Origin of the sequence: Burkholderia lata (assembly GCF_902499025.1) — a bacterium.
GTDB classification, from domain to species: domain Bacteria; phylum Pseudomonadota; class Gammaproteobacteria; order Burkholderiales; family Burkholderiaceae; genus Burkholderia; species Burkholderia lata_C.
Genome location: NZ_CABVPW010000024.1, coordinates 1 through 114,393 on the forward strand (window position 1 = coordinate 1; position 114,393 = coordinate 114,393).

Annotated in this window: 107 protein-coding genes and 2 riboswitches (1 of these 109 only partly in view); of the genes, 40 read left to right on the forward strand and 67 right to left on the reverse strand. The window is 64.2% G+C overall.

The features are described from left to right. The 7 genes from BDI24065_RS41530 to BDI24065_RS23300 form a co-directional block, all read right to left on the reverse strand. Window positions 1–176, reverse strand: a 176-nt coding sequence (locus BDI24065_RS41530; protein ID WP_368040792.1) for a DUF6587 family protein, incomplete at its 3' end; no start/stop codon positions are given. Continuing rightward, a complete protein-coding gene (gene feoB, locus BDI24065_RS23275; protein ID WP_175033215.1) occupies window positions 173–2,032 on the reverse strand; it encodes a ferrous iron transporter B in 1,860 nt (619 codons plus the stop codon). The genes feoB and BDI24065_RS41530, both read right to left, overlap by 4 nt. Further along, window positions 2,029–2,280, reverse strand: coding sequence for a FeoA family protein (locus BDI24065_RS23280; protein ID WP_175015003.1), 252 nt, complete (start codon window positions 2,278–2,280; stop codon window positions 2,029–2,031). Before BDI24065_RS23280 ends, feoB begins: the two co-directional genes overlap by 4 nt. Before the next feature lie 230 nt (window positions 2,281–2,510). Then, window positions 2,511–2,876, reverse strand: coding sequence for a copper resistance CopC family protein (locus tag BDI24065_RS23285; protein ID WP_175033216.1), 366 nt, complete (start codon window positions 2,874–2,876; stop codon window positions 2,511–2,513). Window positions 2,877–2,892: 16 nt separating this feature from the next. After that, complete coding sequence (locus BDI24065_RS23290) at window positions 2,893–3,810, reverse strand: hypothetical protein (protein WP_175033217.1); 918 nt, start codon at window positions 3,808–3,810, stop codon at window positions 2,893–2,895. A 109-nt stretch (window positions 3,811–3,919) separates the two neighbouring features. Continuing rightward, complete coding sequence (locus tag BDI24065_RS23295; RefSeq protein WP_302479472.1) at window positions 3,920–4,303, reverse strand: DUF2946 domain-containing protein; 384 nt, start codon at window positions 4,301–4,303, stop codon at window positions 3,920–3,922. A gap of 193 nt (window positions 4,304–4,496) precedes the next feature. After that, the gene (locus tag BDI24065_RS23300; RefSeq protein WP_175033219.1) at window positions 4,497–5,741 is read right to left on the reverse strand and encodes an NADH:flavin oxidoreductase/NADH oxidase family protein; all 1,245 of its coding nucleotides are present in this window, start codon (window positions 5,739–5,741) and stop codon (window positions 4,497–4,499) included. Between the two features lie 77 nt (window positions 5,742–5,818). On the opposite strand from BDI24065_RS23300, the gene BDI24065_RS23305 reads away from it, so the two are divergent. From BDI24065_RS23305 to BDI24065_RS23315, 3 genes are all read left to right on the forward strand, one after another. Then, window positions 5,819–6,289 (forward strand): MerR family transcriptional regulator, encoded by a 471-nt coding sequence (locus BDI24065_RS23305; protein ID WP_175033220.1) that lies wholly within the window; start codon window positions 5,819–5,821, stop codon window positions 6,287–6,289. Between the two features lie 104 nt (window positions 6,290–6,393). Further along, the gene (locus BDI24065_RS23310; RefSeq protein WP_175033221.1) at window positions 6,394–7,092 is read left to right on the forward strand and encodes a hypothetical protein; all 699 of its coding nucleotides are present in this window, start codon (window positions 6,394–6,396) and stop codon (window positions 7,090–7,092) included. A 211-nt stretch (window positions 7,093–7,303) separates the two neighbouring features. Continuing rightward, the gene (locus tag BDI24065_RS23315) at window positions 7,304–7,624 is read left to right on the forward strand and encodes a DUF1330 domain-containing protein (protein ID WP_175033222.1); all 321 of its coding nucleotides are present in this window, start codon (window positions 7,304–7,306) and stop codon (window positions 7,622–7,624) included. A 77-nt stretch (window positions 7,625–7,701) separates the two neighbouring features. Here BDI24065_RS23315 and BDI24065_RS23320 read toward each other — a convergent pair whose 3' ends face one another. Together BDI24065_RS23320 and BDI24065_RS23325 are read right to left on the reverse strand one after the other, a co-directional pair. After that, the gene (locus tag BDI24065_RS23320; RefSeq protein WP_175033223.1) at window positions 7,702–8,427 is read right to left on the reverse strand and encodes a tetratricopeptide repeat protein; all 726 of its coding nucleotides are present in this window, start codon (window positions 8,425–8,427) and stop codon (window positions 7,702–7,704) included. Window positions 8,428–8,631: 204 nt separating this feature from the next. Continuing rightward, window positions 8,632–9,465 carry an NAD-dependent epimerase/dehydratase family protein gene (locus BDI24065_RS23325; RefSeq protein ID WP_174999594.1) on the reverse strand — a complete coding sequence of 278 codons (834 nt, stop codon included), beginning with the start codon at window positions 9,463–9,465 and terminating at the stop codon, window positions 8,632–8,634. Window positions 9,466–9,547: 82 nt separating this feature from the next. On the opposite strand from BDI24065_RS23325, the gene BDI24065_RS23330 reads away from it, so the two are divergent. Beyond that, entirely contained in the window at window positions 9,548–10,651 is a 1,104-nt protein-coding gene (locus BDI24065_RS23330; RefSeq protein WP_175033224.1) for a LacI family DNA-binding transcriptional regulator, read from the forward strand. A gap of 94 nt (window positions 10,652–10,745) precedes the next feature. Here the strand turns inward: BDI24065_RS23330 and BDI24065_RS23335 are convergent, their stop codons facing one another. Next, the gene (locus tag BDI24065_RS23335) at window positions 10,746–12,038 is read right to left on the reverse strand and encodes an MFS transporter (RefSeq protein WP_174959117.1); all 1,293 of its coding nucleotides are present in this window, start codon (window positions 12,036–12,038) and stop codon (window positions 10,746–10,748) included. 321 nt (window positions 12,039–12,359) lie between these two features. On the opposite strand from BDI24065_RS23335, the gene BDI24065_RS23340 reads away from it, so the two are divergent. Then, a complete protein-coding gene (locus tag BDI24065_RS23340) occupies window positions 12,360–13,844 on the forward strand; it encodes a DNA-3-methyladenine glycosylase 2 family protein (RefSeq protein WP_175033225.1) in 1,485 nt (494 codons plus the stop codon). Continuing rightward, window positions 13,841–14,374, forward strand: coding sequence for a methylated-DNA--[protein]-cysteine S-methyltransferase (locus BDI24065_RS23345; RefSeq protein ID WP_175033226.1), 534 nt, complete (start codon window positions 13,841–13,843; stop codon window positions 14,372–14,374). Before BDI24065_RS23340 ends, BDI24065_RS23345 begins: the two co-directional genes overlap by 4 nt. Before the next feature lie 19 nt (window positions 14,375–14,393). On the opposite strand, the gene BDI24065_RS23350 is transcribed toward BDI24065_RS23345, so the two are convergent. Beyond that, window positions 14,394–15,212, reverse strand: a complete 819-nt coding sequence (locus BDI24065_RS23350) for an AraC family transcriptional regulator (protein WP_175014991.1) — start codon at window positions 15,210–15,212, stop codon at window positions 14,394–14,396. Window positions 15,213–15,289: 77 nt separating this feature from the next. Between BDI24065_RS23350 and panB the strand changes: the two genes are divergently transcribed. Further along, window positions 15,290–16,147, forward strand: a complete 858-nt coding sequence (gene panB / locus BDI24065_RS23355; RefSeq protein WP_175033227.1) for a 3-methyl-2-oxobutanoate hydroxymethyltransferase — start codon at window positions 15,290–15,292, stop codon at window positions 16,145–16,147. Between the two features lie 5 nt (window positions 16,148–16,152). On the opposite strand, the gene BDI24065_RS23360 is transcribed toward panB, so the two are convergent. After that, window positions 16,153–16,644 carry an Lrp/AsnC family transcriptional regulator gene (locus BDI24065_RS23360; protein WP_175033228.1) on the reverse strand — a complete coding sequence of 164 codons (492 nt, stop codon included), beginning with the start codon at window positions 16,642–16,644 and terminating at the stop codon, window positions 16,153–16,155. 156 nt (window positions 16,645–16,800) lie between these two features. Between BDI24065_RS23360 and glmS the strand changes: the two genes are divergently transcribed. After that, complete coding sequence (gene glmS / locus BDI24065_RS23365) at window positions 16,801–18,630, forward strand: glutamine--fructose-6-phosphate transaminase (isomerizing) (RefSeq protein WP_175033327.1); 1,830 nt, start codon at window positions 16,801–16,803, stop codon at window positions 18,628–18,630. 389 nt (window positions 18,631–19,019) lie between these two features. On the opposite strand, the gene BDI24065_RS23370 is transcribed toward glmS, so the two are convergent. The 4 genes from BDI24065_RS23370 to BDI24065_RS23385 form a co-directional block, all read right to left on the reverse strand. Then, window positions 19,020–21,020, reverse strand: a complete 2,001-nt coding sequence (locus tag BDI24065_RS23370) for a DUF3732 domain-containing protein (RefSeq protein ID WP_175033229.1) — start codon at window positions 21,018–21,020, stop codon at window positions 19,020–19,022. Between the two features lies 1 nt (window position 21,021). After that, complete coding sequence (locus tag BDI24065_RS23375; protein ID WP_175033230.1) at window positions 21,022–21,510, reverse strand: three component ABC system middle component; 489 nt, start codon at window positions 21,508–21,510, stop codon at window positions 21,022–21,024. Then, the gene (locus BDI24065_RS23380) at window positions 21,510–22,835 is read right to left on the reverse strand and encodes an ABC-three component system protein (protein WP_175033231.1); all 1,326 of its coding nucleotides are present in this window, start codon (window positions 22,833–22,835) and stop codon (window positions 21,510–21,512) included. Before BDI24065_RS23380 ends, BDI24065_RS23375 begins: the two co-directional genes overlap by 1 nt. A gap of 210 nt (window positions 22,836–23,045) precedes the next feature. Further along, on the reverse strand, window positions 23,046–25,502 hold the full coding sequence (locus BDI24065_RS23385) for a hypothetical protein (protein WP_175033232.1): 2,457 nt from the start codon (window positions 25,500–25,502) through the stop codon (window positions 23,046–23,048). 796 nt (window positions 25,503–26,298) lie between these two features. Between BDI24065_RS23385 and BDI24065_RS41400 the strand changes: the two genes are divergently transcribed. Then, window positions 26,299–26,433: a hypothetical protein gene (locus BDI24065_RS41400; protein ID WP_302479473.1), complete on the forward strand. Its 135-nt coding sequence runs from the start codon at window positions 26,299–26,301 to the stop codon at window positions 26,431–26,433. Window positions 26,434–26,649: 216 nt separating this feature from the next. On the opposite strand, the gene BDI24065_RS23390 is transcribed toward BDI24065_RS41400, so the two are convergent. The 14 genes from BDI24065_RS23390 to BDI24065_RS23455 all read right to left on the reverse strand — a co-directional run bounded on the left by BDI24065_RS23390 (window position 26,650) and on the right by BDI24065_RS23455 (window position 39,093). Beyond that, entirely contained in the window at window positions 26,650–27,006 is a 357-nt protein-coding gene (locus BDI24065_RS23390) for a hypothetical protein (RefSeq protein WP_175033233.1), read from the reverse strand. 42 nt (window positions 27,007–27,048) lie between these two features. Next, window positions 27,049–27,152, reverse strand: a riboswitch (SAM-I-IV-variant riboswitch). A 152-nt stretch (window positions 27,153–27,304) separates the two neighbouring features. Beyond that, entirely contained in the window at window positions 27,305–28,492 is a 1,188-nt protein-coding gene (locus BDI24065_RS23395) for a sensor histidine kinase (RefSeq protein ID WP_368040793.1), read from the reverse strand. A 216-nt stretch (window positions 28,493–28,708) separates the two neighbouring features. Further along, a complete protein-coding gene (locus BDI24065_RS23400) occupies window positions 28,709–29,383 on the reverse strand; it encodes a response regulator transcription factor (RefSeq protein WP_175033235.1) in 675 nt (224 codons plus the stop codon). An 8-nt stretch (window positions 29,384–29,391) separates the two neighbouring features. Next, the gene (locus tag BDI24065_RS23405) at window positions 29,392–30,207 is read right to left on the reverse strand and encodes a MipA/OmpV family protein (RefSeq protein WP_175033236.1); all 816 of its coding nucleotides are present in this window, start codon (window positions 30,205–30,207) and stop codon (window positions 29,392–29,394) included. A gap of 183 nt (window positions 30,208–30,390) precedes the next feature. Then, entirely contained in the window at window positions 30,391–31,479 is a 1,089-nt protein-coding gene (locus tag BDI24065_RS23410) for a porin (protein ID WP_175033237.1), read from the reverse strand. Between the two features lie 197 nt (window positions 31,480–31,676). Then, entirely contained in the window at window positions 31,677–32,012 is a 336-nt protein-coding gene (locus BDI24065_RS23415; protein WP_175033238.1) for a Rieske (2Fe-2S) protein, read from the reverse strand. 3 nt (window positions 32,013–32,015) lie between these two features. After that, window positions 32,016–32,327, reverse strand: coding sequence for a YciI family protein (locus BDI24065_RS23420; RefSeq protein WP_175033239.1), 312 nt, complete (start codon window positions 32,325–32,327; stop codon window positions 32,016–32,018). A 5-nt stretch (window positions 32,328–32,332) separates the two neighbouring features. Then, window positions 32,333–32,476, reverse strand: a complete 144-nt coding sequence (locus tag BDI24065_RS23425; RefSeq protein WP_254609840.1) for a hypothetical protein — start codon at window positions 32,474–32,476, stop codon at window positions 32,333–32,335. A gap of 28 nt (window positions 32,477–32,504) precedes the next feature. Next, on the reverse strand, window positions 32,505–33,572 hold the full coding sequence (locus BDI24065_RS23430; RefSeq protein ID WP_175033240.1) for a maleylacetate reductase: 1,068 nt from the start codon (window positions 33,570–33,572) through the stop codon (window positions 32,505–32,507). An 8-nt stretch (window positions 33,573–33,580) separates the two neighbouring features. Then, the gene (locus tag BDI24065_RS23435; RefSeq protein WP_175033241.1) at window positions 33,581–35,047 is read right to left on the reverse strand and encodes an aldehyde dehydrogenase family protein; all 1,467 of its coding nucleotides are present in this window, start codon (window positions 35,045–35,047) and stop codon (window positions 33,581–33,583) included. Window positions 35,048–35,092: 45 nt separating this feature from the next. Beyond that, window positions 35,093–36,112 carry a hydroxyquinol 1,2-dioxygenase gene (locus tag BDI24065_RS23440; RefSeq protein ID WP_175033242.1) on the reverse strand — a complete coding sequence of 340 codons (1,020 nt, stop codon included), beginning with the start codon at window positions 36,110–36,112 and terminating at the stop codon, window positions 35,093–35,095. A 38-nt stretch (window positions 36,113–36,150) separates the two neighbouring features. Next, window positions 36,151–36,645, reverse strand: a complete 495-nt coding sequence (locus tag BDI24065_RS23445) for a hydroxyquinol 1,2-dioxygenase (RefSeq protein WP_175033243.1) — start codon at window positions 36,643–36,645, stop codon at window positions 36,151–36,153. Window positions 36,646–36,760: 115 nt separating this feature from the next. Beyond that, complete coding sequence (locus BDI24065_RS23450) at window positions 36,761–37,690, reverse strand: LysR family transcriptional regulator (protein ID WP_175033244.1); 930 nt, start codon at window positions 37,688–37,690, stop codon at window positions 36,761–36,763. A 155-nt stretch (window positions 37,691–37,845) separates the two neighbouring features. Next, window positions 37,846–39,093: an MFS transporter gene (locus tag BDI24065_RS23455; RefSeq protein ID WP_175033245.1), complete on the reverse strand. Its 1,248-nt coding sequence runs from the start codon at window positions 39,091–39,093 to the stop codon at window positions 37,846–37,848. A 129-nt stretch (window positions 39,094–39,222) separates the two neighbouring features. Here BDI24065_RS23455 and BDI24065_RS23460 point away from each other — a divergent pair, with 129 nt between their 5' ends. From BDI24065_RS23460 to BDI24065_RS23485, 6 genes are all read left to right on the forward strand, one after another. After that, on the forward strand, window positions 39,223–39,675 hold the full coding sequence (locus BDI24065_RS23460) for a hypothetical protein (RefSeq protein WP_175033214.1): 453 nt from the start codon (window positions 39,223–39,225) through the stop codon (window positions 39,673–39,675). Window positions 39,676–39,936: 261 nt separating this feature from the next. After that, complete coding sequence (locus BDI24065_RS23465; RefSeq protein ID WP_175033328.1) at window positions 39,937–42,705, forward strand: type VI secretion system Vgr family protein; 2,769 nt, start codon at window positions 39,937–39,939, stop codon at window positions 42,703–42,705. A gap of 91 nt (window positions 42,706–42,796) precedes the next feature. Continuing rightward, on the forward strand, window positions 42,797–45,037 hold the full coding sequence (locus BDI24065_RS23470) for a T6SS effector phospholipase Tle3 domain-containing protein (protein WP_175033329.1): 2,241 nt from the start codon (window positions 42,797–42,799) through the stop codon (window positions 45,035–45,037). Then, complete coding sequence (locus BDI24065_RS23475; RefSeq protein WP_254609841.1) at window positions 45,034–46,506, forward strand: virulence factor; 1,473 nt, start codon at window positions 45,034–45,036, stop codon at window positions 46,504–46,506. The genes BDI24065_RS23470 and BDI24065_RS23475 overlap by 4 nt, the downstream gene beginning before the upstream one ends. Window positions 46,507–46,579: 73 nt before the next feature. Continuing rightward, entirely contained in the window at window positions 46,580–46,837 is a 258-nt protein-coding gene (locus tag BDI24065_RS23480) for a PAAR domain-containing protein (protein ID WP_175033246.1), read from the forward strand. Next, window positions 46,838–47,170, forward strand: coding sequence for a TrfB-related DNA-binding protein (locus BDI24065_RS23485; RefSeq protein WP_175033247.1), 333 nt, complete (start codon window positions 46,838–46,840; stop codon window positions 47,168–47,170). It begins immediately after the preceding gene. A 19-nt stretch (window positions 47,171–47,189) separates the two neighbouring features. On the opposite strand, the gene BDI24065_RS23490 is transcribed toward BDI24065_RS23485, so the two are convergent. Then, the gene (locus BDI24065_RS23490) at window positions 47,190–47,804 is read right to left on the reverse strand and encodes an NIPSNAP family protein (protein WP_175033248.1); all 615 of its coding nucleotides are present in this window, start codon (window positions 47,802–47,804) and stop codon (window positions 47,190–47,192) included. Between the two features lie 198 nt (window positions 47,805–48,002). Between BDI24065_RS23490 and BDI24065_RS23495 the strand changes: the two genes are divergently transcribed. Then, the gene (locus tag BDI24065_RS23495; protein ID WP_175033249.1) at window positions 48,003–49,493 is read left to right on the forward strand and encodes an aminotransferase class V-fold PLP-dependent enzyme; all 1,491 of its coding nucleotides are present in this window, start codon (window positions 48,003–48,005) and stop codon (window positions 49,491–49,493) included. Between the two features lie 132 nt (window positions 49,494–49,625). On the opposite strand, the gene BDI24065_RS23500 is transcribed toward BDI24065_RS23495, so the two are convergent. Continuing rightward, window positions 49,626–50,582, reverse strand: coding sequence for a LysR family transcriptional regulator (locus tag BDI24065_RS23500; protein ID WP_175033250.1), 957 nt, complete (start codon window positions 50,580–50,582; stop codon window positions 49,626–49,628). A gap of 157 nt (window positions 50,583–50,739) precedes the next feature. On the opposite strand from BDI24065_RS23500, the gene BDI24065_RS23505 reads away from it, so the two are divergent. Both BDI24065_RS23505 and BDI24065_RS23510 read left to right on the forward strand, forming a co-directional pair. Further along, the gene (locus BDI24065_RS23505) at window positions 50,740–51,294 is read left to right on the forward strand and encodes a flavodoxin family protein (RefSeq protein WP_174959034.1); all 555 of its coding nucleotides are present in this window, start codon (window positions 50,740–50,742) and stop codon (window positions 51,292–51,294) included. Window positions 51,295–51,322: 28 nt separating this feature from the next. Beyond that, entirely contained in the window at window positions 51,323–51,622 is a 300-nt protein-coding gene (locus BDI24065_RS23510) for a superoxide dismutase (RefSeq protein ID WP_174970423.1), read from the forward strand. Between the two features lie 125 nt (window positions 51,623–51,747). Here BDI24065_RS23510 and BDI24065_RS23515 read toward each other — a convergent pair whose 3' ends face one another. Beyond that, window positions 51,748–52,848: a DJ-1/PfpI family protein gene (locus BDI24065_RS23515; RefSeq protein ID WP_175033251.1), complete on the reverse strand. Its 1,101-nt coding sequence runs from the start codon at window positions 52,846–52,848 to the stop codon at window positions 51,748–51,750. 88 nt (window positions 52,849–52,936) lie between these two features. Between BDI24065_RS23515 and BDI24065_RS23520 the strand changes: the two genes are divergently transcribed. Beyond that, window positions 52,937–53,947: a GlxA family transcriptional regulator gene (locus BDI24065_RS23520; protein ID WP_175033252.1), complete on the forward strand. Its 1,011-nt coding sequence runs from the start codon at window positions 52,937–52,939 to the stop codon at window positions 53,945–53,947. A 342-nt stretch (window positions 53,948–54,289) separates the two neighbouring features. Next, entirely contained in the window at window positions 54,290–55,822 is a 1,533-nt protein-coding gene (locus tag BDI24065_RS23525; protein WP_175033253.1) for an amino acid permease, read from the forward strand. A gap of 122 nt (window positions 55,823–55,944) precedes the next feature. On the opposite strand, the gene glyA is transcribed toward BDI24065_RS23525, so the two are convergent. From glyA to BDI24065_RS23540, 3 genes are all read right to left on the reverse strand, one after another. Next, the gene (gene glyA / locus BDI24065_RS23530; protein ID WP_174979419.1) at window positions 55,945–57,192 is read right to left on the reverse strand and encodes a serine hydroxymethyltransferase; all 1,248 of its coding nucleotides are present in this window, start codon (window positions 57,190–57,192) and stop codon (window positions 55,945–55,947) included. 243 nt (window positions 57,193–57,435) lie between these two features. Beyond that, window positions 57,436–58,215 carry an SDR family NAD(P)-dependent oxidoreductase gene (locus tag BDI24065_RS23535; RefSeq protein WP_122948730.1) on the reverse strand — a complete coding sequence of 260 codons (780 nt, stop codon included), beginning with the start codon at window positions 58,213–58,215 and terminating at the stop codon, window positions 57,436–57,438. 33 nt (window positions 58,216–58,248) lie between these two features. After that, complete coding sequence (locus BDI24065_RS23540; RefSeq protein ID WP_175033254.1) at window positions 58,249–59,496, reverse strand: D-arabinono-1,4-lactone oxidase; 1,248 nt, start codon at window positions 59,494–59,496, stop codon at window positions 58,249–58,251. Between the two features lie 170 nt (window positions 59,497–59,666). On the opposite strand from BDI24065_RS23540, the gene BDI24065_RS23545 reads away from it, so the two are divergent. Then, a complete protein-coding gene (locus BDI24065_RS23545; RefSeq protein ID WP_175033255.1) occupies window positions 59,667–60,671 on the forward strand; it encodes a helix-turn-helix domain-containing protein in 1,005 nt (334 codons plus the stop codon). 68 nt (window positions 60,672–60,739) lie between these two features. Here BDI24065_RS23545 and BDI24065_RS23550 read toward each other — a convergent pair whose 3' ends face one another. From BDI24065_RS23550 to BDI24065_RS23595, 10 genes are all read right to left on the reverse strand, one after another. Then, window positions 60,740–61,132 carry a 2-oxoglutarate dehydrogenase gene (locus BDI24065_RS23550; protein WP_254609842.1) on the reverse strand — a complete coding sequence of 131 codons (393 nt, stop codon included), beginning with the start codon at window positions 61,130–61,132 and terminating at the stop codon, window positions 60,740–60,742. Window positions 61,133–61,214: 82 nt separating this feature from the next. Next, entirely contained in the window at window positions 61,215–63,059 is a 1,845-nt protein-coding gene (locus BDI24065_RS23555; protein WP_175033257.1) for a S10 family serine carboxypeptidase-like protein, read from the reverse strand. A gap of 712 nt (window positions 63,060–63,771) precedes the next feature. Next, window positions 63,772–65,586, reverse strand: coding sequence for an ExeM/NucH family extracellular endonuclease (locus tag BDI24065_RS23560; protein ID WP_175033258.1), 1,815 nt, complete (start codon window positions 65,584–65,586; stop codon window positions 63,772–63,774). 213 nt (window positions 65,587–65,799) lie between these two features. Continuing rightward, window positions 65,800–66,741 (reverse strand): CopD family protein, encoded by a 942-nt coding sequence (locus tag BDI24065_RS23565; protein WP_175033259.1) that lies wholly within the window; start codon window positions 66,739–66,741, stop codon window positions 65,800–65,802. After that, window positions 66,738–67,118, reverse strand: a complete 381-nt coding sequence (gene copC / locus BDI24065_RS23570) for a copper homeostasis periplasmic binding protein CopC (RefSeq protein ID WP_175033260.1) — start codon at window positions 67,116–67,118, stop codon at window positions 66,738–66,740. Before copC ends, BDI24065_RS23565 begins: the two co-directional genes overlap by 4 nt. A gap of 14 nt (window positions 67,119–67,132) precedes the next feature. Then, window positions 67,133–67,480 carry a copper-binding protein gene (locus BDI24065_RS23575; RefSeq protein ID WP_175033261.1) on the reverse strand — a complete coding sequence of 116 codons (348 nt, stop codon included), beginning with the start codon at window positions 67,478–67,480 and terminating at the stop codon, window positions 67,133–67,135. Between the two features lie 67 nt (window positions 67,481–67,547). Further along, window positions 67,548–68,843 (reverse strand): multicopper oxidase family protein, encoded by a 1,296-nt coding sequence (locus tag BDI24065_RS23580; protein WP_175033262.1) that lies wholly within the window; start codon window positions 68,841–68,843, stop codon window positions 67,548–67,550. Window position 68,844: 1 nt separating this feature from the next. Beyond that, complete coding sequence (locus BDI24065_RS23585) at window positions 68,845–70,314, reverse strand: TolC family protein (RefSeq protein ID WP_175033263.1); 1,470 nt, start codon at window positions 70,312–70,314, stop codon at window positions 68,845–68,847. Beyond that, window positions 70,311–70,592, reverse strand: a complete 282-nt coding sequence (locus tag BDI24065_RS23590) for a hypothetical protein (RefSeq protein WP_175033264.1) — start codon at window positions 70,590–70,592, stop codon at window positions 70,311–70,313. Before BDI24065_RS23590 ends, BDI24065_RS23585 begins: the two co-directional genes overlap by 4 nt. A 71-nt stretch (window positions 70,593–70,663) precedes the next feature. Continuing rightward, window positions 70,664–71,080: a DUF2946 family protein gene (locus BDI24065_RS23595; RefSeq protein WP_175033265.1), complete on the reverse strand. Its 417-nt coding sequence runs from the start codon at window positions 71,078–71,080 to the stop codon at window positions 70,664–70,666. Window positions 71,081–71,324: 244 nt separating this feature from the next. Between BDI24065_RS23595 and BDI24065_RS23600 the strand changes: the two genes are divergently transcribed. Further along, complete coding sequence (locus BDI24065_RS23600; protein ID WP_175033266.1) at window positions 71,325–71,996, forward strand: heavy metal response regulator transcription factor; 672 nt, start codon at window positions 71,325–71,327, stop codon at window positions 71,994–71,996. Then, complete coding sequence (locus BDI24065_RS23605; protein WP_175033267.1) at window positions 71,993–73,402, forward strand: heavy metal sensor histidine kinase; 1,410 nt, start codon at window positions 71,993–71,995, stop codon at window positions 73,400–73,402. The genes BDI24065_RS23600 and BDI24065_RS23605 overlap by 4 nt, the downstream gene beginning before the upstream one ends. A gap of 19 nt (window positions 73,403–73,421) precedes the next feature. On the opposite strand, the gene BDI24065_RS23610 is transcribed toward BDI24065_RS23605, so the two are convergent. The 4 genes from BDI24065_RS23610 to BDI24065_RS23625 form a co-directional block, all read right to left on the reverse strand. Continuing rightward, window positions 73,422–74,630 carry an MFS transporter gene (locus BDI24065_RS23610; protein ID WP_175033268.1) on the reverse strand — a complete coding sequence of 403 codons (1,209 nt, stop codon included), beginning with the start codon at window positions 74,628–74,630 and terminating at the stop codon, window positions 73,422–73,424. Window positions 74,631–74,731: 101 nt separating this feature from the next. After that, window positions 74,732–74,917: a DUF1289 domain-containing protein gene (locus BDI24065_RS23615; RefSeq protein WP_175033269.1), complete on the reverse strand. Its 186-nt coding sequence runs from the start codon at window positions 74,915–74,917 to the stop codon at window positions 74,732–74,734. A 2-nt stretch (window positions 74,918–74,919) separates the two neighbouring features. Beyond that, window positions 74,920–76,209 carry a CDF family Co(II)/Ni(II) efflux transporter DmeF gene (gene dmeF / locus BDI24065_RS23620; RefSeq protein ID WP_175033270.1) on the reverse strand — a complete coding sequence of 430 codons (1,290 nt, stop codon included), beginning with the start codon at window positions 76,207–76,209 and terminating at the stop codon, window positions 74,920–74,922. 12 nt (window positions 76,210–76,221) lie between these two features. Further along, window positions 76,222–76,497 (reverse strand): metal/formaldehyde-sensitive transcriptional repressor, encoded by a 276-nt coding sequence (locus BDI24065_RS23625; protein ID WP_039354022.1) that lies wholly within the window; start codon window positions 76,495–76,497, stop codon window positions 76,222–76,224. A 120-nt stretch (window positions 76,498–76,617) separates the two neighbouring features. Beyond that, a riboswitch (yybP-ykoY riboswitch) is annotated at window positions 76,618–76,781 on the forward strand. Between the two features lie 84 nt (window positions 76,782–76,865). On the opposite strand from BDI24065_RS23625, the gene BDI24065_RS23630 reads away from it, so the two are divergent. Then, window positions 76,866–77,876, forward strand: coding sequence for a sodium:calcium antiporter (locus tag BDI24065_RS23630; RefSeq protein ID WP_175033271.1), 1,011 nt, complete (start codon window positions 76,866–76,868; stop codon window positions 77,874–77,876). Between the two features lie 81 nt (window positions 77,877–77,957). Here the strand turns inward: BDI24065_RS23630 and arsH are convergent, their stop codons facing one another. From arsH to BDI24065_RS23680, 10 genes are all read right to left on the reverse strand, one after another. After that, entirely contained in the window at window positions 77,958–78,680 is a 723-nt protein-coding gene (gene arsH, locus BDI24065_RS23635) for an arsenical resistance protein ArsH (RefSeq protein WP_254609843.1), read from the reverse strand. Further along, the gene (gene arsC, locus BDI24065_RS23640) at window positions 78,673–79,095 is read right to left on the reverse strand and encodes an arsenate reductase (glutaredoxin) (RefSeq protein WP_175033273.1); all 423 of its coding nucleotides are present in this window, start codon (window positions 79,093–79,095) and stop codon (window positions 78,673–78,675) included. The genes arsH and arsC overlap by 8 nt, the downstream gene beginning before the upstream one ends. A gap of 20 nt (window positions 79,096–79,115) precedes the next feature. Then, window positions 79,116–80,186, reverse strand: a complete 1,071-nt coding sequence (gene arsB, locus BDI24065_RS23645; RefSeq protein ID WP_175033274.1) for an ACR3 family arsenite efflux transporter — start codon at window positions 80,184–80,186, stop codon at window positions 79,116–79,118. Beyond that, on the reverse strand, window positions 80,183–80,515 hold the full coding sequence (locus BDI24065_RS23650; protein WP_122948708.1) for an ArsR/SmtB family transcription factor: 333 nt from the start codon (window positions 80,513–80,515) through the stop codon (window positions 80,183–80,185). The genes arsB and BDI24065_RS23650 overlap by 4 nt, the downstream gene beginning before the upstream one ends. A 194-nt stretch (window positions 80,516–80,709) precedes the next feature. Then, window positions 80,710–81,081 (reverse strand): copper-binding protein, encoded by a 372-nt coding sequence (locus tag BDI24065_RS23655; RefSeq protein ID WP_175033275.1) that lies wholly within the window; start codon window positions 81,079–81,081, stop codon window positions 80,710–80,712. Next, window positions 81,078–84,284, reverse strand: a complete 3,207-nt coding sequence (locus tag BDI24065_RS23660; RefSeq protein ID WP_175033276.1) for an efflux RND transporter permease subunit — start codon at window positions 84,282–84,284, stop codon at window positions 81,078–81,080. Before BDI24065_RS23660 ends, BDI24065_RS23655 begins: the two co-directional genes overlap by 4 nt. Beyond that, window positions 84,281–85,822, reverse strand: a complete 1,542-nt coding sequence (locus tag BDI24065_RS23665; protein WP_175033277.1) for an efflux RND transporter periplasmic adaptor subunit — start codon at window positions 85,820–85,822, stop codon at window positions 84,281–84,283. Before BDI24065_RS23665 ends, BDI24065_RS23660 begins: the two co-directional genes overlap by 4 nt. An 11-nt stretch (window positions 85,823–85,833) precedes the next feature. Then, window positions 85,834–87,126, reverse strand: a complete 1,293-nt coding sequence (locus BDI24065_RS23670) for a TolC family protein (protein ID WP_175033278.1) — start codon at window positions 87,124–87,126, stop codon at window positions 85,834–85,836. Between the two features lie 92 nt (window positions 87,127–87,218). Then, entirely contained in the window at window positions 87,219–87,602 is a 384-nt protein-coding gene (locus BDI24065_RS23675) for a hypothetical protein (protein ID WP_175033279.1), read from the reverse strand. Between the two features lie 99 nt (window positions 87,603–87,701). Beyond that, window positions 87,702–88,334 carry a glutathione S-transferase C-terminal domain-containing protein gene (locus BDI24065_RS23680; RefSeq protein ID WP_175033280.1) on the reverse strand — a complete coding sequence of 211 codons (633 nt, stop codon included), beginning with the start codon at window positions 88,332–88,334 and terminating at the stop codon, window positions 87,702–87,704. 136 nt (window positions 88,335–88,470) lie between these two features. Here BDI24065_RS23680 and BDI24065_RS23685 point away from each other — a divergent pair, with 136 nt between their 5' ends. The 15 genes from BDI24065_RS23685 (at window position 88,471) to BDI24065_RS23755 (ending at window position 104,800) form a co-directional block, all read left to right on the forward strand. Continuing rightward, window positions 88,471–88,863 (forward strand): winged helix-turn-helix transcriptional regulator, encoded by a 393-nt coding sequence (locus tag BDI24065_RS23685; protein ID WP_175033281.1) that lies wholly within the window; start codon window positions 88,471–88,473, stop codon window positions 88,861–88,863. Between the two features lie 39 nt (window positions 88,864–88,902). Then, complete coding sequence (locus BDI24065_RS23690) at window positions 88,903–89,271, forward strand: hypothetical protein (RefSeq protein ID WP_175033282.1); 369 nt, start codon at window positions 88,903–88,905, stop codon at window positions 89,269–89,271. A gap of 57 nt (window positions 89,272–89,328) precedes the next feature. Continuing rightward, window positions 89,329–89,649: a hypothetical protein gene (locus BDI24065_RS23695; protein ID WP_175033283.1), complete on the forward strand. Its 321-nt coding sequence runs from the start codon at window positions 89,329–89,331 to the stop codon at window positions 89,647–89,649. Between the two features lie 305 nt (window positions 89,650–89,954). Next, on the forward strand, window positions 89,955–91,346 hold the full coding sequence (locus BDI24065_RS23700; protein WP_175033284.1) for an MFS transporter: 1,392 nt from the start codon (window positions 89,955–89,957) through the stop codon (window positions 91,344–91,346). Between the two features lie 1,331 nt (window positions 91,347–92,677). Beyond that, the gene (locus tag BDI24065_RS23705; protein ID WP_175033285.1) at window positions 92,678–93,184 is read left to right on the forward strand and encodes a dCTP deaminase; all 507 of its coding nucleotides are present in this window, start codon (window positions 92,678–92,680) and stop codon (window positions 93,182–93,184) included. 10 nt (window positions 93,185–93,194) lie between these two features. Next, window positions 93,195–93,719, forward strand: a complete 525-nt coding sequence (gene dcd / locus BDI24065_RS23710) for a dCTP deaminase (RefSeq protein ID WP_175033286.1) — start codon at window positions 93,195–93,197, stop codon at window positions 93,717–93,719. Then, on the forward strand, window positions 93,716–94,834 hold the full coding sequence (locus BDI24065_RS23715; protein ID WP_175033287.1) for an alanine--tRNA ligase-related protein: 1,119 nt from the start codon (window positions 93,716–93,718) through the stop codon (window positions 94,832–94,834). Before dcd ends, BDI24065_RS23715 begins: the two co-directional genes overlap by 4 nt. A 12-nt stretch (window positions 94,835–94,846) precedes the next feature. Then, window positions 94,847–96,070 (forward strand): alanine racemase, encoded by a 1,224-nt coding sequence (locus BDI24065_RS23720; RefSeq protein WP_175033288.1) that lies wholly within the window; start codon window positions 94,847–94,849, stop codon window positions 96,068–96,070. Further along, window positions 96,009–96,890, forward strand: a complete 882-nt coding sequence (locus tag BDI24065_RS23725; RefSeq protein WP_175033289.1) for a class I SAM-dependent methyltransferase — start codon at window positions 96,009–96,011, stop codon at window positions 96,888–96,890. The genes BDI24065_RS23720 and BDI24065_RS23725 overlap by 62 nt, the downstream gene beginning before the upstream one ends. Before the next feature lie 31 nt (window positions 96,891–96,921). Continuing rightward, window positions 96,922–98,166, forward strand: coding sequence for an ATP-grasp domain-containing protein (locus BDI24065_RS23730; protein ID WP_175033290.1), 1,245 nt, complete (start codon window positions 96,922–96,924; stop codon window positions 98,164–98,166). 5 nt (window positions 98,167–98,171) lie between these two features. Beyond that, a complete protein-coding gene (locus BDI24065_RS23735) occupies window positions 98,172–99,476 on the forward strand; it encodes an MFS transporter (protein ID WP_175033291.1) in 1,305 nt (434 codons plus the stop codon). Next, on the forward strand, window positions 99,473–100,942 hold the full coding sequence (gene astD, locus BDI24065_RS23740) for a succinylglutamate-semialdehyde dehydrogenase (RefSeq protein ID WP_175033292.1): 1,470 nt from the start codon (window positions 99,473–99,475) through the stop codon (window positions 100,940–100,942). Before BDI24065_RS23735 ends, astD begins: the two co-directional genes overlap by 4 nt. 58 nt (window positions 100,943–101,000) lie before the next feature. Continuing rightward, window positions 101,001–103,781, forward strand: a complete 2,781-nt coding sequence (gene leuS, locus BDI24065_RS23745; RefSeq protein ID WP_175033293.1) for a leucine--tRNA ligase — start codon at window positions 101,001–101,003, stop codon at window positions 103,779–103,781. Window positions 103,782–103,840: 59 nt separating this feature from the next. Then, a complete protein-coding gene (locus BDI24065_RS23750) occupies window positions 103,841–104,635 on the forward strand; it encodes a DUF1826 domain-containing protein (protein WP_175033294.1) in 795 nt (264 codons plus the stop codon). A gap of 9 nt (window positions 104,636–104,644) precedes the next feature. Continuing rightward, complete coding sequence (locus BDI24065_RS23755) at window positions 104,645–104,800, forward strand: hypothetical protein (RefSeq protein ID WP_175033295.1); 156 nt, start codon at window positions 104,645–104,647, stop codon at window positions 104,798–104,800. Between the two features lie 61 nt (window positions 104,801–104,861). Here the strand turns inward: BDI24065_RS23755 and BDI24065_RS23760 are convergent, their stop codons facing one another. The 4 genes from BDI24065_RS23760 to BDI24065_RS23775 all read right to left on the reverse strand — a co-directional run bounded on the left by BDI24065_RS23760 (window position 104,862) and on the right by BDI24065_RS23775 (window position 110,750). Further along, on the reverse strand, window positions 104,862–105,938 hold the full coding sequence (locus tag BDI24065_RS23760; protein ID WP_175033296.1) for a C45 family autoproteolytic acyltransferase/hydolase: 1,077 nt from the start codon (window positions 105,936–105,938) through the stop codon (window positions 104,862–104,864). Between the two features lie 67 nt (window positions 105,939–106,005). Then, window positions 106,006–107,598 (reverse strand): DUF3138 family protein, encoded by a 1,593-nt coding sequence (locus BDI24065_RS23765; protein WP_175033297.1) that lies wholly within the window; start codon window positions 107,596–107,598, stop codon window positions 106,006–106,008. An 89-nt stretch (window positions 107,599–107,687) separates the two neighbouring features. Next, complete coding sequence (locus BDI24065_RS23770; RefSeq protein WP_175033298.1) at window positions 107,688–108,803, reverse strand: polyamine ABC transporter substrate-binding protein; 1,116 nt, start codon at window positions 108,801–108,803, stop codon at window positions 107,688–107,690. A gap of 216 nt (window positions 108,804–109,019) precedes the next feature. Next, window positions 109,020–110,750 carry an amidohydrolase gene (locus BDI24065_RS23775; protein WP_175033299.1) on the reverse strand — a complete coding sequence of 577 codons (1,731 nt, stop codon included), beginning with the start codon at window positions 110,748–110,750 and terminating at the stop codon, window positions 109,020–109,022. A 238-nt stretch (window positions 110,751–110,988) separates the two neighbouring features. On the opposite strand from BDI24065_RS23775, the gene BDI24065_RS23780 reads away from it, so the two are divergent. Further along, window positions 110,989–111,819, forward strand: coding sequence for a helix-turn-helix transcriptional regulator (locus BDI24065_RS23780; protein ID WP_175033300.1), 831 nt, complete (start codon window positions 110,989–110,991; stop codon window positions 111,817–111,819). Window positions 111,820–111,834: 15 nt separating this feature from the next. Here the strand turns inward: BDI24065_RS23780 and BDI24065_RS23785 are convergent, their stop codons facing one another. The 3 genes from BDI24065_RS23785 to BDI24065_RS23795 form a co-directional block, all read right to left on the reverse strand. Then, entirely contained in the window at window positions 111,835–112,755 is a 921-nt protein-coding gene (locus tag BDI24065_RS23785; RefSeq protein WP_039353976.1) for a LysR family transcriptional regulator, read from the reverse strand. A 133-nt stretch (window positions 112,756–112,888) separates the two neighbouring features. Then, the gene (locus BDI24065_RS23790; RefSeq protein ID WP_175033301.1) at window positions 112,889–114,079 is read right to left on the reverse strand and encodes an MFS transporter; all 1,191 of its coding nucleotides are present in this window, start codon (window positions 114,077–114,079) and stop codon (window positions 112,889–112,891) included. 106 nt (window positions 114,080–114,185) lie between these two features. Beyond that, a protein-coding gene (locus BDI24065_RS23795; protein WP_175033302.1) for an NAD(P)/FAD-dependent oxidoreductase crosses the window boundary here: on the reverse strand, window positions 114,186–114,393 show its end. Its footprint extends 1,250 nt past the window's final position; only the last 208 of its 1,458 coding nucleotides appear in the window; its start codon lies off the right edge, out of view; the stop codon is at window positions 114,186–114,188.

A 114,393-nucleotide genomic window follows, 5' to 3' on the forward strand; every position in this document is an offset into this window, starting at 1 on the left:
AGGCGCGCGCCGAGCCAGCGCAGCGCGCGCGGCCGGCCCGGCCGCGACAACGCGAGTGCGGCAGCGCGCTGGCCGCGCGCCGCCAGTTTCGGCGCGAGCTTGCGGAACATGAAGAGCACGCTGGCGGCGACCAGCACCGCGATCGCCGCGTATTGCCAGGCAAGGGCCGCGCTCATGTCAGCGCCCGTGCGATCTGGTAGGTGACGAACGACGCGGCATACGCCATCACGAACATGTAGCTGAACGAGATCGCGACGTTGCGCCAGGAGCCCGTCTCGCGACGGATCACCGCCAGCGTCGACATGCATTGCGGCGCGAACGCGAACCACGCCAGCAGCGACAACGCGCTGGCGACCGAGAAGTTGGCGGCGAGTGCGTGGCCGACGCTCGCGATGTCGGCGTCGCCGCCGCTCACCGCGTAGACCGTCGCGAGCGCCGCGACGGCGGTTTCGCGCGCGGCGAACGCGGGGATCAGCGACAGGCTGATCTGCCAGTTGAAGCCGAGCGGCGCGAACACGTACTGCAGGCCGCGCCCCAGGTAGCCGGCGAACGAATAGTCGATTGCGGGGCCGACCGCGCCGGGCGGCGGCGACGGGAACGTCGAGATGAACCACATCAGCACGGTCAGCGCGAGAATCACGCCGGTCAGCCGCTTCATGAAGATCGAGCCGCGCTCCCACAGGCCGATCGCCACGTCACGCACGCGCGGCAGGCGATACGACGGCAGCTCCATCAGCAGCGCGTGCTCGCCCTGCGGGCCGCGCACCTTCTTCATGATCCAGCCCACCAGCATCGCGCCGCCGATGCCTGCCGCGTACAGCACGAACAGCACGACGCCCTGCAGGTTGAAGACGCCCAGCACGCGCTGCGACGGGATGAATGCGCCGATCAGCAGCGCGTACACCGGCAGGCGCGCCGAACACGTCATCAGCGGCGCGACCAGGATGGTCGCCAGCCGGTCGCGCGGGTCGGTAATGCTGCGGGTGCCGAGCACGCCGGGAATCGCGCAAGCGAAGCTCGACAGCAGCGGAATGAACGAGCGGCCGGTGAGCCCGACCGACACCATCATCCGGTCGAGCAGGAACGCGGCACGCGGCAGGTAGCCCGACTCCTCCAGCACCAGGATGAACAGGAACAGCACCAGGATTTCCGGCAGGAAGCCGAGCACGGTGCCGAGCCCGCCGATCAGCCCGTCGGTGACGAGGCCGCGCAGCGGCCCGTCCGGCAAATGTGCGCCGGCCAGCGTGCCGAGCCACCCGAAGCCGTCGCCGATCGCGTCGGTCATCGGCTTGCCGATCGAATACACGGCCTGGAACACCAGGAACATCACGCCGGCAAGAATCACGAGCCCGAGCACCGGATGCAGCGCCCAGCGGTCGATCCGGTCGTCGCGCACGTCGGTGGCACGCGGCATCTCGACCGCGGCCGCGAGCAGCGCGCGCACGCGCGTGTGGATCGCGTCGGGATCGGCCGTGCCGGTCGCGGGCGGCTGGCTGGCCGGCGCCGCGGGCGGGTTCACGACGGCGCGGTCGAGCACGTCGACAAGCCGGCTCGCGCCACCGCGCCGCACGGCCACCGTCTGCACGATCTGCACGCCCAGCTCGCGCGCCAGCACGTCGACGTCGATCCGGATACCGCGGCGTTCGGCCGCGTCCATCATGTTCAGCGCCAGCACGACCGGCCGGCCGAGGCGCTGCACTTCGAGCACGAAACGCAGGTGCAGGCGCAGGTTGGTCGCATCCGCCACGCACACCACGAGGTCGGGCGGCGCTTCGCCCGGGTGGCGGCCGAGCAGCACATCGCGCGTGATGCGCTCGTCGGGGCTCGTCGATTCGAAGCTGTACGCGCCGGGCAGGTCGAGCACCTGGATCTGCCGGCCCGACGGTGCGACAAAACGCCCCATCTTGCGCTCGACCGTGACGCCGGCATAGTTCGCGACCTTCTGCCGGCCGCCGGTCAGCTGGTTGAACAGTGCGGTCTTGCCGCAGTTGGGGTTCCCGACCAGCGCGATACGGAGTGCCGTGGTGCTCATGACTGGCCGCCCTCCTGCACGCTCACGCTGACGCGCTCCGCTTCGGCGCGGCGCAGCGCGAAGCGGGTCGAGCCGACCTGGATCAGCAGCGGATCGGCGCCCCACGGCCCGCGTGCCACGACGCGTACCGGCTCGCCGCGCACGAAGCCGAGATCGCGCAGGCGCTGGGCGATGGGGTCGTCGGGCCGCACGTCGTCGACATGGTCGACCAGGGCCGGCGTGTGTTGGGTCAGATTCGAGAGGCGCATGGCGGGGAATGCTACGGAAGAAAAATGAAAATCGTTCTCATTATAAGTGGGCGGCGGTAGTCGCGACTTGACGGCCGGTATCAAACGGCTCGATCTCGGCGGGAAACGAGGGGAATGAAGCGGGCCCCGCGCGCGGGGCCCTCGATGGTTGCGGCCGTGGCTGCCGCTTCAGGACGAATGGGCCGTCGGGGCCGCCAGCGCGATGGGCGCGACGGCGAATGCGCGCACGATTACTTCACGGTGAACGCGTAGTGCCCTTGCGTGCGGTGGCCGTCGAGCGCGACGGCCACCCATGCGACCGTGTACACGCCCGGCGTCAGCGGGTTCAGCGCGACGGACATGTGCTTGCGGTTCGACGCGTCCACCTCGGCCTTGCCGTTCGTGACCGCGTGACCCTGCGCGTCGGTCACGGCGATCGAGCTGAACGCGGGTTCGAGCCCGTCGTCGAAATCGATCGCGACGCGCGGCGGCGATGCGGTCACGGTCTCGCCTGCGGATGGCGCCTGATGCGTCGGAAAGGCATGGGCATGCGCGAACTGCGCGCCGGCGAGCAACAGCGCGGCAGCGGCCACGCGCATCCTGGTCAAGTGGTTCATGGTGTCTCTCCGTCGATCAGAAAAGCGGCTTGCCGAGCGAGCCGGGGAACAGGTCGTCGAAATACAGATGCGCGTCGAAGAGCACGCCGACGTGATTGCCGCTCGCCCGGTTGACCGGGATCTGCGCTTCGATGCCGAATTGACCGTAGCGATTGAGCCACAGCACGCCGGGGTTGATCGTCCCGGTCGTCTGGCCCGAACACGCGCCCGCGGTGCAGGTGCTCATCGGCGCCTCGACGACGAAGACCATGTTGCTGAGCGGCTGCGGCAGGCCGAGGTTCTTCACCTGCTGCTGCAGGTACGGGATGCTGTATTGCAGCGTCACGCCCCAGCCGAGCGAATTCGGCCCCTGGTCGGACGACGCGGTGGTCAGGTTCGGCCCGAGTTCGGCCGTGAGCGCGAACGGACGCAGATAGCCGAGCGACGCGGGCAGATCGCCGAAGCCCTTGCCGACATAGACGGCCGGCGTGAAGGTCGAGTACGCGTTCGCGATCGATTTCGCGCCAGTGCCGCCGATCGCTGTTTTCAGGCCGACCGACGCCATGAATTCATGCGCGGCGTTCGTGTAGGCGAGGTACTTCACGCCGAGCGTCACGTTGTCCCAACCCTTCGCGGAGCCGCCGTCCGGCGCGTTCTGCGACACGTACTGGCTGGCGACGCTGAATGCGAGGTTCTTCGTGATCAGCTTGTCCCACTCGTACGACACGGTATTGACGTTGATGTTGTTGCCGTTGCCATCGGGGGACTTGATATGGCCGAACTGCGTGTCGAATTCGTCACCGACGCCGGGGTCGTCCACCGTCATCGTCGCGGGAAAAACGCGATCGCCCACCACGGCGTGCGCGTTCGCGAAGGAAGCATGGGACAGGCCGGCCAAGGCGGCCAGCAGCGCGGCACATGCGCGGGGCGCGTGCCGTTCGTTCAAGCGGGGCATGTTGTGTGTTCTCCGGTTGTCGTTCGATGCCGTCGCGCCGATGCGCGACGAACGGCCGCTCGCTCCAGTCGCGAAGCGGCGGCGTGTCAGGCAGAAAAATCAGACGAACTCAGGAGAACGCGGGAGGCGCGCGCGATTGCGCGACGGTATGGACGAGACGGATGCGGGCCGGAATCGATGCCGCCACGATCGGCCGCTGCGAATCCGGAAGCGGAACGGCGAATGCGACGGCATGGCCCGGCAGCGCGGCGGCGTGGGCAACGAAGCTGCAATAAGGACAAGCGTGCCAGTGCGCTTTGACGCCATGCGCGGGTTTGCTGTCATCGTGCGCGACCACCACTTCGTCGACGCCGGCCGTGCAATAAACCGCCAGCGCATCGACGAGCCTGTGACGCGACGCCATCATCTGCGAGACCGCAGGGGCGAGCGCCATCATCAGGATTGCGATCAATCCGATCAGGCTGCCTGGCTTGCGGAAACGGGCGACGTGCATGACGCGCGACGAGGATGGAATGCGATGAAGGTGGTCGATTATGCCACGCTGAAATCGCGCTCAGGCGCCTGAATAACGCAGTAAACAGGCTCGATATTTCGGAAAGTCATCCGAAAGAATCAAGCCTTGAAACGACCCGCCGGGCGACGGGCCGATCGGTGCGGGGCAGTCGATTCAACCCCGCACGTGCACGTCACGCACGCGTACCTGCCACGCGCCCCGCCATCCACTTCCGGTAGCGCCGCGTCTGGCACTGCGCGGCCAGTTGCTGCCTGACCAGCGCGCGCAGCGGCGACACCTGCGGGTGCGTGCGCCGGCCTTCGCTCAGCCGCGTGAGCTGGAACTTGACGACGGCCATGTTGGCCAGCGCGCCCAGCGCCTTGTTCTTCCAGCGGATCGGTTCCAGCACCGGTGCGCTGTCCTTGCCGGCCCGCCAATCGCGCGGCAGGTTCGGCTCGATCGACAGCGCGGTCGCGATGCCGACCATCGCCACGCCGCTGTCGACCACCTGCTCGGCAACCACGCGGCGCCGGATGCCGCCCGTGACCATCAGCGGCATCCGCGCGACGGCCGTGATGTCGCGCGCGAATTCGAGGAAATACGCTTCGCGGGCCAGCGTGCGCCCGTCGCGCGCCTCGCCCTGCATCGCCGGCACTTCATAGCTGCCGCCCGACAGTTCGACGAGATCGACGCCAAGCGGATTCAGCAGTTCGACCACGCGCTTCGCATCGTCCGCGCTGAAGCCGCCGCGCTGGAAATCGGCCGAGTTCAGCTTGACCGCGACGGCAAACGCCGGCGACACCGTCGCGCGCACCTCCCGCACGATATCGAGCAACAGGCGCGCGCGATTCTCGATGCTGCCGCCCCACTGGTCCTGCCGGCGGTTCGCGAGCGGCGACAGGAACTGGCTCAGCAGATAGCCGTGCGCCGCGTGAATCTCCACGCCGGTGAAGCCGCTCTGCTCCGCGAGTTGCGCAGCACGCACGAAGCGCCGCTGCACGTCGGCGATATCGGCCTGCGTCATCTCCTTCGGCACCGGGAACTGCTTCGACAGCGCGCCGAGCGCGAGCGGCACGGCCGACGGCGCGAGCGTCGTCTGGCCGAGCGCCGCCTGCATCTGGCGCCCCGGATGGTTGATCTGCATCCAGACCTGCCCGCCGCCCGAGCGCGCGATCTGCGCCCAGCGGCGGAAGCGGTCGAGATGCGCATCGCTCTCGAGCACGACGCCGTTCGGCCCCGTCATCGCGCGGCCGTCCACCATCACGTTGCCGGTCAGGATCAGGCCGACCTGGCCGTCGGCCCACGCCTGGTACAGGCGCAGCAACGCGTCGGACGGTGCGTGGTTCGCATCGGCCATGTTCTCTTCCATCGCGGCCTTGGCCAGACGGTTCGGAATCACCGCCCCGTTGGGCAGTGTCAGCGGTGTAAACAGGTTCATGGAGGGCACCCTCGATTGACGATGCCCAACGATAACTTTAAAGTCAACTTTAAGGTCAAGCCCCTTTGGAGCACAGCATGAAAATCGGCGAACTGGCGCGGGCCAGCGGTATCGCGGCGTCGCGTATCCGCTTTTACGAAGCGAGCGGCCTGCTCGAACCGGCCCGTCGGCAGGCCAACGGCTATCGGGAATACGGGTCGGAAGCGTTGACGCGGCTCGCGATCATCGACCGCGCGCAGCGCGCGGGCTTCGCGCTCGACGAAATCCGCGCGGTGCTGCCGCCCGATCTCGGCGCGTGGCCGCGCGACGAACTGCTGGTCGCGCTGCGGCACAAGGTCGACGAAATCGCGCTGCTCGAACAGCGTCTCGCGCAGAACCGGCACCATCTGCAGGTGCTGATCGACGAGATCGAGAACAAGCCGGAGGGCGAGGATTGCGCGGAAACCGCGCAACGGATGCTCGACCGGATGTGTGCGCAAGCCGACGAAGCGCGGGCATCGACGCCGGCGCCCGTGCCCGCACCGCGGCCGACGCGCAAGCGTGCATGACTGGTTACACTGCGTCACCTGACGAACCACCCACCTGCGCTGCGGCGAGACGAGTCGACGCGTGTGCGCCGGCTTCCGCAGCGCGACCTCATGACACGATCCGCATGACGATCCCCCGCATCAAAGGATTCCTCGTCGCTGCGTTGCTGACGTTCGGCATCGGCGGCGCCTACGCTACAACGTGCAGCGACACACCTTCTTCGATCCGTTGCCCGGACACCTCCGACCTTCCGCACGACATCGTCGCGCAGCTTCCCGCCGGCTACGAAGCGCTGGATGCCGCGTCGGGACGCCTGACCGACGGTGCCCGCGTCGGCTATGTCGTCGTCGCGCATCAGCCGGACGATTCGATGCGCAAGGCGTCGCTGCGCCCGCTGATGATCTTTCTGCCGGACAAGGACGGGCACTACCGGCTCGCGGCGCGCAACGACACCGTGATCATGAAAGCCGACGAAGGCGGGATGGGCGACCCGTATCTCGACGGCGTCGCCGACAACGCACTCACGATCGAACCTCGAACGTTCACCGTTGAACAGGGCGTATTCGCAGGGCCCAGCCACTGGCGCGACCGCGTGACGTTTCGCTACGACACCGCGCATCGCACGTGGGTGTTCCATCGCGAAGTGATGCGGAACTGGCGCTTCAACGACGACCCGAACGGCGATGCGTTGAAAGCCGACCCGGTGCGCGTCACGCGCGCCAATGCGGCGAAAACCGTCACGTTCGAAGCGTGGCGGCCGAGTTACTGGTGCGATTCGGCCGAGCGGCGCGACACCGATCCGGCTTGCAGCAAGGCGCATTGACGCAGACGTGGCTGCATGGCGGACGATGCGTGCGGGTAAGCGGTAAGCGTGGACGCTGCCGCACCGCACGAGCGGTGTGTCTGCCGGCACGCGCAAGTCCCCTTCCGTGGTCGTGCGTCTTTGCTTACGTCGCGGGTAATCGACGCGCGTCGCCCGCGCCGCGATCATGGCTCCATCGACGCACGAACCGCATCACATCGAGGAGCCCGCCATGACCGCCTACGCCATCGCCCACCTGCACGACGTCGAGATGTGCGACGACATCGTCGAATACCTCGAACGCATCGACGCCACGCTTGCGCCGTTCGATGGCCATTTCGCGATTCACGGCGCGCGGCCGGAGGTGCGCGAAGGCGCGTGGCGCGGCGACCTGATCGCGATCGCGTTTCCCGATCTCGACACCGCGCGCGCCTGGTACGAATCGGATGCGTACCGGCGGATCCAGCCGCTGCGTGCGCAGCACGCCAGCGGCCCGCTGATCCTGATCGACGGCGTCGACGAGCGGCACAGGGCGACCGACATCCTGCGCTGAACGGCGACGCCCTCGGCGCCAGCGACGCACGCGCCCTGCCCGCCCGCGACGCGGCAGGCGTGCGCCCGGATACCGCGTTACATCCCGTCGAGCGGTTGCCCCGGCTCCCACGCGTCGATGATCGCTTTCGCCCGCGCGCGATCATCCGCCGACAGCGCGCGTTCGAGGTCGCCGCCCACGACCTCGGAAAACCTGACCTTGTTGCTGCCTTTCCCGGCCTTCACCGCGGCAAGATAGAACGTGTAAGCGGTCAGCGGGTTCTCCTTCACGCCGCGCCCTTGCTGATAGAGCGTCCCCATGCTTTCCAGCCCAAGCGGGTCGCCCTGGCGCGCGGCCGCACGATACAGCGCAGTGGCTTTGCCGAGGTCTTCGGGCAGCTTCATCCCCATGTCGTACATCAAGCCGAGTGCGCTCTGTGCGGGCGCATAACCACGGTCGGCCGCCAGCTGGAAGCAGTCCGCCGCCACGCGGAAATAGCGCTTGGCCGGATCCTCCTCGTACCGGAACAGCCGCCACGCGATATCGTCGATCCGTACGCCCATGTCGTATTGCGTCTTCACGTCGCCATGCTGCGCGGCGATGAAGCTCCACTTGACCGCCTGCTCCTTGTCAACGTCTACGTCGCCGTAGTACTCGCCGAGCAATGCTGCCGCTTCGGCGTTACCCGCGTTCGCCGCGGTCGTCAGTTCGGGGATGGCTGTCTGGTAGTCGTCTTTCTTGTAGGCGTCCAGGCCGCCCTGCAAATCGGCAAATGCCGGCGCAACGGCCAGCGCAATGCACAGCGCCAATAGGGTCTTTTTCATTGCTCTCGATATTGTGATTGTTCGATCGGATAGCGGCGCAGCGCGACATCGTGCCCCCACGTGTCGCGCAACGCATGCAGCCGTCCGGTGCGTATCGTCGTTCTGCGGCCCCGCATGGCGGAACCTGTCGCACCGGATGGCTTTCCTTTTACCGCAATCGCAAATCCGTCGTCAATGAAGCGGCCCCTCGATTGGCCGTGCCGCCTACGCCTTCCGCTCCATCGGCTCGCCGACGACGAACCCGCCGCCCTGGAACCGCTGCGCGGGATCGTCGTAGTCGGCGGTCGGCGCCGTCACCGGGAACAACCCGGCGAACTGCTCGGAGCTGTCGCGCGGACGGAAGCCGAGGAATCCGGCCTTCGTGTTGTCCCACCACTTCACCGGGTTGTCCGACGCGCCGTACACGATCGCGTGCCCGACACGGTTCGTCAGCAGCGAGCAGCGCACCAGCTCGATGAAGTCGCGATAGCTGAGGAACGTCACGAGCATGCGCGGATTCTTTGGCACTTCGAATGATGAGCCGATCCGCAGGCACACGGTTTCGATCCCGAAGCGGTCGAAGTAGTAGCGCGACAGCGATTCGCCGAAGCATTTCGTCACGCCGTACAGGCTGTCGGGGCGCAGCGGCGAATCGGCGTCGAGCACTTCCGTGACCGGATGGAAACCGATCGCATGGTTCGAGCTCGCGAACACGACGCGCTTCACGCCGTGCTTGCGCGCGGCTTCGTACAGGTTGTACGTGCCGGTGATGTTCGCGCCGACCAGATCGTCGAACGGCGCATCGACCGAAATGCCGCCGAGGTGGACGATCGCGTCCACGCCGTCGACGAGCTGCATCACCGCGGCCCGGTCGGCCAGGTCGACGACGCGGGTTTCTTCATGCGCAGCGGCGTCGCCAAGCGTCGCGATGTCGCTGACGCGCACGACGTCGGCCCAGTCGGCGAGCGCGCCGCGCAACTGGCGGCCGAGGTTGCCGGCCGCGCCCGTCAGCAGCAGGCGCCCGAACGGTTTGCGCGCGCCGGTGGATGAGGCGTTCATTGAATCTCCTTGAATCTGACCTGAAATCTGACTGAATCGGAAAACGTTTTCCAACTATACGCGGGAGCGTCGCCGAACGTCAATGGTCGAACCCGTTCGCAGCCATCCGCACTTTCCCGATATCGGTGCGTGGCCGCACGCCCCCTTTTTCTGCCACAATCCGGCCTTACGGAACGAAAACGTTACCCTTCGAATGAAAAAAGTTTCCCCGACGATCCGCGACGTGGCAGCGGAAGCCGGCGTGTCGGTCGCGACGGTATCGAAGTACGTGAACGGCACGCAGCGCTTCTCGCCGACCGTCGAGGCACGGCTCAAGGAATCGATCGAGCGTCTCGGCTACCGTTCGAACCCGCTCGCGCGCTCGATGATCACCGGGCGCACGCGCACGATCGGCCTCGTGATCCTCGACATCAGCAACCCGCACTTCACGAACGTGGTGAAGGGCGCGAACCGCGTCGCGCTGCAGCACGACTACACGCTGCTGCTCGTCGATACCGAGGAGAACCAGGCGCGCGAACGCTCGCTGATCGAGGCGCTCGCGCAGCGCGTCGACGGGCTGATCGTCAGCACGCGGATGCCGGATGAAGAAGCCGGCTGGATGCTCGATCTCAACAAGCCGCTCGTGCTGCTGCGGCGCAGCCCCGGCCTGCCGATTCCGAGCGTCGGCATCGACAACCGGCTGTCGACCTACATGCTCGCGCGCCACCTGCTCAATCTCGGGCACACGCGCATCGCCTATCTCGGCTTCGGCACCGCGCGTGTGAACGACGAACGGATCCAGGGCGCGCGCGACTGTCTCGCGGAAGCCGGGCTCACGCTCGACGTGCACGATGCGCATGCGCCGACCGCCGAGGCCGGCGAGCGTGCGTGTTCGCGCGTGATGCTCGGGCCGCAGCGCCCGCAGGCCGTGATCTGCTACAACGACCTGATCGCGCTCGGCTTCATGAAGGAAGCCGCGTCGCTCGGTTTCCGGCTGCCGCAGGATGTCTCGGTCGCGGGCATCGACAACGTGCCGTACGGCGAATACGCGGCGCCCGCGCTGACGACCGTCGATATCCAGAGCGAGAACATGGGCGAGCTCGCGATGCAGAAGCTGATCGATGCGCTGGCGGGCCGTACCGATGCGAGCTATTCGACGTTCGAGCCGCGGCTGATCATGCGTGCGTCGACGGCCTCGGTCGGCTGAGCGCCCTGCTTCGAGTCATCAAAAGAAAACGCGCCGCCCTTGGGCGGCGCGTTCGTTTGCGCGCACGCGATGAGACGATTGCGCGATCGCCTCGTCACGCGTCGAGTTGCGCAGGCTTCATCTTCGGCGTGAGCACGTGCATCACGCCCAGCGCGATCAGGTAAGCCGACGCACCGATCGCGAACAGCACCCAGTAGTGGCCCGTGCGTTGCAGCACCTGGCCGATCACTTCCGAGAACAGCACGCCGCCGATCGAACCGGCCATCCCGCCGATACCGACCACCGATGCCACCGCGCGGCGCGGGAACAGGTCGGATGCCGTCGTAAACAGGTTCGCCGACCAGCCCTGGTGCGCGGCGGCAGCGAGGCCGACGATCAGCACCGCGGCCCACAGGCTCTGCACCTGCGACACGAACGCGATCGGCAGCACGCAACATGCGCAGATCAGCATCGCCGTCTTGCGTGCGCCGTTCACACTCCAGCCCGCACGCAGCAGCATCGACGACAGCCAGCCGCCGCCGATGCTGCCGACCGTCGTCAGCGCGTAGATGCAGACGAGCGGCAGGCCGATGTGCTGCATGTCCATCCCGCGCGATTCGTTGAGCCACTTCGGCAGCCAGAACAGGTAGAACCACCACACCGGGTCGGTCAGGAACTTGCCGATCAGGAACGCCCACGTCTCGCGCTTGCGGATCAGCTCGCCCCAGCGCGGCGCACCGGCGTTCGCGTTCGCCGCGTCGAGCGCTTCCGCTTCGTCGCGCGGCTCGTTGTACTCGGCGGCGAGCGCGCGCGTATCGGCCTGCCGATAGAACACGAGCCACACCGCGAGCCACACGAGGCCGATCGCGCCGATGATCACGAACGCCGCGCGCCAGCCGTAGGCCACCGCGATCGCCGGGATGATCGCCGGCGCGAACACCGCGCCGATGTTCGCGCCCGAGTTGAAGATGCCGGTGGCGAGCGCGCGTTCGCGGCGCGGGAACCACTCGGCCGTCGTCTTGATTGCGGCCGGGAAGTTGCCGCCCTCGCCGATCCCGAGCAGCGCACGCACGAACGCGAAGCCCATCACCGAGCCGACCGCCGCGTGCAGCATCGCGGCGATGCTCCACACCAGCATCGCCAGCGCGTATGAAATGCGCGTGCCGAGCCGGTCGACGATGCGCCCGAAGCCGAGCAGGCCCAGTGCATAGAACGCGGAAAACGCCATCACGATGCGGCCGTACTGCACCTGGCTCCAGCCGATGTCGTGCTGGAGCATCGGCGCGAGCAGGCCGAGGATCTGCCGATCCATGTAGTTGATGACGGTCGCGAAAAACAGCAGCGCACAGACGGTCCAGCGGTAGCGGCTGGCGGCAGCGCGCACGGCGCCGACGACGGCAGATTGCATGAATGTCTCCGATGCGCGGCCGCGCCCGTCGCGCCGCACGATGTTCGTTGACCGGCGACCGGCGCCGGGGCGGACGGCGGCGCGCTTGTCGCGCACGGCCGATTCCGCCGATCAATCTGGAAAACGTTTTTCAAAGGATAGGGCGTGTGCCGGCGCCCTGTCAGTCGGGGATTTCGATGAGTCATCTCAAATTGGTCGCGGCAAAAGAGACGACTGTTTCGCGACGTGGCATTAACCGTTTTTCCCGGATTTTCCCAACGGGGGCGCGCGGAGACGGCCGCCGATACACATGTCCGATTCCAGCCAGAATCGGGGGGCGGGATGGTTTACAGTCGTCTCATGCGCCTCGATCCCGACACTTGCTACGACGCCCTGCTCTCGCGGAACCGCCGCTTCGACGGCTGGTTCTTCGTCGGCGTCGCGACGACGGGCGTGTATTGCCGCCCCGTCTGCCCGGTGAAGCCGCCGAAAGCGCAGAACTGCAGCTACTACCCGACCGCCGCGGCCGCCGAGAAAGCCGGCTTTCGACCCTGCATGCGCTACCGGCCCGAGCTCGCGCCCGGCCACGGGCTGCTCGACCTGTCCGGCAATCTCGCCGACGCGGCCGCCACGCTGATCGAGGACGGTTTCCTGAACGCCCATTCCGTCGATGCGCTCGCGCAGCGCGTCGGCGTGACCGAACGCCACCTGCGACGAATCTTCGGCGCGCAGTTCGGCGTGTCGCCAGTTGAGTTCGCGCAAACGCACCGGCTGCTGATGGCCAAGCGGCTGCTGACCGATACCGCACTGCCGGTGGCTGTCGTCGCGTCGACAGCCGGGTTCGGCAGCGTGCGGCGCTTCAACGACCTGTTCCTGCAGCGTTACGGCCTCAATCCATTGCGGCTGCGCAAAGGGGCCCGCGCATCGGCCGATGGCGACATGACGTTCCCGCTGCCGTACCGGCCGCCGTTCGCGTGGGACGACCTGATGCGCTTTCTCGCGCAGCGGCAGATCGACGGTGTCGAGCGGATCGATGCACAGGGTTATGCGCGCATCGTCGAATTGCCGAACCGGAATGGCAACAGCACCGGCGGTAACGGGCGCGTGGCCGGCTGGTTGTCGGTCACGCACGTGCCGCAGCGCTTCGCGCTGGCCGTCACCGTGTCGCCCGCGCTGACGCCGGTCGTGCCGGCCGTGCTCGCGCGCGTGCGGCGACTGTTCGATCTCGACAGCCGCCCCGACGTGATCGATGCGCATCTCGGCGAACTCGCGAGCGGCTCGCCGGGCCTGCGTGTCCCCGGCGCGTTCGATGGTGTCGAGATTGCGATCCGCGCGATTGCGGGTGAACGGCTTGCGGCGACGCGTGCGGGCACGCCGGTGCTGGCGCGCATCGCCGAGCGCTTCGGCACCTCGATCGAAGGCGCGCCGCCGGGCCTCACGCATGCGCTGCCCTCCGCCGCGACGCTGGCCGCCCTGCCGCCTTCCGCACTTGAAGCGATCGGCATCGCGCGCGACGCCGCACTGGCGATCGTGTCGCTCGCCCGCGCAGTCGACGACGGCGCGCTCGCGCTCGAACCGATGGCGCCGCTCGACGCGACGCTTGCCGCGCTGCGCGCGCTGCCCGGCTTCGACGAACGCGCGGTGCAATACGTCGCGATGCGCGCGATGGCATGGCCGAACGCGTTCCCGGCCGACGATGCGTGGCTGCCCGCCCGCACCGAACGCGCCCGTGTGCCATCATCCGCGCCGCATGCGGCGCGCTGGGCGCCGTGGCGCGCGTATGCCGCACTGCACGTGTGGCGCCTTCATGGAGATGTGTTGCGATGACTCCCGCTCACCTGATTCCGAGCCCGCTGGGCGACATCGCCGTGCGCATCGAGGACGACGCGCTGACCGGCCTCTACTTCGTCGGCCAGAAATACTTCCCGCCGGTTGCGATCGTGACCGAAGCGAACGCGCTCGCGAAGTCGCCGCTTGCGCGCAAGGTCGCGGAAGAAGTCGCCGAGTACTTCACCGGCATGCGCGAGACGTTCTCGGTGCCGATTCACTTGCGCGGCACCGCGTTTCAGCGACGCGTATGGAAGGAACTGCTCGCGATTCCGTTCGGCGAACTCGTGACGTATGGCGACATCACCGAGCGCGTCGGGCTGCCGATGAGCGGCGCGCGCGCCGTGGGCGGTGCGGTCGGCCGCAACCCGGTGTCGATCATGGTGCCGTGCCATCGCGTGGTCGGCGCATCGGGCAGCCTGACCGGTTATGCGGGCGGCATCGACCGCAAGCGCGCGCTGCTGTCGCTCGAAGGTGCGGGGTTCGAGCGCGGCGCCCACCATCCGGTACAGCAGGCGCTCGCGTTCTGAGTCGTGGCATAAGGACGCGTCACGCGCTCAGCACGGGCCGGCGCGCTTCACGCTTCGCGTACGCGCCGGGCGTCACGCGGAATTTCGCCTGGAACAGCGCGATGAACGACGACGTCGAGTCGTAGCCCAGTTGCGCGGCCACCGTGCCGATCGGCTCGCCCGCATCGAGCAGCGGCAGCGATGCCAGCAGCCGCACTGCCTGCCGCCATTCGGTGAACGACAGCCCCGTGTCCTGCCGGAACAGCCGCGACAGCGTGCGGCGCGTCGCGCCGACCTGATGGCCCCATTCGTCGAGACTGCGCGTATCGCCCGGATACGCATGCAACGCCCGCGCGATTTTCAGCAGACGCGGATCGCGCGGCAGCGGCACCGTCAGCGGCGCCGCGCGCATCCGTGCGATCCGGTCGGCGATCAGGCAGACGAGCGCGCCGTCCGGCCCCGTCTCGTCGTAATTCACCGGCAATTCGGCCGTCGCGATCACCAGCTCGCGCAATAGCGGCGTCATGCAGAGGATCGCGCAATCGTCGTGCACGTCGTCGCGCGCGATTGCTGCGTCGAGATACAGGCTGTGGAACGCGACGCAATCGCGCGTCGACACCGCATGCGGCACGTGCGGCGGAATCCACATCGCATAGTGCGGCGGCAGCAGGTGCCGGCCCGACGGCGTCGACACCTCGAGCACGCCGCTCGTCGCATACATCAGCTGCGCCCACGGATGACTGTGCGCGTCGACATTCGCGTTGCCGGGAATCTCGAACGCACGCACGTACAGCGGCCTCGGCAGGCGCGCCATCGGCGGCACCGCGTAAGGGTCACCCGGTTGTCCCGCCAGCAACATAAGACGTCCTCCGAAGGTCATTGCACGAACGAGCGCGATGCTACCGTGACGGCTCTTCTTTCACATGGCTTCCGCTCATGAGCGCTCATACCCGCACCACCCGCAAGACCGTCACCGCGATCCGTTCGACCAAGGGCATCGGCAGCCTCGTGTCGCTGACCGCGTATTCCGCGCCGATGGCGAAGCTGGTCGACGAGGTGGCCGACGTGATCGTCGTCGGCGACTCCGTCGGCATGGTGCTGTACGGGATGCCCGATACGCTGCGCGTCACGCTCGACATGATGATTGCACACGGCGCGGCTGTCGTACGCGGCGCCGCGCAGGCGTGCGTCGTCGTCGACCTGCCGTTCTCGACGTACCAGGAGTCGCCCGCGCAGGCGTATCGCTCGGCGGCACGCCTGCTCGCCGAAACCGGCGCACAGGGCGTGAAGCTCGAAGGCGGCAGCGAGATGGCCGATACGATCCGCTTCCTGACCGAGCGCGGCATCCCGGTGATGGCGCACGTCGGCCTCATGCCGCAGCAGGCCAACGCGACGGGCGGCTTCCGCGCGCAGGGGATGGACCCGCGTTCGGCCGCGCAGGTGTTCGACGCAGCGTGCTCGGCCGAACGGGCCGGCGCGTTCAGCATCGTCATCGAAGGCACCGCTGAAGCGCTCGCGCGCCATATCACCGAAACGCTGACGATCCCGACGATCGGCATCGGCGCATCGCCCGCGTGCGACGGGCAGGTGCTCGTGACCGAGGACATGATCGGCGCATTCGATGCGTACACGCCGCGCTTCGTGAAGCGCTATGCCGATGCGAGCACGGTGATGCGCGATGCGATTCGTCAGTATGCGCACGACGTGCGGCAGCGCGTGTTCCCGGAGCCCGCGCATTGCTTCGGGTACGGCAAGCCGCTGCAGCTCGTGAACGTAGATGACGCGGCTGCCTGATCGCATCACGCGCGCTTGCGCATCGCGTGTGTGACCCGCGCGTTCGCCTCGAACTTCGCGCGATGCGTCGAGAAGAACGTCCGCACGTTGCGGACGTTCGACGCGCCGGTGAACAGCCTTCGCGCGAATTCGTCGTATTCGGCGACGTCGGCCAGATCGGCCACCACCACGAAATCGGGCCCCGGCGACACGCGGTAGCACTGCGTAACGGCCGGCTCCGCGCACACGTACGTTTCGAACGCGTCGTAGTCTTCGGCGGTCTGCCGGTCGAGGCTGATCTCGATCAGCGCGGTGACGGCCGTGCCGATCGCCACCGGGTCGAGCACTGCAACCTGTCGGCGGATCACGCCGGCCTCCGTCAGCCGGCGCACGCGGCGCATGCAGGTGGGCGGCGACGACAGCGCGCGCTCGGCCAGTTCCAGGTTCGACACCGACGCGTCGTCCTGCAGGATCGCGAGGATGCGCAGGTCGAGATCGTCGAGGGTGATGCCGGCCATCGGCGGCTCCTTGCGGTCAAGGCGTGAAATTTAATTTCAACATGATAGCCGATCTACCATTCGTTTCATTTGTTATTGTATTTTGAAATTTAATTCCATTTGGCTCGCCCTACCATCGCTCTCACTGATCCAGACAGGACATTTACGGAGCGCGATATGTGTGGAATTGTCGGGGCGGTTGCCCAGCGGGACATCCTGCCGAACCTGGTCGACGGCCTGAAGCGGCTCGAATACCGCGGCTACGATTCATGCGGCGTCGTGGTCTACCGCGACCGGGCGCTGGCGCGCGCCCGCAGCGTCGATCGTGTGGCCAACCTGCAGCGCGAGATCGCCGAGCACGCGCTGTCGGGCTACACCGGCATCGCGCATACGCGCTGGGCCACGCATGGCGCACCCGTCACGCTCAACGCCCATCCGCACTTCTCGCCGAGCGACGCCAATGCGCGCATCGCGCTGTCGCATAACGGGATCATCGAGAACTGTGACCAGCTGCGTGCCGAGTTGCAGGCGCATGGCTACGTGTTCGCGAGCCAGACCGACAGCGAGGCGATCGCGCACCTGATCGATCATCTTTACGACGGCGATCTGTTCGATGCGGTCCGGCGTGCGGTCGCGCGACTGCGCGGCAGCTATGCGATCGCGGTGATGTGCCGCGACGAGCCGCACCGGATCGTCGGTGCGCGTGATGGCATGCCGCTCGTTGTCGGGGTCGGCGAAGGCGAGAATTTTCTGGCGTCGGATGCGATTGCGCTGTCGGGGATCACCGATCGCATCGCTTACCTCGAGAACGGTGATGTTGCCGATATCCAGCTGCATCGCTACTGGATCGTCGATGCGGTCGGCCAGCGTGTCGAGCGCGCAGTGCAGCGGGTCGCCGCGCATAGCGGTGCGGCCGATCTCGGGTCGTATCGCTACTACATGCAGAAAGAGATCTTCGAGCAACCGCAGGCGGTGGCCGATACGTTGCTCGACGTGTCTTCGATCATGCCGGAGTTGTTCGGTGATGGCGCGTGGCGGGTTTTCAATGATGTCGATTCGGTGTTGTTGCTCGCCTGTGGCGGTAGTTATCACGCAGCGCTTACGGCGAAGTACTGGATCGAGAGCATCGCGAAGCTGCCTGCCAGTGTCGAAATTGCGAGCGAGTTTCGGTATCGCGATAGTGTGCCGAATCCGCGTACGCTCGTTGTTGCCGTGTCGCAGAGCGGCGAGACGGCTGACGTGCTGGGTGCGGTGCATGTCGCGAAGCGCAGCGGGATGATGCATACGCTCGCGATCTGCAACGTTGCGACGAGCGCGTTGATGCGGGAATGTGCGCTGCAGTTCGTCACGCGCGCGGGGATCGAGATCGGGGTCGCTTCGACGAAGGCTTTTACGACGCAGCTCGTTGCGTTGTTTCTGCTGACGTTGTCGCTTGCGCAGGTGCGTGGGCGGTTAAGCGACGACGAAGAGAAGGAGCATCTGCGTGCGCTGCGGCATCTGCCGGATGCGATGTCGAAAGTGCTCGCGCTCGAGCCGCAGATCATGGCTTGGTCAGAACTGCTCGCACGACGCGACAACATGCTGTTTCTCGGGCGGGGGATGCATTATCCGATCGCACTGGAAGGCGCGCTGAAGATGAAGGAGATTTCGTATATTCACGCGGAGGCTTATCCGGCGGGGGAGCTTAAGCATGGGCCGCTGGCGTTGGTCAGCAATGAGATGCCGGTGATTGCGGTTGCGCCGAATGACATGCTGCTCGAAAAGCTCCGGTCGAACATGCATGAGGTCAGTGCGCGGAATGGACGGCTTTTTGTGTTCGCGGATGTGGACTGTGGGCTGGTGCCGAGTGAAGGGATCGAGGTGATTCGGTTGAACGAGTACTACGGGCCGCTTTCGCCGATTCTGCATACGGTGCCAATGCAGTTGCTCGCGTATCACGCTGCGCTGGCGCGGGGGACGGATATTGATAAGCCTAGGAATCTGGCGAAGTCGGTGACGGTGGAGTGAGAGGGTATTTCCCGCCCTTTTCAGTGGCAGGTTCTAATAGTTTCACCTAAAGCTCGCCGCAGAAGCTTTCCTTAAGTGACCTGCCCTCCCATTTGATTTCCCTTGTACCAGACTCTCTCACGGCCAAGCAAAATCATATAAGGAAGACCCAATGCAAGCAATATGACAGACACAACCATGCGTGCAGATAGGATTGGGGGCTCCCACCCTCTCACGCTTTCTCAACAAAAGTGAGAATATTTATCCTGATTCCGCCCTTAATCGCATTGCACTTTTTGTGAAAAGTGAAATACCGTCAAACTCCTGTCTCACAATCCCTCACGTGGATTCGATCGTGACGAATACAGCCTGTTTTCCTATACAGTTCGCCCCCGTTCCCGCCACCTCGGTCAGCGGCCGAACCATTCGCGCGGAATGAGCCCATCACCTTCATTTTTCCAAGCGGCCACCTGATTCATGTGGTTTGCACTTCCCCAAATTGACTTGTCTGCATGCTCGACGACAATAATCTGATACTTGAATTTCGTACGTACGAGACCACGTGCCAAGGCGAGGAAGATTTTGCGGGTGTCTTCAATATCGGAGTCCCTTGAGCCACGCAGGCTATTGGCCTGGTCGTCATGCTCATCAAGAAGATTCTCTCCAGAGTGCGCGCTTGGAAAGAACACTTGACTTGGCTGGTCAATCGCGAGGAAGCTGAAAACCGGACCATTCAGTCGTTCGGGCTTGGTGAAGAATTCGTGCAGTGCTAGGAATGTCGAAACGTGATACGCCATCCAGTTGGCACCGCTGCCGATTTCCCATAGATAGTCCTTATGGGTTCCGGGCTCTCGAGAAAACGTCAACGTCAATTCCTTTTGGTCGAGTTCAACAGTCGCTTTTGACCGAAGTTCGAACCATTTTGCATAGCCTTTGATGAGCTCACCGAGTTCTACTGCGACCGCTCTCTCTCGAGTTTCCCGGCCTGAGCTACGGAAGTAGTCGTCCAGTTCGGCAAGTTTCTTCACTGCATCACGGATGCGGTTTCCTAGGTCGTCCTCGCCATCTAGTGTCGCCAGAGCCGCGAGAAGAGCCTGCAGCTTTCCGAGGAGCACATACACTCGGCCCAACGACTCGGCGGGAACCGAAGCCTTTGGCTCAAGGCTTAATCGGTGCATCCGCGCCGCGTGGAGTACGTCTTCCGCTTGAGAGAGACGCTTGTCGAGGGCTGCCAGTTGTCTGTCAACAATCGGTCCTTCGAGAAGTGCTGCGGACAGTCGTGTCACGCTGTCAAGTTTTTCTCCGAGACCATTCAGGACGTCATGGTTGTGATTGCTTGCCGAGCCACAGACTACGCAGGACGCGTCTCGCACCAAGTTGCGCTGGAGCCAATCGAGGTTCACAACGCGAACCTTCTCATCCTCCATTGCTCCCGTCAGCTTCTTCGCTCGGTGTGATAACCCCTGATAGTCACGCAACTCCTGCATCAAATCATCGACCTGCCTTTGCGCCTCTTCCTCTTGTTCGGTCGCGTCTAGGAATAGTTCGTTTGCGAAAGCGTGATTTGGTGCTCGCAGCCGCTGGGCAAGATGTCCTGCAACGTACGCGTCGTTTAACGCCTTTAGAGTCGTCACGCAAGCTTCAAGCGATACATTCTCACGCTCGTCCGACAATCCCAGTTGAACCGATTCGTTCCAGAGCGCCCTAACATCGGCTTGCCACGATGCGAATGCTGTCTCACGAGTCCGTTGCACCTTATAGAGAGCTTCGAGATTCTTCAAATTTCGCGTGCGCTCTCGCGCCTTCTGCAGATACTCTGCATTGACAATACCCAACGCGTACGGAAGGACCCGCTTAAACTTGTCCTTATGTTCGTATGTGTCGGTTTTGTAGAACAGAACGTTTGGATTGGCGACGATGTGTTGCGGGAGGAAGTTGAACGCAGCCAAATCACGATAGGATGGTCGATTCTCTGCGTTCTCAGCGTCTTCGTCGTCTATCAGTGACATGTTCGTGACGCGCGCTATCCGGTTGAACTCGTCCTTGTATTGGGAGTGGGTGTGTGTCGCCTCGATACGAGCCGGTATGGGCGCGTCGCGACCATCCAACGTCAAAAAAAAGAACTCACCGCTCCCAAAGCTACTTGGCGGTGTGCGGCGGCCAATCAGAACCCATGTGTCACGAATCCGGACCTTTAGACCGAACCATTCCGTCTTCTGCCGAATTTCGCCAACTGGTATGGTGCATCGTTTAGCACCGAGGCAGTAATCAATGATGGCGATGATGGATGACTTCCCAGTTCGGCTGCGCCCATGAATGACATTGACCTTATCTTCCTGAAATTCGAGCGTTCGAATATTGAGGCGTTGATTTTTCGGCCAAAGAATCAGATGTGAAATGAAGAATTGCATATCAATATAGGCCGAGTGTTACGAAGAGTTCCGCAGTGGTGGAATCCTTGAACCAGTTCGCAAGGCGCAGCACGGAACCGGACATTTCGCTATCGATGCTCGTCGGACTACTTCCTTGAGGCCATCGCAGAGGGGAAAATGCGAATTCCCTCTCTTCAGTGTCGAAACGCTCAACAAGAAGCCCTGTTGCACATGCGATATTGAGTCCCTGTGCTGATACCGCCGCGTGGGCGCCGACTCTGTCAGACAGTCGTTCAGTGATGCGAGGTTCATCTGCAAGTACTGCATGCATCGGGGTGCCGAAGTTTCGATTGCAAATGCTTCTTCGGCTTGGGCCATGCCAAATTAGAGGCAGCACGAGCAGCAGCTTTTCGAACGACGGATGGCGCTCGTTACTAGTGCGGGTCTGATATTCCTTGGTGAAACTCGCCAGAAGGAAGCATGCAAGTGCGCTGTTATGGATGAGCGAGCGGTCGGTGTAGCCTGACATCAGGAGCCTCCTTCGTCATCAGTGTCCTTCCGGGAACCGTATTCTGGATGCCAGTAGACGAAAAAGCGGCCATCAGGCTCATTCGCCATCTGATGGTAGTGCCCGTGGGTGAAGTACGAGTTACCAGTTTCGTGCCTTCCGAGCGCGGCTTTGAAATTCTCGTCCAGCGTTTTGGTGAGAGTTCGCACACCGATTTGTTCAGGCGTAGCGCTCGCTTGCATCATCGACTCCATCACTGCGTTGTCGCGGCAGTCTTCCCATCGTTGGTGGAGACTATCTTCGCGCGCTTCCCAGTCGACCTGGTTGAATCCTTCCTTCTCAAGCCGTACACGCTCGACATAGAAGGCCCAGAATTTCTCCAAGTGACGGTCAATGATTCTGGGTGGGATGTCGAGGCGGGAGAGTTGCTTCAGGAAAAAGAACTCACGGCCACTCTTCGCGACCAGATTCTTGAAATCAACATGCATCATCGGGCGGTCGAGGTACTTATAGAGAAATCTGCGGTCTCGCTCGTTGTGAAGGTGGTCCCTAAAAACCTGGGGGGAAAGCCAGACTGTTTCTCCAGCAGTCCACGCCTTACGACAAGTGTCGACTACGATACCGAGTAGGTATTGGTAGACTTCCTCACCATGCTCCACCAGCGCCGACGGCAGTTGGAAAAGCTCAATGGTGGCTTCACGCGGTTGCGCGACCGAACTGGTGCCCCCGTTATCCAATAATTCCAGCCCACGAACGAGGTAGCTCAAATCGTCGTCGTCGTGGTTGAGAACCTCCACCGCCTCTGCCTTTGCCGAAGAACTCTTCTTCGTTGATGTCTTCGGTTTTGAAGTTGGAATTGCTGTCGTTTTCGACTTCTTCTTCGTCACGACGACTTGAGCCTGCGCGCGCAGCGCAGAAACGGCTGCCGTTACTTGCTCGTCCGACTTCGCGTCGGAAAGCACACGAGCCAAGGCCTTCTCGGGAACCTTGGCGTTTGTGACCAAGCAGAACTGGACGTCGGCATACTTTTCCCGCAACTCTTTGACATGACTCAACCAAACGCGAAGCGTGTGCCACAGCTTATAGCTGCTGTCCTGAAAGGGTTGGCCTGCAGATTGGACGGTGTTTGCATCCTGCTCAAGCCGTGCATCCACCGAACCATCGGCATTCCATGTCAACTCTGCCACGTCGTCGAGCGTTTCGATGCCAACCTGCGTTCGCTTCGCATGGCCCACAAATAGCGAGTACAAAGCGCGCTCAAACTGGAATGTAAACGCGACGATAGTCGGCGCCGCGTTGGTGTCGATGGGTTTTTCTACTTCTGGATTTTGGTCTCGCTCATTCATCTGCTTCCCCGATGAGACTCTGTAGTCTCCCTGAAATACGCCGGGCGGGAAATACTGTATATATCAACAGTTATATGGTGTGCCGAATCAGGCCTCCAGTGTGTTCGTTCGAGCGAGCGAGGTATACAGGTATGCGTGCGGATTGAACGGTATTGCCTTGACGCACTATTTGTTCAGGCCTGGTGAGCTCGAAGCGGATGCGTCAGTGATTTACCAAGGGGTAGTGGACGACATTCGGGATTTTGCCGCCTTAAAGCGGCGAATCATCTTGCGCTGAAATTCTGCCTCCGATTCGATACCAAACCACTTCCGCACATCATTGCGCTTCCATCTCACCTGCCCTCGCCGGCGAGCGACCACAAGCAGTGGTACTCGCGGTTCGCGGCGGTACACATCCTTCTTGACGTTCTTCACCGGGCGTTGGAGCCACGCTGCTAATGTATCTATGTCGAAGTACCGAGACGCGGCGCGTACTAACTTTGGGCTTCGTACTTGTTCTGGTTTGGTTCGACGGGAGCTACGCGGGGAAGGTGTGCGGAGGTTCGCTCTAGGCAATGCGGAATCCACGGCGAAGATGAGCTTTACGAAGTCCAGTGCAAATGTGCTGAATGTTAAGGAAGACGGCCCAATCATATAGCTGCGTTGGACAGGTTCCATCAACTTCAACGACTGCACCGCAAGCGAACGCGTCGAAAGATAGTCATCCAGGTCAGCCTTGCTAGGGTGACGCAAAGATAAGGTTCTGTATATGTAGTCGCCGACGCCCGCGGTGCCGCTTTCGAGCATCCTGACTGCCTCGCGCACAGACCGAACTGGGTGATGCCCGACGGTCCATCCGTTGAACATTCGGTTGCCCATCATCACGCAAGTTGCAATGCGTAGGTTGGGAGGACATGTCCACCCCAATCTTTGAAACAATTGAGCTCTCTTATTCGCATCCTCGAATGCCGCAATTGCTCGGTCAAGCTGGCTTGATGCTTCTTGCACATAGTTCAGGGACCTTCGGAGCTCGTGCACACCTGTCGGATGAAGAGGGTTTTTGCATTCGAACAAATAGAGCGTGTCGCCTTTCATCGCAAGTACGTCAATGTCCAACGTGCGCCCATGATGTTTCGTTTGGAATGGGGCACGAGTCTTGAAACCGGCTGCAGAGAGAGCGTCTGCCAGCATGACTTGTACTGGGTCTTTGTCATTGGGCCATGCGATTCGAGACTCCGTACTTTGAAGAAGATTACGAAATACGTTGGAAAAGCCAAGAATGTTCATCGGCATTACATAGTAATCGTCAATATTAAGAATCGGGCGATACTGAATGTCGAAGAAACCTGAGCTTGTGCGAGATTGAGACAATGAATCAATTACATCGTTTAAATATTCTGGAAGAACGCAAATAGAAAAAAACTTCTCGAGATCATCCCGCCGAAACACTGCGATTCTACTTCTCATCGAAATGGGTTCGTCGGGAGAATGCAATTTCCCCAATCCTTGCCAGAAGAGCTTGCGTACTAAATCTACGTATCGTTGGACCTGTCTCGCCTCCTCTACCGGGAATCCACTTTTCAAGTGCAATGCAAGTAGGTCATGTGGTTTGCAGAAGAGGTTGTAGGCTGTCACGTCAACATGAATCTCATCTTCCTGGAACACGAGCTCTCTAAATTGCATTCGTCCGGCAACGGTTCCTGGAGGCGAAAGTACATATCGCGGAATTGGAGATGTGCGGAGATTGACCCAACGTTGGCCGCTTCGTGTCAGGAGCGCATCTACGGTAGCGGTGAAGGTGGGTTTGTCCGCGTGAAGTTGCGCGCTCTCGTGCGCAACTATGTTGTTTGCCATTTGGAACTGGATATAGCTATAGCGGATGCTTCGTTCGAGTGCCTCGTCGCCAGCCTGCACGGTGACGTGGCCGTCTTGAGACGTTGCTCGATACCCATACGCATCGACGAGAATTTCCGCCTCTCCAATCTGTCGCAGCAACATTGCGTCTTCGAGTACTTTTCGATACTCGCCGGATGCGATGCCCGGCTCGTCAATAAGGCCAAACCGGTATGGGTCCACTTTAACGGTATCGAAGTACAAATGCGTGAGAAGAGATAATCCTTCGCCGAGTTCTTCAATACTGTGCTCAACCGATGTAGGGTCTCTACCGTTTGTCTCCGACATTTGGAACATCAAGTCCAACTCGGCGTAAGCACTTTTGAGTGCAATCGACTTCTTTTTGTGCAGCATGGCCGTCAGTTGGCGTCTGACGCGCATCGCACCTTTCGACAATGTTGTGAGTGCGACGACGGATTGAAGATATTCGAGTGTGTCGACGCCGAGTTTGCTTCTGACTCGTTCCATCACCCCGGTCAAAACTCGTCGCAACAACTCACCATCGTACTGGTACCTGCTTGAGCGGAAGTGTCCCTTTGTCTTAATTTTCTCTAGGAAGGGCTTCTCGGCGAGTTGGAGCGTCAGGCACAGCAAGTCCTCAGTTCGCCTTGCATGCCGTGAGGTAAGTGCGGCTTCGATCGCGGTAACGAACCAGGCGAAGTCGGATGAGGTGGGCGCCCGCAGCAGAGGTAATTGCGATTGAATCGCTGCGTCCGTCCAAGGCCTCGCTCCAAGTCTAGCGGCCCCCGCTTCGACGCTTGCCGTTGCGACGCGCTCTTGAGTCGTGGATTTCATTCGTCGAGAAGGAGAAAAGGGGCTTTCTTATGGCCCGCATCACTCATGTGGTTTCTGTACTTGCAACTGTACTACGCTACCTCTGACGAGGTTAGCCAAGCGAATTTTAAGTTCTTCGCTCTCGCGGCGAGCTTCTTCCAAAAGAATCTGGGCATGCGCCAAATCGGTTTCAGCAATGCTGATGTACCTCCCGAAACTCTTCATAGAGTTGCGTCCACTCCCGAACGCGTGTTCCCAGTTCTTTACGAACGTGTACTCTGCCAACGACTGACTCTTGCCTCAGCGACGCAGCCACTGCCCGACTTCATTTGCGAGTTAGACGTAACGTGGCTTATGGATAGTAAACGGGTGAATTTCCGTGCACCGGGCGACCTCTGCCAACGAAATCGCCCCTGTGTTGTGGGGGTAGATACCTTGGTTCGACGCAATCTCATTTCGGATGGTCGTCATCAATGCGCGTACCCGATCAAGAGGTTAGGTTCATCGAATGCAAATGTCTACTGCCCGGCCGCCAACTGCCAGATTCAGAAATCGAGGCTTGGCTGACCAAGCGCATCCCGACCGTGAGAAGCCAAACGCTCGAGAACTCTGAGTTCAAGAACATCAAGCTCACCTTCGAACTATGGCTTACGGGTGAGCTTTCGCCCGAAGCTAAAAGAAGAATCGCGACAACGCAAGCGGCCGCAGATCCGGAGCGCTACACCATCAAAGTCCTGCTTGCTCGAGACATCGAAGAATCGGTAAAGAATTCCCGGACCTCCGCAAGGTCGTTAAGCAACACTTCCTGGAGCGTCCGATGGCGGCTCCGATTGATGTCATCAATCCGCTTTCCAAGCGGCAGATTTCTCAGGTCGAGGCTGCGCTTTCGAACCTCGAGCATCGCGATTTTTGTGGCGCACCCTACGAGGCAGACCAGAGCCCCGCCTGCTGAGTTCGTCCTTAAGCAAAACCATTAGAACCGCGCCGGTTCATCGGGCTTTTCGGGTGTGACACGCGGTCTCCCAAGGCCGGCCGGCATGGATACGAAGTTGCCCACGATGAGCAGTTGATTTTTAAAGACTGTTCAAATCCTTAAGGAAAACTAGCGCCTTTAAGGAAAGCTGTTAGAACCTGCCATCAGTCGACACGCCCGCCGAGAATTCATCGTCTAACGCCCGCTCCCTGATGCATTTTCGACCGCAGCCGAACCACCCCGAACGAAATGATGCTCCACCCTCGCACGGAGCACGCCATCGAGCCCAGCAAGCCGTTCACGCAACCGAACCGCCTGCCCTTCCGTCATTTCCCCGAGAACGATTTTCTGTTCGAGAACATCACCACAGCGTGTGATGGCCCAACGATCAACCGTAGCAGTTTCACCTTCGAGCACAGCCGCCGCAGTCGACACAATGCCCGGATTCCGTCTCGAAACGAGATGAACCGTATGCGTCAGCGTGAAACCGGGAAGGAACTGCGACCAGTCTTCACAGACTGCCGGGTGGGAAGCGGAGGAAATTTGGCTCATGGTTGCTCCGGATGAGTGGTTATCGAACCGGTGCCAGCCATGCTGCTCCCGTTTCGTTGCCGTAAATCGGCCGCATCGCCTCAGAGGCGTCCACCTTGCCCGGGAGGGCAGGTTGGCGTCGGAGAATCCGACTCTGGATGCTTGACTTCTCACGTTCGACATTCCGAACGTTGGTTCATTATACCGAAAAACAAACATCGAACAAGGGCCCCCGGGAAAGCCCCCCCTTCGACCATGCGGAGCCTCCGATCCGGCCCTTGTACTGTCGAACCCCGGCCCGGCACGACAACCGCGCAGACTAAAACCACACGCTGAACCGCGTCCCCGTGGCCAGCACATCGACCGTAAGCTTCCACTGATGCGCCACAGCAATCTCCTTGCAGATTGCCAGCCCGAGGCCGGCACCGTCATACCGTGAATCCGGCGCCCGCCAATATCGGTCGAAGAGCAGCGGCACATGCTCCCGCTGAATGCCCGGCCCCTCGTCGTCGACGTGAATCGCCGTATCGAGCACGGTCAGCACGACCACGCCAGCCGTGGGCGAAGCGTTGATCGCGTTCTCGAGAATGTTCTTGAGCAGGATGAAGAGCGCCCCGCCATCGGCCCGGATGAGTGGCGCGGAATCGCGCGCTTCGATATGGAGCTTCACCTGCTTCGCATCGGCCTTGCCGGCCAGCAAGCCAACGGCGTCTCGTGCGACTTCGACGCTGTTCACGTCGTCGAAGCTGAAGTTCTGCGCTTCGCTGACTTCAGCCAGGTGCAGCAACTGCTTGACCTGCCGAGCCATCAGGTCGATCTCGCGAAGCAGCAGCGCCTTCTGCCGGATATCGGGCTGCAACTCGATCTGGCCTCTGACCAGCGTGAGCGGTGTCTGCAACTCATGCGCGGCGTCAGCCAGAAACCGCTGCTGCACGGCGAAGCCATTCTCGAGTCGCGTCAACGCATCGTTGAACGCATCGATCAGCGGCTTGATCTCGCTCGGAATCCCGTCCGAAGACAGTCGCGTCTTCAGGTTGCGCGGCTCGATTCCTCTCGCGGCACGCGATACCTCGCGCAACGGCTTCAGCACGCGGCTGATCGTCAGCGGAAGCGTCAGCCCGAAAATGATGGTCGCAATGAGCAGCACATAGCCGACGGTCTTCGGTATCGGCTCGATCTTCGAAATGACAAGCGCATCGACAAGCTGCCTGCTTTGCGCAACCTGCACGTAATAGTCGACGCTCCCTTTCGACATGCGCCGTGTGGCGACGGCGTATACCTTGCCGTCGATCGTGGCGGACAGCACCTTGCCGGCCGCCTTCGCGAGGTCTTCCGTCAGCCACGGCCGATCCCCGTTCGAAGGCGCCGACGCCAGCAGCAACCGCCCCGCCGAATCGAGCACGCGATACTTCACCTCGGTCGACAAGAGCCGGAACATCAGCGCCGGTCGCTCGCCCAATTGCACGGATACCGGACGCCCGGCGTCGTCGAAGCTCAATCCGGTCACGACGTGACCGATGATCTCCATCTGCTGCCGCCGCCCCAGGAACTCCGGATATCGATCGAGGACATACACGGCGAGCGCAGACAGCAGCGCCAGGCTGATGGCGAACGCAACGACGTTGGTCATCCACAGACGCGTCGACAGACGCCGGATCCAATGACGGAACATGGTGGCAGGCTTATCCGGTAATGGCTGCTCGCGAGACGTCGCGAATCATCGTCATGCGTCCCGTAGCGCGAACCCGGCACCGCGAATATTGGTCAGCCGCATCGTTGCACCGATCGCCGCCAGCTTCTTGCGCAAGCGATGCACGGTCACCTCGAGCGCGTTCGGCGTGACCGCCTCCCCGAGCCCCCACGCGGCATGCTCGAGTATCGAATGCCGTACCGTCCGGCCCGCGGCTTCGATCAGGCAAAGCATGACCTGCATCTCGGCCGGCGCAAGCGGTATCGTCCGGTTACCACAGCACATCGCGCGCTGTGGCGGGTCGACCGTCACATCCGCGAACGATGCGACGAGCGTCGTCAGCAGCGCCGGGCGCCGCATCAGCGTGCGCACGCGGGCGACGAGTTCGCTCATTTCGAACGGCTTGGTCACATAGTCGTCTGCCCCGCTTTCGAGTCCGTCGATGCGGTCATGCAACGCATCGCGTGCCGTCAGCATCAGGCAAGGCATCATGCGCCCCGCCGCGCGCAGCGTCCGCAAGAACGCCAGGCCATCGCCGTCGGGCAATCCGCGGTCGACGATCAGCAGTGCGTAGTCGGCCCGGTCGACACCGTAGGCAGCTTCACGGACATTGCCGAACCGATCGGATTCGATTCCCGCTCCGGCCAGCGCCTGGCTCAACATGTCGGCGAGGCGCTCATGATCCTCGACAATCGCAACTCTCGGCATAGCCGCTCTCACTTGAATCGGTACATGTAGCCCACTCGTGCTTCGGGAACGAACCGTCTTCCAACGATCGGACTGTCGGTGATGGCGTCGCCGAGACGCGACACGCCGACGTCCAGGAATATCGTCTGCTGCTTCGTCGGCCTGTAATCGATACGCGTGCCGGCCGACACGTTCACGGTCGAACCGGCGCTGTAGGCGGCACGTCCCGCACGCGCCTCCGATGGTCGCACGCCGTAATAGTAGTCGACGTATTTGTTGCTCAGCCATTCCGCGCCGATGTGGGGCGTGATCGAGAATTGGCCGAGAGCAAACGCTTTCTCGAAGCCGATTTTCGCGCGCTCGCCCTTGTTTCCGCCGAACAGGAAGGTGCCGGACAACGTACCGAACCCGGTGCCCCATGACAGTGCAGGCCCGTACCAGAACGCGCCCCTGCGATTTTCCATGCCGTTCAGGATCGGTGCGTCCGAGCCCTTGTATCCGTCGAAAAACGAGAACTGGCCACGAAGCGCGACACTGACGCCGCTCCAGCTCCCGATTTTCAGATCGGCCGTGGTACCGATGGCCTGTACCCATTTGTTGTCGAAATAGACCAGCGGAAACGGCAACACACGGGTGCTATCGCCCGAATAGACCGATGGCGCAAAGCCGACTCCGGCACCCAATCCCCAATGCGTCACATTGGTCGCGTTGTTGAGGATGGTCAGCCCCGAATTATCGGCATCGGGCGAGATCATGCCGTCGTCCGCCCAGGCGGAAGCAGACGCAAATGCGAATGAAGCGGCAAGCAGCAGTAATGGACGTTCGCGGCGGGAGGCTGTTTTCACAATCATTTTCCTGGAGTCGACGATCGAAACGGGGGCTACTGTAGGACCAGTCGACTTACCGCTCACTTACCAGGAAAATATCGTCGTGCTGCAAACCCTGCGGGCAATATCGGTGATGGGGAATATCGACGCAGGGCGAGCATGGATCGCTCTGCGCGCTCGAGGAACGGGCGCCACACCCCGTCAGAACACCGTATGCAGCCCGATCCGCGCCACCGTCTGGCTCGCTGAACTGGAAGCCCCGTTCGGATCCAGCACGCCATTGACCTGCGCATTCGCACCGTTGTTCGCACGCTGGTAGTCCGCCGACACATACACCATCGTCCGCTTCGAGAACAGGTACTGAAGCGCCACGCTGACCTGATGCGCGTGGTTGTCGTTCACCGCTTCGTTGCCCTTCATGTACATGTACTTCGCGCCCAGCACGACATCCGGCCTGACGTGCCACAGCCCGCCCGCTTCGGCCATCCACACCCCGGCGTCGTTGAACGAGTTGTGTACGGTCGTCATCAGCGCATTCGCGGTCACGACACCGAAGTCGTAGTGCATCCCGATGCCCCAGTTGCGCACGCTGGTGGACGGCACGCCGGGCGCGGGGCCGTATTTCTCGTTCGTGTAGGCAGCGCCCACGCCGAACGGCCCCATCTCGTAGTTGACCCCGGCGCTGACCGCATTGTCGGCCCCGACCGACCCGGCCACCCCGCCGAACGCGTACATCGCGCCGCCGGAAAAGCCTGACACCGTCGGCGAACTGTACTTGACGGAATTCGCGATCGGCTTGCTACCCGCCGTGCGATCCCAATCGAACGCACCGGTCGGATTGTCCGGGAGCGCGAGACGCTGGAACGGGCCATTGCGGAAGCCGTACAGCCCCGAGATATCCCGTGAAATCGCGTTGTTCTTCGAAAACAGCGAATCCACCATGAAGTCGTACTGATTGCCGAGCGTGATGCTGCCGAACCGGTTGCTTTCAAGGCCCACATACGCGTTGCGCCCGAAAATCCCCGTCCCGATGATGCTGCCGTTCGCCATCGAGAACTGGTTCACGAGCGCGAAGATCGCGCGATATCCGCCACCGAGATCTTCCGTGCCGCGAAAGCCGAAGAGGTTGGGCGCGAATATGCCGTCGTCGAACTTGACGTTCTTTCCGCCGCCCTCGTTGCTGACATAAGAGATGCCGGCATCGATCAGACCGAACATCGTCACGCTGCTCTGCGCCCATGCGCCTTGCGCCACGGCAAGAATCGCCACTGCTCCAAACCTGAGTTTCATTGCGTCTCCGTCTTTTTTATGAAAAAGCGAGACCGCCACCTGCTACGTGGCAGGTACTCGCTCGATGCTGCACAAGGAATCGCGTTCATTCAGGCATCGATTACCAGACACCCGAAATGTGATTAGTTTTACTGATTTATAAATACGATAGTCGTCGCATTGGCCGGCCCTGCTCGCACTTCGTCGAACCACACGAATCAAGCGCCTCGATAGATGACCCATGCAGTGGTATCCACCTCGACAACCACCGCCTCCAACGCAGAGCCCGAGCAAGGCCCATCGATACACACGCCATCATCGAACCGGAACAACGCGCTGTGATGGGCACACATCAATACCTGCGACCTATAACAGGACACACTGCCCGGTACGAAATCGAGCGGCACCGAGAAATGCGGGCAACGATTCACATAAGCCCACACCTGCTCACCGCGTCTCACGACGATCACGGGACGTCCGATACATGCTTCATCGACGACCCGCGCGCCGCCGTCGGGCACATCGGAAAACCGGCAGAGTTGTCGAGCATCCACGATTCACACCCTCTGCTCGGGGTTGCCGAGGCTCCAGTCCCACGGCCGCACTTCCACGTGCGAGAACAGCCCCTCCTTCACATACGGATCGTTGCCGATGAACTGCATCACCGCCTGAATGTCGTCCGCCTCCACGACGAGCAGCGTGCCGTTCATCGCGTCGCCGTGCGGGTCCAGCGTCGGGCCGCCGAGCCGCACCACCACGCCGTGTTGATCTGCCGCGCGCAGGTAAGTCCGATGAATCGGCCGCACGCGATCGCGCACGTCGCGCATGCCCGGCTGGTCCGTCGCAAACACCGCAAAGAATCTCGCCATGGCGGTCAGCTCCGGTCGAGGACGAACGCAGGCAGATGCCGCACGAGGCGCTGCATCCGCGCACGCAGGCGCGGGCTCGGCGTGCCGTCGAAGCCTGCGACGGCCTGCCCGGTCAGCCTGGCGTCGCCGTCATGGTGGTCATGGCTCATGGTTGTCTCCGTTGACGCATCCGGCCGCTCATTGCGGCGCGCGCCCTTCCCATGCGTGCTGAAGCAGCGCGCGAATCGCCGCGCGTTCGATCGGCCGCGGATTCGCATACGGGTTGCGGCACGCGAGGTCGGCCGCTTCGTCGAGGCCGGCCTCCGGCATCCCGAGGTCGGCCAGCGCCGGCGCGATGCCGAGCCGTGCGTTCAGCGCGAACAGCAGCGGGCCGGCTTCGGCCGCGTCGCTCCCGCCCAACGCGCGCGCCACGCGGCGCAGCGCATCGGGCGCGGCAGCGTGGTTGTAGTGCGCGGTATGCGGCAGCATCGCCGCATGCGTCTGCCCGTGCGGCAGGTTGAAGGTGCCGCCGAGCGTATGGCACAGCTTGTGATGCAGCGCCATGCCGACCGCGCCCAGGCAGGTTCCCGCGAGCCACGCACCGTACAACGCGCGGCTGCGCGCCTCGCGGTTCCCCGGATCGCGCACCACCACGGGCAGCGCCTCGCCGAGCGCGCGGATCGATTCTTCCGCCATCAGGCTGATCACCGGGTTCGCGTCCTCCGCATAGAGCGCCTCGACGGCGTGCGCCATCGCATTGATGCCCGATGCCGCGGAAATGTCCGGCGGCAGCGACAACGTCAGCGACGGGTCGTAGAGCACGGTACGCGGCAGCACGCGCGCGTCGCGCCCGGTGCGCTTCAGCCGGCCTTCCGTGAGCCCGAAGATCGGCGTCATCTCCGAGCCCGCGTAAGTCGTCGGCACGGCCAGGATCGGCAGCACCGACTCGAGCGCAATAGCCTTGCCCAGCCCGATCGTCGACCCGCCGCCGATCGCGACGCAACAGTCCGCGTCCAGCTCGCCGGCCATCTCGCGCGCCGCGTGCGCAACCTCGACCGGCACGTGCATGACCGCCTGCGCGCAGATGCCGGCCGCACGCTCGCCCAGGATCGCCTCCACGCGCTCGGCGAGCGGCCGCTGCTCGGGCGTGGACAGGATCAACGCACGGCGGGCGCCGAGCGTCGACAGCTCGTCCGGCAGCTTGTCGAGCGCGCCCCATTCGAACACCACGCGGGAAGGCGTGCCCTGATAGACGAAGTGATCCATGGCGAACCTCAGCGCTTGAAGTGCGGCGGCACGTTGCCGTCGACGTTGACCCACACCGACCGCGCCTCGGTGTAGTCGTGCATCGCCTCGAAGCCCATCTCGCGGCCGTAGCCCGACTGGCCGACGCCGCCGAACGGGCTGCCCGGATTGACGCGCTTGTAGCAGTTGATCCAGCACATGCCCGCGTTGATCCGCGATGCCATTTTGTGTGCGCGGGAAAGATCCTTCGTCCAGAGGCCGCTGCCCAGCCCGTACTCGGTTGCGTTCGCAATGGCCAGCGCTTCGTCGTCGCTGCCGAAGCGCAGCACCGTGACGAACGGGCCGAACACTTCTTCCTGCGCGACGCGGTCGGCCGCGCTCTTGGCCTCGATGACCGTCGGGCGCACGTAGTAGCCGTTGGCGAGCGCCGGATCCTGCGGTGCGCTGCCGCCCGTGAGCACGCGTCCGCCCTGCTCGCGTGCGACGTCGACATAAGACAGCACGCGCTCGAGGTGCTGCTTCGACGTGAGCGGCCCCATCTCGGTGTTCGCATCGAGCGGGTTGCCGATGCGGATCGACGACGCGAGCGCCACGAAGCGCTCGAGGAACGCATCCGCGATGCGTTCGTGCAGCACCAGACGCGAGCCGGCGATGCACGCCTGCCCCTGGTTGTGGAAGATCGCCCACGCGGCGCCGTTGATGGCCGCGTCGAGGTCGGCATCGTCGAACACGATGTTGGCGCCCTTGCCGCCCAGTTCGAGCTGCACGCGCTTCAGGTTGCCCTGCGACGCCTCGACGATCCGGCGGCCGGTGGTCGTCGATCCGGTGAACGCGATCTTGCCGACGCCCGGATGTTCGGCGAGCCGCTGGCCCGCCGTATGCCCGTAGCCGGGGACGATGTTGACGACACCGGCGGGGAACCCGACCTCGGCCATCAGCTCGACGATGCGCAGCGTCGACAGCGGCGTGATTTCCGACGGCTTGAGCACCACGGTGTTGCCGGCGGCGAGCGCCGGGCCCATCTTCCAGCTCGTGAACATCAACGGAAAATTCCACGGCACGATCTGGCCGACGACACCGATCGGCGCGCGCTGCACGTAGTTCAGGAAGCCGGTTTCGACGGGAATCACCGAGCCTTGCAGCTTGTCGGCCATGCCGCCGAAGTAGCGGAAGCACGCTGCCGTGCGCGGCACGTCGAGCGCGCGCGAATCGCGGATCGGGTGGCCGGTGTCCAGCGATTCGAGCTGCGCCAGCTCCTCCGCGTTGGCCTCGATCGCGTCGGCGAGGTGCAGCAGCAAGCGGCCGCGTTCGGCGGCCGGCAGCGCCGACCATTTGGGGAACGCGCGCGTCGCGGCTTCGACGGCCAGATCGACGTCCGCCGCGGTGGCGGCCGCGATCTTCGTGATGACGGAGCCGTCGTGCGGATTCAGCACGTCGATCGTGCCGCGGTCGACGGCGTCAACGAAGCGCCCGTCGATGAAGAGTTGGGTTTGCATGAATCGTCCTCGGTGTATGGCTTGAAGCGGAAACTGAAGCGCCGCTCAGAACGCGATTGGATACGGCGCGAGCTCGCCGCTCTCGTAGCGTTGCGGCAGGTCGGGCGTCGCGTTTTCCCAGACCAGCAGCATCGACCGCTTCGTGGAGTAACCCTGATGCCGGATGTCGGCGGGCATCGCGCAGATGTCGCCGGCGCGCATCGTCACGCGTGCGCGCGGCGCGCCGGTGTTCTTGTCGCCGATGTCCCACACGATTTCGTCGGACAGTTGCAGGAACCATTCGACACGGTCGTTTCCATGGAACACCGGCAGGATGAATTCCTCGGTGGTCGGGCAGAACAGGCTGCGCCCGCACACCGACGTGACCGACGGATTCCACGTCACGTCCGAGCGCGACAGGTACTTGAACAGGTTGAACGCATGCAGTTCGCCTTCGAAGCCCGGCTCGACATGCACTTCCGGTTCGTCCTGCGCGACGTCGACGAACGCACGGTTGACCGGCAGGTCGTCGCGCAGCGGCGAATCGCCTTCGAGGCCCGGCATGCGGCGCGTCGCGATACGCGTGCGCTCGATCGCCGAACCGTTGTCGCCGTGCTTGCGCCCGAACGCCGTACCGGTTTCCTCGGGCGCCGCGAACGGATCGAAGCCTTCGTTCGTCCAGTCGTGCAGCATCGCCTTGAAGGTCGCCATGATCGTGGGCGTTTCGAAGGTCTCGGTGTAGTCGACCCCGGCGTCCTTCAGGATGCCGTTGAAGGTGCCCGCATACATGTCCACCTTGCCGTAGTGATTGCGCGTGCCGAACACGTGATCGAAGTTCACCCAGCCGTAGAAGAAGCCCCATGCCACGTCGCGCATCATCGCGCGCAGGAAGGCGTCCGCCGGCATCGCATGCGTGCGGGTCTGGCCTTTCGCGGGCCAGCTGATCTTCACGAAATATTCGTCGCGCTGGAATTCGAATGCGCCGAGCTGGAAGCGGCGGTAGCCGGTGACGGCATCGGCTTCGGTCGATCGCACCAGATCGGCGGCAAAGCCCGCGGAAGTGTCGAGGGTTTCGAGGGTGGCCATAACGTGTCTCCTGGAATAGTCGAATGAGGTCGGACGAATCAGTGCAGGCAGATGTCGGCCCACTTCTCCACGGACAACTCGCCCAGGACGGTCTGCACGAGTGCGACGCCCGGCTGGCCGGCGGTGAAGCGGTATGCACAGCCGGCCGGCAGCAGCGCCTGATGGCCTTGCCGCAGCACGACGTAGCCCATCTTGCGGCCGGCCGGTTGCGTGCCGGCGCTCACGGTGCCGCGCCCCGATTGCGGCGGCGTATCGAGCTTGATGAATTCGATCCGGACTTCGCCATCCATCTGGATCACGAACTCGTCGTGCGAGCAGGCGAACCACGGCGACTGGCCATCGGTCCGCAGCACTTCGATCACGTATTCGAGGTTCTTGCCGGCGACGACCTTTTCATAAGGGGCCGACTTCGATGCGACCTCGAACACATTCGAGAACGCATAGTGTTGAGCGCTGCCGCTGGTGATTTCGATCTCGCCCTTCCGGTAACGGTCGAGCGAGCCAAAGACGGTGTGGAATGCCGTGTCGGTCATTTCTGTCTCCTGAGTTGAACCGCTTGTTGGATTCAACTCTAGGGGCAAGGAACCACCGCAACAAGGCACGGGACGGCGACTACGGCATTTGCGTTTCGCGAATAATCCGCGCGCTTCAACGCACACAGCCACGCTCCAGAAGGGGAAGATCCCACGGCGATTCGTCGCCGATGGTTTCCGCGAGGAATTCGACCAGCGCCTTCACCTTCAACGCCTGTCGCTGCGTTGCGGGATAAACCGCGGCAAAGCTCAGCGGCGCGAGCTGGAAGTCGGTCAGGATGGGCACCAGCCGGCCGGCAACGAGCGCCTCGCTCGCCACGAGCGTCGGCAGGCACACGACGCCGCCGCCTGACAGCGCGTACTCGCGCAGCAGGTGCACGGAGTTCGAGCGGATCATGCCCGGCAGCTCCATTTCGACGACCTCGTCGCCGCGCGTCATCGTCCAGCGGTTGCGCGACGGATAGCCCGAATAAAGCGCGGTGGTGTGCTGCAGCAGGTCGCGCGGATGTTGTGGCGCACCATGCGCGTCGAGGTACGTGGGCGATGCGCAGAACAGGCGCCTGACCGTGAACAGCCGCCGTTCGATCAGCGACTCGGAGATCGGCGGGAAGATCTGGAACGCGATGTCGAACCCTTCTTCGACAGGGTCCACGACACGGTCATTGACGATGACGTCGAGCTGGATGCCCGGGTAGCGCCGGTTGAATTCCATCAGCGGCGCGCCGAAGTGATCGAGCGCGAAACCGGGCAGCACCTGGATGCGCAGCCGCCCGGTCGGCGTCGCGCGTAGCTCGCGCATCTGGTCCGTCAGCTCGTTGACGCGCCCCACCACCTCCGCGCATTCGCGATAGAACGCCTCGCCCACTTCGGACAGGCGCACGTGGCGCGTGCTGCGATGGAACAGCGGCGCGTTGACGAACTTCTCGAGCTGCTGGATGCGGTTCGTCACGACGGAGCTGGTCACGCCAAGCTGCCGCGCCGCCTCGGCGAAGCTGCTCGCCTCCGCCACCCTGACGAATGCCTCGATGCTCAGAAACCGGTCCATACCGCGCCCTTTTTCGACAGCGAAACCGGCAGTCTACCCGTGCGGGTAACGGGCTGTGTCATGCGGGAGGCGTCACTCTGTCACCCAATCGATGTCAATCGCCGATGCTGCCGCCCCCGCACACGCCGCCCAGCCCGCACATTGCCTTACCGCGGTTACTCACCCGCCGCCAGTTCAGGTTGCACGGCCGCCACGCGACGTTGAAGCACGGCCGGCGCCGTTTCCTTCAGCAGCAGGCTGACCACGATGCCCAGCACGACCGCGCACATCGGCAGCCACAGAATGTTCTGGATGCCAAAGTGTGCGGCGACATAGCCGCCCATCGCCGGCGCGATGCCGCCGCCGAAGATCTCGCCGACACCGACCACCACGCCGATCGACGTCGACACGAGCCCGATGGGCGCAGCCTCCGTCGCCACCGGGCCGGACAGCAGCGACACCAGCCCGAGCGTGAAGAACGACGCGACGAACAGCACCCCGAACAGCGCGAGCGGCTGCGGGCCGAGGCCACGGAAAATGTAGAGCATCACGGCCGTCCCCGCGAAGCCGACGATGCTCGCGAGGCGGCGGCCGACCAGGTCGGACAGGCCCGGCAACCCGAACTGCCCGAGAAAGCCGCCGAAGCCGATCGCCGATACGACGAGGCCCATCTTCTGCGTGCCGAGCGCCAGGTAGTCGGTCAGGTACAGCGGCAGCAGCGCGCCGAGCACGAATACGCCGGTCATTGCACAGCACAAGGCGGCCATCGCCACGAGGATATTGCGGCTCTTGAGCACATGGCCGAGCGACGCCGGCGCATGCTCCGACGCGACGGCCTTCGCGACCTTCGGCTCGCGGATGACGAAGAACATGATCGCGCCGAGGATCAGGCCGGGAACGGCGACGAGCGCAAAGACCCAGCGCCACGACACGAAGCCGAGCAGCTGCGTCGCGATGATCGGCGACAGCGCGAGCCCGAACAGCGCGAAGCCGCTTTGCTGCAGGCCGAGGTTCAGCCCGCGCCGCCGCGGATGCGACGCGTCGGCCGTCGCGGCAAAGCTCGTCGGGCAGAACGAGCCTTCGGCCACGCCCATCAGGCCGCGAATCGCCATCAGGCCGAGCAGCCCGCCCGCAAGCCCCGAGAAGCCCGACAGCAGCGAGAACGCGACGATGGCCGGAATCAGCACCTTCCGGCGGCCGATCTTGTCGGAGATGCCGCCCATCAGCGCCGCGAAGATGCCCCACGACAGGCCGAGCACGCCGATGCAGTTGCCGACGTCCTGCGCGGTCAGGTTCAGGTCCTTCATGATCGAAGGGAACAGCGGCGCGATCAGCCAGCGATCGAGGCCGACCAGCCCGAAGCCGAGCGCCAGCAGCGTGACCGCCTTCCACTCGTATGAGGTATCCCACTCGTTTGCTTTCATGTCCGTCTCCGTGGACACAGGTTCGCCTGCGCGCGCCGCAGCGCCTGCGCATGAGCCAGGTCCGATGGTTTTTGTATGCGACGCGAATCGCGAGGAAGTGCCGGCCGCCGTTCGGGTTCGACGCGTTGAGTGCAATCGGCCGACGTCACCACGATAGGTGCAAGGCCGCCAATCGGGTATGGAACAACCGGCGAACGCGCCATTCGCGAAATGCAAATAATCGCGGGCGATGCGCGGGAAGGGGTGACGGGAAAGCGCGAAGCGAACGGGCGCGGTGTCGAAGTAACGCTCGCTCATGCGTCACGGGGGAATTCCCTCATGGACATCGAGGCATCCACGCACGGCGCCATTCACGTCATGCATGCACACGATCAGGCAGCCCCTTCGCGAACCATGCAAGAAGAAGCCGCCCGCCGAGCAGCGGGAGGCAAAAAGCAGTGGCAAACCAAGATGCACCGGACGAGCACCAGCGCAATCCTGTTCACCGCCCTTTCCGACACCACCATGCGACGCAGCGCGTTCAGACATGGGATGAATCTCATTCTTTACACGTTCCATTCAATTTATTTCGACGACAAATAAATTATCCAACCTTGATAAGCCAATAAATTCTTATCCAAAACATTTACACCCATTACTAAACACAAATCCCCCACTCATCGCAAAGAATGTCAAATAAAGTCCACTCTAAATCGGAAATTTATCTCTAAATATCAAATCATTTCTCACGGCAGACATGTTTGATATTCTTCACCGCTAATTTTCCAGAACCTTCTTTTTATTTACCTGAAACCCCAATTCGATCCAGTCCGAATTGAGAACGAAAATAACGAGATTGCGGTGATGTCGATAGAAAGTACATTCCGAAATTTTGCGTCCGGTCTGATGGGCGGCAACAAGCGGCCTGTCGATCTCTATTTCGGGCTGGCGCAACGCACGGTCGGCCATTTGCTGGCGCTCCATCACTCCGATATTCGCGAAGGGTTGATATCGGGGATCGACGGGCAACTGACCTGCGTGTCCACCCACGCGCATCTATCGCCTGCGCTGTTTCTCGGTCTGCCCGTGTCGGTCCGGCTGACGACCGATCGGGGTGGCATACGAGCGATCAATGCGATCGTGTGCGACGTGCGCGCCGGTCAATCCGACGGTGAACTGACCGTGTACCAATTGCACGTGTGCGACGCCCTGTCGCTGATGGACCGCCGCACGAACGCCCGCCTGTTCAGATCGTGCAGCGTGATCGACATTCTGGCGACGCTGATGAATGAGTGGAAACAGCGCAGCCCGGCACTCGCGCAGGCCTTCGATTTCGACCTGTCGGCATTGCAGGCCGAACGCTATCCGGTGCGCGAACTGACACGGCAGGTCAACGAGTCCGACGCGCGCTTCATCCGGCGTCTGTTGCGTCGGGAAGGCATCACGGTATTTGCAAAGGCGGGACCGATCGGCGGGGCGAGCGACACGGCCGACGAACGCCCGATGCACACGCTCGTGTTTTGCGACGATCCCTATCGCCTGACGGAAGTGCCGGCCGGCACCCTCCGCGTCCATCCACGCGATGCCGGAGTCGAACAACGCGACACGGTGACGCTCTTTGCGACCTGCCAAAGTCTGTCGTCCGGCAAAGTCAGCCGTCCGTCGTGGGACTACAAGAAAGCCCGTGTAGACGAATCCACGACCGTCACCGGCATCGATCAGGGCGAGTCGGGGAACGACCTTGCGCACCTGCTGACCGACGTCGCGATCGACATTCCGCACGTCGGCGATTCGTGGAGCGATCACGATCGCATCACGCGCGACCGGATGCTCGCGCATCAGTTCGAAGCCGTACGCCATGAAGGCATCAGCAGCGTGCGCGACCTGCCGGTCGGTCACTGGTTCACGTTGACCGGCGACCCCGAGCTGGATATGAAGCCCGCCGATCATCGCCAGTTTGTCGTCACGTCGATTCGGCACGATATCTGGAACAACCTGCCGAAGATCCTGGCAGGTAGCGTGGACGGGCTATTCACGGCAAGCCGTCACCTGACGCAAGTCGTTCCGCCGGCGCCAGCCGATGCATCGGAACGAACGGACACGCGCTATGAGAACAGTTTCACGTGCGTGCGACGCGGCGTGCCGCTCAAGCCTTCCTACGATCCGGGAATCGATGTGCCGCCGGTCCACCTACTCACCGGCACGATCGTCGGCACACAGGGAGAGGAAGTGTTTTGCGATGAGGCCGGCCGCGTGCGCGTGCAGATTCACGGCTACGACCCGGCCGATCACGCCCACGCGCAAGGCGCCGGAACGACCGGCCTGACCGGCGACAGTGCGCCGATTCGCGTCGGAGCAAGCCTGGCGGGGAAATACTTCGGCGCGCTTTTCCTGCCTCGGGTCGGCATGGAGGTTTTGCTGGGCAGCCTGTCGGGCGATCCGGACCGTCTGGTGATCATCGGAATCCTGAGCAACGGCGCGAACCCGCCCGCGACTTTCAGCGATACCGGCTCGCTACCCGGCAACCGCTACTTGTCCGGGATCAAGACCAAGGAAATCAACGGCCATCGGTACAACCAGCTACGCCTGGACGATACGCCGTCGCAAATTTCGGCGCAGTTGGCTAGCGAACATGCGCACACCCAATTGAATCTCGGCTATCTGACGCAGCCCCGTCGTGATGGACACGGGAACGACCGGGGCGAAGGCGCGGAATTGCGCACCGACGCCGCCGCCGCGTTGCGCGCCGCCCGGGGCATGCTGTTGACGACCTATGCGCGTTCGCACGCGACCGGTGGTCAGCTCGATCGCGATGAGCTGATTCACTTGCTCGATCAATGCACGGAGCTGTTCAAGTCGCTCGGCGAGTATGCCGGCCAGCATGGCGGGCAATCCGCCGACACGGCCGGCCAGGACAACATCGCCAGCGCATTCCGTCACTGGAAACCCGGCGGTTCGGAATCCCCTGCCACGGGTGACGCATCCGCGTTCATGGCGTTCGGCGCGCAAGCGGGGTCGCTGAACGTCACGCCGAAAACGCACGTCATGTATGCGGGCGAGAACATCGATCAGATTGCGCAGCAACACATGCAGATCACGAGCGGCGAGCGGATCAATCTGCACGCCGGACATGGCATCGCGATGTTCGCGCACAGCAACGGCGTATCGGCGATCGCGAATCAGGGGAAAGTGGCCATTCAATCGCAGAACGACGACACCCAAATCGAGTCCGGCAAAGACATCCAGTTGACTGCCGCCGACGGCAAGCTTGCCGGCACGGCAAGCGACGAAGTCGTATTCGTCACGTCCGGCGGCGCGTATCTCAAGCTGCATGGCGGCGATATCGAACTGGGATGCCCCGGCAAGTTCACCGTGAAATCGGACGGTCATGCATGGGACGGCCCCGCAAGCATGAGCGTCGACCTGCCGACATTCGATCAACGTACGCTCGGCCGCGTCCCGAAGCTGATCCGTCCAACGGACGGTCACGCGGCACCGGGGTTCGAAGGACAGATTCGAAAGACATCGGGAACGCTGTCGGATTTGACGACCGACATGGCCGGGGAACTGCCTGAGGTCGATACCGACCGGTTCGAGAGGCTGGCGGTGCAGTTCACCAAGAAGAATTTTTAACGCAAGCGCAGGAGTCCGGATGATTGATTCATCTCTCGATCCTCGGCCGGAAGAGGACGCACGCACCGACGAGCACGCCGCGAAGGCAGATATGCCCGACGCGGCTGCGCCGCGCCCGGAGCCACCTCAGATCATCGTCGGCCGGAGCGACGGCGTCTCGATGTGGACGAAAGGCACCCGGCTGATCTGCATCAAGCAACTTCCGTTGCCCGGTATCGTGATCTTCGTGCATGGGGTGAACTCCGAAGGCGAATGGTTCGAGGCCGCCGAGCAAGGATTGTGCGATGGCCTGAACCGCCGGCTCGGGCGGCTGGACGATCAACTCCAGTATCGCGGCATCGATGCCGGGCAGCTGGTGCCTGCCAAGTACACGGAAAGCGTGACGCCGGACGGGTTTCTGAATCCCAAGCTCTGGGCCGGCGACTACATCAAGCCCAATCCGTCGTTTTCACCGGTCATTCATTTCCGGTGGGGCTATCGGGCGACAGCCGAGGAACTCAAAGAATACGGCGACAAGATTTTCCTGAACGAGAAGGACTATTGGGGCGGCGGTCCGTTCACGAACGGCTGTGCGAGCCTGCCCGATCTCTGGCAAGGCGGCCTCGACGACCGGGCGGCCGGGTGGATAACCGTGCAGGGTATCAATCCGACCAATCGGCCGCTGTATCGCGCGCCGCCCCGCGCGTATGGCGTGCTCGCGGCGTTGCGCCTTGCGAAGTTGATCGAGTCGATCCGCCGCATGCAGGCCGACGTACCGATTACTGTCGTGTGCCATAGCCAGGGCAACATCGTGGGCCTGACGGCGGCGTTCTTCGGCGATGCGCTACCCGATGTCGAAGATCCGTGGGGGCGTAGCGGGCATTGCGTGGCAGACGCCTACGTGCTGGCGAATGCGCCGTATAGCTTGGCGCGTGCAGATGGTCCGAATCCATCCGATACGTTCATGGATACGTGGTCGCAACGCGCGACCAAGGACGGCGATGGCCGTCGCGGACGGCAGACCTACGCCGCACGCACGAAAACGTTCGGCAAGTTTCTGTCGATCGTCGGCACGCGGAAGGCCTATGAACTTTCCGCCGACAAGATCGATGAAGACATGGCCAACGAGCGAGTATCGCCGACCAGCAAGCGGTCCTATGTCGCACACGAGGATCGGGTTCGCCACGGTCTGAACGAATCGACTTATGGTCGCGTCACCGCGTATTGCTGTCCGCACGACCAGGTGATTTCGGCGATCACGGTTCAAGGCATCGGCTGGCGCGGCATCGACAAGCACGAACTGAACGATATCGGTGTCCCCGGCGTGCTGACGCAGCGCGTCCTTGCCTCCGGCTTCCACGTCGGCGTGCAGAAACGCTATCGGTATCGGGAGGATGACTGGCGGCATGTACAGAAGGGAAAGACGTCGGGCTTCTGGTATCCGCCTTCACCGCCTGCCAAATTCAACCTCATCGGTGCACTCAATGGGAACGAAAGTGTCTGGGGCGTGGCGGCCACGCTTGCATCCGCGCCGATCATGTTTTTCGTGACGCAGATCAGCTCGGCATTGAATATGTTCCGCGTGAACGCCAATCCGCCGAAGGATTGGGCCGTGGTGGCGGACGCGCCGGCACTCGACGAACCGTTCCCGCCGAAGGCGTTGCGTTTCGGCAAGCCCATCGAAACGAAGGACGGCAATGCGACAAGCGACTTCAACGAAGGCAACGATCCGCCGGCCGCATGGCGCGAAGCGAACAAGGCCGATGCGGACAAGCGGGCCGATGATCCGTACGACCAGTACCAGCCGAAGAGCAAGGACAGCGTCGCGCAGGGTACGGCCGAAACCGAAGCCGGGCAACGCTACGAGGATCGCGCGTTGATGCGGATGGAGGCGCGTCGAACGCTGAATACCGAATGGCTTGATGGCGACGGCCATGTGATCGGCGAGGATGGCAAAAGCGCCCTGCCGGAGGGTTACAAGGAATGGCGCGACAAACAGATTGTCGACTGGCTCGATCGCGGGGCGATCAACAGCCCGACGAATCACTCTACGACGATGACTAACCCGGAGCACGCCGAGAAGGCGCTTGCGTATGACGTTGCGGTGGGTCGGTGCTACCTGACGCCCGATCAACTCTACGACCTACGCATTGAGGCGGATTGGCGGATGGGTGACGGGATTCCTCTAGATGCTCCGAACAAGACGTATGCCGACTATTTTGCATCTGGAACTCTTTATAGAACGCCTCTCAGAGAATGGATACACACAGATAAAAGCGAAGGCAAGATGCCGAACGCGATCTTGGATGAGCGTGAAGGTCAGCTCTATTTGAAGGTCGGGGGTGTCGTATGAAGATGCTGATCGCTACATGGCCGCGACGTATCGCCGTCGCCGTTTCGACATGGCTGATCGCAACCGTACTCATGGCCTCTCTGATGGCCCACGTAGAACAACCCAACCCGGCCCATTTGGAAATAGGGGATTGGATGAAACGATTCGTTTTCGTGCCCGGCTTGGCTGCGCTCATGGTGTTTTTGTTCACCACCGTCCTGATGCGTCCAGCACAAGCCACGCCTGTCCGGGAGCATGCCGCGCTAGCCGCTGAAGAGTCGGCAAAGCCGTTCATCGCGCAGGTTGTTGGCCTGATGTGGTTGAATCCATTGCAACGTATGGACTACCCCACCCAATGGCAATTATTGTGGACGCAGGGACTGGTCGCGCCAAACAAGAACGACGATATGGTTCGCACCGATGCGAAGTCCTTTACTACCTTGCAATCTGTAGCGGGTATCGCATACGGCAACGAAGGCAAGGAAACGCTCAAGGGCTTCTACGCCAAGTACGTGGACAAATTCATCTTATTGTTACGCACCCGATATTTTAGTAACACGAAGTACTTCTACACTGTGGGATCCCAAAGCCAGCGGGACTGGCGTGAACTCGCTGGTATACACGTCGAAGTTGCCATTCCGCCCCGACTTGATCCGGCCTTTGCCAAGTCACGCGCGGTCGATCGGATGATGAATTTCTTCGAAATCGGCCCGCCGTCACCCAAGACGCTTTGGAGCCGCGACACGCCCCCTGATGTGCAAATCACGCAAGGCGGCGCGAACTCGGGCTTTACATCGCTGAACAAGGCACTGGACTACCTGCAGGCGAACCCCGACAAGACCGTATGGGCGATCAACTGGGATGCACCGAGCTTCCCGCCCACGGACGCGCAGATCAATGAGAACCTCGTCGTGCTGTTCCTCGCCGGCCCGACCGTCAATACGGAACGCGAACCGCTCGCCTGGATCGGCAAAGCCGCAACGGGCAACACCCAAGAGTTTTCACCGAAGGTCGGCACGACGCGCGCCGTACAAGCATGGAAGGCAACCATCGACCAGGCGGCACGCAATGCCGGCGTCGCGGTTCCAGACCTCAAGTACATCGTCCACGACGCAGGTGCAGGCAGCGATACCGCGTCGTCACGTGTTGCCGCGCTCGCACAGACCTTGACGGAAACACTTCCTGAATACGACCACCGCAAACAAACATTCAACACGGCCGCCCTACTCGGCGACATGGGAACCGGCAGCGCATTGACCGACGTCGCGCTCGCCATCGGCCGGATCAACCACTTCGGCGGCAACGCACTCGTCGCCGGCACGACCGATCCGGATCACCCGGTCGCGGTCGTCGTCCTGCCGCCGTCGAAACTCACGCCGATCGATCCCGACAAGGACTGGTTCCGCGCACGCGGTGGCAACAACGCCTACCTGCCGTGGTGGGGACGCCGGCACGATACGAATTACGGCATGCAAGGCTATTCATGGTGATGCAACCAACACGACGGCACGCCGCGTGCGAACGCGAGCACCGCACCAATCATTCATTCAGGGGATGAGTCATATGCGAGGAATTATCCGGGTAGGCGACGTCCATACCCACGGCGGCCGGGTCGAATCCGGAGCCGGAACGAGCAAGGTGATGGGTCGCTCGGTCGCCCGCATCGGCGACACGTGTTCGTGCCCGATTCACGGTAATTGCACGATTGCCGAAGGCGACACGGCATTCAAGGTCGAAGGTCGAGACGCTGCCTTCGATGGTCACAAGACTTCATGCGGCGCGACCTTGATTTCTTCACTTCACACTTCCGGGCGAGTTTGAATGCAAAAGACCCGACGCATGACTGCCGAACAGTTCCGCCTGTTGCGCGTGCAAAATACACGAATCAAGCCTTTGAACCAGTGGGCCCTCCACGAGATTTTCGTCAAGGGCCGATCACAGCGGGCTGTGGCGGCGGAAGTCGGCATGACGTGTTCCGCGATGTCGCAGCTTGTACGGAAGGTGTGGCAGCGGTATCTGGAGCTACCGGGAAACTGCACGCGCCTCACCACCCTCACGATCACGATCCCGGCCAGATATGAGCCCGCACTCCAGGCATGGGTGCGGGATGCATATCGATTGGCGATTCAGAATGAACCAGATACGACACCCTGATCGGCGATTCACCCAAAATTCAACACAGCGGAGACCACGCCTCCGGCAGGCAAATCGTCGACGTGGCACGCTCGATCTGCTGCGGTCCGCCCTTGGGCGGCCAAAGCCCTTCGGCATAGTGGCGCGCGCGCAATGCCATGCGCTCCTCGAGGCTCGAGAACCCCCAGATATGGGCAATGCGAGGCGGGCCATCGATCGCGTACATATTCGCGACAAGGTGAGACGTATAGGCTTCGGCCGGGCCGACGGCCTGCTCCCACGCGGCGATCGTCGGTGCGATCCCGGCCGGTTTGAGCCAATAGCGGCGAAATTCGTAGAACCTGCCCAGTTTCGACGGCGCGATCGCGGGCAGGAACGGAAAAAGTTCGTAGGTTTCCATGCTGAGCCCCACGTCGGCACCGCCGATATTGAACGGCCCGCCGTTCATCAACGCACGACGGCGCTCCTGCTGCAGCTCGTCGATTTCGTCGAAGCCTCGCAACACGACGATCTGCCCCAACTCGCCGATTTCCGAACGCCAGGCGCCGAGCAGACGCCCCGTGGCACCGGGATCCGATACCCATCGGTGCGCACCGGCGGAAACGGCATCCTGCTCCAGCAGCAAACACGACAACGTCGTCAGTTCATACTGCATGTCGACCATCCCTCGCAAAATGGGCGTCGGATGCGTCGGTCGCATCCGGTCGCCATCAGAAAATAAATTCCCCCAATCCACATCCAGATAAAACGTTATTCCATATACAGCTGAATCGCCAGCCAACTTTGGATCCTTTTTCCCTCCTGTCCCCCGTATCATTTCTCCCATTCCGAAAGAAAAGAGTATGAGAAGGACATGAGCGACACCACCACGCTGCACTACCTCGACTACGCCGCCACGACGCCCGCCGACCCGCGCGTGATCGAAGCGATGACGGCCTGCCTCGGCTTCGACGGCATCTTCGGCAATCCGGCGTCGAGCTCGCACGCCGCCGGCCGGCTCGCGAAAGACAAGGTCGAGCACGCACGCGCGCAAGTCGCCGCGCTGATCGGCGCGGACGCCGACGAGATCGTCTGGACGTCGGGCGCCACCGAATCTAACAACCTCGCGCTGAAGGGTTATGCGGAAAACGCGACCGACAAGCGCCACCTGGTCACGAGCCGCATCGAGCACAAGGCCATTCTCGACACGATGGCGAACCTGTCGAAGCACGACTCGTCGGTCACGTACCTGACGCCCACGCGCGACGGCGAGATCACCGCCGACGCGGTCGCTGCCGCCATCGGCCCCGATACGGGCCTCGTGTCGCTGATGCTCGTGAACAACGAGATCGGCACGCTGACCGATATTGGCGCAATCTCGCGCATCGTGCATGCCGCGGGCGCGCTGCTCCACGTCGACGCCGCGCAAGCGCTCGGCAAGACGCCGATCGACGTGCGCGCGCTCGGCATCGACATGCTGTCGATGTCCGCGCACAAGGTGTACGGCCCGAAGGGCATCGGCGCGCTGTTCGTCCGCCGCGACATCGCGGACCGGATCGCCCCGCAGATTCACGGCGGCGGCCACGAGCGCGGCTTGCGTTCGGGCACGCTCGCGACCCATCAGATCGTCGGCATGGGCGTGGCATGCGAACTGGCCGCTGAAAAGCTCGACGGCGAAGCGGCACGAATCGCGGCGCTCGGCGCCCGCCTGACGGACGCACTGGTCGCACTCGGCGATGTCACGCAGAACGCGGCCACGGCGCGCCGGATCCCGCACACGCTGAGCCTGACGTTGAATGCACCGGGCTTCTTCCCGTTCATGCTCGGCGAAGCGCTCGCGGTGTCGTCGACGTCCGCGTGCAACTCGACCAGCGGTGCGCCGTCCCACGTGCTGACCGCGATCGGCCTCGATGCGGAGACGGCGGGCCGCACCGTGCGCGTGAGCTTCGGCCGCTTCACGACGGAGCAGGACGTCGACTTCGCGATCTCCTGCTTCCGCCAGGCGATCGAACAGTGTCGCGCGACGGCAGCGAACGGCTTCTCCGCGTCGCGGCAGATCACGCCGGCCGACCTGAAAGCGATCCGCAATGCCGGCTTCCGTTCGGTCATCTGCAACCGGCCTGACGGCGAAGGCGACGCACACCCGGCATTCGACGAGATCGCCGCGGCGGCCCGCGAACTGGGCCTCGAAGCGCGCTACCTGCCGGTCGAGCGCGACCGCATCGGCGATGCGGAGATCGACGCATTCGGTGCGCTGGTCGACACACTGCAGAAGCCGGTGCTCGCGTACTGCCGCAGCGGCAGCCGCTCCGGCCTGCTGTGGAATCGTTGGTCCGCCCGACGCACGGCCACGGCCTCGGCCTGACCGGGAACACCGCCACGCCCTACCGCCCCCGCCCCGCCCGCATTCGCGCTCGAAACCGCTGCTTCGATGCGCTGCCGGGCGGTGGTGTCGCTTGAAGCCGCACCGGCTTCGCACCGTGTCTACCGCACGCCCTCACGCGCCATACGCATCCAGCGCCTTCAACGGCACATGCAGGCTCTCGTTCGCGGCAAACGCGTCGAGCAGGTAGTCGACCGTCGCCTGCACGCGCGACGCCTTCAATGCGCGATGCGGATACTGCATCGCCATTTCGTAGGTGCCGGGCAAATGATGGCGGTGCAGCAGCACCTTCAGCGAGCCGGCGCGCAAATGCGCCCATGCGAGGTGCACACCGACCTGCGCGATGCCCAGGCCATCACGGGCGGCCTGCAGCACGGCCTCCGGCGCGGAGAACGTCAGCAGCGCCGTTTCGCCCGGATCGACCGCCACTATGCTCCCGCCACGCATCCTGAAGCTCCATGTCGCGACCGCTCCGCCGAGAAACCGGCGTGCGATCAGCCGGTGCGCACCGAGATCGTCCGGCGCTCGCGGAATGCCGTGACTCGCCAGATACGCCGGCGATGCAACCAGTACCGTATTCATCCGAAAGACCGGGCGCGACACCAGCGCGGAATCGTGGATGTTGCCGCCGCGGATGACGATGTCGTAGCCGTCGCGCACGACGTCGACGATCCGGTCGTCGAAATCGGCCTCCACCGACAAACCGGGGTAACGCGCCAGCAATCCGGGCAGCAGCGGTTGCAGATGCTCGCGCCCGAACGCGGCACTGGTCGAAATGCGTACGCGCCCCTGAGGCCCGAGCCGCTGCGCGACGATGCTGTCGACCGCCGCATCGAGCGCGTCCAGTGCGACCCGCGCCTCGCGCAGGAACACGCTGCCTTCGTCGGTGAGCTTCAGCGTGCGCGTGGTGCGGTTCATCAGCCGCACGCCGAGCGCCTGCTCGAGGCCGGCGACGTTCTTGCTGACCGCGGCCGACGTGACGCCGAGCATGCGGCCGGCCGCCGCAAAGCTGCCGCCGTCGGCCGCATGCACGAACGACAGGATCGCCCGCGTGCGTTGTGACACATCCAAAGCAGCCTCCTTCGATCGACACGTCGCAAGGTACACCTTCGCCTGCCGCCGATTATCAACCTGAAGTTGAGAGCGACTCAACCCGGACCCAACTTCCGGTTGCGACCCGTGCCGCCCACAATGCGGCCATCGTTCAACGGACTGCAAAGGAATGCCCATGCTTGCCACCATCGTTTTCGACAGCGGTCACGGTCACACCGAGCGACAGGCGCAAGCCGTCGCGGAAGGCGTGCGGCGCGTACCGGGCGCGGAAGTGCGGCTCGTCGCGGTCGCCGACGGCGCGATTCCGTGGGAGGCGCTCGCCGCGAGCGACGCGATCATCTTCGGCTCGCCGACGTACAACGGCTCGATCAGTTCGCGGCTCAAGAAGTTCATGGAAGACTCCACGCGCCCCGCGTGGATTCCGCAAACCTGGCGCAACAAGATCGCGGCCGGCTTCACCAACTCCGGCGCGCAGCACGGCGACAAGCTGAACTCGCTGATGACGATGACGCTGTTCGCGGCGCAGCACGGGATGATCTGGGTCGGGCTCGACCTGTTCGCCGGCACCGCGGCGAACGAGCGCAACCGGATCGGCGGCTGGCTCGGCGCGATGGCGCAGTCCGACGACGTGTCGCCGGAGCTGTCGCCGATCGCGAGCGACCTCGAAACCGCCGCGCATCTCGGGCAGCGTGTCGCCGAGCTGGCGTCGCGGCTCGCGGCCGGCGCGTGAGCGGCACACCGTTCGCGAGGAGATCGCCATGAAACTGCTGTGCCTCGACGTCCCGCTGCCCGGCGCCAGCCCGGACGCGTATCAGCCGCACCTGCTCGACGAAGTGCGCTACGGCTGGCAACTGCTCAAGCGCGGGATCGTCCGCGATATCTATTTCCGTCAGGATCGCCCCGGCGTCGCGATCGTTGCGGAGTGCGATTCGATCGAACACGCCCGCGAAGCGCTGCGCGAGTTTCCGCTGGCGAAGGCCGGGCTGATCGACTGGGACATCATTCCGCTTGGCGCGTTTCTCGGCTGGGAAGCGCTGTTTGCGGCGGACGACGCGTAACTTTCACGGCCGGCGGCGTGATGCGAACACGCCGCTCACTCAGGCTTCGATCCGGCCAGCCCCGGCGCCGGCGCATTCCGTCGCAAGCGCGGCACGCAACACCGGCATGCCGCGCACGACGGCCGCTACTTCGGATACTCCAGCAGCAGCGCAACCCAGCCTGAAGTCGCGTCTCCATAGCGTGCCGCGATGTCGCCGAGCACACCGGGCAGCACCGATTCGCCACGCCGGTCAGCCGGCATCGTCATGCGTGCATGCCGCGCATTCGCCGGCTGCGCCAGCAACCGCAGCCCGTACCTCGACTCGATCACGCGCGCATCTGCAGTCGCGACGACGTAACTGCGCCAGGTCCGTGCCCACGCGTCGGCGGTCAATGCGACCGGAAGCTCGTCAAACCCGTTTTCGACCGGAAGATCGAACGTCTCGTGCCGCCAGAGCGCGACGCGGTTCGTCAGTGCCACCGCCACCGCACGCGCAGTCAATGCGAACCGGCTACCGTCGTGAACGTCGCTCCATGACTGCGCGCCGACACGTCGCGCCGTCTCGCGCGCCGCTGCCGGCCCCGCCAGCGCACTCACCAACGCCAGCGAAGCGGGAATCGACGCCGACACGCCGGTCGTCGTCATGACGTTGCCGTCCATCACATAGCGGCGATCGTCGACCCACTTCGTATCGACAAAGCGGCGGCGCAGGCCGTCGCGCGAATACCAGTGGGACGTCGCGGTGCGATGCCGCAGCAGGCCGGCGTTCGCGAGGACTGCCGCGCCGTCGCAGATCGCCACCATCGTCGCGCCGGCAGCGGCCTGCTTGCGCAACCATGCCAGTACGGCCGGGCTGTCCGCGCGATGCAGCGCGGGCACGATCACCACATCGGCGCCCGCAGGCGTCGCGGCATCGAACCGGTCGAACGTCGTATCGGCCAGCATGCGCAGCGCGGGCATCAGTTCCACCTCGCCTTCGTCGGCCGATACGGTGACGACATCGACCGCACCGGACGTCTTCAGCATCGCGTACGGCACGATGAAATCGGTCGTCTCCGTGCCCGCGTTGTCCGCGACGATCGCCACGAGCGGCCGCGTGCGGCCCGCCTTCGGCGCGCCGATCGTCAGCACTTGTGCGCCCGGTACTGCGTCCTCCGCCATCGCCGGCGCCGCCCGCCCCGCTACCCACGCGCCCAGCATCGTGCACACGAGCAGCACCGCCCCGCCTGTCTTCCGTCCCCGCATCGTTCACCCGCATCCGTCGATTGCATGTCCGGAAAATTACAAGGATCATGCTCGCGGTCACAAGGACAACTCCACCGCACTTTCCGCCATGTCCCAGTCATCCTGTTCGGCACGCGACATCGTCGTCGTCGGCTTCGAAGGCGTCCAGTCGCTCGACATCACGGGCCCGATGGAAGTGTTCGCGGTCGCGAACCGTTACCTGCCCGACCATGCCGTGCCGTATCGGCTGACGCTCGCGTCGCAACACGGGGACGACATCGTCACGCACGCGGGCCTGCGCCTCGCCGGGACGGTCGCGCTCGCGGCACTGCCCGGCCGGATCGACACGCTCATCGTCGCCGGCGGCGATGAAGCGGCGCTGCGCCACGCCGCATCGGAAGCCGGCGTGCTGCCGTGGCTGCGCACGCGGATCGCGGACACGCGACGGATCGCGAGCATCTGCACGGGTGCGTTCGTGCTTGCCGCGGGCGGATGGCTGGACGGCCGGCGCGCAACCACGCACTGGAACCAGTGCGCGTTGCTGCAGGCGCTCTGCCCCGACGCGCGGATCGAACCGGACGCGATCTACGTGAGCGATCCGCCGTTCCATACGTCGGCCGGCGTGACGGCCGGCATCGATCTGTGTCTTGCGCTCGTCGAGGCGGACTGCGGCGCGCCGACCGCGCTCGCGGTCGCACGCGAACTCGTGCTGTTCATGCACCGCCCCGGCGGGCAGGCCCAATTCAGCGTCGGGCTCGGCTCGCTGGCCAACGCAACGCCGCGCATGCGCGCACTGCTCGCCGAGATCGCCGACGATCCGGCCGGCGATCTCGGCGTCGCCGCGCTGGCCGCACGGATGCACATGAGCGAGCGCTCGTTTGCGCGCCACTTCCTCAAGGAAACCGGGCGATCGCCCGCGCAATTCGTGCTGGCGGCACGGGTCGAGCGCGCGAAGGCGCTGCTCGAGCGGGCTGACTGGACGCTTGAACGCATCGCCGAGCGGTCGGGATTCGGCAGCGTCGACGCGCTGCAGCGCGCGTTCGCGAAGCAGGTCGGCGTATCGCCGCGCGACTATCGCGCGCGCTTCGGGCCGCGACACGACAAGCAGCAAACGGAATAGGCCGTCGCCGGTTCCGGCGTGCGTCCGGGGCCGCTTGCCTGGCGGCGACCCGGCGATCGCCCGTCGCCCCCAGCCGCGCATCCGTCACGCTCCCGGTCCTCCCGGCAACGCAACAGGCCGACACGCCCTCATCCGGTGCATTCCTCCGGATTTTCACTACGTTGCCGAAATCTGATAGAGCCGGGAGATTTGATTTCATACCGTTCACGCATCGGACTGGAAAGCGATGGCCGCTCGACCGCGGCATCGCGAGCCGCCGACGAATCCCAGGAGCGGGCCAGCTTGCATGGCCCGGGCGGCGATGACGGTCCTGCCACGCAGGACATTCGTGACGGAGCGACCATGGATGCAAAATTCCAGCCTGATTCAGGCACCGACAGTGACGTAAGCCTGCTGCACAAGATGGGCTATGCGCAGGAACTGTCGAGACGTATGAGCGGTTTCTCGAACTTCGCCGTGTCGTTTTCGGTGATCTGCATCCTGTCGGGCGGCATTACCGCGTTTCAACTCGCCTTTTCCGCGACGGGCGGTGCGTCGGTCGGCCTCGGCTGGCCACTGGGCTCGCTGTTCGCGCTGATCGTCGCCGTATCGATGTCGCAGATCGCGTCCGCCTTCCCGACGGCCGGCGGCCTCTATCACTGGGGCGCGATCCTCGGCGGGAAGAAATGGGGGTGGATGACCGCGTGGATCAACCTGATCGGGCTGATCTTCGTGATCGCCGCGATCAATTTCGGCACCTACGATCCGTTCTTCAAGACGCTGATCGCGCCGATGTTCGGCGTCAGCCCCGACAGCCTGACCTGGTGGCACCAGACGGCGTTCATCGCGTTCATCACGATCTCGCAGGCAATCCTGAATGCGCGCGGCATCAAGATCGCGAGCAAGATCACCGACCTGTCGGGCTACCTGATCTTCGTGGTGACGATCGCGCTCGTGGTGTCGCTGCTCTACTACTCGCCGGTCGCATTCGATGCGCACCGGCTGGTGACGTTCACCAACTTCACCGGCGTCGATGGCGGCGCATGGCCGAAGCAAGCCACGCCGCTCGCGTTCCTGTCCGGCCTGCTGCTCGTGACCTACACCATCACCGGCTTCGACGCGTCCGCGCACACGTCGGAAGAGACGCACGATGCGGCCAGGAACGTGCCGCGCGGCATCATCGGGTCGGTGTTCTGGTCCGCGGTGTTCGGCTACGTGATGGTGTGCGCGTTCGTGCTGGTGATGCCCGACCTGACCGCCAGCATGAAGCAGGGCACCGGCTTTTTCGAGGCGATCCTCGCGCCGATTCCGAAGACGCTGCGCGTCAGCCTCGAACTCGCGATGTTCTTCATCAACTACGTGTGCGGGCTCGCGGCGATCATGTCGACGTCGCGGATGGTGTACGCCTTTGCACGCGACGGCGGGCTGCCTGCGTCGAAGCTGCTGCGCAGCGTGAACCCGGCGCACCGGACGCCCGGCCCCGCGATCTGGACCTGCGCGGTGCTCGCGATCGTCGTCACGCTGTACGGCGACGCGTTCTCGGTGCTGAGCGCCGGCAGCGCGGTGTTCCTGTTCATCTCGTATGCGATGCCGATCGGCTCCGGGATGCTGGCCGAAGGCCGCTCGTGGACCGACAAGGGCCCGTTTCAGCTGGGGATCTGGTCGAAGCCGTGTGCGCTGCTCGCGCTGGTCGGCGCCTGTGTGCTCGCGTATGTCGGCATCCAGCCGCCGAACGAAAAGGTGCTGTACGTGCTCGTCGGCTTCGTCGTGGTGCTGATGGTGATCTGGTACGGCTTCGGCGTGCGCAACACGTTCGCGGGGCCGCCGGTGCTGAAGGACACGCGCAATCTCGACCGCATCCGCGAACTCGAGGCGAACGTCGATCCGACTGTCTGAAGCGTCTTCGAAGCAGGCTGAAAAAAAAACCGACTCGCTGGCTTCGTGCCGCGAGTCGGTTTTTTGTTGCAACGTGAAGCGACGCGGTTCGACCGCCTTGCGGCAGCCGAACCCCGCGACCATCAGCCGTAGACGGGGAAACGCTTCGTCAGCTCGGCAACCTGCCCGCGCACACGCTCGAGCGTGGCCGCATCTTCCGGCGCTTCCAGCACATCGGCGATCAGGTTGCCGACGATCTCCGCTTCCTTCACGCCGAAGCCGCGCGTCGTCATCGCCGGCGAACCCAGGCGCACGCCGCTCGTCACGAACGGCTTTTCCGGGTCGTTCGGGATCGCGTTCTTGTTCACCGTGATGTGTGCCGCGCCCAGCGCTGCTTCCGCTGCCTTGCCCGTGATGTTCTTCGCGCGCAGGTCCACCAGCATCACGTGGCTTTCCGTGCGACCCGACACGATCCGCAGGCCGCGCTTCACCAGCGTTTCAGCCAGCACGCGCGCGTTCTCGACCACCTTCTCCTGGTACGCCTTGAACTCCGGCGACAGCGCTTCCTTGAACGCCACCGCCTTGCCCGCGATCACGTGCATCAGCGGGCCGCCCTGGATGCCCGGGAAGATTGCCGAGTTGATCGGCTTCTCGTACTCGGCCTTCATCAGGATCACGCCGCCGCGCGGGCCGCGCAGGCTCTTGTGCGTCGTCGTCGTCACGAAGTCCGCGTGCGGCACCGGGTTCGGGTACACGCCTGCCGCGATCAGGCCCGCGTAGTGGGCCATGTCGACCATCAGGTACGCGCCGACCGACTTCGCGATCTTCGCCAGACGTTCGAAATCGATCTTCAGCGAGAACGCCGACGCGCCCGCGACGATCAGCTTCGGCTTGTGTTCCTGCGCGAGCTTCTCGGCCGCTTCGTAGTCGATGTCTTCGTTTTCGTTCAGGCCGTAGCTCACCACGTTGAACCACTTGCCCGACATGTTCACCGGCGAGCCGTGCGTCAGGTGGCCGCCGTGCGCGAGACTCATGCCCATGATCGTGTCGCCCGGCTTGAGCATCGCGAAGAACACGCCCTGGTTCGCCTGCGAACCCGAGTTCGGCTGCACGTTCGCGGCTTCCGCACCGAACAGCTGCTTCACGCGATCGATCGCCAGCTGCTCGACGACGTCGACGTATTCGCAGCCGCCGTAGTAGCGCTTGCCCGGATACCCTTCCGCGTACTTGTTCGTGAGTTGCGAGCCCTGCGCGGCCATCACGGCCGGGCTCGTGTAGTTTTCCGACGCGATCAGCTCGATGTGATCTTCCTGGCGACGGTTTTCCTGCTCGATCGCGGCAAAAAGTTCCGGATCGACGTTGGCAACGGTGCTGGTGGTGCGGTTGAACATGATGATTGACCAGTTGAGAGTGAATGACTGACCGCGGCTTGCCGGCTGCATGGTGTTTCGGCCTTCGCATTCCACCAGACACGCCCCCGTGCAGATAGAAGGATTGCGACAATCCGCTAGGACGCACCGCGCGCCGGGCACGCAAAAAAAATCGAAGGGTCGCATCGCTGCGACACCTTCGACGGAACTTGCCGGCCGGGCAAGCGTGATGCCTGCCCTTCAGCTTCTTGCGAGCATCGGTTATTAGACGGCGGAAAAACAGTTGTCGACGAACAGATGCGTACCGTTGACGAAGCTCGACTCGTCGGACGCGAGGAACAGCGCGGCCGCCGCGACTTCCGACGGCTCGCACAACCGACCTTGCTGAACCGCGATCGCCGCTTCGGTCGCGTCGACGCCCATCGCCTGCAGATCCCTGAGTTCACGCATCCCGTGCGGCGTGCGGATGAACCCCGGCGCGAGCGCGTTGCAACGAATGCCGCGGTCGCGGTACTCGACCGCAATCGCCCGCGCGAACATGTGGCACGCGCCTTTGGTCGCGTCATACAGCACCTCGCCCGGCGTCGCGCACACCGCCGAAATCGACGACGTGCAGACAATGCTGCCGCGCCCCTTCTCCAGCATCTGCGGCAGCACCGCTTTCGTCATCAGGAACATGCTCTTCACGTTCACGCCCATCAGCCAGTCCCATTCCGACTCCTCGATGTCGAGGAACGGTTTGACGATCAGCGTGCCGGCGTGATTGAACAGGATGTCCGCGTTGCCGTACTGCTCGCGCGCGGCGTTCACGGCTTGCTGGACTTCCGCCTGTTTCGACACGTCGGCGCCGAGGCCGATCGCCTGCAGGCCCGCGTCGCGCAGCCGCGACGCAAGCGTTTCGGCGGCATCGCCGTCGCGATCGATGATCGCAACCTTCGCGCCCTGGGCGGCAAACAGTTCGGACGCCGCGCCGCCGCAGCCGCCGGCGCCGCCGCTCACGATGGCGACCTTGCCGGCCAGGCGGCCGTCAATCTTGACATTCATGTTTCGTTCTCCAGTCTGGTTCGTTCGGCCCGCTCAACTGAACAGCGTCCGCAGGTGATCGTTGAGGAAGGTGCCTTCGGGGTCCACGCTGCGGCGCAGCGCGCGGAACGCTTCGGCCTTGGGGAACCAGCGATCGACGTCCTCGCGGTTCGTGAAATGCAGCTTGCCCCAGTGCGGACGCGAGCCGTAGTCGCGCAGGATCGTGTCGACGTCCTTCAGGAACGGCCAGTAGTCGACGCCGTTCGGGCCGCCCGAGCATGAAATCGTGACGCTGTCCTGATGGTTGAACGGGCTGAGCCACGCCGGATCGCCCTTCGTGAAGCGGTACTCGACCGGGAAGATGCAGTCGCGGTGTTTCGTGAGGATGAGCTCGCGCACCCGGCGCAGCGCCTCCTTGCCGTGTTGTGCGGGCACCGCGTACTCGAGCTCGTGGAAATTCGGCACGTAGTGGATCGCGTACACCTCGGAGCTGTACGCGATCTTCTCGTGCTCGCCTTCGTGGAACGTGCGCGCGTCGGTGATATCCATCACCTTGATCTCGCACACGTCGTAGTCCTTCTTCGAATTCGATACCTTCGTGGTGTCGGGCAGGCAGTAGAGATCGCGGCTGGCGGGTGTCGGGCACCAGAAGAAACCGAAATGCCGGTGCTTCGCGGCCAGGTCGTCGTATTGCTCCATCAGCGCGTCGAAGTCCTCGCGCCACACGCGGTCGTGCAGCCAGAATGCATCGGTCACCTGCAGCGTGATCTCCGACACCACGCCGAACATCCCGATGTTCACCTGCGTCGCATGCAGCAGGTCGAGGTCCTGCCGGTCGCTTACCTTCATGATCGAGCCGTCCGGACGCACGATGCGCATCCCGACGACCTGCGACGACAGGTTGCTCAGCGTCGTCCCCGTGCCGTGCGTGCCGGTGGCCAATGCGCCGGCGATCGCCTGCGAATCGATGTCGCCCTGGTTGACGAGCGACAGCCCGAGTTCCTTCAAGTGGCGCGTCACCGCATTGATCTTGGTGCCGGCCTTGACGGTCACGCGCTTGCGCCCTTCGTCGACATCCACGATGCCCTGGTAGTCCTGCAGCGACAGCAGCAGGCCGCTGGTCGCCACGACGGGCGTGAACGAGTGCCCCGAGCCCGCGCACCGCACATGCTTGCCCTGCCGCGTCGCCGTATGCACCAGCTCCGCGATCTCGGCCTCGCTCGCCGGCGACGCGAGGTGCGCGGCCACGCACGACTGATTGCCGACCCAGTTTCTCCAGAATCCGCCACGGGGAAGTTCCATCACCGTCTCTCCAGCGTCGTATTGCTGCCAAAGATAGGGTGCCGAAAGGCTTTCCACTATCGGATTTCGGCAAGTTAGGGTTTTGACGAGGCGATGCCCGGCCGGCGCTTTTTGACCGGCGCGACGAGCGGCTACAATGAATCGATCCGACCCGCCCCTTCCCGCCCTCGATGACGCCGCCTGCCCACCCGAGCGATTTCTCCGGCGACCCGCTGTTCGCGCGAACGGTCGCGTTCTGCGCGTTCACCGACGTGGAGGAACAGGCGCGCTCGTTCGACGGCTGGAACATGAACTACACGCAGATCTCGGGCGGGCTGTTTCACGGCTCGTCGTCGATCATGTCGCTGGGCGGCATCAAGCTGCTGGTCGAGGATCTCGACAAGGTCATCCTGCAGCAAGGCGCGGTGCCGCTGGAGCGGATCGCCGTGGCCGTGCCGCTGGAACTGGAAGGCCACGCGCGCCTGTGCGGCGAGAAGAGCGGGCGCGACAGCCTGCATGTGTTCTCGAGCCAGCCGGAATTCGAGTTCTATTCGCCCGACCGCCATCTGCTCGTGAATGTCGAAATCGAGCCGGAGAAACTGTCGACGCAGGCGCTGCGCACGGTGGCCGAGTCACTGCGCGCTCGCACCCATGCACCGGTGATCCCGATGGCGACCGGTGTAGCCGACCATCTTCGCGACCTGCTGCGCCAGACGCTCGCCGCCGCGGCAAAAAGCACGCGCATCGACGACGTGACGACACAGGACAGGATCGAGCTGCTCGAGCGCACCGTGCTGTACGCGATCTCGGAAGTGATGACGGCCGCGACGCCGGACGCCGGCGCACAGATCGTGCGCCCGACGAAATACTGGTCGCTGGTCAATGCGGTGCGGGAGCGGCTGCAGGATGCATCGACCTGCCCGCTGTCGATCGCCGAACTGTGCGTGGAACTCGGCGTCAGCCGGCGCACCGCGCAATACGCGTTCCAGGACACGTTGAACCTGAACCCCATCGCATACCTGCGGGCCGTGCGGCTGAATCACGTGCGCCGCGAGCTTCGGCTCGGCGACTCGGTGACGACCGCGGCCACCAAATGGGGCTTCTGGCACCTGAGCAGTTTTGCGCAGGACTATCGCGCGATGTTCGGCGAACTGCCGTCGGCCACCGCGAAGCGCTATGCACGCCAGGCCCTCTAGCGCCTGTCGTTCGCCTTCCGGCGGCCGGTGCGAAGGATTCCGCACCGGCCGCCGCCCTGCCTGCTACGTCAATCGTCCTGCTGTTCCTGCTGCGCCTGCACCTGCCGCTGCTGGATGAACTGCCGTACATCGCTCATCGTCACGCGGCCGGCGTGCTTCGCATCGATCTCGTCGAAGTGCTTCGACACGAAGCCGAGACCGCTGCTCTGCGCCTGCGCCTTCGTCACGGCCGCGCCGTTGCTCAGCACCGTATTGGCGCCGAGCCGCGCGTCGACACGCTGCTGCGCCTGCTGCTGCAGCGTCGAGCCGGTCGACGGCAACACCGGCGCCACCTTCGTGGCAGGAAAGAACGGACCGTCGACACCGCGCCCGCCGTGCGGCAGCTTCACCGGCGCCACCGCCTGTGGCGGCAACGCGTAGGCACTGCTCATCACGGCACCGAGCACGATCAACGGGGACATACGCCGCATCAATTTGATTAGGGACATGATCACTCGCATTCAATGGATGAATAGAGGGTTCCTTTGACAAGGAGTCCGTCGCTCAGGGGGCCGCCGCCAGCGTCGTCGCGGCCGTCGCACCCGGGATGCTGCCGGTCGGTACGCTCGGCGGGTTTTCATCCGGCCACGGCGGCGGCAGCATGTGCAGCGTCAGCGCCGTCGGAATCCGCGCGCCCTTGTAGAACGTCTTCAGGTCCCGCTTCATCTGCGGACGGGCGACGTCGTCCAGGTAGATCATGTGGCCGCCCTGGAAGAAGTTCACCTGCAGCTTCGGATTGAAGCCCTTCACCGTCTGCAGCCGCGCGAGTTGCTTCTCGGTGTTGAAGAACGGCGTCGCGAGATCGTGGAAGCCGTTCTCCGACAACACGCGAAGCTTCGGGTTGAGCTGCAGCGCACCGAGCAGATCGGGGATCGTGTCGGGCATCGGCTGGCCGTCGTGCGTGAAGTCCCAGACGCCGATGATGTTGTCGTTCAGCGGCAGGTACGTCGCGTTCGGTGCGGTGTAGCCGAGGTAATCCGGCATCTGCGTCGCGAGCGCGTTCGTGAACGGCTGCGAAATCAGGATGTCGGACGGGTCGCCGTCGTTCTGCAGGCGCGGATCGGAGTTCGGCAACGACACGCGTCCGTCATACCGGCCGATCGTCGTGCCAGGCAACAGGCTCGTGCCGAACGGATTCGCGTTGAAGTAGCCGCTCAGCGCCTGTTGCGTGAGGCTCGACGGGATCGACCACAGCTTCAGCGTCGCATCGCTCGGGAACACCGGCGTGCCGAGCGCATCCGGAATGCCTAGCTGGCTCAACACCCACGACTGCGAATACTTCTGCAGCTGGTTGTAGATCAGCGTCGTGAACAGTTCCGTCTGCAGTGCGTACAGATCCTGGTTCACCGGCGCCGGCGAAACCTGGTTGAAGTACGCCGCGACCGCCGCATAGCCCGGCAGGTAGCCGGCCACGGTATCGGTATCGAGCAGCAGCCCTTCCGTCGACTGCGTGATCGCCACCGCTTCCGTCGCATCCGCGAAGTAGTTCAGGATCGCCGACTGCAGCACGATGCCCGTCAGGTGCACGCCGGCCGATTCGAGCGCCAGCGCGAGCATGTCGGTACGCGGCGTGCCGTACGATTCGCCGTACAGGTAGATCGGCGACGTGCTGCGGCTGTTGACGTTCAGGTAGCGCTGGATGAAGTCGCGCATGATGTTCACGTCCGCATCCGAGCCCCAGTACTTCTGGTTGGTGTTCGGCAACACGGCTTCCGACAGCCCGGTGCCGGGCGGGTCGATGAACACGAGGTCGGTGGTGTCGATCAGGCTTTCGGCGTTGTCGACGAGCGGATAGTTCGGCCAGTTGCTGCCGAACAGCGGATCGGGCGTGGCCACGCGGGTCGGCGCGAACGAGCCGAGCCGCAGCCAGATCGACGACGAGCCGGGGCCGCCGTTATAGACGAACGTGACGGGGCGCGGCTTGCCGTTCGTGCTCGGCGCGGTGTACGCGACATACGACATCGACGCTTCCGCATTGCCGCTCGCGTCCTGCGCGGTCAGGTGGCCGGTGGTCGTCGTGTAGTTGACGGTCGTGCCGCCATTCTTCCACTGGTAATGCATGACGGCCGTTTTCTCGGACACCTGCGCGGGGGCGAGGCCGTCGGTCGCGTTCATCGAATACGCGACCGGGTCGACGTACGGCTGGTTGGCCGGCGTCTGGCCGGCCGCCTGTTGCGCGCTGGCCTGCTGGCTGGCGGTGGCCTGCGCGAGGCTCGACGCGCCGACGGACGACGAATCGTCGCCGCCGCATGCCGCGAGCGCCAGGGTCATGACGGTCAATGCACCTAGCCCGGCCAACCGGCCGTGACGGCCACGGCGGCTGCCGGTACAGCTCCTGTCTGGTTTCATCTCTGTCCTTTGGTACGGATACCGCTTCACAAAGGCCGCCAACGCCTGCGAAACGCGCAGACCGACCCGCCACTCGCGTTGCACGGTCGGCAGTCGGCGGTTGGGGATTGGACTTCTAAGAGACTGAACTTGATACAGACACAGCAAACTGCTGGCGAGAATGGTGCTCGGACGCCCCCTGCAGTTTGGACAACTTTTATATGACCAAAATTTACGACAACACAAAAATAGGCGGTGCTGCGCCGCGTTGTCAAAGATCATTCGGATATTAAAAATCCCGCAATGATGCTAACGGCGGACAGTGTCTGGCAATTGAAAGAAAACGGGATTATTTATACATTGCGCGTTTTGCAGGCAATAATCCGCCGAATCCGCCGCTTTTTTCGCACAACCAGGAATCCTTCACTGGCTTTGATGTAGCGCGCCTTAACCCTTCAGATCGCCGGAATTATTCTTTCATTTTAATTATCCGCTATCGATTAATTCAGCGCGACATCGCGCATAGACCGTCATTCAATGATTCGAGCCGCTTCAACCATTCTTCAATCGGCTCGCTTATCCGCATCACGCCAGTCATAAAATACCGATTTTTCTAATTCGCGAAAATTTCAGCGGAATTATTTACCCGCGGTCCATTCGGCTGGTGCGGTGGAAATGACGCGCGGCGTGCAGCGTCGCCGCATGCCGCGCGTCACCCGCGTTCAATCCGCCATCACTTCCCGCCGCCCGGCATGGCGATATCGATCAGCACCGGATCGTGATCCGACGAACGATACGCATCCGGCGCGTAGAACGTCTTCTGCTGCTCCGCCGACTTGTACGCGAGCGTGTACTGCAGCGCGAGCGGTTCGTCCGCGTTGATGTGCCATTCGTGCACGGCCTTCACGTGCGATGCGAGCGGCAGCGTCGCGAGCGCGTGATCGAGGTAGCCGGCTTCGCCGTTGTACACGTAGCTGTACGCATTCGCGCCGATCAAGCGCGCGACGAGGTTGCGGTAGCCGCGCGTTTCGAGCGTGCGGATCGGGTCTTCGTACGTGTAGCTGTTGAAGTCGCCGATCAGCAGCACGCCCTGGCCCGCGACGCCCGTCGGGTTGCCGGCGAGCCAGTCGGCCACCTTCGCCGCCGCGCGCGTGCGCGTCGGGTTCCAGCAGCCCTGGCCGTCGCCCTGGTCGAGATCGTCGTTCGCGGCGTCCGGGCAGTTCTTCGACTTCAGGTGGTTGACCGCGACCGTCAGCGACTGCTTGTTGCCGCCGATCAGCCGGAACGACTGCGCGAGCGGCTGGCGGTTCTTGTCGTCGATCGCGAGCGTGGCCGCGCGGCCGACCGGCTCGACCTTGCGGCTGTCGTAGATCATCGCGACCGTGATCGCATCGCCGCCGAGGCGCGATACGCCCGGATCGACGACGCGCCAGTTGCCGCCGAGCTTCGCCGCGAGCTGGCGCACCGCGCTCAGTTCGCCGTAGCCGTTGTTCTGGATTTCCATCAGGCCGATCACGTCGGCGTCGATCGCCTTCAGCGCGCTGACGATCTTCGCTTCCTGGCGCTGGAATTCCTGGAAGTTCTTCGCGCCGCGGTTGTTCGGATCGTCGAAGCCGCCGCCGAGACCGTTGCCGTTGAAGTAGTTCAGGACGTTGAACGACGCGACGCGCAGGTTCGATTTCGGATCGCGCGCCGGAGCGTTGGTGCGCGGGTTCGTGCGCGCTTCGAATGCGGGAACGGCGGCGCCCGGCAGCGGCTGCACGCGCCATGCGCCGTAACGCACTTCGAGCACGCCTTCGATGTCGCGCACCGTGTAGCCCGCACGCAGCGTATTCGCGGCCGACAGGCCCGGCGCCGGGTACGGCACCGTGGCCGGGTTCTGCTTGTTCGAGCCGTCGTCGAGGATCAGGCGGTTGCGTGCGTTCGCATCGATCTGCGTCTGCGCCTGGGCGGGCGGCACGACGCTCGTCGGCGTGCGCAGGCGGCCGTTGCTGAGCATCACGCTGCCGTAGCGGCCGAGCTCGTAGTTGTCGGTCACGTTCAGCGTCTGCGGCAGGCGCACCAGCATCCCTTCATACGCGGCGAACGCGCTCGGGCTGTCGACCGGCAGCGTGAGCGTCGCGGGCGTGACGGTCTGGTTGTTCGCGCACACCGCGATCGCACCCGACTGCGTGAGCTGCGTCTGGCCGTACTTCTCCTCGACCTTGCCCGTCACGTGCACGAGGTCGCCCGCTTTCGCACGCACTTTCGGTGCGTAGACGAACAGCCCTTCGGACACGCCCGGCTGGTTGCGGCGCTGCGCGTCGGCCTGCTGGACGAAGAAGCCGCCGAAGCCGTCCGTGCCGCCGAAATCGGCGGTGACGACGGCTTCGATCGACACGTTCTGGCCGGCGAGCGGCGACGGCGCGCCCGGCCCCTGGATATCGGCGATCGGCGTCGTGCTGCCGCCGCAGTTCGGGCTGACGGGCGCGGCAGTGGCGGCGAAAACCGGCGCGGCGAGCGTCGGGAGCAGCAATAGCGGGGTGATGAGGCGGATTGTCGAGCGCATGACGGGGAATCCCGGTTGTGAGGGTGGCGAAAGCTTAGCGGCGCTCAATGACAGTTTTTGGTAATCGAAAGACAGGCAGATGTAATTGTCGTTATCACGCTGCGATCGCCGTCGAGCGTGCGTTTACGCCTGAAAAAGCGGGGAAATCGTCTGATGAAAACCGGCCGTGCCCGTGACGATTGCCCCGCGCGGCTGCGCCGCCGCGTCGTTGCGCTACACCGTGCCCGGCAGCGCGCTCGACACGAGCACGGCCGCGACCATCAGCACGCCGCCGAGCACGACCGCCTCGATCCGCAGCACGGTGCCGAACCGTTTCAGCGAGCCGGCCGGCATCGCGGCGGCCGGATCCTTCAACGCGACCAGCAACGTCGGCATCCCGAAGAAGCGGTTATGTCCGCCAAGCGCCGCCGCGATCAGCACGAGCGCGAGCTTCAGCAGCAGGATCTGCCCGTACGTCGACGCGAGCAGGTTGGCGGGCGTATCGACGCCGCGCCAGCCGTTGTACGCGCCGGTCGCGAACAGCACGATCAGTGCGTAGGTCGATGCGTCCGACAGCGACTGCACGAACGACGCGCCGTGCGTGCGCTCGCTTGCGGGCATGCCGACGAGCCTCGGCATCACGCCGAATGCCGTCACGAGCACGAGCCCGACCCACGCGCTGATCGCCAGCAGATGCAGCCAGTCGATCCACACCGGCACGCTGAACAGCCCGGCATCCACCGGATGCCCGCCATTGCTGCGTGCGAGCGCGACGCACGCGAGCGCGGCCCACATCGCGAACGGCAAGCGCGTATCGCTCGCACGCCGGACAAACGACAGCACCACGACGACGAGCATGAACGCCGCGCCGGCCAGCCACGCATGACCGAACCCGGTGCCCGCAAGCATCGAGCAGACGGCCGGCCCCGCTTCGAGCAACGACACCTCGCTCATCAGCGCGCAATGCGCCCAGAACGCGGTGATGCTCGCGACCAGCGAAACGACGGATGCGATGCGCAGCGTCGCGACGAGCCGCCGCCCGATGCCGTGCCGCCACGCCGACGCGCCGCGCGCGAGCCAGTGGCTGCCGAGCAGCGCACCGACGACGACGGCGAACCCGGCATTCTGGATCGCCACCGCCACGAGCCGCAGGAGACCGATGAAGCCGTCGTTCACCCCTTCACCCGGAACGTATAAGTGCCCTTCGTGCGATGCGCGTCGGCCGTCATCGCCGCCCACTGCACCGTGTACGCGCCGGGCGCGAGCTTCGGCATCGCGAGCGTCATCACGCGCGGGTTCGCCGCATCGACCTTCGCCTTGTCCTGCGTGACGGCGTTGCCGTTCGCATCCGACACCTTCACCGAGCTGAACGCCGGTTCGAGGTCTTCGTTGAACGTGAGCCGCAACGTGTCGGGCGCGGTGTCGACCGTGCTGCCCGTTGCGGGTGCGGCGCTTTCCAGTTTGCCGTGCGCGGATGCGGCGACCGGCGTGGCCGCGACGATTGCACCGGTCGCGACGATCGCGGCCAGCCGCGTGAGGTTCGTGATCTTCATGGTCACGCTCCGCGTCACGGCTTCTTCAGCTCGACGACGGTCAGCGCACCGTCAACGTCTGCCGCGACGAAGTCGATCTTGTCGCCCGCCTTCACCTGCGACAGCATCGCCGGGTCCTTCACCTTGAACACCATCGTCATCGCGTCCATCCCGAGGTTGTCCAGCGGGCCGTGCTTGATCGTCAGCTTGCCGGCGGCCGTGTCGACCTTGCGGATTTCGCCGTGCGACATGCCCTGTTTCGCTGCGGCTTCCTGCTTCGCGCCACCGCTCATGTCCATGCCGGCCATGTCGCCGGCCGCGTAAGACGCCGCGGAAAACGCCAGTGCACAACCCATTGCCATCGAAACCAGTCCCTGCTTCATCGTGTCGACTCCCAGTGAATGAAATGAAACCGGCGGCCGCATTCACGCAGCCGCCGCATGCTGCTGCTCAGCCGTCCGGCAGTTCGCCGGTGTACTCGTATGCGACGGTGCCCTTCGGATGCCTGAACCAGCCCGGATCGCGATAGTCGTTGCGGCCGAGCCCCTGCCGCACCTTGCAGACCGTGAACATGCCGCCCATCTCCAGCGGTCCGAACGGGCCCGTGCCCGTCATCATCGGCAGCGTGTTGTCGGGCAGCGGCATTTCCATGCCGCCCATCGCGCCGCCCGTGCTGCCCATCGCCATGTAGTCGGGCACGAGCTTGCCGATGCGCTTCGCGAGATCCTTCTGCGGCACGCCGATCAGGTTCGGCACCTGGTGGCCCATCGCATTCATCGTGTGATGCGACTTGTGGCAGTGAAACGCCCAGTCGCCCGGGCGATCGGCGGTGAACTCGATCGCGCGCATCTGGCCCACCGCGACATCGGCCGTCACTTCCGGCCAGCGCGCGGCCGGCGGAATCCAGCCGCCGTCGGTGCCCGCGACTTCGAAGCTGTAGCCGTGCAGATGGATCGGGTGATTCGTCATCGTCAGGTTGCCGAAACGAATCCGCACGCGGTCACCCGCGCGCACCGGCAGCGGATCGATGCCCGGGAACACGCGCGAGTTGAAGGTCCACATGTTGAAGTCGGTCATCTCGTTCACGCGCGGCGTGTAGCTGCCCGGATCGATGTCGTACGCGGCAAGCAGGAACACGAAATCGCGATCGACCGGCATCGTGCCGCGATCCTTCGGATGCACGATGAACATGCCCATCATCCCCATCGCCATCTGCACCATCTCGTCGGCGTGCGGGTGGTACATGAAGGTGCCGTGCGCCTCCAGCTGGAACTCGTAGACGAAGGTCTTGCCGGGCGGGATATGCGGCTGCGTGAGGCCGCCGACGCCATCCATCCCGTTCGGCAGCCGCAGCCCGTGCCAGTGGATCGTCGTGTGCTCGGGCAACCGGTTGGTCACGAAGATGCGCACCTTGTCGCCTTCGACGGCCTCGATCGTCGGGCCCGGCGACTGGCCGTTGTAACCCCACAGGTTCGCGTTCATGCCGGGCGCCATCTCGCGCACGACGGGCTCGGCCGTCAGGTGGAACTCCTTCCAGCCGTTCTTCATCCGCCACGGCAGCGACCAGCCGTTCAGCGTCGCGACGGGCGTGTACGGGCGGCCGTTCGGCGGCACGAGCGGCGGCTGCGTGGCGGTTTTCGCCATCGTGGCCGCTTCGGGCAGCGACGCGGCGCCGGCCTTGCTGACCATCGCGGCGCCCAGTAGCGCGGCGCCGGAGCCGCTGAGAAATTGTCGACGGGACACCATGTCAATGACCTTCCGGATGCGGTTGCGCCGCGGATGAAGAGGCCGGCTGCGGTGCAGCGTCGGCGTTTGAAGTGGATTCGGGCTGGGTGGATGGCGGCGTGGCGCCTGAAGACGGCAGCCGGCCCCCGACGGCCATCTGCAGATCGGTTTCGGCGAGCCAGTAGTCCTTCAGCGCATCGATGTAGCCGTTGACCGCGCCGACCTGTTCGCGCGCATCGGTCAGCAGCTCGAACACGCTCGCGAGCATCCCGTTGTAGCGCAGCAGCAGCTCGTCGGAGATCGTCTTGCGCAGCGGCACGACTTCGTCGCGATAGTGGGTCGCGACGTCGTAGCTCGTCACGTACGCCGCATACGATTCGCGCACGTCGGAGCGCGCATCGATGGCCGTCTGCGCGAGCCGGTTCGCCGATTGCATGTAGACGGCCTCGGCCCGCGCAACCTTCGCGCCGCCCCAGTCGAACAGCGGAATCTCGACGCTGATCTCGTAGCCGTGCTCGTGACCCTTGCCGGTCTCGTAGTTGTTCACGTAACCGAGGTCGACCGCATTGACGAAGCGTGTCGCCTTGCTCAGGCCGAGCGACGACGCGACGCCCTGCGTCTGCAGCTTCGCGGCCTGGATGTCGAGGCGGTTGCTCATCGCGAAACGTTCGAGATCGGGCAGGTTCGGCCGCGCTTTCGGCAGGTCGGGCAAGCGCTCGGGCAACGTGTACCGCGTGCGTTCGCCCCACAGGCCCATCGCACGCGTGAGCTTCTCGCGCGCGGCGACGGCCTGCTGGCGCGCCTTCGCGTGCTGCGCAACCGCATCGGCATGGAACGCCTGTTCGCGCGCGTAATCGAGGCGGCTGAAGTTGCCGGCCTGCCGCATGCGCAGCGCGAGTTCGGCGGCCGCGCTCGCGGCATCGCGCACCTGCTGTGCATAGTTCGCCGCCTGTTCGGCGGCAACGGCCTCGACGTATGCGCGGCGTGCGTCGGCTGCGACCTTCAGCATCGCGTCGGCCGTTTCGAGCTTGGTCTGCTCGAAGCGGCGGCGCTCGATGTTCGTCGCGAGCGGCATCGTCAGCAGCGCGAACACGTTCGCCGAGAACGTGCGGCCGAGCGTCAGCTCACCGTCGCCGGCACGCGTGCGGCTGAATGCGAAGCGCGGATTCGGCAGCCGGCCGGCCTGGACGAGATCGGCCTCCGACAGCCCGAGCTCCGCATACGAAGCCTGCAGCCCGCGATTGTTCAGCAGCGCGACCTGCACCGCGTCGTCCATCGACAGCGGCTTGGCAAGCAGTTCCTTCGTGCGCTTGTCGACGGCTTCGCGGTCGGCGTCGGTTCTGACCACGACCGCATCTTTCCCGATCCGTTCCGACGCGACGGACGACACCGCATCGAACCCACCGTCCTTCGAAAACGTCGTGCAGCCAGCGAGGAAGGCCAGCACGGCCGCGGCCGCGCCGATCCTCGGCGATATCGCAAGCATCGTCATTGCGTGGCTCCTCCGTGCGTCGAATGCGCGGTGCCGTTTCCGGCCGCACCGCCGGTCGCACGCCCTTTCGCGGGCCGCTCCATCACGTCCCGGTTCAGTTGTTTCCAGCCGGGGCCTTCGTCGTCCCGATACGGCCGGTAGCCGTCGAATGCGGACGTCACGGTGACATCCGGCACGGCCACGGTGGCATCCGCTGGATCGGGCAGCGGGGTTTGCGCAGGCGCGAGCGACGGCACGAGGGCCGCCGCGCCAAGCAGCGCCGCAGTAATCAATCGCATGAATGGGTCTCGTCGTGAGTCGTCCGGCGAGCGTGATGCCGCCGCCGGAACGGATTGCAGAGCGCGGCCGGTCAGGCCGCGGGCAGGGTCCGGACGAGATGCGGGCGCGGCGGCCTGTCGATGCCGCCGGTCAGGAACGACACGACGACCGGCGTCGGCGCGAAAGAGACGAACGAGATACCGATACCCGACGCAACGGACACCGCGGGAAGATCCGCCATGCCGGTACCGAGGCAGCAGGACCCGCACGCGGAGCACGGCTGCGCATGTCGCGCATGATCGTCGTGTGCGTGCCGATGCTGGCCGCCATGCGCGTTCGACATTGCTCGCGTCGCGGCCGGGTCATCAGCGCGTGCTCCGTCTTCCGCGTGCGGCATTGCCGCGACCGCGACCGCACCCGCGCATGCCATCGACACGGTCGCGAACGACTGGATCGGCAGGCTCAGCGCCAGCAGCACGACAACGAGGAATTTGCGCCAGTACGACATGGATGCGAAATCACGCAGGCAACGACCGGATGGGCCGGCGCAGCGCCGCGACGGCGCGCTCCGGGGACAAGACGGCCGCAGCTTATCGCCGCCGCGGTGACGACGACATGGCCGAAACATGACCGGCGTTTCATGACAATTCCGTCATCCGGCGGTCATCCTTCGCGCACGCGCGGCGCCGTAAGCTCTGGCGTTACACTGACCGGCTGGAATCACGGATGAATCACGGACAGCCTGCCTCACCATGCGGATACTGATAGTCGAAGACGAACCCAAGATGGCGTCGTACCTCCGGAAAGGGCTGATGGAGGCGAGCTACACGGTCGACATCGCGGAAAACGGCAAGGACGGGCTGTTCCTCGCGCTGCACGAGGATTTCGATCTCGTCGTGCTCGACGTGATGCTGCCGGAAATGGATGGCTTCGAGGTGCTCAGGCGGCTGCGCGCGCAGAAGCAGACGCCCGTGCTGCTGCTCACGGCGCGCGAGGCGATCGAGGACAAGGTCGCCGGGCTCGAACTCGGCGCCGACGACTACCTGCTCAAGCCGTTCGCGTATGCCGAGTTCCTCGCGCGCATCCGCTCGCTGCTGCGGCGCGCGCCGCGCAACGTGCGCGACATCCTGCATGTCGCCGATCTCGAGGTCGACCTGATCCGCCGCCGCGTGCGCCGCGCCGACACCCGCATCGACCTGACCGCGCAGGAATTCGCGCTGCTGCAGTTGCTCGCCGAGCGCGAGGGGGAAGTACTGACGCGCACCTTCATCACGTCGCAGATCTGGGACATGAATTTCGACAGCGACACGAACGTCGTCGATGCGGCGATCAAGCGCCTACGCGCAAAGATCGACAACGCCCATGAGAACAAGCTGATTCACACGATCCGCGGGATGGGCTACGTGCTCGAGGATCGCTCGTGACGCGCAGCCCCGGCTCGTATTCGCTGCTGCGGCGCCTGACGCTCGCGTTCGCCGTCGTCGCCGCGCTCGTGTTCGCGCTGACCGGCGCATACCTGTACCGCTCGCTGTCCGCCGAGCTGACGCGGCGCGACGACATCGAGATCTCCGGCAAGCTCAACCAGTTCCTGCAGCTCGCGCACGCGAGCGGATCGATCGCCGCGCTGCGTGCCGATCCGGCCGTGTTTCACGAGGTGCTGCTGTCGCACCCGGGCGTGTATCTCGGTATCTACGATGCGCAGAACCGCGCGATCGTCGAGCATTCCGACGAAGCCGGCAATACGCTGGCATCGGTGATCGCAGCACCGCATCCGGCCAGCGCAACCGGCACCCCGTTCACCTGCGCGCCGCCCGGCATCGGCACGTCGCGTTGCGTCTACGCGCGCGCCACGCTGCCGTCCGGCGACGCGATCCAGGTCGCGCTCGCGCGCACGGCGACCGATCGCCAGTCGCTGCTCGAAAGCTATCGCGTCGACATCTGGCTCGCGGCGGCCGTGGGCGCACTGCTGGTCGGTGCGCTCGGCTACGCGGTCGCGTCGCGTGGCCTGCGCCCGGTCGAGAGCCTCGGCCGGCAGACGTCGCGCATCGAGGCGCACAACCTGAACGCGCGGCTCGACGCGCGCGGCGGCCCGGTCGAGCTGCACGAACTCGCGACGTCGGTCAACCGGATGCTCGACCGCCTCGAACGCGCGTTCGTGCGCCTGTCGCAGTTCTCGTCCGATCTCGCGCACGACATGCGCACGCCGCTTGCCAACGTGATCAGCTCGTCGCAGGTCACGCTGTCGCGCGCGCGCACGACCGAGGAATACGAAGCGCTGATCGATTCGAACATCGAGGAATGCGAACGGCTGCAGCGGATGATCGAGAACATGCTGTTTCTCGCGCGCACCGACAACGCGCGGCAGCACCTGAAGACCGCCGAACTCGACGCGGGCAGCGAGCTGCGCCGGCTCGCGTCGTATTTCCAGGCACTGGCCGACGAAGCCGGCGTGCGCATCGACGTGCACGGCGAAGCGCCGGTCGTTGCCGATGCGACGCTGTTCCGGCGCGCCGTCAGCAACCTCGCATCGAACGCGCTCGAACATGCGGAAGCCGCATCGACGATCGAGCTGACGGTGTCCGCGCAAGGCAGCTACGCGGTCGTCGAAGTCACGAATCGCGGCGCCGCGATTCCGCCCGAACAGGTCGACAAGATCTTCGAACGCTTCTACCGCATCGATTCGTCGCGGCACGGCGCGGCGCGCAATGCGGGGCTCGGGCTCGCGATCGTGAAGTCGATCATGGCGCTGCATCGCGGCAAGGTCGAAGTCGCGAGCCACGACGGGCGCACGACGTTCGCGCTTTATTTTCCGCGCGGCACGGACAGCTAGACCGCTCGCTGCGCTCCGGCTAACGATCCAGCGCGGCGCCGAACGACGTTCGAATGCAGACGAGCAGCACGATGGTCGCCGTGCTGAACACGGCCCCCGCGTAGAACGTCGCCGCTGCGCCCACCCGATCCCACAGGATGCCCGCGACAACACTCGACACGAGCGTCACGACACCGCCGACCAGGTTGAACACGCCGAATGCCGTGCCTCTCAACTCGGCCGGCGCGGCATGCGCGACCATCGTCGCGAGCAGCCCCTGCGTCATCCCCATATGGAGCCCCCACAACGCGACGCCGACGAGTACGGTTCCCCAGTGTGTGCCGTGTGCGAGCACGAGATCGGCCGCAATCAACAGCACGAGCCCGGCCGCCATCAGCTTCGTGTGGCTCGTCGTGTCGGCGAGCTTGCCGAACGGATAGGCCGACAACGCGTACACGACGTTCATCGCCACCATCACGAGCGGCACGAACGCGACGGGTACGCCGCTACCCATCGCGCGCAGCACCAGAAATGCCTCGCTGAAGCGGGCCAACGCGAACACGGCGCCCACGGCGACGACCCACCAGTAGCGGGCGCCGAGTTGCGCGACGACATCGCGGCGAATCGGGTTGACGCGCGGCTCGCCCGGCGCACGCGCCGGTTCGTCGATACCGAACGCGAGCAGCGCCACGGCCAGCACGCCGGGGACCACGGCCAGCCAGAATGCGAGGCGGAAGTCGTCGTGCCACACCAGCATGATGATGACGGCCAGCAGCGGCCCGAGGAACGCGCCCACCGTATCGAGCGACTGCCGCAGCCCATAGGCGGCGCCGCGCAGGTGAACCGGCGTGACATCGGCCACCAGCGCATCGCGCGGCGCGCCGCGAATCCCCTTGCCGATCCGGTCGACGATCCGCGCCGTCACGACGAGACCGATAGTCGGCGCGATCGCGAACAGCGGCTTGCTGAGCGCGCCGAGCCCGTATCCGGCGACCGCCAGCCATTTGCGATTGCGCAGGTAGTCGCTCAGCGTGCCGGAGAACACCTTGACGACCGGCGCAGTGGCCTCGGCGATCCCCTCGATAACGCCGATCGCGGTCGCGCTCGCGCCGAGCCCTGCCATCAGGAACATCGGCAACAGGCTGTGGATGATTTCCGACGACACATCCATCAGCAGGCTGACGCAGCCCAGTACCCAGACGCTGCGCGGAATCTGGCGAAGAATGCGGGTCGACGATTCGGTCTGCATGGGCCGCTCCCGGTTCAGGCTCCCTGACGCTGGATGCCGGTGCCCGTCATACTACTGCGCCCCGTGGCGAGATCGCACGCACCGGTTGTCGGACGCCCGCCTTAGTCCGCCGTCTCGCGCCGGATCTTCGCTTGCCGGCGAACGCGGTCGTTCAGTATCTGGTGCCGGCGATGGTCGGTCAGCTTCTTCCAGTCGCGCGCCTCGTCGCGCGTGCGCAGGCAACCCACGCAGAATCCGGTGCGCCCATCGAACGCGCACAGCTCGATACACGGCGATTTCACCGCCACGGTCAGGCCGCCTTCGCAGGCGTCATCACTTCGACGGTCACGTGCGACACGCCGTCGAAACCTTGGACCAATGCATGGTAGAAGCGCGCGTCGCGCACCGCATCGGCGGTCTCGACGGACACGATCGCGCTCATGTGGCCGGGGCCGACACGCCACACGTGAAGATCGTTGACCTTGTCGCCGAGCGCCTCGATCGCGTGACGCACGCGCTCCGCCAGCTTGCGATCGACACTGACGTCGAGCAGGATGCCGCCGGTATCGCGCATCAGCCCGTACGACCAGTTCGCGATGACGAGCGCGCCAATGATGCCCGCGAGCGGATCCATCCAGACCCAACCGAAGGCACGCGCGAGCAGCAACCCGACAATGGCCAGCACCGACACCGCGGCATCGGCGATCACGTGAACGTAGGCCGACCGGATGTTGTGATCGCGGGCCGCGGCAGCGTGCACGCCATCATGATGATCGTGTTCGACGAACGTCAGCGCGTGCTCGTTGCCGTTCAGCGTCACGATCGCATCGAACGCATGGGGCTCGGGAATGGTCTCGCGCGATTCCAGGAAGCCGTCGCGCGCGACCATCGTGAAATGCTGTCGCGATTGGTCGGGACGAACGGTCGTGATCGAGACGGACACCCCGTCGAGGCTCGACTCGCCGGTTGCCGGCGCGATCCGGAACACCGGCGGCACGCCGTCCTCGAACACCGATACGTCGAACACGCCGGCTGTCGAGAAGACCCGCATGGCTTCGTCCGCGTGATCGTCGTGTGCGTGCCCATGTCCGTGTCCATGGCCATGCCCGTGATGGTGGCCATGATCATGCCCGTGATGGCCGCCGCTCAGCAGCCACACGCTGGCGAGGTTCACCGCGAGCCCCAGCACGGCAATCGGAATCGCTTCACCGAAGTGGATAGGAACCGGCGCCAACAAACGCGCGACGGCCTCGTAGCCGATCAGGATCGCGATCATCGCGAGCACGATCGCGCTCGTGAACCCGGCCAGGTCGCCCAGCTTGCCGGTGCCGAACACGAAGCGCGGATCGTCGGCATGCCTGCGCGCATAGGTATAGGCCAGCGCGGCGATCAGCATCGCGCCCGCGTGCGTCGACATGTGCAGCCCGTCGGCGACGAGCGCCAGCGATCCGAACAGCGTGCCGCCGACGATCTCGGCCACCATCATCGCCGCGCACAGGACGATCACCATCCACGTCCGCCGCTCGTTCTGCTCGTGCGCGGCGCCGAGGAAGATATGGTCGTGCCCCGCGCCGAACGCGTCATTCGTGAAATTGCTCATGTTCCACCCCGATTACTTGAAATAGCTGTGCACCACGTCGATCAGCTGCTCGGTCGCGCTGCCTTCGTGCTCATCCGGCCCATGTGCATCGACCATGTGCTCGCGAATGTGGTCTTCCAGCACGACGGCCAGCAGCCCGTTCATCGCGCCCCGACAGCTCGTGATCAATTGCAGCACCTCGTTGCAGCCGCGCTCTTCCCCGAGCGCGCGCTCGATCGCCTCGACCTGGCCCTTGATACGGCGCACGCGGTTCAGCAGCTTCTGTTTTTCACGAACGGTATGGCTCATCGCCGACAAACTCCTGGATAGGGAGGGGGAGTATATATCCGGAAGGTTTTCCCTATAGGGGAGAGGGGTATATTTTTTCAAGATGAAGGCTTGCCGAAAGCAATCTGCTCGGCTAGACTGCCCTTCGTCTTTGGGGAGTAGCCTGCTTTCTGTCCCGGAAAGCGAACGCGTCAACACACTCGGCCTGCGGCCGTGGCGCGTTCAGCCTGATCGGCTTGGCGAGACCATGGGCGCATCGCGTCGTTCCTGGTCGGACGTCGTCGGATGCGCCATGGTTCGTCAGCGTCCGACCACGGAGTCCCCATGTCCCCCACCGCCTTTTCCCCGCGTTTCGCCGCCGTCCGCGCGCATGCCTGCGGAGGTGCCGCATGACCTTCATGTTCATCGAACTGGCGTTCATGCTGGTCGTCATCCTCATCGCCGCGGAAGTCTTCACCAATGCGCTCGAACATCTCGGCGAACGCCTGAAGATTTCCGAAGGCGTCACCGGTTCGCTGTTCGCGGCCGTCGGCACCGCGCTGCCCGAAACGATGGTGCCGCTGCTCGCGCTCGCCGGCGGCACCGCGAACCAGGCCGTGAACGAGGAGATCGGCGTCGGCGCGATTCTCGGCGCACCGCTGATGCTCGCGACGCTCACCACCTTCCTGATGACGCTCGCCGTGATCCGCTCGCGCGGACTGCGCGGCACGATCGCACCGGAACGCACGGGCTTCGTGCGCGACATGAACTACTTCCTCGCCGCGTTCTCGCTGGCCACCGCCGCGATGTTCGTCCCGCATCACAACTGGGCCGTGCGCGCGCTGCTCGCGGCGATGCTGGTCGGGATCTACGTGATGTATGTCGTGATGACGTTCCGCGCGTCGAACCAGCTCGTCGATGCCGGGCACGGCACCGAGGCGCCGCACACGATGTTCCTGTCACGCCTCGGCATGCCGACCACCCTCGCGACGATCGCGCTGCAACTGCTCATCGGCCTCGCGCTGCTGGTCGGCGGCGCGAAGGGTTTCATTCACGGCGTGGAAGGCGTGTCGCATGTGCTCGGCGTCTCGGCACTGCTGCTGTCGCTGATCATCGTGCCGATCGCGACGGAGTTGCCGGAGAAGGTCAACAGCGTGCTGTGGATTCGCCGCAAGAAGGACACGCTCGCGTTCGGCAACATCACCGGCGCGATGGTGTTCCAGGGCACGCTGCTGCCGGCGATCGGCATCATGCTGACGCCGTGGGAGCCGCGCCCCGAGGTGCTGACCGGCGTGATCATCACGCTCGCGGCGGCAGCATGGCTGCGCTTCAATGCGCGCACGCGCGGGCTGGCGATCTGGGCATTGCTGGCGAACGGCGCGGGTTATGCGGGGTATCTGTTCCTGACGCTGGCTCGCTAACCTTGCCCAACGGACGCGCCGGGCACGATCCCGCTGCCCGGCGCGAACGGAGCGTCATCGCGCCGCCCGCCGGCAAGCGATTCAGATTCGCGCCTGGTTCACACGCTGCGACAGTTGCTCGGCGCTTTCCTTGCGCTCGCTGTACCGGTCCGTCAGATACGTGCCGACGTCGCGCGTCAGCAGCGTGAACTTGACCAGTTCCTCCATGACGTCGACGACCCGATCGAAATACGCGGACGGCTTCATCCTGTCGTCGTCGCCGAATTCCATGAACGCCTTCGCGACGGACGACTGGTTGGGGATGGTCAGCATGCGCATCCAGCGCCCGAGCACCCGCATCTGGTTGACCGCGTTGAACGACTGCGATCCGCCGCTGACCTGCATGACCGCCAGCGTCTTGCCCTGCGTCGGCCGTACCGCGCCGACCGACAACGGAATCCAGTCGATCTGCGATTTCATCACGCCGGTCATCGCGCCGTGCCGCTCGGGGGAGCACCACACCATGCCCTCCGACCATTGCACGAGCTCGCGCAACTCGGCCACTTTCGGGTGGTCGTCCGGCGCATCGTCAGGCAGCGGCAAGCCGGCCGGATTGAAGATCCTGACATCGGCGCCCATCGCCGTCAGCAACCGCGCCGCCTCCTCGACCAGCAGCCGGCTGAACGAGCGCGTGCGCAATGACCCATAGAGCAGCAGGATTCGTGGCGGATGCGTCGATGGCAGCGCGGGCTGCAGGCGGCTCGCGTCCGGCACGCGAAAGAGCGTGGCCTCGACTTGCGGCAGATCGTTCAGTCTGTCAGACACGCTTGCCCTCCGCATCGATCACGATTTCGCCGTCCTCCTTCGCAAACGGCCCTTGCTGCGGATCGGGCAGGATATCGAGCACCTGCTCGGACGGACGGCACAGCCGCGTGCCGAGCGGCGTCACGACGATCGGGCGATTGATCAGGATCGGATGGGCGACCATAAAGCCGATCAGGTCGTCGTCGCTCCATTTCGGATTGTCGAGATCGAGCGCTTCATAGGGTGTCCCCTTGCGCCGCAGCACGTCGCGCACGGGGATGCCCATCGCCGCGATCAGCGCGCGCAGTGCTTCCTGTCCCGGCGGCGTGTCGAGATACAGTACGACGCGAGGCTCGACGCCCGTGTTGCGAATCATCGCCAGCGTGTTGCGCGACGTGCCGCAATCGGGGTTGTGATAGATCGTGATGTCGGTCATTTCCGGATTCCTGAATGGTTTCACGCGCACTCGTACCAGCCCTTCGAACGGTTGACGACGCGCACGACGAGCAGCATCACCGGCACTTCGATCAGCACGCCGACGACGGTCGCGAGCGCCGCGCCGGAGTGGAAGCCGAACAGGCTGATGGCGGCTGCGACGGCCAGCTCGAAGAAATTGGACGCGCCGATCAGCGCCGACGGACACGCGATGCTGTGCTTCTCGCCGACGACGCGATTGAGTCCGTAGGCGAGCGCCGCGTTGAAGAACACCTGGATCAGGATCGGCACCGCGAGCAGCGCGATCACCAGCGGTTGCTTCAGGATCGCCTCGCCCTGGAACGCGAACAGCAGCACCAGCGTGGCCAGCAGCGCGGCGATGGACCACGGGCCGATCTTCGCCATCGCGCGGTCGAACGCCGCCGGCCCCCTGGCGAGCAACAGCCGGCGCCACGCTTGCGCGACGATCACCGGAACGACGATGTAGAGCACGACCGACGTGAGCAGCGTCGCCCACGGCACCGTGATGGCGGACATCCCCAGCAGCAGGCCGACCAGCGGCGCGAACGCGATCACCATGATGCTGTCGTTCAGCGCGACCTGCGACAGCGTGAACAGCGGATCGCCGCCCGTCAGCCGGCTCCACACGAACACCATCGCCGTGCACGGCGCGGCGGCCAGCAGGATCAGGCCGGCGATATAGCTGTCGATCTGGTCGGCCGGCAGCAGCGGCGCGAACAGCTGCCGGATGAACAGCCAGCCGAGCAACGCCATCGAAAACGGCTTGACGAGCCAGTTCACGACGAGCGTGACGCCGATCCCGCGCACGTGCTGCCGAACCTCATGCAACGCGCCGAAATCGACCTTGACCAGCATCGGCACGATCATCACCCAGATCAACAGCCCGACGGGCAGGTTGACCTGTGCGTATTCCATGCGGCCGATGTGCTGAAAGAGTTCCGGCAGCGCCAGGCCCAGCGCGATGCCGAGCACGATGCACAGCGCCACCCACACGGTCAGGTAGCGCTCGAAGAAGCCGATGGCGGGCTGCGCCGCCACGGCTTGCGGTTGTGCAACGTCCGGGCCGGTCATGCGTCGCCTCCGCAGCAATCGGGCGCCGCCGGTACGCCACAGGCCGCGCCCGCACAGCAGTTCTCGGTCAGGAACCCGATGAGCCCGCTCATCGATTCGAAATTCGCCGCGTAGTAGATGAACCGGCCTTCCTGGCGCGCAGTGACCAGGTCGGCGTGCGACAGATCCTTCAGATGAAACGACAGGCTCGATGGCGACAGCCCGATCTGCTGGGCGATCGCGCCAGCCGGCAGCCCTTCGGGCCCGGCCACGACCAGCGCGCGAAAGATGGCCAGGCGCGCTTCATGAGCAAGCGCGCCCAGGGCGCGCACGACGAGATTGGAGTCCATGGCGCGAAGGATAGCGCCATCATTTCAATATTTCAAGTATTGTTGAAATGAAGGTGCCGATCCCGTGTGTGGCGGCACTCAACCCCGCCGCGCACCGTCAAACGCAGCCGCACGCGCCGCTTACAGCCCGATCCGCGCGGCGCCGATGCGGCCGCCCGCCTCGCGGACGGGCGGCACACCGGCACGCCGTCAGGTCAGGACGCCTTCACCAGCTTGACGATCGTCAGCGTGCCGTCGACCTTCTCGATCCGCACCTTGACCTTGTCGCCCGCATGCGCGTGCTCGAGCATCGCCGTGTCCTTCGCCTTGAACGCCATCGTCATCGGCGGCATCCCGACGTTCTCGAGCGCGCCGTGCTTCAGCGTGATCTTGCCGGTCGCGGCATCGACCTTCTTCACTTCGGCGTCGGTCAGCGCGGCATTCGACTCGGCCATGCCGCCCGACGACATCTTCATGCCGGACATGTCCATGCCGGCCATGTCGCCGGCAGCAAAGGCGGGGGTGACGACCGTGCCGACAGCAAGAACGGCGGCGGCAGCAACGGTGACGGTAATCAGCTTCTTCATCGGGATTCTCCGGTTGGGATGGATGGCACGTTCGTGCCGTGAGGAACTGCTTCGGAATGCCATGCATGACCCGCGCTTCGCGCGCGACGGCGCTGCAGCAGGAGCCATGCGGCGGGAATGACGAACATCGACAGCAGCGGCGCCGTGACCATGCCGCCGACCATCGGCGCGGCAATGCGCTGCATCACTTCGGAACCGGCGCCGTGCCCGACCATGATCGGCACGAGGCCGGCGAGCACGACGGCCACCGTCATCGCCTTGGGGCGCACGCGCAGCACCGCGCCTTCGCGGATCGCATCGAGCAGCAGCGCATCGGTCAGCGGTTCGCCGGCGTCGAGCCGGCGCTGCAGCGCGCCTTTCAGGTACAGCAGCATCACGACGCCGAATTCGGCGGCCACGCCCGCGAGCGCGATGAAGCCCACCGACGTCGCGACGGACACCGCGTGGCCGAGCGCCCACACGAGCCAGAAGCCGCCGACCAGCGCGAACGGCACCGTCGACATCAGCAGCAGCGCATCGGCCGCCGAGCCGAACGTGAGGAACAGCAGCACGAAGATCACCACGAGCGTCACCGGCACGACGGTACGCAGCTTGGCCGCCGCACGTTCGAGATACTCGAACTGCCCCGACCACGCGATCGAATAGCCGGGCGGCAACGCGACCTGTTGCGCGACGGCCTGCTGCATCGCGCGGACGGCCGTGCTCAGGTCGACCCCGCGGAGATCGACGTACACGTAGCCGGACAGCCGCGCGTTCTCGCTGCGGATCATCGGCGGGCCGTCGGCGATCGCGATGCGCGCGACGTCGCCCAGGCGGATCTGCGCGCCGCGTGCGGTGACGACCGGCAATTGCCGCAGGTTCTCGACCGAATCGCGCACCTCGCGCGGGTAGCGGATGTTGATCGGGAAGCGCTCGCGCCCCGCGATCACTTCGCCGACGTCGTCGCCGCCGACCGCCGACGACACGACCGCCTGGATATCCGCGATCGACAAGCCGTAGCGCGCGGCCGCGAGCCGATCGATGTCGACGTCGATGTAGCGGCCGCCGTTCAACCGCTCCGCGAGCGCGGACGTCACGCCCGGCACGGGCTTCACCGCGGCCTCGACCTGCTTCGCGATCGCGTCGATCCCTGCCAGGTCCGGCCCGGAAATCTTCACGCCGACCGGCGTCTTGATGCCGGTGGACAGCATGTCGAGCCGGTTGCGGATCGGCGGCACCCACACGTTCGACAGCCCCGGCACCTTCACCGTGCGATCGAGTTCGTCGACGAGCTTCTCGGGCGTCATGCCGGGCCGCCATGCGCTGCGCGGCTTGAACCGGATCGTCGTCTCGAACATCTCGAGCGGCGCGGGATCGGTCGCGGTATCGGCGCGGCCCGATTTGCCGAACACCGTGTCGACCTCGGGCACGGTCTTGATCAGGCGGTCGGTCTGCTGCAGCAGCTCGCTCGCCTTGTCGGCCGAGATGCCGGGCAGCGCGGTCGGCATGTACAGCAGGTCGCCTTCGTCGAGCGGCGGCATGAATTCGCCGCCGAGCCGCGACAGCGGCACGGCCGTCAGCACCAGCGCGACGACCGCGATGCCGATGGCAAGCCACGGGCGCCTGAGCGTCGCTTCGAGCAGCGGCCGGTACGCACGGATCAGCACGCGGTTGATCGGGTTCGCGTGCTCGTGCGGAATGCGGCCGCGCACGAGATAACCCATCAGCACCGGCACCAGCGTCACCGACAGCCCGGCGGCGGCGGCGATCGTGTAGGTCTTCGTGAACGCGAGCGGCGCGAACAGCTTGCCTTCCTGCCCTTCCAGCGAAAACACCGGGATGAACGACAGCGTGATGATCAGCAGCGAGAAGAACAGCGCGGGCCCGACTTCCGCGGCCGACGTCGCGACGAGCTCCCAGCGTCGCGCGGCCGTGATCGGTTCGCCGGGATGCGCGTGGTCGTACGCTTCGAGATGCTTGTGCGCGTTCTCGATCATCACGATCGCCGCGTCGATCATCGCGCCGATCGCGATCGCGATCCCGCCCAGCGACATCAGGTTCGCGTTCACGCCCTGGTAGCGCATCACGATGAACGCGGCCAGCACGCCGAGCGGCAGCGACAGGATCGCGACGAACGCGCTGCGCAGATGAAACAGGAACACCGCGCAGACGATCCCGACGATCACGAACTCCTCGATCAGCTTGTCCTTCAGGTTGCCCACCGCGCGCTCGATCAGCTGCGAGCGATCGTAGGTCGTGACGATCTCGACGCCGGGCGGCAGCGAACGCTTCAGGTCGGCCAGCTTCGCCTTCACCGCATCGATCGTGGTCAGCGCGTTCTTGCCCGAGCGCATCACGACGACACCGCCCGTCACCTCGCCCTGCCCGTTCAGCTCGGCGATCCCGCGCCGCATCGCCGGGCCCACCTGGATGCGCGCGACATCGCCGAGCAGCACCGGCGTACCGGTGTCGTTCGTGCGCAGCACCACGTGCCGGAAATCGTCGAGCGTGCGCAGGTAGCCGGTCGAGCGCACCATGTACTCCGATTCCGCCAGCTCGACGACCGAGCCGCCGGATGCCTGGTTCGCGTTGCCGAGCGCGTTCGCGACTTCCGCCTGCGTGATGCCGTACGCGCGCAGCTTGTCCGGATCGAGCACGACCTGGTACTGCTGCACCATGCCGCCGATGCTCGCGACTTCCGACACATCGGGCACCGCCTTCAGCTCGAACTTCAGGAACCAGTCGTTGAGCGCGCGCAGCTGCCCGAGATCGTGATGCCCGGTGCGATCGACGAGCGCGTACTCGTACACCCAGCCGACACCGGTCGCATCCGGCCCGAGCGACACCGTCGCGCCGGCAGGCAGCCGGCTCTGCACCTGGCTCAGGTATTCGAGCACGCGCGAACGCGCCCAGTACGGATCGGTGCGGTCGTCGAACAGCACGTAGACGAACGCGTCGCCGAACGACGAGTACGCGCGGACGGTTTTCGCACCGGGCACGCCGAGCAGCGTGGTCGTCAACGGATAGGTCACCTGGTCCTCGACGATCTGCGGCGCCTTGCCCGGATACGACGCCTTCACGATCACCTGCGTATCCGACAGGTCGGGCAACGCATCGAGCGGCGTCTGTCGCAGCGAATGAACGCCCCATGCGGCAATCAGCACGGTGGCGAGCAGCACGAGGAAGCGGTTGTGGACGGACCAGCGAATGATGCGCGCGATCATCGTTCGCCTCCCTGCGGTTCGACCTTCGTCAGCCGGTAACCGTCGTCGCCTGGCGTGAACGCGAAGCGCACCGTCTGGCCCGGCTTCACGTCCGGGAACGCGGTGGCCGACGGCTTGCCGAACGCCATCGTCATCGCGCCCCAGCCGAGCGCCGGAACGGGCTGATGCGAGAACGTGATGTCGTCGGCCGTGACCTGCTCGACCTTGCCGGTGGTCTCGTAGACCGGTGCCGCCGCTGTCGGTGTCGACGCGGACATCGCCCCCGCGCCGCTTGCGCCGGTGCCGCTTTCCAGCCGCGGCAGCACGCTTTTCAGGCTCGCCTCGGAATCGATCAGGAACTGACCCGATGCGACGACCGTGTCGCCTTCGTTCAGCCCGCCGAGCACTTCGGTGTCGCTGCCGACGTCGTGACCCAACGTCACCGTCACGGGCTGCAGCCGGCCGTCGCGGTTCTTCACGATGACGATCGAGCGCTTGCCGGTCGCGATCACCGCTTCGGACGGCACGAGCAGGCGCGACACGGTCTGCCGCGCGGCGACCCGCACGCGCATCAGCATGCCGGGCGTGAGCTTCAGCGCCGCATTGTCGATCTCCACGCGCGCCTGCAGCGTGCGGCTGCTCGTGCTGATGCCGGGCAGCACTTCGCGGATGCGTCCGGTGAAATGCTGCGCCGGGTCGCCCGCGAACGTCGCGTCGACCGCCATCCCCGGCTGCACGTTCAGCGCAAGCGCTTCCGGCACCTCGACGATGAGCCACAGCGTCGACAGCCCCGCGATCTTCGCGAGCGTCTGACCGGGCGCGACCATCGCGCCGTCGCGCACGTTCAGCTCGCTGACGACGCCGGTTTCCGGTGCCGTGAGCACGACATGCGTCTGCGCACGGCCGGTGCGATCGAGGCTCGCGACCATGCCGTCGGGAATCGACAGCGCGCGCATCCGGGCCCGCGATGCGTCGAGCAGGCTGGCGTCCATCCCGCCGCGCTTGAGCGCGAGGTATTCCTCCTGTGGCGCGAGCCAGTCGGGCACGAACAGCGACGCGACCGGCGCGCCTTTCGCGATGCGCTGCATCGGTGCGCGCGCATAGAGACGGTCGATGTAGCCGGTGACGCGCGACTGGACGACATCCGCGCGCGATTCGTCGAACTGCGTGGTGCCCACCGCATCGAATCCGGCGGCTGTCTCCTGCCGGCGCACGGTCGCATAGCGGATGCCGAGGTTCTGCTGCAGCCCCGCGTCGATCCGGATGCCGGACGCACCGCCGCCTTCGTCCGCATAGACGGGTTGCAGCTGCATGTCCATGAACGGCGACTTGCCGGGTTTGTCGAAGTGCTGGTTCGGCACCATCGGGTCGTGCCAGTACAGCACCTTGCGGCCGGTCTTCGGGTCGGCGTTGCCGGGCGAGGAGGATGCCGCTGCGGTGGTATCCGTTGCCGTTGCGGCCGTCGCCGCATGGCGTGCGCCCACGAAATAACCCGCGCCGAGCAGCGCGGCGCCGGCGAACGCGAGCAGGGCCGCACGGGCCAGTATTTGCTTCGTCATGTCGTTCTCCTTTATTGCGCGGCGGCCAGCGTCGACGGCACGACCTGGTATTCGAGCTGGGCCCAGGTCTGCGAGACCTCGCGCCGGAGATCGAGCACCTGCAGTTGCGCATCCAGTTGCGCGCGGCGGGCAGCGAACGTATCGGCGAGCGAGCCGGTGCCCGCGCGGTAGGCCGCGTTCGCCAGTTGCACGCGCTGGTCGGCGGCGGGCAACAGCGCGTCGCCGAGATTCGCGATGCGCGCACGACCGCTCGCGAGCGTCGCGGACTGCGTACGGATATCGGCCTGCACCTGGCGCAGCGTGTCCTCGTACATCAGGCGCGCCTTCGTCGCGAGCGCGGCCTTTTCGGCGACGTCGCGGTTCTGGCGGTTCTTGCGATTGAGCGGCAGCGGGATCGTGACGCCGACGGACACCATGTTCGAATACGCGCCGCCACGCTGCTGGTACGCGACTTCCCACGTCCAGTTCGGGCTGCGTTCGCTGTTCGCGACTGCGGTATCGGCTTCGGCAACCGCGATATCGTCGGCGGCGGTGATCAACGACGGTTGCGACAGCCGCAACTCGTCCGGCGGCAACGACGACACGAACGACTCCGGCGCGGGCGGCGTGCCCGCGACGTCGTCGACCGGCACGGCGGTCCAGCGCGACAGCGTGATGAGCGCGGTCTGGTAGACCTGCTGCGCTTTCAGCCATTGATCCTGCGTCTGCGCGAGCATGGCCCGCGCCTGGACGACATCGGCCGCACTCGCCTTCGCCCCGCGATACGACGCCTTCGTCGCGTCGAGTTCGTGATTCATGTGATCGAGCAGCGCCTGCTGCAGCGCGAGCGCCTGCTTCGCGTAGACGGCGTTCAGCCACGCCGTCGCCGTTTGCTGGCGCACGCTCGCGAGCTGCGCGAGATAGCCGGCGCGCTCGCGCCCGACCTGCTCGTTGGCGAGCGCCGAGCGCAGGCGCCGCTTGTCGCCGGACACCCACTCCTGCTCGATGCCGATGCGACGCATCGTCATGAAGTCCTGGCCGACGGTGAAGCGCTGGCCGCCGTTGACCGGCAGGTTGTCGATGCCGGCCTTGAGCATCGGGTCGGGCAGCTGGCCGGCCTTCACGGCCGCCTCCGAGCTGGCACGCACCGACGCCTGCGCGGCCTGCATCGAAGCGGAATGATCGGTCGCGGACTGCAGCGCGGCGTCCAGCGTGAAAGGCGGTTGCTGCGCGTGAACGGCGCCCGCAACCAGCAGCGCCGCCCAAAGCATGGGCGCGCGCCGACGCGCACGCCGCGCAAGCGGCGTGCCGAAGTGGAATGACATGGTTTAACCCCAACGGCGGAACCCCATAGGGATTCCACGTCCTGATACAGGACGAACCTCACCGCGAATGCGGCGAACCTATCGGATCGGGATCAGCTGATGCGTGGAGGGCGCCACAATCCGTTCGGATCGCGGACCGGGAGGATTTGCGCGTAGTGGAACGCGACGGTGCTGGCGTATGCAGCGGGACGACTGACTTCGGCGCGAGCGGCCGGATGATAGAGACTGCCGAACTGGCATTGCGCCGTCAGCTTGCAGGACATGCCCTTCGCTTTCGCGTGGGCCTTGTCAGCGGACGACGACTGCATCGAATCGCAACCCGGCATGTCGGCTGACATGCCGGCGTCCATGTCCATCGACATCGACATGCCCTGCTGCATCATTGGACATTCCCCGGCCAGGCCGCTGGCTGCCAGCCCGCTGATGGGCAGCACCGCGCAAAGCAGCAGCAGGATGATGGTCCGGAGGAATTTCATGGCGGGGATTATAGCGCGGGGTTTCGTTGTGTGGCGTGGCGTCGATTCGGCGAAACGACGCGCCGGCTCCACCACCGCCACCACCACCGCCGCAACACGCTACCGCGCGAGCCCGTCGGCCTCCAGCACCTGCTGCACCGCCGGCCGCGTCCGCACCCGCTCGTACCATGCACGCAGATGCGCATACCGGGTCAGGTCGATATCCGCGTGGTACACCGACCGCATCCAGTCGGCCTTGCCCCAGCCCGTCAGCGCGAACAGGTACGCATCGGCGACGGTGAACGTGTCGCCCATCAGGAACGTATTGCCGTCGAGCTGACGATCGATCCATGCAAAGCGGCTGTCGAGCTTCGTTCTCGCCGGGTCGACGTATTTCCCCGCCTGCACCGCGTACAGCAACGGAATGAAACCCTTGTGGATTTCCGCCGTGAGAAAGTTCAGCCACTCCATCAGCCGATAGCGGCCGAGCGTACCGTATGCGGGTGCAAGCGCGGCCGGCGAACACAGATCCGCGAGATACTGCGCGATCACCGGCCCTTCGCGCAGCAGCGTGCCGTCGTCGAGTTCGAGCAGCGGCACGTAGCCGAGTTCGGTCACATCGTAGTAATTGCGCCCGTCTTCAATCACATGCTTGCGCGCGTCGACCTGGATGATTTCGGCATCGATGCCGCCTTCGCGCAGCACGATGCAGATGGCCTGGGAACAGCTTCCGGGGGCGTGATAGAGCTTCATGCGTGTCCTTCGTGGGTTGTTCATGTATCGATTCGCCGCGACGCGGGCGCTAATATCTCGCATCGGCGCAGGGCTGAGAAGACGGCAGTCGTTTGTGCCGTAGTCACAAAAAATTTACCGACCAGGATTCGGCACGATGAAAACGAGTGCGACAGGATGTTCCGTTGAAGAAGCGATGCGCCTGCTCGGCGGCCGCTGGCGGCTGCTGCTGGTGTCGTATCTGCTCGACGGGCCGCGGCGCTTCAGCGACCTGCGGCGCGACATGCCCGGCATCTCGCAGCGCATGTTGACGCTCGACCTGCGCGCACTCGAAGACGCGGGGCTCGTATTACGGACCGTGTATCCGGAAGTACCGGTGCGGGTCGAGTACGACCTGACCGCCGACGGCGACCGGCTGCGGCCCGTCGTCGAAGTGATGCGCGAATTCGGGTTGTGGCTGAAAGCGCGCGATGCCGATGCGTCGTGCGATGCCGGCGTGACGCCCGGCACGGCAGCCGCGAACGAAACGGCGCTCCACTCAACCCGATAACCGCTACCACCCTTATCTCTTACGCAGGAACCCACATTCATGGAACTTCACGCCACTATCGGCGCGGCGACGTCCGATCTCGACGACGACGAGAGCTTCGCCAACATCTACTGCCACGACGCCGAGCAGGACTATTGCTTCGCGCTGTCGCGCTTTCCGGACGACGCGCTGATCGAAGTGATGGTGCGCGACCAGGTCAACGTGCGCGTCAAGGATCTGTCGGTGCGCCTGACGGACGACACGATCGACGTCGAGATCGAACCCGCGCTCGCCGCGCGTCTCGACGGCCAGACGCGCTACGTGATCCATCTCGCGCCCGGCCAGTACGACCCGGTCGCGCTGCGCGCCGCGCTGAAGGAGATCTTCGTCGGCAAGAATGGCTTTCGCGATGACAGTGCGCACGGCTGACGTGTCTTCACGCCAATCGAAGCGCCACGACGGCAGCCCGGCTCGAGGTCCACTGACATGCAGATGCTGCTCATCCTGGCGTTGACGGTTGCGATCGTGCTTTGGCTTCGTTCGCGCTACTTGCGATTCACGGCGCCCGTGCGCCGGGACAGGGACGCGAAAGAAGCCCTCATGCGCCAGGTTCTGCTGGACAGCGCCGAGTACATCGGCGAGCCCGTGCAGCGCTTGATCGATACGCTGGGCGAGACAAAGTCGCAAGGCCTGGACCATGGCGTGATCGTTTATACCTGGCGTGCGAACCAGCTATGTATCGAGGCATCCGTACGTAACGGCGTGTGCGAATACCTGGATAAAAGTGAATGCAGCAAATACGACTAGGGGCTTTTTCGGTGTCAACCAACCCTGATCAGTTCCCCATCCTTTAAACCTGCATTCCGCACACCCACGCAACACGCTTGCGATTCCGATCGCTTCCTCGTCTCGTTGCGCTGCTGCTCGCCGCGTATGCGACGGTGCCAGCGCCGCTCCTTCCCACATATTGAGCACATAACGTCCCATTAATAGGGATACCTGTCCAAATGTTGACGCGCTGCGCACCACGGCTCTAACGTTCGCCCCAACGCCATTCGATTCGGCCGCCCCGCTCGCGGGCGACGGCCGGGCACAGAACACAGGAGACAACCGTGGCTCAATCCGCGTCGCGCACCCAAGCCGACCCGCAGGCGTTGCCGCTCGCGCACGCCGGTACCTCATCCGACTCCGCCGCCCGCGCGACCACGGCCACCGCAACGGCCACGCCACCGAGCCGCAAGCGGCTGCTGATCCTCGCGCTGCTGTTCATCACGGTCGTGATCAACTATCTCGACCGCAGCAACCTGTCGATCGCCGCGCCCGCGCTGTTCAAGGAACTGAACATCGATCCGGTGCGCGCGGGCCTCGTGTTCTCCGCGTTCGGCTGGACCTACGCGCTGATGCAGCTCCCCGGCGGCTGGCTCGTCGACAAGGTGTCGCCGCGCGTGCTGTATGCGGGTGCGCTGGCGCTGTGGTCGGCCGCAACGCTGCTGCTCGGTTTCGCGGGCTCGTTCGTCGGGCTGATCGTGCTGCGCCTCGCGGTCGGTGCGCTCGAAGCACCGGCCTACCCGATCAACAACCGCGTGGTGACGACGTGGTTCCCGACCCGCGAACGCGCGAGCGCGATCGGCGGCTACACGTCGGGCCAGTTCGTCGGCCTCGCGTTCCTCACGCCAGTACTCGCGTGGCTGCAGGTGCATCTCGGCTGGCACATGGTGTTCGTCGCGACCGGCCTCGCCGGCATCGTGTGGGCCGCGATCTGGTATGCGGTGTATCGCGAGCCGCGCGCGTTTCGCGGCGTCAACGCGGCCGAGATCGCACTGATCCGCGACGGCGGCGGACTCGTCGATCTCGAGGACCGCGTCGCGGCGCGCAGCGAACGCGCACCGTCGACGTGGCGCGACCTCGGCGTCGTGCTCGGCCGGCGCAAGCTGTGGGGCATCTATCTCGGCCAGTTCGCGCTGAACTCGACGCTGTGGTTCTTCCTCACGTGGTTCCCGACCTACCTCGTCAAGTACCGAGGGATGGATTTCATCAAGTCGGGCTTCCTCGCGTCGCTGCCGTTCCTCGCCGCGTTCGTCGGCGTGCTGTGCTCGGGCGTGCTGTCGGACTGGCTGATGCGCCGCGGCGCGTCGCAGGGCTTCGCGCGCAAGCTGCCGATCATCTCGGGGCTGCTGATCTCGACCTGCATCATCGGCGCGAACTACGTCACGTCGACCGGCTGGGTGATCGCGTTCATGACGATCGCGTTCTTCGGCAACGGCTTCGCGTCGATCACGTGGTCGCTCGTGTCGGGGCTCGCGCCTGCGCGGCTGATCGGCCTTACGGGCGGCGTGTTCAACCTGATCGGCAACTTGTCCGCGATCGCGACGCCGATCGTGATCGGGTTGCTGGTCGACGGCGCCGACTTCTCGCGCGCGATCACCTACATCGCCGCGATGGCACTCGCCGGCAGCCTGTCGTACGGGCTGCTCGTCGGCAAGGTCGAGCGCATCGACGCATGACAGGCTGTTGAAAAACGCCTCACCTTGACGACAAGGAGGCTGCCCGACGGGATTGCATACGCGATGGCCGCCGAATTGCCGACGGATCGTCGTGACACGACCGCTCGCGGGCAGCCCAGTTGGCCCATCGTGCCGCAGCTGTCGGTTGTCGGCGGTTCATCGCACCGCTTGTTGCTGCACCGCCACCTGTATTCGGACCGTATGAGCCAGGTGGCTCAACGGCATCATCAGCGTTGCGCTCCCGGCGCCGACCATCCAGTCCGACCGCTCCCCTGCGGGATACGCCACGGATGGAAAAGGGCCGCGTCATTTTTTCTTACCGCTCTAAACGTTCCGGTATCCGAATCTTATTCCGATTCATGCGCGTCGTCGTGCCGTCGCTCGTCGTTCCAGTGAGTGTCGGCGTTGCGCCCCTCGCCGGCAGGTGGATTGTCCGCGCACGCTACGTCTTCGAGCACCAAGCCGACGAACCGGCGAAACGACAAGTTGTAGCGTAGCGACTCCCTCGGCATACGTTCACTGCGCGCCACTCAGAACCCGCGGCGGCAACGCACACGGCAGCGTCCCGACGCACCAGAAGCGTGGCGGTTATCCGCGTGGCGCGTGCCAGGCAGCATGCCTGCTGCCCATCCCCCTCGCTCCAGTCAATCGATTCTCGAGCTTCTCTTCTTTTGCCGAGACTCGACCTGTTCCATTTTCCGCCATTGGTTCTCGCTCCCGTCTTAATCGGAACGAATGCCTTAATCCTGATATTTTTTACAGGTGACAAGGAAACGAAAATCCGCTAACAGATCACTAAATATTTGAATCAATCTCTGGCTTTCCCACACTTCAACGCACCCCAGGAAGTAGTACGCATCGTCATCAAAAAAAGTTTGACAGCAAAAAAACATCTTGATATGTTTCATCAATGTTAATAAATCGATATTTCCCGACACTTGGCGGCGGCCATTAATCCAAGGCGCCCGAGTCAAGCCGAACCTTTCAATTTTATTTCGAAAGCACGACTTGTACTCACGGCATATGGCCCCGGAAAATCCCGAGCCAAGGTGGGAAATCAAGATGGAATTGCAATTTCACCCAACCCGCAATTTCAAAGTACGAGACACAAATACATCGCGTCGTGATTGACCTTTGAACCAGCACTCCAGTGCCGGGCAAGAAAATTGGCGCGCCGATTCGGCGCGCGGCCAGTTCTCGCCCATTCAATCGAGAAGATATTCGATCGAATATAGAATGCCGGAATAGCTTCTGATTCAAAAAATCATCGCGACGCAATCGAGAGCAGACTGCGAGCTCGCCCGCAGTTCAATAACCGTTAGATATCAGCCATGATCCTGACTGGAAGCGCAATCGATTCGGCAGTAGGTGAGGGGCAGATAGTCATAACGCCCTACGACCAGCGCCAACTGAATCCGAATAGCTACAACTATCGCCTTGGGCGGACCCTCCTGGTTCCTCGCGCGGCAGGCGATTCCATTGACATCGAGTACGAGGAATTAACCATTCCGGAAAGTGGCTACCGATTGGAGCCCGGCAGAACCTATCTTGGTCATACTTACGAGATCCTCGGCAGCGATGTATTTGCGATGTCCCTGATCGGGCGCAGCTCGATCGGCAGGTTGGGGTTGTTTCTGCAGGTTTCAGCCAATCTCGGTCATGTCGGATCTTGTCATCGATGGACCCTGGAACTCGTTTCAGCGAAACCGTTCATCCTCTATCCGGAAATGAAAATCGGCCAGATATCGTTCTGGCATGTGGATGGACATTCGAACGCATATCTTTCCGGGTACTCTCAATTCAACAAACCCGAAATTTCAAGACTCTCGAAAAAATAGAGACAAACAAATGATTCTCTCGGGCCTCAAAATCCGCGACGAAGCACTCGCGGGCAATATATCCATCTCGCCATTTTCGGAAAAAAACGTCACAACCAACTCCTACGATCTGACGATCGGGAGTACGGTTTTACGAATTCGCGACGAGATAATCGACCCCAAGCGAGAAGTCCAGACAGAAGAACTGGAGATTCCGGAAACCGGGCTGGTGATGCAAGCGGGTGAGTTTCTGCTCGGTTGCAGCGAGCAAATCATCGGCAGCGAGAAATATGTCCCGATCATTCATGCGAAGTCGTCAATTGCGAGACTCGGGCTATTCGTCCATGTCACGGCCGACCTGATCGATATCGGCTCGATCGGGCAAGTGACGTTTCAGTTATTCGCCACGCAGAACGTGACGCTCTACCCAGGGATGGAGATCGGGCAAGTATCGTTTTGGGTTCCGCGTGGAGAAATCCGCCTGTACACCGGCAAGTACCAAGGCAGCAAAGGGCCTCAGCCGTCGAAGGTATACAAGGACTTCCAGGCATCATGAGCGACATTTCCGCAAAGCAGTTGCGAACGCAAATCAAGGAACACTTTCTCGCGCATTTCTCCGATCGCGGGTACGAGCCGATCGAGAATCGCAACATCGTTCCACGCGACGACGCAACCGTGCTGTTTTGCGGCGCAACGATCAGTACGCTCAAGGACAAGATCCGCAATCGAACGCCGATACCGGGACGCTGGGCCATCGCGCAACGCTGCCTGCGCTTGCATGACCTGGGCAATGCGAAGGCAACGGCCCCCAGACAATATCTGAGTTATTTCGAAATGGTCAGCGTGCTTGCCACGGAGACCTCATACGCGGAATTCCTGGGTGCCGTCCTGGCTTATGTGCTGCCGGTTCTTCACGGCCGCGGACTCGAACTCGAGATCTGGACTCGCACGACCGACCTCCGTCGGCAGTCCGATTTGCTCGATGCCCGGAATCGGCATCCCTTCACCCTGACATGGGACAGAGCGCAGAAATACGAATGGACGTATGGCGAACCCGGCGTGTCGGGACTGGGTTGCCTGTTCCACCTGCGCAAGCAAAACGCGCCCTGTCGTGAATTCGGCCAGGTCATCCAGATTTTTCGAGACGGCTCGCCGATCGGATACGAATTCGGATTCGGCGTCGAAACATTCAGCAGCCTGTTGCTCGGCGGAGCCGATGCCTATGCTTCGAGCCCGGCAAACGAAGTCTTCCGGTTGCCGGACGATACGATAAACAGGGCACTCCTCGATCATCTCGTCGCGGCGCTGGCCATTCTGGCCGAAGACGTGCGGCCCGGGCGGGGAAAGCGGGAGAGCGTCCTGCGCGCGATCGTCAACACGATCCATCGCGAATTTCACGCCAACATCGAACAAATCGATACGTTCGAGGACAAGCTCCACCAACTGAGTACGTCCTATTTCGGCACGCGCACGCCCTCCGACGACTTGATCGCGATCTTGCAGCACAAGGAACGACAGCAAGTCGAAAACGAGATTCGTATCGAGGACTACATCCGGAATCAACACAACCTGGTTCGGCTCGGTCTGCTGGATCAACCTCGCGCCTCGCGGAACATCGATCGCTACAAGCAAAAGATGCAAAGCGATTCCGACGCCCGGTTTCACGCCTGAAAGTTCCTGCCCATGAACAACCTCATTCGACAGCACCTTGCGGCGTTCGGCGGCGATCGACGCAGCGTCCCCCCCGCCTATTTCTTCGATGTCGACGAGATCGTTCGCCGATTCGCCGAGCTTCATCGCAGTCTGCCGGACAATTTCGAACTCGCTTATTCGCTGAAGGCGAACTCGGAAAAGCCGATCGTCGATTCCGTGGCGCACGCCGGTTCATCCGCGTTGTTCGACGTCTCTTCGTTGCACGAGCTGAACGTGACCTGCGAGGCCGGCGTCGCGCCGTCCCGAATCGTGTTCACCGGACCGGGAAAGACCCGGGACGAACTGCATGCCGCCGTCGAGCGAGACATCGGCTTCATCGTCTGTGAATCGATTCAGGAGATCGAGGCGGTCAACGGAATTTCCCGGAGTATGGGAAAGCGTTCGAGCGTACTGATTCGCATCAATCCGGACGACGTCGACGTCAAGGTCGAACGGCAGTTCTCTGGCGATCGATCCCATTTCGGGATCTCCCAACAGGATGCCGAACACATCGCGAGCCGGCTGGACGCGTGGCCATGGGTCGACATCCAGGGTTTGCATTTTTACGTCGGCAGTCGCAACCTCGATGCCGCCAACATTGCGGAAAACTTCTTCACCTTCGCCCGCATTTTCAACGCGATCAACGAAGCCTTCGGGCGACGCCTGACGACGCTCGATCTCGGCGGCGGGTTCGGCGTGCCCTATTTTCCCGGCGAGTCGCCGCTCGACCTGGGCCAACTGGCCCGATCGCTGGCGTCGTTCGACGGCATCTGGCCGACTCGCGTGCTGGTCGAAAGCGGGCGTTTCATCAGCGCATCCGCCGGCACTTACCTGTGTCAGGTCCTCTACACCAAACGCGTCAAGGATCGGCATGTCGCCATCGTCAATGGCGGACTGACGTCGTTCTATCTGCCTTCGGACAATATCCCGGCCGCACACGGTTCGTCGCTCAGGAATTTCGGCATCACTGCCGTCGGCGATGACCAGACTCCCATCCAGGGCACGCTCCGCGAATACGACATTTACGGCAATGCGCCGACGTCGAGCGACGTGCTGGCACTTGCGGCGCCGCTCCCGGAGCTGAAACCCGGTTCATTACTGAAGATTGCGAACGCGGGCGCATACGGCATTACGGCATCTCTGAACAATTTTCTTGGTCGCGGCAAACCGCACGCCTATTACTTCGGCATGCAAAATTTTAAAAAGGGAACCTGAGATGGAAAGCAAACTGGATGCAAAGGCAATCCTGGAGATGGCCTACCCGGATTTTGTCGGCTTCATCAATCAATGGAACGTGCTTCCCGGGGCATTCGTGACGCTCAGCAAGTGGGCAAACTATGCAAAGATTTCCCCGGACTCGAACGTCCTGCAGGTTGCCTGCACGACGGGCTTCCAGTCGCGGGAACTCGCCGTGCTGACGGGCTGCCGCGCACACGGTATCGATTTGTCCTCGGCCGCGGTCGAGATGGCGCGTTACAACAAGGAAACCTATGCGCCGCAAGCCCGCGTGACGTACGAAGTATGCGACGGATACCAGTTCAAGTCGGAACAGAAGTATTCACACATCGCCGTCGGCGGCGGACTGAAGTTCTTCCCGGATCCTGCGCGCGCCCTCAATCATGCGATCAATTTCATCGAGGATGGCGGCTTCGTGCTCGCGTCACCGTTCTTTCTCAAGGCGCCGATGCCGCATGACGACCTGATCGAGGCGGAGAAGGTCTTCGGCGTCAAGCCGACCACCGAAGGCTACAAGGAAATGATGCGCATCTACAAGAACCTCGAGATCGTCTACGAAGATCACAACGACATCGAACCGGAAACCGAGCAGGAACTCACGGAATACTGCGAATCGACGGTGAAGCGCGCGGCGGAAATCCACGGCATTACGAATGAGCATGCGTTGTGGGCGATGTATGAACGCCTTCAGAAGGTTCGGCGCATGTCGAACAAGCTGCGCAGCTTCCAGCGCTACTCGGTGCTCGTGCTCCGCTATCGTGCATCGACGTACCCGCATCGATACGTCGAGTTGTTCTGATCAGCGCACTTCTCCGGGACCCCGCCAGATCATGATCGTTCTTTGCAAATACTATCGAGTCATCGTCGATTGGCTGATCGAGAACGACATTGACTTTTGTCTCGCCATCGACAAATACGACAAGCAGGCGTTTTACGCCAGCGACGTCGCGCACGTGCCGGCTCACGTGTTCGAAGTTTCGACGTTCGACAGTGTCGAGTCGATCTGCTGGCTGGCCAACAGCCTCGAGAACAAGGGTATCAAGATAACCCGGATCCTTTCCGCTGGCGAACTCGCCCAGTACGGCGCCGGGCTCCTGCAAACCATGACTGGCGCCGAAGGCATCACGCTCGATCTCGCTAACAATACGCGTGACAAGCGCAGGATGAAGTCCTTGCTCGCCAGCCACGACATCCGTTGCGCACGCTTTGCCGACGTGACCTCGGTCGAGGAGATCGAATCGATGCCGCGGCGACTGAACTTCCCGGTCGTCGCGAAACCGGTCAATGGCTTCGGCAGCATGAACACGATGCGCATCGATTCCCCCGCTGAACTGTCCGATTTCTATCGTGACTTCCGCGCACAGCACCCTTACATCAACCCATTCATGATGTGCGAGGAGTTCATTGATTCGGACGAGTACGTTGTGGATGCCGTCTGGAAAGACGGTCGCCCCATCGTGTTTTCAATCAGCAAATATCTGATCCCTCAGATGCGCAACAATGATCCGGGCAGGGTCTATACGGGGGCGACGCATCTGAACCGGCTCGACCATGCCCGATTCTATGAACGAATGCTGGCGCTCCATCGCCGCGTCAACGTCGCGCTCGGCATCGACAATTGCGCGACGCACACCGAATTTTTCGTGACGAACGATGGCGAGCCGATCATTTCGGAGGTTGCGTCGAGAGTCGGCGGATGCTGGTTCAACGAACTGACCCGGGACGTCTACGGCAAGAGTTTGCAGGACATCCATCTGAGCACGCACGTACTCGACATCGATCGAGATCCCTATCTCGAATGCGACAGTCGCAGCCATACCACCATTAGCTGGACGGCACAAAAACCCGGCAGGATCAAGGCCTTTCCCACGCGTGCGTATTGGGCCGACATTCCACACATGGAAGGCATTGTCCCTCGCAAAGGGATCGGCGACCCCGTTTCGGGGCGTCAGTGGAGCGACTATATCTTCTATGCGCACTTTGCCGGGATACCGGCAGACGTGAATCGAGCCATCGAGACCTTTGCCGCGCGATTCGAACGGGATATCGATCAATTCATCGAACCGGCAAGCTGACGCCAATGAAGAAAATCCTCCCGTTCCTTGTCATCACGACGCTATTCGTCCTGATCGGCCGCGGCGTGCTGTTCACGCTGTCGTGGATCGCAGTGAAGCACGGCGGCGTGGACGTTTCGATCGTCGCGGCCACCTACTGGTGGAGCTACGTGGTCGGCCTGCCTGTTCTCGGTGCGTTGGGCGACCTCAAGCGACAGCGCGCGATGCTCTTGATCGCAGCGCTGGCCAACAGTGCGGCGGTCATTCTGGTTGCGGTACTGGCGCATCGGCACGCACCGATCGATTTGCGGCTCATGCTTCCGGAACTCGCCGTCGTGGCGTTGATGTTCGCCATCGTCAATCCGCTGGCCGGCAAGATCCTGTACCGGCATACCAGGCAGGAACAGATCCGGATGGCGTTCAAGGCAAAGGGATGGCTCGATTCGATCGCATCCTTTTCCGCACCGGCTATCGGTGGGTGGCTGATCTACGGCGTGGGCGAAGCCAATGCGCTCGCCTGCTATGCCACCGCCGGCGTGGTCCTGCTGGGCGCTGCGTTGACGCAATTCCGGGATGAACCGCAAGGCGAAGCGGAGCACCGCCCGGCCGCGACCGGAATCGCATCCGGCCTCGCGGATTTCGTGAAAGGCGCCCGGATCGTCGTCAGGGTCAAAACGGAGTTGCGTCTGGCGATCTACATGATGATTCTGAATTTCACCATCACGCCGTTCTTGACCGTTGTACTCCCGGTCTATGTGGGTCAGACGATGAACAAGTCTTCGTACGATCTCGGCATGATCGCGTCGGGCTTCGGTATCGGCATGGTCATCGGGGGCTTGCTGGTGCTGGCGCTGCATGGTGTCAGCCGGAACCTCAATATCCCGATCAGTGTCGGCGGCATTCTGTTGATCGCATTGGGATTCCTGGGCTGCGCATTATTCGGATCGACGCTGGCGCTTGCCGTATGCCTGGCGCTTGCGGGCACCGGCGTCGCGCTGTTCAACGGCGTCATCACCGCGCAGCGGGCCATTGCGATCCCCGACGACGTGCGCTCGAAATTCGAGTCGTTCATGCTGTTCAGCACCTCGCTGAGCATCCCGATCGGCGCACTGGCCGCCGGCCACGCGATGCAGATGGTCACCGTGTCCGCATTGACTGTCGGATTTGCCGTCCTGGCATTGCTGATGGTGCCGCTCCTGATCGTCGGTATTCCGCGTTACGGCGACTTGATGCGTGCCCACGAAGGCGTTCGCCCGCCCTTCTATTTGCGGTCCTATCCGACGGCCTTCGACGGCCTCTCGACGTCGAATCTCACGCGGGGAGAAACATGAAGTCTTCGATGTTCAACGGTGGCAGCCATGTCGACGGTCATGGCGACGCCTTCGTCTCGATCAATCCCGCGACCGGGGAAATCATCTGGCAAGGCTGCGCCGCGGACGGACGCGACGTCAGTCGAACCGTCTCCGCAGCGCGCGCCGCCTGTACGGCGTGGCGGCGCACACCGCAGCAGGAACGCATCGCGATCGCGGAGCGGTTCGCGGCTCTCGCGGATGAACAGGCGGAACCGATCGCGCAAGCGATCGGGCGGGAAACCGGCAAGGCGCTCTGGGAATGCCGGCAGGAAGCGGCCGCGGTGAGCGAATCCGTGCGCTCCGCGATACGCGCCTGCGTCGAGCGGCAATCGCCGCAGGACCATCCAGTCGCGCAAGGAACGGAGGCGCTCAGATTCCGCCCGCACGGCGTTCTGGCGGTCTATGGCCCCTTCAACTTTCCCGCCTTTCTCACCACGGCCTATGTCGCACCGGCGTTGCTCGCCGGCAATGCGGTCATTGTCAAACCGTCGGAACTCACGCCGTCGGTCACCGCGCTGGTCAACGGGTTGTGGATCTCCGCAGGCCTCCCCGCCGACGTCTTGTCCGTGCTCCAGGGCGGCGCCGCGACCGGCGCGATGCTTGCGCGCGAGCCGAGCCTCGATGGCCTGGTGTTCACCGGCAGTTCGCGCGTCGGGCGGCAATTGCACGCGGCTTGCGCGGGCCAGCCCGAGTTTCTGCTGGCGCTGGAGATGGGAGGCAACAATCCGCTGGTGATCGACGACGCCTGTGACGATCTCGAAAGCGCGGCGCGATACGCGGTGCTCGCTTCCTTCGTTTCGGCCGGGCAGCGCTGTACCTGCGCGCGGCGGGTATTGTTACCGGAGGGCCGACGTGGCGACAGGCTGCTCGAGCAAATCGTCACCCTGACGACGCAACTCGACGTTGACCGATATGACGCGAATCCCCAGCCCTTCATGGGGCCGCTGATCAATGTTCGAGCGGCGGATACGATGCTGGCGCATCAGGACCTGCTGATCGAGCTCGGCGGCCACCCGATCGAACCGCTTCACCGGTTCGCACCCGACTCCGCCTTTCTCCGGCCCGGCGTCATCGACGTAACGAACATACCGCATCTACCGGATGAAGAATATTTCGGACCATTGATGCAAGTCATTCGATATCGGCACTTCGACGACGCAATACGGATATCAAACGACACGCGCTTTGGTTTGTCTGCCGCATTGATTTCCTCGAATCAGGCGAACTGGATTCGCTTCCGCGACGAAATCCGCGCCGGTGTCGTCAACTGGAATACCGTTCCGTGTGGCGCGTCGATGCGTTTTCCGTTTGGCGGATCGGGAAGATCGGGAAACCATCGGCCCGGCGCTTACTTCGCGATCGATTATTGCGCCCACCCGGTCACGTCGATCGAACACGACACGTTGCCGGAGTGGCCTGCCATTCCCGGCTGGGCTGGCGCATGACGACCCGACGTCGCTCATCGCTTGCGCAATACAACTTGAAAACCAATACAAACTGTTCATGAATTCATCCTTGAAAGCGTTTGATTTCCGAAGCATCGAGCCGAAGTGGACAAACTGGTGGGACGTCAACCGGACGTTCGTATCGACCGAAGACTGCGCGAAGCAAAAATTCTATTGCCTCGACATGTTTCCCTATCCGTCGGGAGCGGGATTGCATGTCGGCCATCCGCTGGGCTACATCGCGACGGACATCGTTTCCCGCTACAAGCGGCTGTGCGGCTACAACGTGCTGCACGCGATGGGGTTCGATTCGTTCGGGCTGCCCGCCGAACAGTACGCGATCGAAACCGGTCAGCATCCGGCAACGACCACGGCGCAAAACATTGCGACCTTCAAATCACAGTTGCGCAAGCTCGGACTGTCGCTCGACCTCTCGCGCGAAATCCAGACTTCGTCGCCCGACTACTACCGATGGACCCAATGGATCTTCATTCGGTTGTTTCAGTCGTGGTATGACAAGCGAAGCGCCGCGGCACGCCCCATCGGCGAACTGATCGCGCATTTCGACGCGCATGGCACGCAGGGGCTCGACGCACATACCGACACCGATGCGACTTTTTCGCGCGAAGCATGGGCCGGCTACGACGACGCTGCGCGTGAAGACGTGCTGATGCGATATCGGCTCGCGTATCTGTCGGACGCAACGGTCAACTGGTGCCCGGCACTCGGCACGGTGCTCGCCAACGATGAGGTCATCAACGGTTTGTCGGAGCGTGGCGGCCATCCGGTCGAGCAACGCAAGATGCGCCAGTGGATGCTGCGCATCACCGCCTATGCGGACCGGCTGATTCGCAACCTGGACGGACTCGACTGGCCCGTATCGCTCAAGGAAATGCAGCGCAACTGGATCGGCCAGTCGCATGGCGCGGAGATCGACTTCCGCGTGCACGGCACGGACGATGTCGTGCCGGTCTACACCAGCCGGCCTGAAACGATCTACGGGGTCACCGCACTCGTGATTGCACCGGACTCGCAATGGGTCGATCTGCTGGTCACGGCGGCACAACGGGGTGCGGTGGACGCGTATCTGCAACGCGTGTCCTCGAGAAGCGAGCGCGAGCGCCTGACGGAAGTCGATGCCGTATCCGGCGTGTTCACAGGCGCTCACGTCGAGCATCCCCTCACCCGCAAGCGCGTGCCGGTCTGGATCAGCGACTACGTTATCGCGGGATATGGCACGGGCGCGGTGATGGCCGTACCCGCGGAGGACGATCGTGACGCACGCTTCGCCGCGGCGTTCGACATTGAGGTCACGCCCGTGTTCGAACGGCCGGCGAACGACGACGGAAACGCATCGCCGACGCTCGTCGACGCCGGCCACCTGACCGGCATGGCGGTCGAGCAGGCTCGCGCAGCGATCATCGCGCATCTCGACGCATGCGGCCTTGGGCGCGGCAAGACGAACTACCGGATTCGCGACGCGATCTTCGGCAGACAGCGTTACTGGGGCGAACCCATCCCGATCTTCTACGACGCGTCGGGCACGCCGCGCGCCGTGGCCGAGCATGAACTGCCGGTCGTACTGCCCGAGGTCGCCGAGTACACCCCCACGCCCGACGGCGAGCCACCGCTTGCGCGCGCGCTCGACTGGACGTATCGCGGCGAATTCCGCTATGAATCGACGACCATGCCCGGCTGGGCCGGGTCCAGCTGGTATTTTCTTCGCTATATGGATCCCCGCAACGGCGCCGAGGCAGTGAATGGCGACAAAGCGAAATACTGGGGCGCCGTGGATCTCTACATGGGAGGCGCGGAGCATGCGACCGGCCATTTGCTGTATGCGCGTTTCTGGAATCTCTTCCTGAACGATCTCGGCATCGTGCATGGCGCCGAGCCGTTTGCGAAAGTGGTGAATCAGGGAATGATCCAGGGACGCTCCGCACTCGTGTACCGCGTCAGGAATTCGAACCTCTTCGTATCCAGTGGCCTGAAGACGCAGTATGACGTGCAGGCACTGCATGTCGATGTCCGCTTCGTCGACGAGCAGGACAATCTGGACACCGCGGCATTCAGACACTGGCGCCACGATTTCCGGAATGCCGAGTTCGTGCTCGAGAACGGGGCATTTCGCTGCGAGCGGCAGGTGGAAAAAATGTCCAAGTCGAAGCATAACGTCGTCAATCCGGACGACGTCATCGCCATGCACGGCGCGGATGCCTTCCGGCTGTACGAAATGGTGCTCGGCCCGATCCAGCAATCCAAACCGTGGAGTACCGAGGGCATCGAAGGCGTGGCCAGGTTTCTTCGCCGCGTCTGGCGACTGTGCGTCGACGAACACGGCAACGTGCTGGTCACCGACGAGCCGCCAACGCAGGAAGAATCGGTCGTCCTGCACAAGACAATCGCCAAGGTGGCGGCCGATATCGACGCGCTGTCCTTCAACACCGCCGTATCGGCGTTCATCATTTGCGTGAATGAGTTGACGCGGCTCGACTGCCACAAGCGCGCAATTCTGGAAGGAATGGTCATCGCCCTCGCGCCCTTCGCGCCGTTCATCGCGGAGGAAATCTGGCAAGAGATCCTCGGACATCGGGCCTCGGTTCAGGACGCGCGCTATCCGACCGTCGACGAACGATTCCTGACGGAAGGCACGGTCGAATATCCGGTGAGTATCGACGGCAAGCTGCGGACCAAACTCGTGTTGCGCAGGGATGCACAGCGGAGTGATGCCGAACACGCGATCGCAACGTCGGATGAACTGACGAAATGGCTGGAGCAGCGGACGGTCGCACGCATCGTATTTGTTCCGAACAGGATCATCAACATCGTGACGTCCTGATGGACGCGGCTCGCCGCGTTCGCGCGCGGCGAGCCTCACGGCAACGGAGACGCGGTCTTATGTACAGCCTGCCGAGCTACACGATCGATCAGGTCGGTGAAATATGTGCCTTGCCCCATACGTCCGATTCAGCGATATTGATCGATTTCCAGGAGTGGAATACGCCGCAAGCCGCCTTGCAAGCGCTTGTCGAGGCGCTGCCGGACGATTACACGTTGCATATTGTCGGCACCGAAGGCGGCAAGCGGCTGGTTCATTACGGGGAGCATCGCGACAGGATATTGAGCGATCTGCGCCGCCATGTGGGTTCGCTGCCCGTCCTTCAGCAGTTGAGCGCCGAGATCGACAAGAGCCTGGAACTGTTTCATGCCGTGACCGACGATGCTTATCCGATGATTTCACTGAGGATCATTACCCAGGGGTATCTGGAACGAGAGTCGCCGTCCGTGTCCGAAAAGTATCATCGCGACTCCACCAGTCTTACGTTGACAAAATGCTTTTTTGGCAGCGGCGCTGTTTATACCGATGACGCTAACGTTCGCCGAGATTTCTTTCTACGTCACTCCATTGCGGTCCGCGACGAAGATGCCGTGCTGGACACCACCCGGGAATACACGGTCCCCGACGAAAGATGGGTACTGCTAAAGGGTGAGATCTGGCAGGGCATCGACGCCAGAAGCCAGTCACTCATCGATTACATTTTGGGTCCCCGCTCCAGTCCCCTCGATGCATTCAAGGGTCGCGGCTTTATACATAAGGGCGGTTGCTTGCGATATTCGTCGCGCCGGCTGGTTTTCAATCTCAATAGCTGGAAAACCGACTTCCGTCGGCGCGCGGCAAGCGGCTCGACATGAAACCTTGAGATGCAGCGGCACGTCGAAGCTGAACATCGCATGGCCGGCGGCCTTCACGAACCCGCGCGGCTCGAACCGTTCCTCGTAATGCGCGGGCAGATTGGCGCTCGCGGGCAGCCTGTCGGACGGCTGCCGGTCGGCAAGGTCGAGCGCATCAACGCATAGGGGTGAAACGGACGAAACCGGGCGGCACGCGCGTGCCGCCCGGCTGCGTCGATCCCGTCGGTCAGAACCGCAGGAACCCGTCGCGCGCGAGGTCGTGCGGATTGCCGGCCACGTAGTCGAGCGCGCACGCATCGGTATCGATGCCGACGGTCAGCAGCGTTTCCCAGCGCTCGGTGTCGGGCATCGCCAGGTCCGGATGGAAACACACGACGGCCTGGCCACCGGCCGCCCCGCACATCGCCGCCGCGCGCTCGCGCACATCGGCGCTGGTCATCCCGCTCACGACGTCGTTCAGGTGCGCAAAGCGCTCGCGCGTGGTCGAGCTGTCGGGCATGCACTCGCCGCCGCTCAACGCGCGATCGAGGAAGTGGTTCGTATGCAGCAGCCAGCCGTCCGGACGCGGCGCCACCACGCCCATGCCCGACGGGCTCAACTCGATGCTCGCCGCGCGCGGGTTCGCGTCGTGCCGCGTGAACACGGTCAGCACCGTCGACGCGCTCACGCGTGCGGTACGGGCCAGTTCGATCGCTTCCTGCACCGTCGTCGCGTCTTCGAGCAGGCGCCGCGCGATCGCGTGCACCGGCACGCCGGCGCTATCGTTGTCGCTTGCGTGATGCAGGATGTTGAAGTGCAGCCCGAGCCCCGCGCTGTTCACACCGAGTTTCGCCAGCATCCCGAATTCGGAGAACAGCTTGACGGTGCGGCCGTGCGGCGTCGCGAACTGCATCAGCAGCCCCTGCGGCGCAAGGCTGTCGTGCCAGTCCCACGTCTGCAACGTGCGCGGCGCGTGCGGGCCGGCCGGCGCGTAGACGGTCGTCGAGCACTCGCCTTCGGCCGATGCGGGTGCAGTGGCGAGAATCTCGGTGCGCGCGTTCAGGCACGCGAGCTGCCAGCGCGGCAGGTCGACGCCGCCGGCGATCGCCTCGACTTCGGCGGCAAGGCGCGGGCACCACGCACCGAGCGTGGCGAGGCACGCTTCGCCAATCTCCCGCGCGCGCTGCGGCGCGATGCCGAGCTTCGGGAAGAACGCGAGATACAGCGCGACCGTCTCGCGGATCTCCGGCGCGAAGCGCTCGCCGATCAGGCGGCCGCGCTCGCGCGGATCGGTGATGTCGGTCACGAAGGTGTGCAGCTTCAAGGTCAAATCTCCTGGGTTGAATGCGCCGGGCCCGCGCGGCCCGGCGCGTGATGCATCGTGCAGCCGGTCAGAACGAGTAGATGAACTGCATCCCGGCCAGGTCGTTGCTGCGCGCGTACGTGCCGTTGCTCTTCAGGAACACCGGATGGTTCGCCGCGTCGTGGCGGTATTCGAGCTTCACGGTGATCTGCTGCGTCGGATAGAACAGCAGGTCGGCCGTGATCGCATAACGCTGCGCGCCCTTGCACTCGGTGCCATTCGTCGACGAGCCCTGGAAGCACGCCGGATCGATGCCGAAGCCGCTCGACCCGTTCACCGACGGATTGCCGCCCGCGAGCCCGTACTGGATGTTGGTGCCGCCGCCGCCGTTCGACGTGTTGTTCAGGTAGTCGAAGCGCAGCGTCGCGCCCATGCGGCCGACCCACGACGTCGTCCACTTCGTATGGCCGAGCAGCGACATCCCGTACCAGCGCGCGGTGCCGCCGTTCCACGCGCCCTTCTGCAGCTCGCCGTAGTCCACCTGCGCGTTGACCTGCGTCTTGTCGTGCGTATAGGTCACGTCGGCTTCCACGTACTTGTAGAGGCCGGTCGGCGACGAGCCGTTGCACTGGTAGCCGTAGCCGCCCGCCTGCGCGCACGGCGAGAACAGCGACTGCCGGCCGAGCATCCCGGAGATGCCGAAGTCGAAGGCGGTCGATGTCGCATTGTCGAAGCGCGCGGTGATCGTCGGCGTCCAGTTGGTCTTCGTCGTGTTGTTCGCCGCGTTCGCGATCGCGCCGGCCGTGCGCAGCACCTCGTTGCCGATCACGACCTGCCAGAAGCGCGTCATCGCCGCGTTGGAGCCCTTCAGCCCGACGCCGATCAGGTTGCCCGGTTCGCTGAAGTCGTACAGCAGCCCGTGCGTGAGCGTCAGCATCTGGTTCGACGGCTGCACCTCGTAGCCGGCGAGGCTCGGCATCATCCCGATCTCGAAGGTGCGCGTCGTGCTGAGCGGCACGGTGACCACCGCCTGCGTGACGATGTTGTTGCCGATGCCGCCGTGCGAATTGCTGAACACGTTGCCGAAGCCGCGGTTCGGCTGGATCACGATCTCCGCCGACGGCGCCATCGGGCCGACGCCGAAGGTCTTCTTGATGTCGAGGTAGACGTCGCCGATCGTGCTGTTGAAGTAGTCGTACGCGCCCGGGTCGTGGTTCAGGAACTGGAAGCCGGACGTGCGCTGCGCGCGGTTGAACAGGTACACGGGATCGACATAGCCGGTGATGCTCAGGCCCGCGAGCGGGCCGGTGGTCGCCGCTTCCTGCAGCGAGTCGACCTTCAGCGACGCGTTCGCGATCTGCTCGCGCATCTGCTGCAGGTCGTCGTTCGTGAACGCCGGCGCCGCATCCGCGGCCGGCGCGGCAGCGGCCGCCGTGCTGATCGAACCGATCTTCGCGCCGCCCGAGGCGGCGGTGGCAGTCGCAGTCGTTGTCGTTGCCGCGCCGGCAGGCTTCGCCGCCAGCATGCTCGCGCGCAGCTCGTTCACCTGCTGCTGCAGCGCGGTGACCTGCGCCTGCAGCGCCTTCATCCTGCTCGCGTCGGTCGCCTGCGGCGTGTGCGCGAATGCCGAAGCGGCGTCGAACGCCAGCAGGCACAGCGCCGTCATGTGTTTGATTTTCATGGGGTGGGTGGTCGTCGGGACGAGCGCGCCCCCGCCCGCCGCGATGAGCGGCGGGGCGCGCGAAAGGTAGGCGGGAAAGAGGGGCCGGCTTACTCGGTCTTCAGCTTCGTCCAGAGACGGTTCTGCAGACGCATCAGCTCAGGCGGAACCGGCTTGCTGAGGCTCAGCTTGCGGATCACGTCGGCGGGCGGGAACACGGCCGGATCGCTCGTCACTTCGGCGCGCACCAGATGCTTCGACGACGGCACGGCCGACGGGTACGACGTGTCGTTGGTCAGGTTCGCGCTCTCCTTCTCCGACAGCACGAAGTTGACGAACTTCAGCGCGGCGTCCGGGTGCGGCGCATCCTTCGGCACCGCCATCATGTCGAACCACATCGCGCTGCCCTCGGTCGGGATCACGTACTTGATGTGATACGGCTTCTTCGCGGAAGCGGCCGCGATCCGCGCGGAGTTCACGTCGCCCGACCAGCCGAGCGCGAGGCAGATGTCGCCGCCCGCGAGATCGTTGATGTAGCTGCTCGAATTGAACTGCGTGATGTACGGCCGCACCGTCTTCAGCAGCTCGTATGCGGCCTGGTAGTCGGCCGGGTTCGTCGTGTTCGGGTCCTTCTTCAGGTAGACGAACGCCATCCCGAACGCATCGACCGGCGAATCGAGCACCGAAATGCCGCAGTGCTTCAGCTTCTGCGCGTACTTCGGGTCGAACAGCAGCGCCCAGCTATCGAGCGGCGCGTCGTTGCCGAGCGCGGCCTTCACCTTTTCGACGTTCATCCCGAGCCCGTCGGTGCCCCACGTCCACGGAATGCCGAACTGGTTGCCCGGATCGTCCTTCGCCAGCACCTTCATGATTTCCGGATCGAGCAGCCCGTAGTTCGGCACCTGGCTCTTGTCGATCTTGCGGTAGATGCCGGCCTGCAGCTGCCGCGCCCAGAAGATGTCGGACGGCACGACGACGTCGTAGCCCGACGTGCCCGACAGCAGCTTCGCCTGCAGCGTCTCGTTCGAATCGAACTCCTGGTAGACCACCTTGATGCCGGTCGCCTTCTCGAAGTTCGCGATCGTCGCCTTGCCGATCGAGTTGCCCCAGTTGTACACGTTGACGACGTCCGCCGCGTGCGCCGCCGGCGCGCCGGCCCACAGGACGCCGCCCAGCGCGAGCGCCGCGCATGCCGTTCCCAGATGCTTGCTCCAATCCCCTGCCATGGTTTCCTCCGTCGATATCATGATCCGCTCGCGATGAACGGTGTGTGCTTCGGTCCGGAAAAATGTAGCCAGAGGAAATTGGCCGGTCTGCCCTGCCAATAGGGGGACACGCCGCACAATCGGGGCATCCGGTTCCGGACGGAGGCCCCGATCGGCACAATACGGAAGCGATTTGAAAGCTTCCTTCGCCGCTTCGTCAGGTCACTCGAAAACCGCTCAGGATGCCTGCACGCCCGTGCGCGCGCCGAAGTCCTCGCCGACGTGCGTGACGCGGCCATCCATCATCGTCAGCGCGACGTCGATGCGGCCGATGTCGTACTGGCCGACCTCGAACAGGTCGTTTTCCAGCACGACGAGATCCGCGCGCTTGCCGGGCGTGAGCGAGCCGACCTCGTGCTCCATCCCGAGCTGGTACGCGCCGTGGATCGTGTATGCGGCGATCAGCTGCGGAATGCTCAGGCGCTCGGCGAGGTCCGGGAACACCGGTGCATCGGGCTCGCCCGCGAGCTGGCGCGTATGGCCCGACTCGATGTGCTCGAGCGGCTTGTGCTGGCAGCGGCACTGGCACGCGAGGCCGTCCATGCCGATCGACACCGTCACGCCTTCGTCGAGGAACGTGCGGAACTTGTACATGTTGCTCCAGCGTTCGTGGCCGTAGTGGTCGCGCAGCTGCTCGGTGTACGCGTCGACCACGCCCCACTGCAGCTGCGTGTTCGCCATCACGCCCGCGCGGCGAAAGCGCGGGATGTCGTCCGGATGCGTGAGGAACGCGTGCGTGATCACGTGGCGGCGGTCGCGCGGCGGGTTCGTGCGGTTGACCGCGTCGAAGCCGTCGAGCGCCATTCGCACCGCCGCATCGCCGACGCAGTGGACCATCACGTTCGCGTTCACGCGATCGGCTTCGACCAGGTAGTGGTTGAACGTGTCGGCCGGCATCGTCGGCGCGCCGCAGGTATCGGGGCGATCCGCGTACGGTTCGAGCAGGTAGGCGGTGTGGTTCGCCTCCGTGCCGTCGAGGAACAGCTTCAGCGCGCGCGCCTTCACGAGCGGTGAATCGTACTGCTCGCGATATTTGACGAGCGTGCCGACCGGATCGTCGATCTCGCCGATCACCGCGACGCTGCCCACCACGCGCAGCTTCAGGTCGCCTGCGCGCTCCATCGTCTGCAGCGTCTCGTACAGTAGCGACTGGTCACCGCTCGCGTCGAAGAAGCCCGCGTCGAACACGGTCGTCACGCCGGCCGCGCACAGTTTCTTCTGCCACGGCGGGATCGATTTCAGGTACAGGTCGATGCCGGTCGGCAGCAGGCCGGCCGCGCTGATCCGCTGCAACACCAGCGAATACGCAGCGCCGTCGACGATCAGGCCGGTCGGCTCGCCCGTCACCGCGTCCTTCTCGAACCAGCTCGCGCCTTCCTGCACGGGCGGCGTCGAAGCGTCGATGCCGGCAATCTCCAGCGCCTTCGAGTTCACCCACATCGAGTGGAAATCGGTCGACAGCAGGCACACGGGGCGATCCGCGCAGATCGCGTCGAGCGTCTCCTTGCGCAGCAGCGCGGGCGGAATCGTCGCCTGCACCCAGCCCATCCCGGTGATCGCCGGCTCGTCCGGATGCGACTCGACGTACGCGCGCAGCGCGGCGAGCACCTTCTGCGGATCCTCGTAGTTCACGAATGCCTGGAACGCGAACGCGGTCGTCTCGAAGTGCCAGTGCGATTCGACGAAGCCCGGCAGCACGAGCCGGCCGGCCGCGTCGACGACCTTCGTATTCGCGCCGACGTACGCCTGCACGGCCGCCGTATCGCCGACGTGGACGATCCGGCCGTCGCGCACGGCAACGGCCTGTGCCCACGGCTTGTGCGGATCGACGGTGTAGACCTTCGCGTTGGTCAGAATGAAATCCGCCGGCGTCGAATCCGTTGCGGCGTGCGTCGGTTGCATCTGCATGGCCTGTCCTTTCTGTTGATCAGGTTTTCGAAGTGCTTTCACTATAGGCAGACGGTTCGCGCCGGTATGCCCCCCCGCTGCGGGGGCTTGGGCGATTTCCGGCCGCCGCGCGCACGGTCTTGTCGTCGTTTTGGGGACAACGCATGAAATCCGCGGGGTGAATCCGGTGAATTCCCGGCTGACGCGTGCACGGGGTTCGCGTAACGTCGCGCTGTCCCCTGACCGCTCACGTCCGACCATGCGACTTCTCCAGCCCGACCCGGCCGCCCGCGGCCACTACCTGATCGGCGTGCGCCCCGACACGCTCGGCGCGACGTTGCGCGCGGTCGGCACGCCGGATTTCGTCGGCGCGGTCACGGAGTTCGTCAACGACAGCATCGACGCGGACGCCGTGCACCTCGAACGCTGGCGCGCCGATACCGGCAGCACGTCGGGCTTCGTCGTCGAATGGCTCGGCAGCGGCAGCCTGCGCTTCGCGGCCGATACGCTGCGCGTGATGGATGTCTATTACCAGGACTACTGCCAGGTCGATCCGCTGGTCGCGCCGCTGCGCGGCAAGACCGGCACGCTGCTGGTGCAGCGCCACGTGGAGGGGATCGCGCACGGCGAGTTCCGCCGGCGGATCTTCGATGAGCCCGGCATCGAGCAGGAATGCATGCTCGTGCACGGCAATGCGCACCTGCAATACGCACTCGGGCTTGCGCGCACCGTCGGGCGGCCCGCGTTCACGATGGACGAGCTGTTCCACTTCAGGCAGATGGTCGACCTGCTGTTCCCGATGTTCGAGCTGCATGCGCGTAGCTGCGCGGCGCGTCGCGTCGCGTCGGGGACGGCGAATACCGCGTCGCAGGCGAGCTTCGACGCGCGCCTCGAACGGCAGGACGTGCAGTTGTCGCGCCGCGAGCACGAGATCTGCCGGCTGATGCTGTGCGGGCGCTCGGTGCCCGAGGCCGCGCAGCAGCTCGACGTGAAGCTGTCGACGGCCGAGTCGTATGTGAAGCGCGCGTTCGCGAAGCTCGGCGTGCGCACGCGCCGCGAGCTGTTCGACTGGGTACTCGTCGACTGCTGAACGCGCGGCGCGCGCTTATGCGGCCAGCGCGGCCGCCTTGATGTTGAACGCGCGCAGCAGGTCCTCGCAGAACGCGTCGACGATCGGCTTGTCGCTCGCGCTGCGCTTCATCGCGAGATGCAGCGGCACGTCGAAGCTGAACGTCGTGCGGCCGACGGCCTTCACGAGCCCGCGCTGCTCGAACGGCTCCGCGTAGTGCGCGGGCAGGTAGCCGAGATGGCCGCCCGACAGGATCAGGATCGTCGCGGCCTCGATGCTGTCCGCGCTCGCGGTCACGCGCCGCTCGGGCAGCGGATACTGCTCCTCCGGCACCGGATAGGTGCGCCAGACCCAGTCGTGAAGCTGCAGGTCGTCCGCGGTCACGGGCCGCGACGCATGGAACAGCGGATGCCCGCGCCCGCAGTAGATCACCTGCTGCTCGGTGAACAGCGGCGTGTAGAGCAGCCCCGGCACGCGATGCCAGAAATAGCCGATCGCGAGATCGAGCTGGTTGTTGACGAGGCTTTCCTCGAGCTCCTGCGGCGACGCGACCTTCATCGCGAACGTGACGGCCTGGTCGCGCTTGCGGAACGCGCCGATCGCGTCGGCCACGCGCGCGTTCTCGACGAGCGGCGCCTGGCCGATCAGGCCGATCGACAGCGTGCCGACCAGCTTGCGGTCGATGTCGCGCACACGCGCGACGAATTCGGAGGTCGCCGCGACGAGCGTGCGCGCGGTGGCCGCGAAGCGTTCGCCCTTCGACGTCAGGCGAAAGCCGCCGCGCCCGCGATCGCACAGCTTGAAGCCGACGCGCGCTTCGAGCGCCGACAGCTGCGTGCTGATCGTCGACTGCCGCACGCCGAGCGACGCCTCGGCGGCCGTGATGCCGCGTGCGTCGACGACGGCCAGAAAGACCCGGATGAGCCGGAGATCGAGATCGGAAGTATTCGAGAACATGCTTCAAGCCGCTGCGCGTGCGCGCGTTACCCGGCCGGCCGGCACGACGCACATCGCACGCCACGCCCGCCGCCTGCGCCGATGAACCGAACCGGACGTGCGCCGCCATCGGCAGCGGCGCGCGTCGCCACCGTCATTCAGATACGACCGCGAGCGCGCGTTCCATCCCGAACACGGCCGGCCGCAGCCGCCGGTAGCAGAGGAACGCCACCGCGCACAGCACGATCGCCGCGGTCAGCGCCGACTGCGTGCCCGCGCGCTCGATCAGCGACCCGCCCGCGACCGAGCCGACGCCATAGCCGAGCGCGACGCAACCCGGCGACAGCGCGGCCGACTTGCCGACCAGGTCGTACTGCGGAATCGTCGCGTAGATCAGCAGCGCGCCGCCGGTCCAGCAGCCGATGAACACGATCGCGCCGAGCGTGAACGTCACGGCCGATGCCGGCAGCGCGAGCAGCACGGCCGCGACCGCGCAGCCGCCGAGGTTCACGAGCGCCCAGCGGCGCAGGCCCGTGCCCGCGCCGAGCTTCGGCATCGCCGCGCAGATCACGAGGCTCGCGATGTTCGCGGCACCGAGCACGAGCGACACCGACTTGCCGCTCAGGCCCGCCGCGGTGCCGATCTTCTCGAGGAAAGTCCACACGACGCCGACGCCGCCGTACAGCGCGAGCTGCGCGCACAGCACGAGCATCGCGCCCTTGCGGTCGATGCGGCCGGCGACACCGGCCGGCGTCGGCGCGGCCATCGTCTCGCCGCGGCGAAACAGCGGCGTCGCGAGCACGAACATGCCGAGCACGCACGCGACGAAGCCGAACACGCCGTGCGCGCCCCATGTGTCGCTCAGCATCGGGAAGATATAGGCGAGCAGCACCATGCTCCACGTCACCTGCCCCATCAGCATGATCCCGAGATTGCGTTCCGGCGCGCGCGAGTACGACAGGTAGCGCAGCGCGATGCCGTTCAGCCCGCCCGAGCCGACGCCCGCGATGAACTGCAACGCCGAATACGCAACCAGCCCATGCGTCGCGAGCGTGCCGAGGTTCGCGCCGGCCGCGAGCGTCACCGCGCCCGCGAGCACCCAGCGGACCGGCTGGCGGCCGAGCACGAACGCGACGAGCAGCGTGCCCGTCGATTCGCCGAGCACCTCGATGAAGCTCGACAGCCCGAGCGCCGCTTCGCCGAAGCCCCAATGACGCTCGACCTGCCCGACAATCGCGGGCAGGCCGAGGAAGACCGTCGGCCCGAGCATGCCGAGCAGCAGCATCACGACGACGAACCGCGCGCTTTCCTGTCGCGCTTCATCCTGCAGGTTGACTACATTCATCTGGTGTCTCTCTCCGTGTCCGCGGTGCGGACCGTCTCCTCTGGGGATCGTTTTTGGTGTCGCGACGGCGGCGGCCCGGCGCAGCGTGGGGCCGCCGCGTCTTCGTCTACATCGGGAAACCCATCGCCTTGATGCCGCTGATCCACGCACGCTTCCAGCCGCCTTCCGCATCCGCGCCGTCGAATGCGTGGAACGTGATCTTCGCGGCGACCCAGCGCATCGGCTCGGGCGGGATGTAGCTCGGGCTCTGGTTCGCGATGTCGAGCTTGCGCTCGGGGCTGTCGCGATCGAACAGGATGTTCAGCCCCATGAAC

Excerpts from the sequence above, each read along its gene's own strand:
- BDI24065_RS23330 (WP_175033224.1), top strand. The coding sequence starts at position 9,548 with ATGGTCGAACCCGTTCGCAGCCATCCGCACTTTCCCGATATCGGTGCG.
- BDI24065_RS23315 (WP_175033222.1), top strand. The coding sequence starts at position 7,304 with ATGACCGCCTACGCCATCGCCCACCTGCACGACGTCGAGATGTGCGAC.
- BDI24065_RS23730 (WP_175033290.1), top strand. The coding sequence starts at position 96,922 with ATGATCGTTCTTTGCAAATACTATCGAGTCATCGTCGATTGGCTGATC.
- BDI24065_RS23290 (WP_175033217.1), bottom strand. The coding sequence starts at position 3,810 with ATGCCCCGCTTGAACGAACGGCACGCGCCCCGCGCATGTGCCGCGCTG.
- BDI24065_RS23695 (WP_175033283.1), top strand. The coding sequence starts at position 89,329 with ATGCAGATGCTGCTCATCCTGGCGTTGACGGTTGCGATCGTGCTTTGG.
- copC (WP_175033260.1), bottom strand. The coding sequence starts at position 67,118 with ATGAAGATCACGAACCTCACGCGGCTGGCCGCGATCGTCGCGACCGGT.
- BDI24065_RS23685 (WP_175033281.1), top strand. The coding sequence starts at position 88,471 with ATGAAAACGAGTGCGACAGGATGTTCCGTTGAAGAAGCGATGCGCCTG.
- astD (WP_175033292.1), top strand. The coding sequence starts at position 99,473 with ATGAAGTCTTCGATGTTCAACGGTGGCAGCCATGTCGACGGTCATGGC.
- BDI24065_RS23705 (WP_175033285.1), top strand. The coding sequence starts at position 92,678 with ATGATCCTGACTGGAAGCGCAATCGATTCGGCAGTAGGTGAGGGGCAG.
- BDI24065_RS23555 (WP_175033257.1), bottom strand. The coding sequence starts at position 63,059 with ATGAAACCAGACAGGAGCTGTACCGGCAGCCGCCGTGGCCGTCACGGC.
- BDI24065_RS23515 (WP_175033251.1), bottom strand. The coding sequence starts at position 52,848 with ATGCGGGGACGGAAGACAGGCGGGGCGGTGCTGCTCGTGTGCACGATG.
- BDI24065_RS23690 (WP_175033282.1), top strand. The coding sequence starts at position 88,903 with ATGGAACTTCACGCCACTATCGGCGCGGCGACGTCCGATCTCGACGAC.
- dmeF (WP_175033270.1), bottom strand. The coding sequence starts at position 76,209 with ATGAGCAATTTCACGAATGACGCGTTCGGCGCGGGGCACGACCATATC.
- BDI24065_RS23775 (WP_175033299.1), bottom strand. The coding sequence starts at position 110,750 with ATGCAGATGCAACCGACGCACGCCGCAACGGATTCGACGCCGGCGGAT.
- BDI24065_RS23450 (WP_175033244.1), bottom strand. The coding sequence starts at position 37,690 with ATGGACCGGTTTCTGAGCATCGAGGCATTCGTCAGGGTGGCGGAGGCG.
- BDI24065_RS23390 (WP_175033233.1), bottom strand. The coding sequence starts at position 27,006 with ATGAGCCAAATTTCCTCCGCTTCCCACCCGGCAGTCTGTGAAGACTGG.
- panB (WP_175033227.1), top strand. The coding sequence starts at position 15,290 with ATGAGCGCTCATACCCGCACCACCCGCAAGACCGTCACCGCGATCCGT.
- BDI24065_RS23580 (WP_175033262.1), bottom strand. The coding sequence starts at position 68,843 with ATGGTGTCCCGTCGACAATTTCTCAGCGGCTCCGGCGCCGCGCTACTG.
- BDI24065_RS23470 (WP_175033329.1), top strand. The coding sequence starts at position 42,797 with ATGCCCGACGCGGCTGCGCCGCGCCCGGAGCCACCTCAGATCATCGTC.
- BDI24065_RS23790 (WP_175033301.1), bottom strand. The coding sequence starts at position 114,079 with ATGAATGTAGTCAACCTGCAGGATGAAGCGCGACAGGAAAGCGCGCGG.
- feoB (WP_175033215.1), bottom strand. The coding sequence starts at position 2,032 with ATGAGCACCACGGCACTCCGTATCGCGCTGGTCGGGAACCCCAACTGC.
- BDI24065_RS23490 (WP_175033248.1), bottom strand. The coding sequence starts at position 47,804 with ATGCAGTATGAACTGACGACGTTGTCGTGTTTGCTGCTGGAGCAGGAT.
- BDI24065_RS23715 (WP_175033287.1), top strand. The coding sequence starts at position 93,716 with ATGAGCGACATTTCCGCAAAGCAGTTGCGAACGCAAATCAAGGAACAC.
- BDI24065_RS23320 (WP_175033223.1), bottom strand. The coding sequence starts at position 8,427 with ATGAAAAAGACCCTATTGGCGCTGTGCATTGCGCTGGCCGTTGCGCCG.
- BDI24065_RS23545 (WP_175033255.1), top strand. The coding sequence starts at position 59,667 with ATGACGCCGCCTGCCCACCCGAGCGATTTCTCCGGCGACCCGCTGTTC.
- BDI24065_RS23655 (WP_175033275.1), bottom strand. The coding sequence starts at position 81,081 with ATGAAGAAGCTGATTACCGTCACCGTTGCTGCCGCCGCCGTTCTTGCT.
- BDI24065_RS23385 (WP_175033232.1), bottom strand. The coding sequence starts at position 25,502 with ATGAAATCCACGACTCAAGAGCGCGTCGCAACGGCAAGCGTCGAAGCG.
- arsB (WP_175033274.1), bottom strand. The coding sequence starts at position 80,186 with ATGACCGGCCCGGACGTTGCACAACCGCAAGCCGTGGCGGCGCAGCCC.
- BDI24065_RS23510 (WP_174970423.1), top strand. The coding sequence starts at position 51,323 with ATGAAACTGCTGTGCCTCGACGTCCCGCTGCCCGGCGCCAGCCCGGAC.
- BDI24065_RS23780 (WP_175033300.1), top strand. The coding sequence starts at position 110,989 with ATGCGACTTCTCCAGCCCGACCCGGCCGCCCGCGGCCACTACCTGATC.
- BDI24065_RS23585 (WP_175033263.1), bottom strand. The coding sequence starts at position 70,314 with ATGACGATGCTTGCGATATCGCCGAGGATCGGCGCGGCCGCGGCCGTG.
- BDI24065_RS23610 (WP_175033268.1), bottom strand. The coding sequence starts at position 74,630 with ATGCAGACCGAATCGTCGACCCGCATTCTTCGCCAGATTCCGCGCAGC.
- BDI24065_RS23665 (WP_175033277.1), bottom strand. The coding sequence starts at position 85,822 with ATGACGAAGCAAATACTGGCCCGTGCGGCCCTGCTCGCGTTCGCCGGC.
- BDI24065_RS23400 (WP_175033235.1), bottom strand. The coding sequence starts at position 29,383 with ATGCCGAGAGTTGCGATTGTCGAGGATCATGAGCGCCTCGCCGACATG.
- BDI24065_RS23600 (WP_175033266.1), top strand. The coding sequence starts at position 71,325 with ATGCGGATACTGATAGTCGAAGACGAACCCAAGATGGCGTCGTACCTC.
- BDI24065_RS41400 (WP_302479473.1), top strand. The coding sequence starts at position 26,299 with ATGGCGGCTCCGATTGATGTCATCAATCCGCTTTCCAAGCGGCAGATT.
- BDI24065_RS23735 (WP_175033291.1), top strand. The coding sequence starts at position 98,172 with ATGAAGAAAATCCTCCCGTTCCTTGTCATCACGACGCTATTCGTCCTG.
- BDI24065_RS23435 (WP_175033241.1), bottom strand. The coding sequence starts at position 35,047 with ATGCAAACCCAACTCTTCATCGACGGGCGCTTCGTTGACGCCGTCGAC.
- glmS (WP_175033327.1), top strand. The coding sequence starts at position 16,801 with ATGTGTGGAATTGTCGGGGCGGTTGCCCAGCGGGACATCCTGCCGAAC.
- BDI24065_RS23520 (WP_175033252.1), top strand. The coding sequence starts at position 52,937 with ATGTCCCAGTCATCCTGTTCGGCACGCGACATCGTCGTCGTCGGCTTC.
- BDI24065_RS23285 (WP_175033216.1), bottom strand. The coding sequence starts at position 2,876 with ATGAACCACTTGACCAGGATGCGCGTGGCCGCTGCCGCGCTGTTGCTC.
- BDI24065_RS23295 (WP_302479472.1), bottom strand. The coding sequence starts at position 4,303 with ATGCACGTCGCCCGTTTCCGCAAGCCAGGCAGCCTGATCGGATTGATC.
- BDI24065_RS23310 (WP_175033221.1), top strand. The coding sequence starts at position 6,394 with ATGACGATCCCCCGCATCAAAGGATTCCTCGTCGCTGCGTTGCTGACG.
- BDI24065_RS23625 (WP_039354022.1), bottom strand. The coding sequence starts at position 76,497 with ATGAGCCATACCGTTCGTGAAAAACAGAAGCTGCTGAACCGCGTGCGC.
- BDI24065_RS23375 (WP_175033230.1), bottom strand. The coding sequence starts at position 21,510 with ATGTCAGGCTACACCGACCGCTCGCTCATCCATAACAGCGCACTTGCA.
- BDI24065_RS23380 (WP_175033231.1), bottom strand. The coding sequence starts at position 22,835 with ATGAATGAGCGAGACCAAAATCCAGAAGTAGAAAAACCCATCGACACC.
- BDI24065_RS23440 (WP_175033242.1), bottom strand. The coding sequence starts at position 36,112 with ATGGCCACCCTCGAAACCCTCGACACTTCCGCGGGCTTTGCCGCCGAT.
- BDI24065_RS23660 (WP_175033276.1), bottom strand. The coding sequence starts at position 84,284 with ATGATCGCGCGCATCATTCGCTGGTCCGTCCACAACCGCTTCCTCGTG.
- BDI24065_RS23495 (WP_175033249.1), top strand. The coding sequence starts at position 48,003 with ATGAGCGACACCACCACGCTGCACTACCTCGACTACGCCGCCACGACG.
- BDI24065_RS23305 (WP_175033220.1), top strand. The coding sequence starts at position 5,819 with ATGAAAATCGGCGAACTGGCGCGGGCCAGCGGTATCGCGGCGTCGCGT.
- arsC (WP_175033273.1), bottom strand. The coding sequence starts at position 79,095 with ATGACCGACATCACGATCTATCACAACCCCGATTGCGGCACGTCGCGC.
- BDI24065_RS23560 (WP_175033258.1), bottom strand. The coding sequence starts at position 65,586 with ATGCGCTCGACAATCCGCCTCATCACCCCGCTATTGCTGCTCCCGACG.
- BDI24065_RS23770 (WP_175033298.1), bottom strand. The coding sequence starts at position 108,803 with ATGGCAGGGGATTGGAGCAAGCATCTGGGAACGGCATGCGCGGCGCTC.
- BDI24065_RS23765 (WP_175033297.1), bottom strand. The coding sequence starts at position 107,598 with ATGAAAATCAAACACATGACGGCGCTGTGCCTGCTGGCGTTCGACGCC.
- BDI24065_RS23340 (WP_175033225.1), top strand. The coding sequence starts at position 12,360 with ATGGTTTACAGTCGTCTCATGCGCCTCGATCCCGACACTTGCTACGAC.
- BDI24065_RS23550 (WP_254609842.1), bottom strand. The coding sequence starts at position 61,132 with ATGTCCCCGTTGATCGTGCTCGGTGCCGTGATGAGCAGTGCCTACGCG.
- BDI24065_RS23420 (WP_175033239.1), bottom strand. The coding sequence starts at position 32,327 with ATGGCGAGATTCTTTGCGGTGTTTGCGACGGACCAGCCGGGCATGCGC.
- BDI24065_RS23425 (WP_254609840.1), bottom strand. The coding sequence starts at position 32,476 with ATGAGCCATGACCACCATGACGGCGACGCCAGGCTGACCGGGCAGGCC.
- BDI24065_RS23300 (WP_175033219.1), bottom strand. The coding sequence starts at position 5,741 with ATGAACCTGTTTACACCGCTGACACTGCCCAACGGGGCGGTGATTCCG.
- BDI24065_RS23350 (WP_175014991.1), bottom strand. The coding sequence starts at position 15,212 with ATGTTGCTGGCGGGACAACCGGGTGACCCTTACGCGGTGCCGCCGATG.
- BDI24065_RS23540 (WP_175033254.1), bottom strand. The coding sequence starts at position 59,496 with ATGGAACTTCCCCGTGGCGGATTCTGGAGAAACTGGGTCGGCAATCAG.
- BDI24065_RS23670 (WP_175033278.1), bottom strand. The coding sequence starts at position 87,126 with ATGTCATTCCACTTCGGCACGCCGCTTGCGCGGCGTGCGCGTCGGCGC.
- BDI24065_RS23785 (WP_039353976.1), bottom strand. The coding sequence starts at position 112,755 with ATGTTCTCGAATACTTCCGATCTCGATCTCCGGCTCATCCGGGTCTTT.
- BDI24065_RS23590 (WP_175033264.1), bottom strand. The coding sequence starts at position 70,592 with ATGCGATTGATTACTGCGGCGCTGCTTGGCGCGGCGGCCCTCGTGCCG.
- BDI24065_RS23525 (WP_175033253.1), top strand. The coding sequence starts at position 54,290 with ATGGATGCAAAATTCCAGCCTGATTCAGGCACCGACAGTGACGTAAGC.
- BDI24065_RS23455 (WP_175033245.1), bottom strand. The coding sequence starts at position 39,093 with ATGAAAGCAAACGAGTGGGATACCTCATACGAGTGGAAGGCGGTCACG.
- BDI24065_RS23505 (WP_174959034.1), top strand. The coding sequence starts at position 50,740 with ATGCTTGCCACCATCGTTTTCGACAGCGGTCACGGTCACACCGAGCGA.
- BDI24065_RS23480 (WP_175033246.1), top strand. The coding sequence starts at position 46,580 with ATGCGAGGAATTATCCGGGTAGGCGACGTCCATACCCACGGCGGCCGG.
- BDI24065_RS23430 (WP_175033240.1), bottom strand. The coding sequence starts at position 33,572 with ATGGATCACTTCGTCTATCAGGGCACGCCTTCCCGCGTGGTGTTCGAA.
- BDI24065_RS23595 (WP_175033265.1), bottom strand. The coding sequence starts at position 71,080 with ATGTCGTACTGGCGCAAATTCCTCGTTGTCGTGCTGCTGGCGCTGAGC.
- dcd (WP_175033286.1), top strand. The coding sequence starts at position 93,195 with ATGATTCTCTCGGGCCTCAAAATCCGCGACGAAGCACTCGCGGGCAAT.
- BDI24065_RS23325 (WP_174999594.1), bottom strand. The coding sequence starts at position 9,465 with ATGAACGCCTCATCCACCGGCGCGCGCAAACCGTTCGGGCGCCTGCTG.
- BDI24065_RS23535 (WP_122948730.1), bottom strand. The coding sequence starts at position 58,215 with ATGAATGTCAAGATTGACGGCCGCCTGGCCGGCAAGGTCGCCATCGTG.
- BDI24065_RS23485 (WP_175033247.1), top strand. The coding sequence starts at position 46,838 with ATGCAAAAGACCCGACGCATGACTGCCGAACAGTTCCGCCTGTTGCGC.
- BDI24065_RS23445 (WP_175033243.1), bottom strand. The coding sequence starts at position 36,645 with ATGACCGACACGGCATTCCACACCGTCTTTGGCTCGCTCGACCGTTAC.
- glyA (WP_174979419.1), bottom strand. The coding sequence starts at position 57,192 with ATGTTCAACCGCACCACCAGCACCGTTGCCAACGTCGATCCGGAACTT.
- BDI24065_RS23360 (WP_175033228.1), bottom strand. The coding sequence starts at position 16,644 with ATGGCCGGCATCACCCTCGACGATCTCGACCTGCGCATCCTCGCGATC.
- BDI24065_RS23650 (WP_122948708.1), bottom strand. The coding sequence starts at position 80,515 with ATGGACTCCAATCTCGTCGTGCGCGCCCTGGGCGCGCTTGCTCATGAA.
- BDI24065_RS23630 (WP_175033271.1), top strand. The coding sequence starts at position 76,866 with ATGACCTTCATGTTCATCGAACTGGCGTTCATGCTGGTCGTCATCCTC.
- BDI24065_RS23370 (WP_175033229.1), bottom strand. The coding sequence starts at position 21,020 with ATGCAATTCTTCATTTCACATCTGATTCTTTGGCCGAAAAATCAACGC.
- BDI24065_RS23675 (WP_175033279.1), bottom strand. The coding sequence starts at position 87,602 with ATGAAATTCCTCCGGACCATCATCCTGCTGCTGCTTTGCGCGGTGCTG.
- BDI24065_RS23335 (WP_174959117.1), bottom strand. The coding sequence starts at position 12,038 with ATGCAATCTGCCGTCGTCGGCGCCGTGCGCGCTGCCGCCAGCCGCTAC.
- BDI24065_RS23410 (WP_175033237.1), bottom strand. The coding sequence starts at position 31,479 with ATGAAACTCAGGTTTGGAGCAGTGGCGATTCTTGCCGTGGCGCAAGGC.
- BDI24065_RS23755 (WP_175033295.1), top strand. The coding sequence starts at position 104,645 with ATGCAGCGGCACGTCGAAGCTGAACATCGCATGGCCGGCGGCCTTCAC.
- BDI24065_RS23475 (WP_254609841.1), top strand. The coding sequence starts at position 45,034 with ATGAAGATGCTGATCGCTACATGGCCGCGACGTATCGCCGTCGCCGTT.
- BDI24065_RS23750 (WP_175033294.1), top strand. The coding sequence starts at position 103,841 with ATGTACAGCCTGCCGAGCTACACGATCGATCAGGTCGGTGAAATATGT.
- BDI24065_RS23280 (WP_175015003.1), bottom strand. The coding sequence starts at position 2,280 with ATGCGCCTCTCGAATCTGACCCAACACACGCCGGCCCTGGTCGACCAT.
- BDI24065_RS23720 (WP_175033288.1), top strand. The coding sequence starts at position 94,847 with ATGAACAACCTCATTCGACAGCACCTTGCGGCGTTCGGCGGCGATCGA.
- leuS (WP_175033293.1), top strand. The coding sequence starts at position 101,001 with ATGAATTCATCCTTGAAAGCGTTTGATTTCCGAAGCATCGAGCCGAAG.
- BDI24065_RS23575 (WP_175033261.1), bottom strand. The coding sequence starts at position 67,480 with ATGAAGCAGGGACTGGTTTCGATGGCAATGGGTTGTGCACTGGCGTTT.
- BDI24065_RS23465 (WP_175033328.1), top strand. The coding sequence starts at position 39,937 with ATGTCGATAGAAAGTACATTCCGAAATTTTGCGTCCGGTCTGATGGGC.
- BDI24065_RS23680 (WP_175033280.1), bottom strand. The coding sequence starts at position 88,334 with ATGAAGCTCTATCACGCCCCCGGAAGCTGTTCCCAGGCCATCTGCATC.
- BDI24065_RS23345 (WP_175033226.1), top strand. The coding sequence starts at position 13,841 with ATGACTCCCGCTCACCTGATTCCGAGCCCGCTGGGCGACATCGCCGTG.